109 protein-coding genes, 1 pseudogene and 2 riboswitches (2 of these 112 only partly in view) are annotated in these 111,139 nt (G+C 70.6%); of the genes and pseudogenes, 49 read left to right on the plus strand and 61 right to left on the minus strand.

The window, feature by feature from the left end; genetic code table 11:
• The 9 genes from eno to KXR53_RS04130 all read right to left on the minus strand — a co-directional run.
• Positions 1–1,173, minus strand: partial view of a phosphopyruvate hydratase gene (eno, locus tag KXR53_RS04090; protein WP_437373660.1) — the 5' portion only. Its footprint begins 102 nt before the window's first position; 1,173 of the gene's 1,275 nt are visible here — the first part of the coding sequence; the start codon lies at positions 1,171–1,173; the stop codon falls past the left edge of the window.
• Positions 1,170–1,634, minus strand: coding sequence for a type II toxin-antitoxin system VapC family toxin (locus tag KXR53_RS04095; protein WP_437373662.1), 465 nt, complete (start codon positions 1,632–1,634; stop codon positions 1,170–1,172). The genes eno and KXR53_RS04095 overlap by 4 nt, the downstream gene beginning before the upstream one ends.
• Positions 1,631–1,873 (minus strand): type II toxin-antitoxin system Phd/YefM family antitoxin, encoded by a 243-nt coding sequence (locus tag KXR53_RS04100; protein WP_437373664.1) that lies wholly within the window; start codon positions 1,871–1,873, stop codon positions 1,631–1,633. Before KXR53_RS04100 ends, KXR53_RS04095 begins: the two co-directional genes overlap by 4 nt.
• Before the next feature lie 69 nt (positions 1,874–1,942).
• Positions 1,943–2,941 (minus strand): phosphotransferase family protein, encoded by a 999-nt coding sequence (locus tag KXR53_RS04105; protein WP_437373665.1) that lies wholly within the window; start codon positions 2,939–2,941, stop codon positions 1,943–1,945.
• A gap of 7 nt (positions 2,942–2,948) precedes the next feature.
• The gene (locus KXR53_RS04110; protein ID WP_437373667.1) at positions 2,949–3,677 is read right to left on the minus strand and encodes an SDR family NAD(P)-dependent oxidoreductase; all 729 of its coding nucleotides are present in this window, start codon (positions 3,675–3,677) and stop codon (positions 2,949–2,951) included.
• Positions 3,678–3,768: 91 nt separating this feature from the next.
• The gene (gene araD1, locus KXR53_RS04115) at positions 3,769–4,770 is read right to left on the minus strand and encodes an AraD1 family protein (protein ID WP_437373669.1); all 1,002 of its coding nucleotides are present in this window, start codon (positions 4,768–4,770) and stop codon (positions 3,769–3,771) included.
• A gap of 7 nt (positions 4,771–4,777) precedes the next feature.
• The gene (locus KXR53_RS04120) at positions 4,778–5,554 is read right to left on the minus strand and encodes an SDR family NAD(P)-dependent oxidoreductase (RefSeq protein ID WP_437373671.1); all 777 of its coding nucleotides are present in this window, start codon (positions 5,552–5,554) and stop codon (positions 4,778–4,780) included.
• Positions 5,555–5,609: 55 nt separating this feature from the next.
• Positions 5,610–7,358 (minus strand): IlvD/Edd family dehydratase, encoded by a 1,749-nt coding sequence (locus KXR53_RS04125; RefSeq protein WP_437373673.1) that lies wholly within the window; start codon positions 7,356–7,358, stop codon positions 5,610–5,612.
• A gap of 29 nt (positions 7,359–7,387) precedes the next feature.
• On the minus strand, positions 7,388–8,263 hold the full coding sequence (locus KXR53_RS04130) for a FadR/GntR family transcriptional regulator (RefSeq protein ID WP_437373675.1): 876 nt from the start codon (positions 8,261–8,263) through the stop codon (positions 7,388–7,390).
• 341 nt (positions 8,264–8,604) lie between these two features.
• Between KXR53_RS04130 and KXR53_RS04135 the strand changes: the two genes are divergently transcribed.
• Together KXR53_RS04135 and KXR53_RS04140 are read left to right on the plus strand one after the other, a co-directional pair.
• Positions 8,605–9,501, plus strand: coding sequence for an aldose 1-epimerase (locus KXR53_RS04135; protein ID WP_437373677.1), 897 nt, complete (start codon positions 8,605–8,607; stop codon positions 9,499–9,501).
• A 260-nt stretch (positions 9,502–9,761) separates the two neighbouring features.
• Positions 9,762–10,829, plus strand: coding sequence for a saccharopine dehydrogenase family protein (locus KXR53_RS04140; protein WP_437373679.1), 1,068 nt, complete (start codon positions 9,762–9,764; stop codon positions 10,827–10,829).
• Positions 10,830–10,892: 63 nt separating this feature from the next.
• Here KXR53_RS04140 and KXR53_RS04145 read toward each other — a convergent pair whose 3' ends face one another.
• The 6 genes from KXR53_RS04145 to KXR53_RS04170 form a co-directional block, all read right to left on the minus strand.
• Positions 10,893–11,222, minus strand: coding sequence for a type II toxin-antitoxin system RelE/ParE family toxin (locus KXR53_RS04145; RefSeq protein WP_437373681.1), 330 nt, complete (start codon positions 11,220–11,222; stop codon positions 10,893–10,895).
• A gap of 5 nt (positions 11,223–11,227) precedes the next feature.
• Positions 11,228–11,500: a type II toxin-antitoxin system Phd/YefM family antitoxin gene (locus tag KXR53_RS04150; RefSeq protein ID WP_437373683.1), complete on the minus strand. Its 273-nt coding sequence runs from the start codon at positions 11,498–11,500 to the stop codon at positions 11,228–11,230.
• Positions 11,501–11,572: 72 nt separating this feature from the next.
• Positions 11,573–12,244, minus strand: a complete 672-nt coding sequence (locus tag KXR53_RS04155) for a fused DSP-PTPase phosphatase/NAD kinase-like protein (protein WP_437373685.1) — start codon at positions 12,242–12,244, stop codon at positions 11,573–11,575.
• 80 nt (positions 12,245–12,324) lie between these two features.
• Positions 12,325–13,077: a Bax inhibitor-1/YccA family protein gene (locus tag KXR53_RS04160; RefSeq protein WP_437373687.1), complete on the minus strand. Its 753-nt coding sequence runs from the start codon at positions 13,075–13,077 to the stop codon at positions 12,325–12,327.
• 136 nt (positions 13,078–13,213) lie between these two features.
• Positions 13,214–15,733: an ABC transporter permease gene (locus tag KXR53_RS04165; RefSeq protein ID WP_437373689.1), complete on the minus strand. Its 2,520-nt coding sequence runs from the start codon at positions 15,731–15,733 to the stop codon at positions 13,214–13,216.
• Positions 15,730–16,488 (minus strand): ABC transporter ATP-binding protein, encoded by a 759-nt coding sequence (locus KXR53_RS04170; protein ID WP_437373691.1) that lies wholly within the window; start codon positions 16,486–16,488, stop codon positions 15,730–15,732. The genes KXR53_RS04165 and KXR53_RS04170 overlap by 4 nt, the downstream gene beginning before the upstream one ends.
• On the opposite strand from KXR53_RS04170, the gene KXR53_RS04175 reads away from it, so the two are divergent.
• Positions 16,487–17,170 (plus strand): arylesterase, encoded by a 684-nt coding sequence (locus tag KXR53_RS04175; protein ID WP_437373693.1) that lies wholly within the window; start codon positions 16,487–16,489, stop codon positions 17,168–17,170. The two genes, KXR53_RS04170 and KXR53_RS04175, sit on opposite strands and share 2 nt — an antisense overlap.
• Before the next feature lie 4 nt (positions 17,171–17,174).
• Here KXR53_RS04175 and KXR53_RS04180 read toward each other — a convergent pair whose 3' ends face one another.
• Entirely contained in the window at positions 17,175–17,597 is a 423-nt protein-coding gene (locus KXR53_RS04180; RefSeq protein ID WP_437373695.1) for a hypothetical protein, read from the minus strand.
• 22 nt (positions 17,598–17,619) lie between these two features.
• Here KXR53_RS04180 and KXR53_RS04185 point away from each other — a divergent pair, with 22 nt between their 5' ends.
• From KXR53_RS04185 to KXR53_RS04200, 4 genes are all read left to right on the plus strand, one after another.
• Positions 17,620–18,660, plus strand: a complete 1,041-nt coding sequence (locus KXR53_RS04185; protein WP_437373697.1) for an aldo/keto reductase — start codon at positions 17,620–17,622, stop codon at positions 18,658–18,660.
• Positions 18,661–18,810: 150 nt separating this feature from the next.
• Entirely contained in the window at positions 18,811–19,698 is an 888-nt protein-coding gene (locus KXR53_RS04190) for a LysR family transcriptional regulator (RefSeq protein ID WP_437373699.1), read from the plus strand.
• Positions 19,699–19,818: 120 nt separating this feature from the next.
• A complete protein-coding gene (locus tag KXR53_RS04195; protein WP_437373701.1) occupies positions 19,819–20,403 on the plus strand; it encodes an NADPH-dependent FMN reductase in 585 nt (194 codons plus the stop codon).
• Entirely contained in the window at positions 20,400–21,596 is a 1,197-nt protein-coding gene (locus KXR53_RS04200) for an MFS transporter (protein WP_437373703.1), read from the plus strand. The genes KXR53_RS04195 and KXR53_RS04200 overlap by 4 nt, the downstream gene beginning before the upstream one ends.
• Before the next feature lie 4 nt (positions 21,597–21,600).
• Here KXR53_RS04200 and KXR53_RS04205 read toward each other — a convergent pair whose 3' ends face one another.
• Entirely contained in the window at positions 21,601–22,506 is a 906-nt protein-coding gene (locus tag KXR53_RS04205; RefSeq protein ID WP_437373705.1) for a LysR family transcriptional regulator, read from the minus strand.
• 53 nt (positions 22,507–22,559) lie between these two features.
• Here KXR53_RS04205 and KXR53_RS04210 point away from each other — a divergent pair, with 53 nt between their 5' ends.
• Positions 22,560–23,552, plus strand: coding sequence for a nitrilase family protein (locus tag KXR53_RS04210; RefSeq protein WP_437373707.1), 993 nt, complete (start codon positions 22,560–22,562; stop codon positions 23,550–23,552).
• Here the strand turns inward: KXR53_RS04210 and KXR53_RS04215 are convergent.
• Positions 23,521–24,465 carry a GlxA family transcriptional regulator gene (locus tag KXR53_RS04215; protein WP_437373709.1) on the minus strand — a complete coding sequence of 315 codons (945 nt, stop codon included), beginning with the start codon at positions 24,463–24,465 and terminating at the stop codon, positions 23,521–23,523. The genes KXR53_RS04210 and KXR53_RS04215 overlap by 32 nt on opposite strands.
• Before the next feature lie 87 nt (positions 24,466–24,552).
• Here KXR53_RS04215 and KXR53_RS04220 point away from each other — a divergent pair, with 87 nt between their 5' ends.
• The 3 genes from KXR53_RS04220 to KXR53_RS04230 all read left to right on the plus strand — a co-directional run bounded on the left by KXR53_RS04220 (position 24,553) and on the right by KXR53_RS04230 (position 28,730).
• Entirely contained in the window at positions 24,553–25,704 is a 1,152-nt protein-coding gene (locus KXR53_RS04220; RefSeq protein ID WP_437373711.1) for an acyl-CoA dehydrogenase family protein, read from the plus strand.
• A gap of 175 nt (positions 25,705–25,879) precedes the next feature.
• Positions 25,880–27,952, plus strand: coding sequence for an acetate--CoA ligase family protein (locus KXR53_RS04225; protein ID WP_437373713.1), 2,073 nt, complete (start codon positions 25,880–25,882; stop codon positions 27,950–27,952).
• Entirely contained in the window at positions 27,942–28,730 is a 789-nt protein-coding gene (locus tag KXR53_RS04230; protein ID WP_437373715.1) for a carnitinyl-CoA dehydratase, read from the plus strand. The genes KXR53_RS04225 and KXR53_RS04230 overlap by 11 nt, the downstream gene beginning before the upstream one ends.
• Positions 28,731–28,879: 149 nt before the next feature.
• On the opposite strand, the gene KXR53_RS04235 is transcribed toward KXR53_RS04230, so the two are convergent.
• The 8 genes from KXR53_RS04235 to KXR53_RS04270 form a co-directional block, all read right to left on the minus strand.
• Complete coding sequence (locus tag KXR53_RS04235) at positions 28,880–29,554, minus strand: glutathione S-transferase family protein (protein ID WP_437373717.1); 675 nt, start codon at positions 29,552–29,554, stop codon at positions 28,880–28,882.
• Between the two features lie 119 nt (positions 29,555–29,673).
• Positions 29,674–29,967: a 50S ribosomal protein L28 gene (gene rpmB, locus KXR53_RS04240; RefSeq protein ID WP_437373719.1), complete on the minus strand. Its 294-nt coding sequence runs from the start codon at positions 29,965–29,967 to the stop codon at positions 29,674–29,676.
• A gap of 143 nt (positions 29,968–30,110) precedes the next feature.
• Positions 30,111–30,911 carry a hypothetical protein gene (locus tag KXR53_RS04245; protein ID WP_437373720.1) on the minus strand — a complete coding sequence of 267 codons (801 nt, stop codon included), beginning with the start codon at positions 30,909–30,911 and terminating at the stop codon, positions 30,111–30,113.
• A 345-nt stretch (positions 30,912–31,256) separates the two neighbouring features.
• On the minus strand, positions 31,257–32,777 hold the full coding sequence (locus KXR53_RS04250; RefSeq protein ID WP_437373722.1) for an alpha-N-arabinofuranosidase: 1,521 nt from the start codon (positions 32,775–32,777) through the stop codon (positions 31,257–31,259).
• 70 nt (positions 32,778–32,847) lie between these two features.
• The gene (locus KXR53_RS04255) at positions 32,848–34,167 is read right to left on the minus strand and encodes an extracellular solute-binding protein (RefSeq protein WP_437373723.1); all 1,320 of its coding nucleotides are present in this window, start codon (positions 34,165–34,167) and stop codon (positions 32,848–32,850) included.
• Between the two features lie 50 nt (positions 34,168–34,217).
• A complete protein-coding gene (locus tag KXR53_RS04260) occupies positions 34,218–35,069 on the minus strand; it encodes a carbohydrate ABC transporter permease (protein ID WP_437373725.1) in 852 nt (283 codons plus the stop codon).
• A gap of 5 nt (positions 35,070–35,074) precedes the next feature.
• Positions 35,075–36,004, minus strand: coding sequence for a carbohydrate ABC transporter permease (locus tag KXR53_RS04265; RefSeq protein WP_437373727.1), 930 nt, complete (start codon positions 36,002–36,004; stop codon positions 35,075–35,077).
• Positions 36,005–36,015: 11 nt separating this feature from the next.
• On the minus strand, positions 36,016–37,095 hold the full coding sequence (locus KXR53_RS04270; protein WP_437373728.1) for an ABC transporter ATP-binding protein: 1,080 nt from the start codon (positions 37,093–37,095) through the stop codon (positions 36,016–36,018).
• 119 nt (positions 37,096–37,214) lie between these two features.
• On the opposite strand from KXR53_RS04270, the gene KXR53_RS04275 reads away from it, so the two are divergent.
• Positions 37,215–37,949: a FadR/GntR family transcriptional regulator gene (locus KXR53_RS04275; RefSeq protein WP_437373729.1), complete on the plus strand. Its 735-nt coding sequence runs from the start codon at positions 37,215–37,217 to the stop codon at positions 37,947–37,949.
• Positions 37,950–38,146: 197 nt separating this feature from the next.
• Here KXR53_RS04275 and KXR53_RS04280 read toward each other — a convergent pair whose 3' ends face one another.
• The 7 genes from KXR53_RS04280 to KXR53_RS04310 all read right to left on the minus strand — a co-directional run bounded on the left by KXR53_RS04280 (position 38,147) and on the right by KXR53_RS04310 (position 43,801).
• Positions 38,147–38,512, minus strand: a complete 366-nt coding sequence (locus KXR53_RS04280) for a VOC family protein (RefSeq protein ID WP_437373731.1) — start codon at positions 38,510–38,512, stop codon at positions 38,147–38,149.
• A 23-nt stretch (positions 38,513–38,535) separates the two neighbouring features.
• Entirely contained in the window at positions 38,536–39,075 is a 540-nt protein-coding gene (locus tag KXR53_RS04285; RefSeq protein WP_437373733.1) for an SRPBCC family protein, read from the minus strand.
• On the minus strand, positions 39,072–39,395 hold the full coding sequence (locus KXR53_RS04290; RefSeq protein WP_437373735.1) for an ArsR/SmtB family transcription factor: 324 nt from the start codon (positions 39,393–39,395) through the stop codon (positions 39,072–39,074). The genes KXR53_RS04285 and KXR53_RS04290 overlap by 4 nt, the downstream gene beginning before the upstream one ends.
• 140 nt (positions 39,396–39,535) lie before the next feature.
• Positions 39,536–41,278 carry an ABC transporter ATP-binding protein/permease gene (locus KXR53_RS04295; RefSeq protein ID WP_437373737.1) on the minus strand — a complete coding sequence of 581 codons (1,743 nt, stop codon included), beginning with the start codon at positions 41,276–41,278 and terminating at the stop codon, positions 39,536–39,538.
• Between the two features lie 105 nt (positions 41,279–41,383).
• Complete coding sequence (locus KXR53_RS04300) at positions 41,384–42,367, minus strand: pseudouridine synthase (protein WP_437373739.1); 984 nt, start codon at positions 42,365–42,367, stop codon at positions 41,384–41,386.
• Entirely contained in the window at positions 42,364–43,308 is a 945-nt protein-coding gene (locus tag KXR53_RS04305) for an alpha/beta hydrolase (RefSeq protein WP_437373741.1), read from the minus strand. Before KXR53_RS04305 ends, KXR53_RS04300 begins: the two co-directional genes overlap by 4 nt.
• A 13-nt stretch (positions 43,309–43,321) precedes the next feature.
• Complete coding sequence (locus KXR53_RS04310; RefSeq protein WP_437373743.1) at positions 43,322–43,801, minus strand: Tat pathway signal sequence domain protein; 480 nt, start codon at positions 43,799–43,801, stop codon at positions 43,322–43,324.
• A 218-nt stretch (positions 43,802–44,019) separates the two neighbouring features.
• On the opposite strand from KXR53_RS04310, the gene KXR53_RS04315 reads away from it, so the two are divergent.
• The 4 genes from KXR53_RS04315 (at position 44,020) to KXR53_RS04330 (ending at position 49,076) form a co-directional block, all read left to right on the plus strand.
• Complete coding sequence (locus KXR53_RS04315; RefSeq protein ID WP_437373745.1) at positions 44,020–45,423, plus strand: cell wall hydrolase; 1,404 nt, start codon at positions 44,020–44,022, stop codon at positions 45,421–45,423.
• Positions 45,424–45,560: 137 nt separating this feature from the next.
• Positions 45,561–46,853 (plus strand): MFS transporter, encoded by a 1,293-nt coding sequence (locus tag KXR53_RS04320; RefSeq protein ID WP_437373747.1) that lies wholly within the window; start codon positions 45,561–45,563, stop codon positions 46,851–46,853.
• Positions 46,854–46,863: 10 nt separating this feature from the next.
• Complete coding sequence (locus KXR53_RS04325) at positions 46,864–47,916, plus strand: TAXI family TRAP transporter solute-binding subunit (RefSeq protein WP_437373749.1); 1,053 nt, start codon at positions 46,864–46,866, stop codon at positions 47,914–47,916.
• Between the two features lie 89 nt (positions 47,917–48,005).
• Positions 48,006–48,112, plus strand: a riboswitch (SAM-I-IV-variant riboswitch).
• Between the two features lie 43 nt (positions 48,113–48,155).
• Positions 48,156–49,076, plus strand: a complete 921-nt coding sequence (locus KXR53_RS04330; RefSeq protein WP_437373751.1) for a homoserine O-succinyltransferase — start codon at positions 48,156–48,158, stop codon at positions 49,074–49,076.
• Positions 49,077–49,212: 136 nt separating this feature from the next.
• On the opposite strand, the gene KXR53_RS04335 is transcribed toward KXR53_RS04330, so the two are convergent.
• Complete coding sequence (locus KXR53_RS04335) at positions 49,213–49,857, minus strand: glutathione S-transferase family protein (RefSeq protein WP_437373753.1); 645 nt, start codon at positions 49,855–49,857, stop codon at positions 49,213–49,215.
• 82 nt (positions 49,858–49,939) lie between these two features.
• On the opposite strand from KXR53_RS04335, the gene KXR53_RS04340 reads away from it, so the two are divergent.
• From KXR53_RS04340 to KXR53_RS04350, 3 genes are read left to right on the plus strand one after another with little or no spacing between them, the layout of a single operon-like run.
• The gene (locus tag KXR53_RS04340; RefSeq protein ID WP_437374053.1) at positions 49,940–51,325 is read left to right on the plus strand and encodes a leucyl aminopeptidase family protein; all 1,386 of its coding nucleotides are present in this window, start codon (positions 49,940–49,942) and stop codon (positions 51,323–51,325) included.
• 40 nt (positions 51,326–51,365) lie between these two features.
• Positions 51,366–51,722, plus strand: coding sequence for a MarR family winged helix-turn-helix transcriptional regulator (locus KXR53_RS04345; RefSeq protein ID WP_437373755.1), 357 nt, complete (start codon positions 51,366–51,368; stop codon positions 51,720–51,722).
• Entirely contained in the window at positions 51,719–52,582 is an 864-nt protein-coding gene (locus tag KXR53_RS04350) for a C40 family peptidase (RefSeq protein WP_437373757.1), read from the plus strand. The genes KXR53_RS04345 and KXR53_RS04350 overlap by 4 nt, the downstream gene beginning before the upstream one ends.
• On the opposite strand, the gene KXR53_RS04355 is transcribed toward KXR53_RS04350, so the two are convergent.
• Positions 52,579–53,511 (minus strand): 2-hydroxyacid dehydrogenase, encoded by a 933-nt coding sequence (locus tag KXR53_RS04355; protein ID WP_437373759.1) that lies wholly within the window; start codon positions 53,509–53,511, stop codon positions 52,579–52,581. The two genes, KXR53_RS04350 and KXR53_RS04355, sit on opposite strands and share 4 nt — an antisense overlap.
• 242 nt (positions 53,512–53,753) lie before the next feature.
• On the opposite strand from KXR53_RS04355, the gene cysE reads away from it, so the two are divergent.
• Complete coding sequence (gene cysE / locus KXR53_RS04360) at positions 53,754–54,611, plus strand: serine O-acetyltransferase (protein WP_437373761.1); 858 nt, start codon at positions 53,754–53,756, stop codon at positions 54,609–54,611.
• A gap of 52 nt (positions 54,612–54,663) precedes the next feature.
• On the plus strand, positions 54,664–55,485 hold the full coding sequence (locus KXR53_RS04365; protein ID WP_437373763.1) for an arylamine N-acetyltransferase family protein: 822 nt from the start codon (positions 54,664–54,666) through the stop codon (positions 55,483–55,485).
• On the opposite strand, the gene KXR53_RS04370 is transcribed toward KXR53_RS04365, so the two are convergent.
• The gene (locus KXR53_RS04370) at positions 55,472–56,845 is read right to left on the minus strand and encodes an Nramp family divalent metal transporter (RefSeq protein ID WP_437373765.1); all 1,374 of its coding nucleotides are present in this window, start codon (positions 56,843–56,845) and stop codon (positions 55,472–55,474) included. The genes KXR53_RS04365 and KXR53_RS04370 overlap by 14 nt on opposite strands.
• A 228-nt stretch (positions 56,846–57,073) precedes the next feature.
• Here KXR53_RS04370 and mntR point away from each other — a divergent pair, with 228 nt between their 5' ends.
• A complete protein-coding gene (mntR, locus tag KXR53_RS04375; RefSeq protein WP_437373767.1) occupies positions 57,074–57,508 on the plus strand; it encodes a manganese-binding transcriptional regulator MntR in 435 nt (144 codons plus the stop codon).
• 254 nt (positions 57,509–57,762) lie between these two features.
• Here mntR and zapE read toward each other — a convergent pair whose 3' ends face one another.
• The 10 genes from zapE to KXR53_RS04425 form a co-directional block, all read right to left on the minus strand.
• Positions 57,763–58,914, minus strand: coding sequence for a cell division protein ZapE (gene zapE / locus KXR53_RS04380; RefSeq protein ID WP_437373769.1), 1,152 nt, complete (start codon positions 58,912–58,914; stop codon positions 57,763–57,765).
• 91 nt (positions 58,915–59,005) lie between these two features.
• Positions 59,006–59,779 (minus strand): GNAT family N-acetyltransferase, encoded by a 774-nt coding sequence (locus KXR53_RS04385; protein ID WP_437373771.1) that lies wholly within the window; start codon positions 59,777–59,779, stop codon positions 59,006–59,008.
• Positions 59,776–61,188 (minus strand): homospermidine synthase, encoded by a 1,413-nt coding sequence (locus KXR53_RS04390; protein ID WP_437373773.1) that lies wholly within the window; start codon positions 61,186–61,188, stop codon positions 59,776–59,778. The genes KXR53_RS04385 and KXR53_RS04390 overlap by 4 nt, the downstream gene beginning before the upstream one ends.
• A gap of 137 nt (positions 61,189–61,325) precedes the next feature.
• A complete protein-coding gene (locus tag KXR53_RS04395) occupies positions 61,326–62,108 on the minus strand; it encodes a succinate dehydrogenase iron-sulfur subunit (RefSeq protein WP_437373775.1) in 783 nt (260 codons plus the stop codon).
• Between the two features lie 7 nt (positions 62,109–62,115).
• Positions 62,116–63,906 (minus strand): succinate dehydrogenase flavoprotein subunit, encoded by a 1,791-nt coding sequence (sdhA, locus tag KXR53_RS04400; protein ID WP_437373776.1) that lies wholly within the window; start codon positions 63,904–63,906, stop codon positions 62,116–62,118.
• A 4-nt stretch (positions 63,907–63,910) separates the two neighbouring features.
• On the minus strand, positions 63,911–64,306 hold the full coding sequence (gene sdhD / locus KXR53_RS04405) for a succinate dehydrogenase, hydrophobic membrane anchor protein (protein ID WP_437373778.1): 396 nt from the start codon (positions 64,304–64,306) through the stop codon (positions 63,911–63,913).
• A complete protein-coding gene (gene sdhC / locus KXR53_RS04410) occupies positions 64,306–64,713 on the minus strand; it encodes a succinate dehydrogenase, cytochrome b556 subunit (RefSeq protein ID WP_437373780.1) in 408 nt (135 codons plus the stop codon). The genes sdhD and sdhC overlap by 1 nt, the downstream gene beginning before the upstream one ends.
• A gap of 149 nt (positions 64,714–64,862) precedes the next feature.
• Positions 64,863–65,735, minus strand: a complete 873-nt coding sequence (locus KXR53_RS04415; RefSeq protein WP_437373781.1) for an HpcH/HpaI aldolase/citrate lyase family protein — start codon at positions 65,733–65,735, stop codon at positions 64,863–64,865.
• A 142-nt stretch (positions 65,736–65,877) separates the two neighbouring features.
• Positions 65,878–66,108, minus strand: coding sequence for an AbrB/MazE/SpoVT family DNA-binding domain-containing protein (locus KXR53_RS04420; protein ID WP_437373783.1), 231 nt, complete (start codon positions 66,106–66,108; stop codon positions 65,878–65,880).
• A 252-nt stretch (positions 66,109–66,360) separates the two neighbouring features.
• The gene (locus KXR53_RS04425; RefSeq protein ID WP_437373785.1) at positions 66,361–66,948 is read right to left on the minus strand and encodes a TlpA family protein disulfide reductase; all 588 of its coding nucleotides are present in this window, start codon (positions 66,946–66,948) and stop codon (positions 66,361–66,363) included.
• Between the two features lie 14 nt (positions 66,949–66,962).
• Here KXR53_RS04425 and argH point away from each other — a divergent pair, with 14 nt between their 5' ends.
• The 8 genes from argH to KXR53_RS04465 all read left to right on the plus strand — a co-directional run bounded on the left by argH (position 66,963) and on the right by KXR53_RS04465 (position 76,589).
• A complete protein-coding gene (gene argH / locus KXR53_RS04430; RefSeq protein WP_437373787.1) occupies positions 66,963–68,402 on the plus strand; it encodes an argininosuccinate lyase in 1,440 nt (479 codons plus the stop codon).
• Positions 68,399–68,527, plus strand: a complete 129-nt coding sequence (locus tag KXR53_RS04435) for a hypothetical protein (protein WP_437373788.1) — start codon at positions 68,399–68,401, stop codon at positions 68,525–68,527. Before argH ends, KXR53_RS04435 begins: the two co-directional genes overlap by 4 nt.
• On the plus strand, positions 68,524–69,786 hold the full coding sequence (gene lysA, locus KXR53_RS04440) for a diaminopimelate decarboxylase (RefSeq protein WP_437373790.1): 1,263 nt from the start codon (positions 68,524–68,526) through the stop codon (positions 69,784–69,786). Before KXR53_RS04435 ends, lysA begins: the two co-directional genes overlap by 4 nt.
• A gap of 22 nt (positions 69,787–69,808) precedes the next feature.
• Positions 69,809–72,301: a TIGR02302 family protein gene (locus KXR53_RS04445; RefSeq protein WP_437373791.1), complete on the plus strand. Its 2,493-nt coding sequence runs from the start codon at positions 69,809–69,811 to the stop codon at positions 72,299–72,301.
• A 46-nt stretch (positions 72,302–72,347) separates the two neighbouring features.
• Complete coding sequence (locus KXR53_RS04450) at positions 72,348–73,316, plus strand: threonine ammonia-lyase (protein ID WP_437373793.1); 969 nt, start codon at positions 72,348–72,350, stop codon at positions 73,314–73,316.
• 238 nt (positions 73,317–73,554) lie between these two features.
• A complete protein-coding gene (locus tag KXR53_RS04455) occupies positions 73,555–74,694 on the plus strand; it encodes a COG1470 family protein (RefSeq protein WP_437373795.1) in 1,140 nt (379 codons plus the stop codon).
• A 4-nt stretch (positions 74,695–74,698) separates the two neighbouring features.
• Positions 74,699–75,646 (plus strand): ABC transporter ATP-binding protein, encoded by a 948-nt coding sequence (locus tag KXR53_RS04460; protein WP_437373797.1) that lies wholly within the window; start codon positions 74,699–74,701, stop codon positions 75,644–75,646.
• Positions 75,630–76,589 carry an ABC transporter permease gene (locus KXR53_RS04465; RefSeq protein ID WP_437373799.1) on the plus strand — a complete coding sequence of 320 codons (960 nt, stop codon included), beginning with the start codon at positions 75,630–75,632 and terminating at the stop codon, positions 76,587–76,589. The genes KXR53_RS04460 and KXR53_RS04465 overlap by 17 nt, the downstream gene beginning before the upstream one ends.
• Before the next feature lie 3 nt (positions 76,590–76,592).
• Here the strand turns inward: KXR53_RS04465 and KXR53_RS04470 are convergent, their stop codons facing one another.
• Complete coding sequence (locus KXR53_RS04470; protein ID WP_437373801.1) at positions 76,593–77,303, minus strand: DUF3426 domain-containing protein; 711 nt, start codon at positions 77,301–77,303, stop codon at positions 76,593–76,595.
• 195 nt (positions 77,304–77,498) lie between these two features.
• Between KXR53_RS04470 and KXR53_RS04475 the strand changes: the two genes are divergently transcribed.
• The 7 genes and pseudogenes from KXR53_RS04475 to KXR53_RS04505 all read left to right on the plus strand — a co-directional run bounded on the left by KXR53_RS04475 (position 77,499) and on the right by KXR53_RS04505 (position 86,183).
• Positions 77,499–78,122, plus strand: coding sequence for a YdcF family protein (locus tag KXR53_RS04475; protein ID WP_437373803.1), 624 nt, complete (start codon positions 77,499–77,501; stop codon positions 78,120–78,122).
• Positions 78,123–78,128: 6 nt separating this feature from the next.
• A complete protein-coding gene (locus tag KXR53_RS04480; protein ID WP_437373804.1) occupies positions 78,129–78,884 on the plus strand; it encodes a lysophospholipid acyltransferase family protein in 756 nt (251 codons plus the stop codon).
• A 7-nt stretch (positions 78,885–78,891) separates the two neighbouring features.
• Positions 78,892–80,448 carry a hypothetical protein gene (locus KXR53_RS04485; protein ID WP_437373806.1) on the plus strand — a complete coding sequence of 519 codons (1,557 nt, stop codon included), beginning with the start codon at positions 78,892–78,894 and terminating at the stop codon, positions 80,446–80,448.
• A gap of 55 nt (positions 80,449–80,503) precedes the next feature.
• Positions 80,504–80,917, plus strand: coding sequence for a DoxX family protein (locus KXR53_RS04490; RefSeq protein ID WP_437373808.1), 414 nt, complete (start codon positions 80,504–80,506; stop codon positions 80,915–80,917).
• A 104-nt stretch (positions 80,918–81,021) separates the two neighbouring features.
• A pseudogene (locus KXR53_RS04495) lies at positions 81,022–82,196 on the plus strand (serine hydrolase domain-containing protein).
• A 91-nt stretch (positions 82,197–82,287) separates the two neighbouring features.
• Positions 82,288–85,662 carry an LAGLIDADG family homing endonuclease gene (locus tag KXR53_RS04500; protein ID WP_437373810.1) on the plus strand — a complete coding sequence of 1,125 codons (3,375 nt, stop codon included), beginning with the start codon at positions 82,288–82,290 and terminating at the stop codon, positions 85,660–85,662.
• A gap of 110 nt (positions 85,663–85,772) precedes the next feature.
• Positions 85,773–86,183 (plus strand): hypothetical protein, encoded by a 411-nt coding sequence (locus KXR53_RS04505; protein ID WP_437373812.1) that lies wholly within the window; start codon positions 85,773–85,775, stop codon positions 86,181–86,183.
• Between the two features lie 10 nt (positions 86,184–86,193).
• Here KXR53_RS04505 and KXR53_RS04510 read toward each other — a convergent pair whose 3' ends face one another.
• Complete coding sequence (locus KXR53_RS04510; protein ID WP_437373814.1) at positions 86,194–86,814, minus strand: gamma-glutamylcyclotransferase; 621 nt, start codon at positions 86,812–86,814, stop codon at positions 86,194–86,196.
• Positions 86,815–86,939: 125 nt separating this feature from the next.
• Between KXR53_RS04510 and KXR53_RS04515 the strand changes: the two genes are divergently transcribed.
• Positions 86,940–87,950, plus strand: coding sequence for a DUF2125 domain-containing protein (locus KXR53_RS04515; RefSeq protein ID WP_437373816.1), 1,011 nt, complete (start codon positions 86,940–86,942; stop codon positions 87,948–87,950).
• A gap of 118 nt (positions 87,951–88,068) precedes the next feature.
• Here the strand turns inward: KXR53_RS04515 and KXR53_RS04520 are convergent, their stop codons facing one another.
• From KXR53_RS04520 to KXR53_RS04530, 3 genes are read right to left on the minus strand one after another with little or no spacing between them, the layout of a single operon-like run.
• Entirely contained in the window at positions 88,069–89,016 is a 948-nt protein-coding gene (locus tag KXR53_RS04520; protein WP_437373817.1) for a prephenate/arogenate dehydrogenase family protein, read from the minus strand.
• The gene (gene hisC / locus KXR53_RS04525) at positions 89,013–90,116 is read right to left on the minus strand and encodes a histidinol-phosphate transaminase (protein ID WP_437373819.1); all 1,104 of its coding nucleotides are present in this window, start codon (positions 90,114–90,116) and stop codon (positions 89,013–89,015) included. Before hisC ends, KXR53_RS04520 begins: the two co-directional genes overlap by 4 nt.
• A gap of 8 nt (positions 90,117–90,124) precedes the next feature.
• The gene (locus tag KXR53_RS04530; RefSeq protein ID WP_437373821.1) at positions 90,125–90,988 is read right to left on the minus strand and encodes a chorismate mutase; all 864 of its coding nucleotides are present in this window, start codon (positions 90,986–90,988) and stop codon (positions 90,125–90,127) included.
• Between the two features lie 262 nt (positions 90,989–91,250).
• Between KXR53_RS04530 and KXR53_RS04535 the strand changes: the two genes are divergently transcribed.
• Positions 91,251–92,093, plus strand: coding sequence for a hypothetical protein (locus KXR53_RS04535; RefSeq protein ID WP_437373823.1), 843 nt, complete (start codon positions 91,251–91,253; stop codon positions 92,091–92,093).
• A 128-nt stretch (positions 92,094–92,221) separates the two neighbouring features.
• Here KXR53_RS04535 and KXR53_RS04540 read toward each other — a convergent pair whose 3' ends face one another.
• Positions 92,222–92,980: a class I SAM-dependent methyltransferase gene (locus KXR53_RS04540; protein ID WP_437373825.1), complete on the minus strand. Its 759-nt coding sequence runs from the start codon at positions 92,978–92,980 to the stop codon at positions 92,222–92,224.
• 110 nt (positions 92,981–93,090) lie between these two features.
• Here KXR53_RS04540 and KXR53_RS04545 point away from each other — a divergent pair, with 110 nt between their 5' ends.
• The 4 genes from KXR53_RS04545 to KXR53_RS04560 all read left to right on the plus strand — a co-directional run bounded on the left by KXR53_RS04545 (position 93,091) and on the right by KXR53_RS04560 (position 96,970).
• Positions 93,091–94,977 (plus strand): DNA/RNA non-specific endonuclease, encoded by a 1,887-nt coding sequence (locus KXR53_RS04545; protein WP_437373827.1) that lies wholly within the window; start codon positions 93,091–93,093, stop codon positions 94,975–94,977.
• Positions 94,978–95,144: 167 nt separating this feature from the next.
• Entirely contained in the window at positions 95,145–95,915 is a 771-nt protein-coding gene (gene gloB, locus KXR53_RS04550; protein WP_437373829.1) for a hydroxyacylglutathione hydrolase, read from the plus strand.
• A 24-nt stretch (positions 95,916–95,939) separates the two neighbouring features.
• The gene (locus tag KXR53_RS04555; RefSeq protein WP_437373831.1) at positions 95,940–96,539 is read left to right on the plus strand and encodes a glutathione S-transferase; all 600 of its coding nucleotides are present in this window, start codon (positions 95,940–95,942) and stop codon (positions 96,537–96,539) included.
• 5 nt (positions 96,540–96,544) lie between these two features.
• Entirely contained in the window at positions 96,545–96,970 is a 426-nt protein-coding gene (locus tag KXR53_RS04560; protein ID WP_437374054.1) for a cupin domain-containing protein, read from the plus strand.
• Here KXR53_RS04560 and KXR53_RS04565 read toward each other — a convergent pair.
• Positions 96,930–97,412, minus strand: coding sequence for an EamA family transporter (locus tag KXR53_RS04565; RefSeq protein ID WP_437373833.1), 483 nt, complete (start codon positions 97,410–97,412; stop codon positions 96,930–96,932). The two genes, KXR53_RS04560 and KXR53_RS04565, sit on opposite strands and share 41 nt — an antisense overlap.
• A 63-nt stretch (positions 97,413–97,475) precedes the next feature.
• On the minus strand, positions 97,476–97,850 hold the full coding sequence (locus KXR53_RS04570; protein ID WP_437373835.1) for an EamA family transporter: 375 nt from the start codon (positions 97,848–97,850) through the stop codon (positions 97,476–97,478).
• Positions 97,851–97,944: 94 nt separating this feature from the next.
• On the opposite strand from KXR53_RS04570, the gene KXR53_RS04575 reads away from it, so the two are divergent.
• Positions 97,945–98,457 (plus strand): GNAT family N-acetyltransferase, encoded by a 513-nt coding sequence (locus KXR53_RS04575; RefSeq protein WP_437373837.1) that lies wholly within the window; start codon positions 97,945–97,947, stop codon positions 98,455–98,457.
• On the opposite strand, the gene KXR53_RS04580 is transcribed toward KXR53_RS04575, so the two are convergent.
• The 6 genes from KXR53_RS04580 to ftsY all read right to left on the minus strand — a co-directional run bounded on the left by KXR53_RS04580 (position 98,430) and on the right by ftsY (position 106,506).
• Positions 98,430–99,149 (minus strand): DUF3142 domain-containing protein, encoded by a 720-nt coding sequence (locus KXR53_RS04580; RefSeq protein ID WP_437374055.1) that lies wholly within the window; start codon positions 99,147–99,149, stop codon positions 98,430–98,432. The genes KXR53_RS04575 and KXR53_RS04580 overlap by 28 nt on opposite strands.
• A gap of 2 nt (positions 99,150–99,151) precedes the next feature.
• Positions 99,152–101,380: a hypothetical protein gene (locus tag KXR53_RS04585; protein WP_437373839.1), complete on the minus strand. Its 2,229-nt coding sequence runs from the start codon at positions 101,378–101,380 to the stop codon at positions 99,152–99,154.
• 131 nt (positions 101,381–101,511) lie between these two features.
• Positions 101,512–102,237 carry a glucose 1-dehydrogenase gene (locus KXR53_RS04590; RefSeq protein ID WP_437373841.1) on the minus strand — a complete coding sequence of 242 codons (726 nt, stop codon included), beginning with the start codon at positions 102,235–102,237 and terminating at the stop codon, positions 101,512–101,514.
• On the minus strand, positions 102,234–104,078 hold the full coding sequence (locus KXR53_RS04595) for an NUDIX domain-containing protein (RefSeq protein WP_437373843.1): 1,845 nt from the start codon (positions 104,076–104,078) through the stop codon (positions 102,234–102,236). The genes KXR53_RS04590 and KXR53_RS04595 overlap by 4 nt, the downstream gene beginning before the upstream one ends.
• A gap of 14 nt (positions 104,079–104,092) precedes the next feature.
• Positions 104,093–105,562: an AMP nucleosidase gene (locus tag KXR53_RS04600; RefSeq protein ID WP_437373845.1), complete on the minus strand. Its 1,470-nt coding sequence runs from the start codon at positions 105,560–105,562 to the stop codon at positions 104,093–104,095.
• Entirely contained in the window at positions 105,559–106,506 is a 948-nt protein-coding gene (gene ftsY / locus KXR53_RS04605) for a signal recognition particle-docking protein FtsY (RefSeq protein ID WP_437373847.1), read from the minus strand. The genes KXR53_RS04600 and ftsY overlap by 4 nt, the downstream gene beginning before the upstream one ends.
• Before the next feature lie 130 nt (positions 106,507–106,636).
• A riboswitch (TPP riboswitch) is annotated at positions 106,637–106,735 on the plus strand.
• A gap of 47 nt (positions 106,736–106,782) precedes the next feature.
• Between ftsY and thiO the strand changes: the two genes are divergently transcribed.
• The 5 genes from thiO to KXR53_RS04630 all read left to right on the plus strand — a co-directional run bounded on the left by thiO (position 106,783) and on the right by KXR53_RS04630 (position 110,743).
• The gene (thiO, locus tag KXR53_RS04610) at positions 106,783–107,928 is read left to right on the plus strand and encodes a glycine oxidase ThiO (RefSeq protein WP_437373849.1); all 1,146 of its coding nucleotides are present in this window, start codon (positions 106,783–106,785) and stop codon (positions 107,926–107,928) included.
• Complete coding sequence (thiS, locus tag KXR53_RS04615) at positions 107,925–108,131, plus strand: sulfur carrier protein ThiS (RefSeq protein WP_437373851.1); 207 nt, start codon at positions 107,925–107,927, stop codon at positions 108,129–108,131. The genes thiO and thiS overlap by 4 nt, the downstream gene beginning before the upstream one ends.
• 13 nt (positions 108,132–108,144) lie before the next feature.
• Entirely contained in the window at positions 108,145–108,915 is a 771-nt protein-coding gene (locus KXR53_RS04620) for a thiazole synthase (RefSeq protein ID WP_437373853.1), read from the plus strand.
• Positions 108,912–109,538 (plus strand): thiamine phosphate synthase, encoded by a 627-nt coding sequence (locus KXR53_RS04625; RefSeq protein WP_437373855.1) that lies wholly within the window; start codon positions 108,912–108,914, stop codon positions 109,536–109,538. The genes KXR53_RS04620 and KXR53_RS04625 overlap by 4 nt, the downstream gene beginning before the upstream one ends.
• Positions 109,539–109,600: 62 nt before the next feature.
• On the plus strand, positions 109,601–110,743 hold the full coding sequence (locus KXR53_RS04630; RefSeq protein ID WP_437373857.1) for a hypothetical protein: 1,143 nt from the start codon (positions 109,601–109,603) through the stop codon (positions 110,741–110,743).
• 4 nt (positions 110,744–110,747) lie between these two features.
• Here KXR53_RS04630 and dapF read toward each other — a convergent pair whose 3' ends face one another.
• Positions 110,748–111,139 carry the 3' end of a diaminopimelate epimerase gene (gene dapF / locus KXR53_RS04635; RefSeq protein WP_437373859.1) on the minus strand. It continues 448 nt past the right edge of the window, so 392 of the gene's 840 nt are visible here — the last part of the coding sequence; the start codon falls outside the window, past its right edge; it ends in the stop codon at positions 110,748–110,750.

Genomic DNA, 111,139 nt, shown 5'->3' on the forward strand with positions numbered 1-111,139 from the left:
GAAGGACCCGACCTTGAGCTGGCCGACGCCCCAGCCGACGGCCAGGTCGACGATGGTGGTGTCCTCGCTCTCGCCCGAACGGGCGGAGACGATGCCGCCCAGGCCCGCGGCCTTTGCCGTCTCCCAGGCCGCCTTCGTCTCGGTCAGGGTGCCGCGCTGGTTCGGCTTCAGCAGCACGGTGGTGCAGGCCTTGGCCACCGCGGCGTCGCGCACCCGCGCCGCGTCTGTGACCAGGAAGTCGTCGCCCACCACCTGCACCCGGTTGCCGATCGCGGCGGTGATGGCGCGGAAGCCGGCGGCATCGTCCTCCGCCACCGGGTCTTCGACCGAGACGATCGGCCAGCGCCAGGTCCAGCCGGCGACGAGATCGACCATCTCGCCGGTGTCCAGCTCCTGCCCCTGGAAGCGATAGCGGCCGTGCCGGCCGAATTCCGAGGCGGCGATGTCGAGCGCGATCGCCACCTCCTCGCCCGGCCAGCGGCCGGCCTTCTCGATGGCGCGGACCAGCATGTCCAGCGCCTCCGCCGCATTGGCGAAGTCGGGCCAGAAGCCGCCCTCGTCGGCGACGCCATGCAGCTTCCCGGATTCGGCCATCAGCGATCCCGCCGCGCGGTAGATCTCGGCGGTCCAGTCCAGCGCCTCGGCGAAGCTGCTGGCGCCCGGACAGACCACCAGGAAGTCCTGCACGTCCAGCCGCCGCCCGGCATGGGCGCCGCCGCCGAAGATCTGGATCTCGGGCAGGGGCAGCAGGGTGGCGTCCCCGCCGCCCAGATGGCGCCACAGCGGCAGGCCGGCGGCGGCCGCGGCGGCGTGGGCCGCGGCCATCGACACGGCGATGATGGCGTTGCCGCCCAGCCGGGCCTTGTTTGGCGTGCCGTCGAGATCGATCAGCACCCGGTCCAGCCCGGCCTGGTCGGCGGCGTCGAAGCCCACCAGAGCCCGGGCGATCTCGCCATTCACCGCCGCGACCGCACCCTGCACGTCATGGCCGCCGAAGGCCGCGCCGCCGTCGCGCCGGTCCAACGCCTCGCCGGAGCCAGTGGAGGCCCCGGCCGGGGCGATGGCGCGGCCGACGGCGCCGCCCTCGAGGCGGATCTCGGCCTCGACCGTCGGCCGCCCCCGGCTGTCCCAGACGCGCCGGCCGCGGATCGCGGCGATGGTGGTACGGGTCATGGTCGTTCACCTTCCTGGGCAGGCGGAGCGCCGAAGGGATCCATTGTAGGGACGCCGAGCGGCTCGAAGTGGCGCAGATTGCGCGTCAGCAGCGTCAGATCGCGGGTCAAGGCGATTGCGGCGATCGCGACATCGGGAAAGCCCGGATGGCGGCCCGCCGCGACGGCTACATCAGCGAGGCTGCCGGCCATCCGGGCGGCGGTCGTGTCGAAAGGCAGTATCCGATTTCCATAGCCTGTGATCAGGCCATCAAGCCAGGTACCCAGATGCTCGGCTCGCGCGGTCCCGCCGGATCGGCGCAACTTGCGGATCCCGGCTTCGATCTCGGCAATTGCGATTGTCGGGATGAACAGTCGGTCGGCTTGCTCCCGCAGCCAGTTGTCCTGCTGCTTGGGAATCGGCGGTTTGCCTGGCGCAAGACTGGAGATCACCGAGGTGTCGAACAGGTAGCCGTGAGTCACAGATCGGCCGGCCGCAAGGGAGTCTGGTCCCGGTCCACCTCCAGCGGGCCCGGAAAGTCGAGCAGATAATCCGCCAGACTCGGCTTGTCATCGCCATAGAGGCGGCGGCCGTCCTCGACCGGCACGACCATGGCGGCGGGCCGACCATGCTTGGTAATGATCGTCGCCTCGCCGTGTTCCGCCGCCTCGACGATGGCGGAAAGTCCGGCTTTGGCATCGCGGAGATGCAGCGTCTTCATCGCTTTCGTCTTCCGTGACCACATGTAGTCACAATAGGCATTCACGTTGATCGCTTCAAGAAAACCTCGTCACGAGTCCAGCTCCTGCGCCCAGGCGGCGCGGATTTCTGCTAGCGTCTCCGGCGGGGCCAGCAGCAGCGCCCGGGCCACCCGCCGGACCCGGTCCTTCTGCGCCGGGTCGGTCAGGTATTCGACCGGCGACTTGCCGTCGACCCGGGCCAGGAACAGGCCGGGCAGCAGCCGGGCGGCGCGGGCCTCGAAGGCATCGGCCGGCTCCCAGTCCACGCCGGCGAGATAGGCCGCGGTCAGTGCGTCGAAGCAGGCCAGGAAGTCCGGCGCCGAGGCCGGCCGCCACAGCCCCTTCAGCAGCAGATGGTTCAGGCAGAAGGCGAGGTCGAAAGCCGGGTCGCCCCACCAGGCACATTCGGCGTCCAGGAACACCGGCCCCTGCGGCCCGACCAGGATGTTCTTCGGGCTGACATCGCCATGCACCAGGGCCCGTTTGGTCGTCCGCGTGGTCTCGACAAGCGCGTGTAAGGCGTGGGCGCAGTCCGGATGCACGGCCGCCGTCGCCACCAGATAGGGCTCGAGCCGGATATCGTAGAAGATCTCGTCGGTCGGGAACTCCGCCGCCAGCTCCGGCTTCGCCGCCGTGGCGGCATGGATGGCGACAAGGCGCCGCCCGACCTCGGCGGCGAAAGCCGGATCGGCGATGCCGTCGCGCAGCTGCGCCTTCCACACCGGATGGTCTTCCGGCGCCAGATAGGCCATGACCAGGGCGCCGGCCGCCTCGTCCTGGCCGAGCAGCTTCGGCACCGCCGCCGGAACGATGCCGGCCGCGACCTGCATCCAGCGCGCCTCGTAGAGGTTGCGCACCACCGGCGCCCGCCAGTCGGCGGCCACCCGCAGCTTGGCCAGGGCGCGCTTGACGCAGATCGGGCCGGAGGCGAGGTCGACCCGGAAAATGTCGGAGGAGACGCCGCCGGTCAGCGGGATGAAGCGCGGCGTCTCGTCCGGCCCGGCCAGCCCAATCCGGCGCAGCGCCGCCAGCAGGTCCGGGTCGGCCATCGCCGGCTCAGTAGGTGGCGCGGCCGCCCGACAGGTCGAAGACCGAGCCGGTGGTGAAGCTGTTCTCGGCCGAGCACAGCCAGGCCACCATCGACGCTGCCTCCTCGACCTTCAGGAACCGGCCGCGCGGGATGCGCGACAGCATATAGTCGATATGCTCCTGGCTCACCTGCTCCAGGATCCGGGTCTTGGCCGTCGCCGGGGTGATGCAGTTGACCGCGATGTCGTGGCCCGCCAGCTCCTTGCCCAGCGACTTGGTCAGGGCGATGACGCCCGACTTAGCGGCGGAATAGGCGCTGGCGTTGGGGTTGCCCTCCTTGCCGGCGATCGAGGCGACGTTGACGATGCGGCCGTAGTTGCGGGCGATCATGCCCGGCACCACCGCCCGGCAGCAGTAGTAGACGGCGTTCAGGTCCAGCTCGATCACCTGGCGCCAGATGTCGATCGGGTAGTCCCAGGTCTTCACCGAGGGGCCGGCGATGCCGGCATTGTTGACCAGGATGTCGATCCGGCCCTGGGCCTCGGCCGCGGCGGCCACGGCGGCGGCGTCGGTGATGTCGATGGCGATGCCCTTGGCGCCGATCGCCTTGGCCGTCGCCTCGACCAGGGCCTGGTCGCGGTCCCACAGCACCACCTGGGCGCCCGAGGCGATGAAGCGTTCGGCGATGGCCCGGCCGATGCCCTGCGCCCCGCCGGTGACCACGGCCAGCTTGCCGTCGAGATCGATCCTGTTCATCCGCGTTTCCCCTGTTCCGCCTGAGGCGGCGTGTTTGCCCTGTCCTGAGTGTCGCAGCCGGGTCGAGCCCGGCCGCGACAGGGGAGAGAGCCTACAGCGCCCGGACCGTCACCGTCTCCTCCGCCGCGCGCGCGAGGGGGTTGCGCAGGGCGCGGCCGAAGGCGGCGGCCTCGATCTCGAAGCGGTCGCCCGGCTCCGGCTTGATACCGTCGGTGACGCTCAGCGTCGCGGTGCCGAAGAAGTGCAGATGCACGTCGCCCGGCCGGCGGAACAGCCCGTATTTGAAGTGGTGGTGCTCCAGATTGGCGATCCAGTGGCTCATATTGGCCTCGCCGCTCAGGAACGGCTTCTCCCAGATCGTCTTGCCGCCGCGGGTGATGCGGCTCATGCCGCGCACGTCCTCCGGCAGCGGCCCGACCAGCAGCTCCGGCCCGACCGAGCACTGGCGCAGCTTGGAATGCGCCAGCAGCAGATAGTTCTGCCGCTCCAGGATGTGGTCGGAGAACTCGTTGCCGATGGCGAAGCCGACGCGCCAGGGCGTCCCGTCCGGTCCGACCACGTAGCAGCCGGTGATCTCCGGCTCCTCCCCGCCGTCGAGGGCGAAGGCCGGCATGGTCAGCGACTGCTCGCCGGCGACCACGATCGACCCGTCGCCCTTGTAGAACCACTCCGGCGCGACGCCCGGCCTGCTGCCGTCCCGGCCGCCCTCCGGCTTGCCGCCGGCGATGCCGTCGCGGAACATCTTCATGCTGTCGGTCAGCTTCTCGGCCTCACCGAGAGTCTTGTGCATCTGGTCGCGGGCGTCGGCGCTGCCGAGATGGGTCAGGCCGGTGCCGGTGACGTAGCAATGGGCCGGGTCGGGATGGTCGAGCGGCGGCAGCAGCCGCGCCTCGGCGATCACCGCGTCGTAGGACTCGGTGCCGGCGCCCTCATCGGCCGCGACCAGCTCCGCGATCGTCTTGCGGGAGCCGATCGCCGCCTGGGCCAGCTCGTAGGTGGTATCGAAGGCGGAGAGGAGCTTCAGCGTATCGCCTTCGCCGACGACGCCGACGCGCCGCTCGCCGGCCTTGGTGCGCAATTGGATCAGGTTCATATCCGCCTCACAGTCCCGACGCCCAGCCGGCGTCCACAACGAAAGTCTGGCCGGTGCACATGGCGCTGTCGTCCGCCGCCAGCCACAGGGTCATCTGCGCCAGATGCACGGGCAGCACCTGGTCGGGGATGCACTGCCCCTTCCGGCGCTCCTCATCCGCCTCCGGCGTCAGCCACAGGTCCTTCTGGCGCTGGGTGATGACCCAGCCCGGCATCACGGTGTTGACCCGGATGTATTGCGGGCCCCAGTCGCGGGCCAGGCCGCGGGTCAGCCCCTCCACCCCCGCCTTGGCGGCGGTGTAGGCCGGCATGCCGCCCTGGCGCAGCCGCCAGGAGACCGAGCCGAAATTGATGATCGACCCGCCGCCAGCGTCCCGCATCCCAGGCTGAACTGCCTGGGCGGCGAAGAACTGGTGGCGCAGATTCACCGCCATGCGCTCGTCCCAGTAATCGGGCTCGACCGTCTCCGGCGCGTGGCGTTGGTCGTGCGCCGCGTTGTTGATCAGGACGCGGATCGGCCCGATCGTCTGCTGCGCCTCGGCCACCGCCGCGCGCAGATCGGCGATGTCGCGCAGGTCGCAGCGGCGGAACCGAGGCACCGCCAGCCCTTCGGCCTTCAGCCGGGCGACCAGGGCGGTCGACGCCTCCTCGTTGATATCGACGAAGAACACCCGCGCCTGCTGGCGGCAGAGATGCTCGACGATGCTCTCGCCGATGCCGCTGCCGCCGCCGGTCACGAAGACCGGCTTGTCGCGCAGCGACGGATAGATCGCGTATTCGGTCATGATGCCTGTCTTCAAGGAAAGGGCCCGCCCCCGCCGGGACGGGCCCGGATCGTGCTCAGTGGCTGTCGCGCGGCACGGCGTGGCCGCGGCAGCCGACTAGGAAGTCCAGGTCGGCGCCCTTGTCGGCCTGCATCACGTGCCGGATGTACAGCTCCTGGTAACCGCCCTTCATCGTCGGCTCCGGCGGCGACCAGCGCTTGCGCCGCTCCGCCAGCTCCGCCTCCGGAACGTCGAGGTGCAGCCGCCGGTTGGCGACGTCCAGCTCGATCATGTCGCCGTCCTGTACCAGGGCCAGCGGGCCGCCGGCCGCCGCTTCCGGCGCCGTGTGCAGCACCACCGTGCCGTAGGCGGTGCCGCTCATGCGGGCGTCGGAGATGCGGACCATGTCGCGCACGCCCTTCTTCAGCACCTTCTGGGGCAGCGCCATGTTGCCGACCTCGGCCATGCCCGGATAGCCCTTCGGGCCGCAGTTCTTGAGCACCATGATGCAGGTCTCGTCGATGTCGAGATCCGGGTCGTCGACGCGGGCCTTGTAGTGCTCGATGCTCTCGAACACCACGGCGCGGCCGCGATGCTGCATCAGCTCCGGTGTCGCAGCGGAAGGCTTCAGCACCGCGCCGTCGGGCGCCAGGTTGCCCTTCAGCACGACGATGCCGCCCTGCTTCACCAGCGCATTGTCCCAGGGGCGGATCACCTCCGGGTTCCAGTTGGCGGCGTTCCTGACGTTCTCCCACATCGTCTTGCCGGCGACGGTCGGGGCGTCCTTGAACAGCATGCCGTTCTCGCCCAGCGCCCGGGTCACCGTCGGGATGCCGCCGGCGTAGTAGAAATCCTCCATCAGGAAGCGGCCGGACGGCATCAGGTCGACCAGCGTCGGCACGTCGCGGCCGTAATCGTCCCAGTCCTTCAGCTTGAAATCGACGCCGACGCGGCCGGCCAGGGCCAACAGGTGGATGACGGCGTTGGTCGACCCGCCGATGGCGCCGTTGACTCGCACCGCGTTCAGGAAGTTCTCGCGGGTCAGGACTTTCGAGATGCGCAGATCCTCATGCACCATCTCGACGATGCGCCGGCCGGACATATGGGCGATGACGTAGCGACGGGAATCGACTGCCGGGATCGCGGCGCAGCCGGTCAGGCTCATGCCCAGCGCCTCGGCCATCGAGTTCATGGTGCTGGCCGTGCCCATGGTCATGCAGTGGCCGGCGGAGCGGGACTGCGCGGCCTCGGCCTCCATGAACTGCTGCAGGCTCATCACCCCGGCCTTGACGTCGGCGTCGAACTGCCAGACGGCGGTGCCAGAGCCGATGGTGCGGTCCTGATAGCGGCCGTTCAGCATCGGGCCGCCGGAGACGACGATCGCCGGGATATCGCAGCTGGCGGCGCCCATCAGCAGCGACGGGGTGGTCTTGTCGCAGCCGGTCAGCAGCACGACGCCGTCGATCGGGTTGGCGCGGATCGCCTCCTCGACATCCATCGCCGCCAGGTTGCGGTACAGCATCGCGGTCGGGCGCAGATTGGTCTCGCCGGTCGAGAACACCGGGAATTCGACCGGGAAGCCCCCCATCTCCCAGATGCCGCGCTTCACATACTCGGCCAGCTTGCGGAAATGGGCGTTGCAGGGCGTCAGCTCGGAGAAGGTCTGGCAGATGCCGATCACCGGCCGGCCGTCGAACAGATGGTCCGGCAGCCCCTGGTTGCGCATCCAGCTGCGGTGCAGGAAGCCGTCCTTGTCATGCGGGCCGAACCAGGCGGAGGAACGGTAACGTTTCTTGTTGTCGGCGCTGCCGGCGTCGTCAGCCATCACGATGGTCCTTGTTGGCTAGGCTGGAGTCAGGAAGTCGGGGCGATGTGCGACAGGGCGCGGCGCATGTCCGCCGCGGTCTCTTCGAGCAGGATCCGCATCGCCTGGCGCGCCGTCTCCGGCTCATGCGTCAGGATGGCGTCGCGCACCGCGCGGTGGCGCGGCAGCGACACCTGCAGCGCCCCGGGCTCGTTGCTGGTGATACGGAAGCTCGACGCCATGGCGGTTTCGATCAGGGAGCCGAGCGGCTGCAGGAACTCGTTGTTCGACGCCGCCAGGATGGACTGGTGGAAGCGCAGGTCGGGTTCGATCGAGGCGTCGCCGTCCGGCGCCGCCTCCATGTCGGCGAAGGCGCGGCCGATCGCCTGGCGCTGCGCCTCGGTCGCGCGCTCGGCCGCCAGGGCCGCGGCCGCGGGCTCAATGATCTGGCGGATCTCCAGCAGGTCGTGGGCCAGGCGCTCGGTCGGCTGGGTCGCGAACTGCCAGGCCAGCAGATCCGGGTCCAGCATGTTCCACTCGTCGCGCGGCCGCACCCGCGTGCCGGTCTTGGGCCGGGATTCGACCAGCCCCTTGGCCGCCAGCACCTTGATCGCCTCGCGCAGCGCGGTGCGGCTGACCGAGAACTGGATCGACAGGTCGGATTCGTTCGGCAGCACCGTGCCGGGCGGGATGTCGCCGCGCACGATCCGGGTGCCGATGTCATAGGCGATCTGGCCGTGCAGCGAGCGGCGGGAGAAGGTCTTGCTGCCCTGGCGCTGGTCGGTGGCGCCCGTACGGGGGGCAGCACGCCGCTCCTCGTTGCGCCGCGGCGCCGGGCGCGGCGGCACCGTCGCCACATCCGCCTGGGCTGGCATCACCGCCACCGCGATCGATCCTTTCCCGAGAGGTGCGTTCGGGTCGGACATCTGTTTCCCCTTTCCTGCTGCCGGTCAGACGCGGCCGAAACCGCTCGGGCACCGCAGTGTCCCGGCTCCGGCATCTTCCGTCGGTCCGACGATCTCGTTCCGGCCGATGCGCAGGTCAGGGCCGCGCCGGGCAGCAGTGCCACGGGCTGTCCGCATGCCGTCCGCGCGAACGACATTGTTACCGCTCTTCTCGACCACGGCCTTTCCTCAGCGGCGCGATCTGGCTTGCCGACCGCGCTCTTTGCTATTCATCATACAAATGGAGTATTGAGCCCTCGGCGGATCGGCGTCAAGCATTGCCGAACATTGCTGAAAAAGGGCAGCTGGAACGGGAGGATGGAATGACGTTCGAGACGGTGCAACTCCGGGCCGGGGACAGCGGGGCCGATATCGTGCCGGCGATCGGCGGTGGCATCGCCGGCTGGTGGACCGGCACCGGCGCGGCACGGCACGACTGGCTGCGGCCGGCCGGCGCGGCGGCGCTGGCGGCGGGCGACCCGCTCGGCCTCGCCAACTTCCCGCTGACCCCCTTCTCGAACCGGATCCGCGAGGGCCGCTTCCGCTTCCGCGGGCGCGAGGTCGTCCTGCCGCTGAACACGCGCGAGCGGCACCAGCTGCACGGCCATGGTTGGCAGCGGCCCTGGTCGGTGCGGGAGCGGTCGGCGACCCGCTGCGTGCTGGTCGACAACTATACCGCCGATGCCTGGCCGTTCCCGTACGAAGCGCGGCAGGAGTTCGAGCTGACCCCGGCCGGCTTCGACCTGGTGCTCTCGCTCGAGAACACGGGCGACGAGCCGATGCCGGCGGGGCTGGGGCAGCATTTCTACTTCCCGCGCACGCCGGGGACGACCATCACGGCCGGGATCGAGCGGATGTGGCGCAACGATGCCGAGGTGATGCCGCTGGAGCTGGTCGAGCCGCCGCCGGAGAGGGACTTCCGGCGCGGCGTCCGGCCGGCCGCGGTGCGCATGGACAACCTCTTCACCGGCTGGGACCGCCGGGCGGTGATCGACTGGCCGGAGCATCGCGCCCGGCTGGTGATGGAAGCCGATCCGCCCTTCGACTTCCTGGTCTGCTACTCGCCGGACGATCCCTATGTCTGCGTCGAGCCGGTCAGCAACGCGACCGATGCCTTCAACCTGGCCGAATCCGGCCGCACCGACACCGGCATGGCAGTGCTGCAGCCCGGCGAGGTGCTGCGCGGCGTCGTCCGGCTGCGGCCGGAGCCGATCGCGTAGGTTGGGTTCGCCGAGGCGAACTCAACCTACCTCACAGGAATCAGTGTTGAATGGCTCCGGCCTCACAAATTCTGATCGGCTAATTATCTTTCCCTCTTTCTCCGATCCTCCGGCGACTCGAAGGTCGCCCGGCCTCTTGGCGCACCTTCCGAACGGCTGAACGCAAGGCTTTCTGCGGCTTTCCGGCGGGTGTAGAGACGGCGCCATCCGCACCGCCCCGGCACCGACCGTCCGGGGCGTCCGTCTGAAGGAGAGGCGTCATGACCAAGGTTCTGCTGCTCGGCGGCGGCAAGATCGGCACCTGCATCACCGCCCTGCTGACCGCCACCGGCGACTACGATCTCACCGTCGGCGACCAGGACCAGGGCACGCTCGACCGGCTCGACGCCGGCGTCGCCAAGCGCCAGCTGCGCTTCGACGACCCGCAGGCACTGCGCGACGCGGTCTCCGGCCACGACGTCGTGATCTCGGCCGCGCCGTTCCACCTGACGCCGCTGATCGCCGAGGCGGCGAAGGACCGCGGCGCCCATTACTTCGACCTGACCGAGGACGTCGAGAGCACCCGCCGGGTCAAGGCGCTGGCCGAAGGCGCGAAGACCGCCTTCACTCCTCAATGCGGCCTGGCGCCGGGCTTCATCTCGATCGTCGGCTACGACCTGGCCAAGCGCTTTGACGAGCTGCACACGCTGCATATGCGCGTCGGCGCCCTGCCGGTCTATCCGTCGAACGCTCTGAAATACAACCTGACCTGGTCGACCGACGGGCTGATCAACGAGTACTGCAACCCCTGCGAGGCGATCCATGAGGGCGAGCTGCGCGAGGTGCTGCCGCTCGAGGGCATGGAGCACATCTCGCTCGACGGCATCGACTACGAGGCGTTCAACACCTCGGGCGGCCTCGGCACGCTGTGCGAGACGCTGGCCGGCAAGGTCAAGTTCCTGAACTACAAGACCGTGCGCTATCCGGGCCATCGCGACATCGTCAAGATCCTGGTCAACGAGCTGCGGCTGTCGCAGCGCCGCGACATCCTGAAGGACGTGCTCGAGGCCTCGATCCCGATGACCAAACAGGACGTGGTCCTGATCTTCGTCACCGCCTGGGGCAAGAAGGAGGGCCGGCTGATGCAGGAGACCTACGCCAAGAAGGTCTACGCCAAGGAGATCGCCGGCCAGCTGTGGAGCGCCATCCAGGTCACGACCGCGGCGGGCATCTGCGCCATGGTCGACCTGCACCGCGCCGGCAAGCTGCCGCAGCAGGGCTTCGTGCGGCAGGAGCAGGCGAACCTCTCCGACTTCCTGGCCAACCGCTTCGGCCAGCACTATGCGTAAGAACCGGGTTTAGGGACGGAAACGAGAAAGGGCACGGCTAAACCGTGCCCTTTCGATTCAGGATCAGGGTGCGCCCAGCAGCCGGCGCTGCAGCAGCCGCTGCACGTCGCGACGTCCGTCCATGACGCAGTGGACGACAACGACGCCGTCATCGACCTGGTAGACGATCCGATAGGGCTTGAAATGCGCCTCGCGGAACTCGGTGATCCCGAGGGCCTGCAGCTCCTTCGGGATATTGCCGGGCGAGGGCAGGGTTGCCAGGCGCTCGATGGTCTCTCCCAAAGAGCGGAGAACCCGGCGGGCATTCTCGGCCGAATCGTGCTCGGCGATGAAGTCCACGATGTCTTCAAGATCGCGCTCCGCCCCGCGCAGCACGATCACTGGCAGGGGCATGCGGGTCAATCTTTGAGGCGCGAGCGGAGATCGGCAAAGACCTCCCCGGCCGGCCGGAATTGGCCAGCGTCATATTCACGCTCGCCCAGGGCGAGGATCTTCAGCAGCGCCAGCGTCTCCTGGGTCTGCTCATAGCTGTCGATATCCTGCAGCACCGCCTTGGCTTCGCCGTTGACGGTGATGATGAACGGCTCCTGCCCCTCCTTCAGCCCTTGAATGACCTCCGGGGCATGGGCCTTCAGGTAGCTGATCGGCTTCACGCGGTCGGACAGCTTCACGGCGGCATCTCCGGGTCGATCCGAATAAGGTCTGAATTTAGGCCGACCCCGATCCGCGGTAAAGCCGCCGCCTCACTCCCGTCCCAGCAGCCGGTCGACGATGATGGTGGCGATGCCGCTCGGGGTGAAGGAGGCGCGTACCGCCCTGCGGTCGTAGCCCTGCTCGACCCAGTCCCAGAAGCCGATCGGCTCGCGTGCGTTGGCCTCGGCATAGGCCTCGATGAAGCGGTCCAGCACGCCGGTCGGCGACTTCTTGAAGTGCAGGTAGCGCCAGTGCAGCTGCTTCAGCGCCTCGGCCGCCGGGCGGTTCCCGCGGGTGATCAGGTACAGCGCCGCCATCAGCCCGGCGCGGTCGGAGCCGGACTTGCAATGGAACAGGATCGGGTGCTCCGCCGCCTCCAGCGTCTGCCGGATCTGCCGCAGCACGCTCAGCTTCGGTGCGTCGCGCGACTTGGTGGCGATGTCGATCAGGGTGATGCCGTGGCGGCGGCAGGCCTCGGCCTCGCGGCGGTAGGAGCCGCAGTCGCGCGGGCCGCGCAGATTGACGATGGTGCGGATGCCGTCGCGCGCCATGCCGCGGATCTGGTAGGGCAGCGGCTGGCCCGAACGCCAGACGCCGGGCGCGATCTCGACCCGGGTGTTGACGAAGGTCCGGAACACGCAGTGGTCGACGATCCAGCTGTCGAGCGCATCGACGAGGCGGCCTCGGCCCTTGCGAGGCTGGTCGGGAACGGCTTCGGTCATGTTCACGGGGCGATGGGGCATCCGGAAAGACGAAGCCCGGCGGATGGGCCGCCGGGCTTCGCGCGGAAGCGTCCGGTCCGTCAGTTGCGGTTGCCGAGCAGCCGCAGCAGGAACAGGAACAGGTTCAGGAAGTCCAGGTACAGGCTCAGCGCCCCCCAGACCGCGGTCTTGGTCTCGACCTCCCGGCCCAGCCCGTCGGCATACTGCTCCTTCAGCCGCTGGGTGTCGTAGGCGATCAGGCCGGCGAAGACCAGCACGCCGATGACGCTGATGACGAAGGACAGCCCGCTGGAGGCCAGGAAGATGTTGACCAGGCTGGCGATGATCAGGCCGAACAGGCCCATCACCAGGAAGGAGCCGAAGCCCGACAGGCTGCGCTTGGTGGTGTAGCCGTACAGGCTGAGGCCGGCGAAGGAGGCCGCGGTGATGAAGAACACCCGAACGACGCTCTCGCCGGTATAGGCCAGCAGCACCGGCGCCAGGCCGATGCCCTGCAGGGCCACGAAGGCCCAGTACAGCGCCTGCAGCGTCGACGCGCTCATCGAGCGGATGCCGAAGCTCATCCAGAGGATAAGGCCGATCGGCGCCAGCAGGGCGACCCAGCCCAGCCCGGTCAGGCCGATCCCCCCGAAGGCGTTGACCGCCAGGAAGGCGCCGCCGAGCGGGGTGAACATCACCAGCGCGGCGGTGAGGCCGCTGACCAGCAGGCCGCCGGCCATGTACCAGTAGATCCGCAGCATGTACTGCCGCAGACCCTCGTCGAACGCCGCACGCTCGATGGTGCGCGCGCCGGCGCCCGGAGTTGCGTAGCGGCCCTGTGGATCGAAGGCCATCTTGAAGTCCTCTAGGGTGGTGAAGAACCACGCAGCTGGAATATTGGCAGCGCAAGGCCAGGATACAACAGGTTGGGCCCGCGTCGAATGGTTCCTGACCGGCCCGACAGCTGCCCGGCGCGGCCAGCGGATGGCGCTATTCGTTCCGCAGCAGCGGCGCCGCCTTCTGGCCCAGGGCGACCCAGGTGCCGAGGAAGCCGAAGCCCAGGGTGATGGCGACGCACAGCGCGGCGGTGCCCAGCAGGGTCAGCGGCAGGAAGGTCCAGTCGATCTCCATCACGAAGGTCAGCACCGCCCAGGCGGCGACGCTGCCCAGCGCGCAGGCGATGGCGGCGGTCAACAGGCCCAGCAGGCCGTATTCGATCAGAAAGGCGCGCAGCACGTCGCCGCGGGTCGCGCCCAGCACCTTCAGCACCACCGCGTCGTAGATCCGGCGGCGATGGCCCGCCACCACCGCCCCGGCCAGCACCAGGGCGCCGGCCAGGAGGGTGACGCCGGCAGTCGACCGCACCGCCGTCCCGATCTGGGACAAGAGCGCGTTCACCGTCTCCAGCGCGTCCTTCAAGCGGACCGCAGTGACGTTGGGGAAGGCTTCGGCCACCGCCTTCTGCAGCGCCAGCTCCTCGGCCGCCGGCACCTTGACCGTGGCCAGCCAGGTGTGCGGCGCGGCCGACAGCGGCCTCGGCGACATGATCAAGGTGAAGTTGATGCCGAGCGTGCTCCAGTCGATATCGCGGATATTGGCGACCTCGGCATCGATGTCGCGGCCCAGCACGTTCACCGTCAGCCGGTCGCCCGGCTTCAGCCCCAGGGCCTCAGCGATGTCCTTGTAGACCGAGACCTTCGGCGGGCCGTCGTAATTGGCCGGCCACCACTGCCCCTGCAGCAGCTTGTCCTTCTCCGGCTTCGCCGTGGCGTAGGTGACGCCGCGGTCACCGCGCAGCCAGCTCGCCTTGCCCGAATCGACCACCGCCTTCTCGGCCGGCACGCCGTTCACTGCCACGATGCGGCCGCGCAGGCTCGGCACCTCGGCCAGGTCGGCGGCGCCGGGCGTGCCGTGGATCAGGCTGTCGAACTGCTGCTTCTGCGACTTCTGCACATCGACGAAGAAGAAGGACGGCGCCTGGTCGGGCAGGCTGTCCCGGATTTGCCGGTCCATGTTGCCCTGGATCAGCGCGATCGCCGCCAGCACGGTCAGGCCGAGCCCGAGCGACAGTACGATCTGCGGCGTCGGCGCTCCCGGCCGGTGCAGGTTGGCCAGCGCCAGCCGCAGCCCCGGCCGGCGCGGGCGGGGGGCGCGGCGGGACAGCGCCATGACGCCCAGCGCGGTGCCGGTGAACAGAAGGATGGCGGCGACGGCGCCGGCAACGAAGATCGCCGCCAGCCTCGGATCCGCCGCGGTGGCAATTGCCAGCCCGCCCAGGACGGCGGCGCACAGGCCGGTGAGGACGAAGAAGGGCGGTGCCGGGCGGGCGTGGCGCGGCGCCACCCGGTCGCGGAACAGCGCCGCGGCCGGGATGCGGGCGGCGCGGGCCAGCGGCCACAGCGAGAAGGTCAGGGCGGTCAGCAGGCCGAAGCCCGCGGCCAGCAGCAGGGCGCCGGGATAGACCCCGATCCGGGCCTCGACCGGTAGCAGCCCCTCGATCAGCGCGGCGACGGCCGAGGGCGCCGCGATGCCGATCACGAGGCCGATGGCGATGCCGAGGCCGGCCAGCACCAGCACCTGCAGCAGATAGGTCTGGAAGATCAGCCGCCCGGGCGCGCCCAGGCATTTCAGCGTGGCGATGGTGGCCAGCCGCGCGTCCAGCCAGGCGCGGACGGCATTGCCGACCCCGGCGCCGCCGACCAGCAGGGCGGTCAGCCCGACCAGGGTCAGGTACATGGTCAGCTGGTCGATCGTCCGGCGCAGCGACGGCGCCGCGTCGCGGTCGTCGCGCACCCGCCAGTTGGCATCGGCATATCGCGCCTTCAGCCGCTCGGCGAAAGCTCGGACGTCGCTGCCGGGCGGCAGCGCCAAGCGGTAGTCGTAGGACAGCATCGACCCGGGCTGGATCAGCCCGGTCGCGTCCAGCGCCGCGCGGGCGATCATCAGCCGCGGCCCGATGGCCAGGCCGCCGGCCGCCTTGTCCGGCTCGCGCGCGATGGTGCCGCGCAGCTCGAAGACCGCGTCGCCGACCGCGATCCGGCCGCCGGCCGGCAGGCCCAGCTTCGCAGTCACCTCCGGGTCGGCGACGGCGCCCCAGACGCCGTCGCGTTGCGCCAGCGCCGCCTGCAGTTCGCCGCCGCCCTCCAGCTCCATCCGGCCGTATAGCGGATAGGCGCCGTCCACCGCCTTCAGCTCGACCAGGGTCGTGGCCTCGTCCTGCGGGTTGCGGGCCATGCCGCGGGATTCGACCACCTCCGACACCCGGCCGGCCGCGTCGAACTGCGCCCGTTCCGCCGCCGTCGCCGGCTGGTACAGCCGGTGCAGCTCGATATCGCCGCCCAGGATCGCCTGGCCGTCCTCGGCGATGCTGCGGCGGATGCCGTCGGCGACCGACTGCACCGCGGCGATGGCGCCGACGCCCAGCGCCAGGCAGGCCAGGAAGATGCGGAAGCCCTTCAGGCCGCCGCGCAGCTCGCGCCGGGCCAGGCGGGCGGCGATCCGCCAGCTCATCGCAGCTTGGCCAGCACGGCAGAGGGGGCGAGGCCGGCATCGGTGATGCGGCCATCGACCAGCCGGACGACGCGGTCGCAGCGCGCGGCCAGCGCCGGGTCGTGGGTGATCAGCAGCAGCGTGGCGCTGCGCTTGCGCGTCAGCTCGAACATCAGCTCGATCACCTGCCGGCCGGTCTCGCCGTCCAGGTTGCCGGTCGGCTCGTCGGCGAGGATCACGTCGGGATCGGCGGCGAAGGCGCGGGCCAGGGCGGTGCGCTGCTGCTCGCCGCCCGACAGCTGGCCGGGATAGTGGCTCAGGCGGTGGCCCAGGCCGACGGCGCGCAGCCGCTCCGCCGCCTGGTCGAAGGCGTCGGCGAAGCCGGCGAATTCCAGCGGGATGGCGACATTCTCCAGCGCCGTCATGGTCGGCACCAGGTGGAAGTTCTGGAACACGATGCCGACATGATCGCGCCGGAACAGCGCCAGCGCGTCCTCGCCCAGCGCCGTCAGCTCGCGCCCGGCCACCGCGACCGTGCCGCGCGTCGGCCGCTCCAGCCCGCCGATCAGCATCATAAGGCTGGATTTGCCGGAGCCGGAGGGGCCGACGATCGACACCACCTCGCCGGCGCCGATGGACAGGTCGATTCCGCGCAGGATGTTGACGGGGCCGGCCGCGCTCGCCAATTCAAGATGCACATCCGTCAGCCGGATGGTGGGCGGGGCCGCCCCTCCGGCCCCGGAGCCGGCCTGCGGTGCAGGAGAAGTCCCGTCCATGCGCATCCCTTTCCGTCGACCCCGGACAGATGGCGCCGCGCGGCGCCTTTTCAATGCGGCGATCCTGGCCCTGTGCACCCTGGCCGCGGTGCCCGGCCCGGCGCAAGCGGGAACGATCCGCATCCTCGCCTTCGGCGACAGCCTGACGGCCGGCTACGGGCTGGATCCGGCGGACGGCTTCGCGCCGCAGCTCGAGGCGGCGCTGCGGGCCAAGGGCTACGACGTGAAGGTGCTGAACGGCGGCGTGTCCGGCGACACCACGGCGGGCGGGGTGGACCGGCTGGACTGGGCGCTGGCCGACAAGCCCGACCTCGCGATTGTCGAGCTCGGCGCCAATGACATGCTGCGCGGCGTCGACCCGGCGGTGACCCGGGCCAATCTCGACAAGATCCTGACCCGGCTGGGGCAGGAGAAGATCCCGACGCTCCTCGCCGGCATGCGGGCCGCGCCCAACCTCGGCCCGTCATACGTCGCGGCCTTCGAGCCGATCTTCCCGGACCTGGCCAAGGCCCATGGCGTGCCCCTCTTCCCCTTCTTCCTCGACGGGGTGGCGACGGCGACGGCGCTGAACCAGGCCGATGGCATCCACCCCAATGCCAAGGGCGTGAAGACGATCGTCGAGCGCATCACCCCGGCGGTGGTGGAGCTGATCCGCTCTGCCGGCCTGGATCGGACGGGGTGAGCGCTCAGGGATCGCGGCGGATCGCGTGGTCGATCAGCTCGACCTGCCGCCGCTTGTACCGTGTCCAACGATCCAGCCGCAGCCGATCGGTGGCGCTGAGCCACGCGACGGTGGCAGTCACGGCGAATCCGAACCCAAAAATGCCTCGGCTCACATACGGATAGAGATCCGGCCCGACCAGGCGATGCAGGGAACGCATCCCGCCGCTGGTCGGCTCCACGCCGAGCACCGCAAGTGCCAGGGCGAAGGCGGCCGCAGCGGCGAGGAGAAGCGTGGTCAGGTCGATCGGCGGACGTCGCATTGTCGTTCGGCGGCACTCGCGATGGCCCAGCATGAAGCTCGCGGCACGCACCGGCAAGGTGTGGTGGCAGCCGCATGGCGGTTCCGCCCGGCGCCGTTTCCGGCTATTAGGGAAATCGTCAGACAAACCCGATCTCCCGGAGCCCCTGATGGAACAGCGTCCGCTCGGCCGCACCGGCCTCGACGTCACCGCGATCTGCCTCGGCACCATGACCTGGGGCCGGCAGAACACCGAGGCCGAGGGACACGCCCAGATGGACTACGCGCTCGACCGCGGCGTCACCTTCTGGGACACGGCCGAGATGTACGCCGTGCCGCCGACGGCCGAGACCTATGGCCGGACCGAGGAGATCATCGGCAGCTGGTTCGCCAAGACCGGCAAGCGAAACCAGGTGGTCCTCGCCTCCAAGATCGCCGGCCCGGGCGCGCATCTCAGCTACATCCGCGACGGCAAGCCGCGGCTCGACGCGAAGAACGTCAGGGCGGCGGTCGAGGCCAGCCTGAAGCGGCTGCGCACCGACTGGATCGACCTGTACCAGCTGCACTGGCCGAACCGCTCGGTGAACAGCTTCGGCAAGCTCGGCTATGCCCACGATTCGGCAGAGGACTTCGTCGCGCCGGAGGAGACGCTGGCGGCGCTGGCCGAGGAGGTGAAGGCCGGCCGCATCCGCCATGTCGGCCTGTCGAACGAGACGCCCTGGGGCCTGATGCGCTTCGTCGAGGCATCGGACCGCCTTGGCCTGCCGCGCCCGGTGTCGATCCAGAACCCATACAATCTGCTGAACCGCAGCTTCGAGGTCGGCCTCGCCGAATGCGCCCATCGCGAGCAGGTCGGCCTTCTCGGCTACGCGCCGCTCGGCGGCGGCACGCTGACCGGCAAATATCTCGACGGCCAGATGCCGCCCGGCACGCGCCGCGCCATCGACGGCCGCAAGTCGCGCTACGACACATTGAATGCCGAGCCGGCGACCAGGCGCTATCTCGCCTTGGCGCGGGAACATGGGCTGGACCCGGCGCAGATGGCGATCGCCTATGCCCTGTCGCGGCCGTTCATGACCTCGGTGATCATCGGTGCCACCTCGATGGAGCAGCTGCGCACCGACATCGCCGCGGCGGAGGTCACGCTATCGCCGGAGGTGATCCAGGGCATCGAGGCGATCCACACGGCGTTCCCCAATCCCTGCCCTTGAGGGCTGAGCCGCCCCCGCTTTTTCTGTCATTGCCGGGCTTGACCCGGTAATCCAGTGGACGTCGACATCCTCTGGATGCCCGGGTCAAGCCCGGGCGTGACAGGATGAAGAGTCTGTTCCGTCATCCATGCAGTTCCGTATAGTCCCTGCATGGATTGGGACGATCTGAAGATCGCCTTCGCCGTCGCCCGGCACGGGTCGCTCAGCGCCGCGGCGCGGGCGCTGCGCACCACCCAGCCGACGGTCAGCCGGCGGCTGGACGGGCTGGAGCGCCGGATCGGCGTCAAGCTGTTCGAACGCTCCGCCGGCGGGCTGTCGCCGACGCCGCTCTGCGCCGCGCTGATCGACGGGCTGCAGCGGATGGAGGAGGGGGCGCTCGCGGTCGAGCGCCGGATCGCCGCGCGTGACACAGGCCTGCAGGGCCCGATCTCCGTGACCAGCCTGGACTGGCTGGGCGATTATGTGATCGCCCCGATCATGGCCCGATTCGGGGTCCAACATCCGTTGGTGGCGCTGGAGCTCTTGAACGAGCCGCGGCTGTTCAACCTGTCCCGGCGCGAGGCCGACATCGCCTTCCGCTTCGTCCCGTTCGAGCAGGAGGACCTGATCGAGCGCAAGGTGGCGGACATCGGCTACGGCCTCTACGCCTCGCCCGCCTATCTCGACCGGCACGGCATGCCCCACTTCGCCGCCGGCTGCACCGGGCATGCGGTGGTGACGATGTACGACTTCGCGGCCCGTTCGGTGCAGGCGACCTGGCTGCGGACGATCGCGCCCGAAGCCCGGGTGATCCTGCGCACCAGCGGCCTCAACTCGCAGATGGCGGCGGCGGAGGCCGGCCTGGCGATGGCGGTGCTGCCGCGCCTGCTGGGCGACGCCCGACCCGGGCTCCGCCGTCTCGACCCGCCACTGCCGGCGCCGCTGCACGCGGTGCGGATGGGGGTGCATGCCGACCTCCGCGACTCGCCCCGGATCCGCGCTTTCATCGACTTCACGGTTGCCGAGCTGAAGGCCCAGGCGCGCGAACTTAACCCTTAGCTATACGGATCCGTATGGGGAGCATACGAACCTGGGCGATGTGCCTGCACCCGGTTCCTGCCCAAATTCCGTCCATCCGGCGCCACCGACGGCGCCGGCCAAACTCGGAAGGGGCTTGCCATGTCGAACCCGGTCCACATCCTCGGCCTGTCGGGCAGCCTGCGGCGGGCGTCGCTGAACACGGCACTGCTGCGCGCTGCGGGCGAATTGCTGCCGGCGGATGCGACGCTGGAGATCCGCCCGCTGAACGACCTGCCGTTCTTCGACGAGGATCTCGAGGCGCAGGGCTTCCCGCCTTCGGTGCAGGACCTGCATGCGAGGATCGCGGCGGCCGACGCGCTGCTGCTGGCCGTGCCGGAATACAACTACTCGATCGCGCCGGCGCTGAAGAACGCCATCGACTGGGCGTCCCGCCCCTACGGCGCCTCGGTGCTGGCGGGCAAGCCGGCGGCGATCTTCGGCGCCTCGATCGGGATGGGGACGGTGCGGGCGCAGCTGCATCTGCGCGACGTGGCGATCACCACCAACATGCATGTGCTGAACCAGCCGGAGATCTTCGTCGGCAACGCCGCCGCCAAATTCGACGACCAGCTGCGGCTGGTCGACGAGCCGACGCGGGCGATCGTGGCCCGGATGCTGCAACGCCTGGTCAACTGGATCCGCGCGATCCAGAGCTGCCGGCCGTTCCTGGAGTCCGCGGCGTGACCGCACAGCTCGCACGGGCCGAGGCGGCGCCGACCAGCTGGCCCGCGGTCGCGGTGGTCGTCGCCTCCGGCGTGGTCGCGGCCCTGCAGGTCGGCAAGGGCGCAATCGCCCTGCCGGCACTGCGCGACGAATTCGGCCTGGGGCTCGAGGCGGCCGGCTGGATCATGTCGGTCTTCGCCCTGCTCGGCGTGGTCGGCGGCATCCCGGCCGGCGCGGCGGTGGCCCGGTTCGGCGACCGCCGGCTGCTGGCGCTCGGCCTCGCCGCCCTGGCCCTGGGTAGCCTGATCGGCTCGGCCGCGGGTAATTTCCCTCTGCTGCTCGGGACCCGCGTCGTCGAAGGGCTGGGCTTCCTCCTGGTCGTCGTCGCGGCGCCGGCGTTGCTGCAGCGCATCGTTGCGGGGCAGGACCGCGACCTCGCCTTCGGGATCTGGAGCGCCTTCATGCCGGCCGGCATGGCGATCGCGCTGCTGCTCGGCGCCTCGCTCGAGGGATGGCGCCCGTTCTGGCTCGCCAATGCGGTGCTGGCCGGCGCCTTCGTCCTGCTGCTGCTCCTTGCCGTTCGGGCACGGGCCGCGGCGGAGGATGGCCTGTCCTGGCGGCGGATCGGCCGCGACGCGGTGCTGACCGCCGGGTCGCGCGGGCCGCTGCTGCTGGCCTGTGCCTTCGTGCTGTACAGCCTGCTGTATTTCGCGCTCGCCAGCTTCCTGCCGGTGCTGCTGATGGACCGGATGGGCGTGACGGTCGCCGCGGCCGGCGCGCTTAGCGCCGTCGCGGTCGGCGCCAACATCCTGGGCAACCTTGCCGCCGGCGTGCTGCTCGGCCGCGGCGTGGCGCGCTGGGCGCTGATCGCCGCGGCCGCCATCGTCATGACCCTGACCGGCATCGCCGTCTTCGCCCTCGCCCTGCCGCCGACCATGGTGTTCCTGCTCTGCGTCCTGTTCTCCGGCGTCGGCGGGCTGCTGCCGGCGACGGTGCTGGGCAGCGCCGCGCTGGTGGCGCCGAAGCCGGGTCTGGCGCCGATGACCCTCGGCCTGACCATGCAAGGCAGCAATCTCGGCCAGGTGATCGGCCCGGTGGCGGTCGGCGGCGTGGTCGATGCCGCCGGATGGCCGGCGGCGGCGATCCCGGTCGCCGTGGCGGGCGTGCTGGCGCTGGCCGTCGCCGCGCTGCTGCGGGCAGTGTTCCGCGGCTGAATCCCTATCCGAACAGCGCCCGGTTCTCCCGGAACAGCCCGGCCAGCGCATCGGCCACCACCCGCACCCGCGGCACGTCGGTGAGGTCGGGGCGGATCAGCAGCCAGATCTCGCGCGGCGGCGGCAGGGCGGGGAGGTCGACCGGCACCAGCCCGGGATCGAGGTCGCCCAGGAAGCGCGGCAGCAGCGCCACGCCCCAGCCGGCGCGGGCGGCCGCGGCTTGCGCCATCTGGCTGTCGCAGCGGAAGGCGATGCGCCGGTCGGGATGGCGCCGGGCCAGCCAGGTCGCCTCCGACCCGCCCTCCTCGTCGCCGATCAAAGGCGGCGTGCCACCGGCGGCGAGTTCGGCTGCCACCGCCGGCGCCGCATAGCCGTGATAGGCGATCGTCGCCACCCGCTTTCCGATCAGCGCGCTGTCCGCCGGCCGGCCGAGGCGCAGGGCGATGTCGGCCTCGCGCCGGGCCAGGCTGGTGATGCGCGTCTCCAGCACCAGCTCCAACTCGATGCCGGGATGGCGTTGCCGCAGCCCGTCCAGCCGGTCGATCAGGAAGCCCAGCGCCAGCGACCGGGCGGTGGTCAGCCGCACCGGGCCGGCCGGGCCGTCGCTATCGGCATGATCCAGCCGGCGCAGCAGGGCCAGCGCCCCGGCCTCCATCGCCTCGGCCTCGGCCAGAACGGCGGCGCCCGCTGCGTTCGGCCGGTAGCCGTCGGGCCGGCGGTCGAACAGCGGCCGGCCGAGCGTCCGTTCCAGGCTGTCCAGCCGGCGCGACACCGTGGCGTGGTTGACGCCCAGCGCCCGGGCGGTGGCGGACAGGCTGCCGTGCCGGGCCAGGGCGACGGCGTAGCGAACATCGTCCCAGTCCAATGCTGTACGGCTTCGATCAGGCATGGTGCGGAGATGATAGTCCATGCACAGGCGATGCCGCAGCTAGAGTCGCGCCATCGATCCTCCGCGAGGCCGTCATGACCCTGCTGCGCGCCGCCACCGTCCAGTTCCGCCACCAGGCCGATGACAAGCCCTACAACCTCTCGCGCATCCGCCACTTCGCCGCGGCCGCGGCGGCAGAGGGGGTGAAGGTCCTGGCCTTCCCGGAGATGTGCATCACCGGCTACTGGCATGTCCGCAACCTGGACCGCGGCGCCATCGCCGATTTGGCCGAGCCGGTACCGGACGGACCGTCGGTGCAGGCGGTGCGCGATCTCGCGATGCAGCACGGCATGGCGATCGGCGCCGGGCTGATCGAGGCGGGCGGCGACGGCCGCTTTTATAATGCCTATGCCGTCTGCCTGCCCGACGGCGCTGTGCACTGCCACCGCAAGCTGCATGCCTTCGAAAGCGACCACATCGCCAGCGGCAACCGCTTCACCGTCTTCGACGCGCCCTGGGGCGTGCGGCTGGGCGTGCTGATCTGCTGGGACAACAATCTGGTGGAGAATGTCCGGGCCACGGCGCTCCTGGGCGCCGAGATCCTGCTGGCGCCGCACCAGACCGGCGGCTGCGCCTCGCGCAGCCCGCACGCCATGGGGCTGATCGACCCGGCGTTGTGGCACCGGCGGCACGAGGACCCGGCGGCGATCGAGGCGGAGTTCGCCGGGCCCAAGGGCCGCGGCTGGCTGATGCGCTGGCTGCCGGCGCGGGCCCATGACAACGGCCTGTTCCTCTTATTCAGCAACGGCGTCGGGGAGGATGACGGCGAGGTGCGCACCGGCAACGCCATGGTGCTGGACCCCTATGGCCGCATCCTGGCGGAGACCGGCGTGGCCGACGATGCCATGGTCGTGGCCGATCTCGACCTCGACCTGCTGCCGCTCTCGACCGGCCGGCGCTGGATCCGCGGAAGGCGGCCGGAGCTGTATGGCCTGCTGACCGAGCGCCGCGGCGACGAGCTCGACCCCCGCCAAGCCCGCTTCTCGCCGGAGCCGGCTAAGCGCCCCGGCGGAACCCGGCCGGACTGACCCCGTAGCGGCCGCGGAAGGCGCGGGCGAGGGCGGAGCCGGAGGCGAAGCCGCAATCGGCGGCGATATCGTTGACCGGACGGTCGGTGTTTTCCAGCAGGCGCCGGGCCAGGGTCAGGCGCAGCTCGGCGTAATACGCCTTGGGGCCGGTGCCGAGCGTCGCCCGGAAGCGCTGCAGCAGGGCGCGCGGGCCGATGCCGAGCTCGGCCGCGATCGCCTCGACCGGCAGTGGCGCCTCGATATTCGCTTCCATCAGCCGGATCGCGCGCACCAGCAGCGGGTCCTGCCAGGCCAGGCGGCCGGCGGCGACCATGTGCTGCGGGTCATGGCCCGGATGCGCGCTTTCGTAGAGGAAGGTGCTGGAGACGGCGAGGGCCAGGCTCAGCCCATGGTCGCGGCGCAGCAGGTCCAGCACCAGGTCCAGGGTCGGCAGCGCCCCGCCGGCGGTGATGCGGCGGCGGTCGACGACGAAGCGGTCGGGCACGGCGGTCACCGCCGGGAAGCGCTCGGCGAAATCGCGCAGATCCTCCCAATGCGTGGTGGCGCGGTGGCCGTCCAGCACCCCGGCCAGGGCCAGCACATAGGGCGCCGACTCCAGCCCGGCGATGACGGCGCCGCGCCGGGCGGCCGCCCGCAGGAAGCGCCGCACCGCGGGCGTGGCCCGCGCCTCGGCCTCGTAGCTGGCGACGACGAACAGCGTATCGGCGCCGCCGGCCGCCATGGCCGCGTCGGCGTCGAGCCGCAGCCCGCTGCTGCTGGTAACCGGTCCGCCGTCCGCGCTCAGCACCGACCAGTCGAACAGCCGCCGCCCCGCCATGCGGTTGGCGGCGCGCAGCGGCTCGACCAGCGCGGCCAGGGTCAGGTTGGAGAAGGCGTCCAGCACCAGGATATCGATCCGCCGCGGCTCGGCCATGTTCCGATCCCGTATCGATCAGCTCCGAAACGGTATCGCCCGCTCGGCCGGCGCCGCAATAGCCTTCCGGAAACCAGGGAGGCGGCGATGGATTTCGGGCTCAGCCACGAGCAGCAGCTGGTCGTCGACACGGTGCGCGGCTTCGTCGAGCGCGAACTGCAGCCGCTGGAGCGCGAGGTGGAGCGCACCGGCCACGTGCCGCGAGAGCTCGGCCGCGAGATCCAGCGCAAGGTGCGCGACCTCGGCTTCTATGCCCCCAACATCCCGGAGGAGTATGGCGGCGGCGGCCTCGACCATCTGACCTTCACGCTCCTGGAGCGCGAGCTCGGCCGCGCCTCGATGGCGTTGACGCTGTTCTGGGGGCGGCCGTCCAACATTCTCTGCGCCGGCACGCCGGAGCAGCGCGAGCGGTACCTCTTGCCCTGTGTCCGCGGCGAGGCGATCGACGCTCTGGCGATGACCGAGCCCGAAGCGGGATCCGACCTGCGGGGCATGAGCTGCAGCGCCCGGCGCGACGGCGGCGACTGGGTGATCAACGGCACCAAGCATTTCATCAGCCATGCCGATATGGCCGATTTCGTCATCCTGTTCGCGGCGACGGGCGAGGACGAGGCCGGGCGCAAGCGCATCTCCTGCTTCCTGGTCGACCGCGGCACGAAGGGCTTCGAGATCCGACCCGGCTACAACTCGGTCTCCCACCGCGGCTACCATAACGCGACGCTGACCTTCGACGACTGCCGGGTGCCGGCCGCGCAGATGCTGGGCGAGGAGGGGCGGGGCTTCGACCTGGCCAACACCTGGCTGCACGCCACCCGCCTGACGGTGGCGGCGATGTGCGTCGGCCGGGCCCGCCGCGCCTTCGACCTGGCCCTCGCCTACGCCGCCCAGCGGAAGCAGTTCGGCCAGCCGATCGGCCGCTTCCAGGGCACCGGCTTCAAGCTGGCCGACATGATCACCGAGATCGACGCGGCCGACTGGTTGACCCTGGCCGCTGCCTGGCAGCTCAATCAGGGGCAGGACGCCAACCGCGCGATCAGCCAGGCCAAGCTCTATGCGTCGGAGATGCTGGGCCGGGTGACGGATGCGGCGCTGCAGATCCATGGCGGCATGGGGCTGATGGACGACCTGCCGATCGAGCGCTTCTGGCGCGACGCGCGGGTGGAGCGGATCTGGGACGGCACCAGCGAGATCCAGCGCCACATCATCGCCCGGGATCTTCTACGGCCGCTGGGGGCGTGATGGCGGTGAGCGGTTCTTCCCGGCGATATCGCGCCGCCCCCTCACCCTCCCATCGCCCTACGGGCGACGGGCCCCTCCCTCTCCCCGAGGAGAGGGAAATCGGATCGCGTCTCCTTTCCCCTCTCCCCAGGGGAGAGGGAGGGGCCCAAGCCGTAGGCTTGGGAGGGTGAGGGGGATGGCGCAATCTCGACGCTTCGACCTCTCCCGCCTTCTCCGCCCGCGCTCCATTGCCGTGATCGGGCGGCGCATGGCGGAGGTGATCCGGCAGAGCCGGCGCATGGGCTTCGCCGGCGAGATCTGGCCGGTGCATCCGCAGCACGACATGGTCGAGGGCCTGCCCGCCTTCCGCAGCGTCGCCGAGCTGCCGGCCGCGCCGGACGCCGTGTTCCTCGGCATCAACCGGCACGCCGCGATCGAGGTCACGGCCGCCCTGGCCGAGCGCAGGGCCGGCGGGGCCGTCTGCTACGCCTCCGGCTTCGCCGAGACCGGGCCGGAAGGCGCCGATCTCCAGGCCCGGCTGGTCGCGGCGGCAGGGACGATGCCGGTGCTCGGCCCCAACTGCTACGGCGTGATCAACTATCTCGACGGCGCCCTCCTGTGGCCCGACCAGCACGGCGGACAGCGGGTGGAGCGCGGCGTGGCGCTGGTTACCCAGTCCAGCAACATTGCCGTCAACCTGACCATGCAGCGGCGCGGCCTGCCGGTCGCCTATGTCGCGACGCTGGGCAACCAGGCAGTGGCCGGCCTGGCCGAGATGGTCGAGGCGCTGCTGGACGATCCGCGGGTCAGCGCCATCGGCCTGCACATCGAGGGTTTGGCCGACCCGGCCGGCCTGGCCCGGGCGGCGGCGCGGGCGCGACGCCGGGGCGTGCCGATCCTGGCGCTGAAGACCGGCCGGTCGGCGGAAGGGGCGCGGCTGACCCTCAGCCACACCGCCTCGCTGGCCGGGGGCGATGCGGTGACGGATGCGTTCCTGCGTCGCATCGGTGTGGTCCGCGTCGGCTCGCTGCCGGTGCTGCTGGAGGCGCTGAAGCTGCTGCATGTCGCCGGGCCGCTGCCCGGCCGCGACATCGCCTCGATGAGCTGCTCGGGCGGCGAGGCGGCGCTGATCGCCGACGCCGCGCTCGGCACCGGGCTGCGCTTCCGGCCGCTCGATCCGGCGCAGGCGGCGCAGGTGGCGGCGACCGTGCCGGAGCTCGTCACCATCTCCAACCCTTTCGATTATCACACCTTCATCTGGGCGAATGGTCCGGCCATGACCGAGACCTTCGCGGCGATGATGGCGGCCGGCTTCGACCTGACCCTGCTGGTGCTCGACCTGCCGCGCGGCGACCGCTGCAGCGATGCCGAGTGGATGCCGGCGCTGGAGGCGCTGGTCGCGGCGTCGCAGCGCACCGGGCGCAGGTCGGCGGTGGTCGCCTCCCTGCCCGAGGGGCTGCCGGAAGACCGGGCCGAGGCGCTGATCGCGGTCGGCGTCGCGCCGCTGCTCGGCATCGACGACGCGCTGGCGGCGGTCGCCGCGGCGGCGGAGGCGGGCGACATCCTGCGCGAAGCTGATGTCCCGCTGCCGGCCGAGCCGGTGCCGATGGCGTCGGGGCCGGTCCGCACGCTGCCGGAATGGGAAGGCAAGCGCCGTCTGGCCTCGTATGGCGTGCCGGTGCCGGAGGGGCAGCTGGCCCGGACGCCGGCCGAGGCTGTCGCGGCGGCCGAAGCGATCGGCTTCCCGGTCGTGCTCAAGGCCACCGGCGCCGATCTGGCGCACAAGACCGAACGCGGCGCCGTGCGGCTGAACCTGGCCGACGCCGCCGCGGTACGGCAGACGGCCGAGGCGCTGGCCGGACTGGGCGAGGCGCTGCTGGTCGAGCGCATGGTCGGCGACGCGGTGGCGGAGCTGATCGTCGGCATCGGCCGCGACCCGCAGCTCGGGCTGCATCTCGTGCTCGGCTCCGGCGGCACTCTGGTCGAGCTGGTCGGCGACCGGCGGATCCTGCCGCTGCCGGCCGGCCGGGCGGAGATCGCGGCGGCGATCCGGTCGCTCAAGGTTGCCCGGCTGCTGGACGGCCATCGCGGTCGGCCGCCGGGTGATGTCGAGGCGGCAGTTGCGGCGGTGCTGGCGGTTCAGGATTTCGCCATGGAGTATGCCGGCCGGCTGGCCGAGCTCGACGTCAACCCGCTGATGGTGACGCCCCGCGGCGCCGTGGCCGCCGATGTCCTGCTGCGACTGGTGGAGGAAGCCGATGACCGATGATCCCCTGCGCGTCACCCGCGACGGCGCCGTGCTGGAGGTGGTGCTGGACCGGCCGAAGGCGAATGCGATCGACGCCGCCACCAGCCGCCGCATGGGCGAGGTCTTTGCCGGCTTCCGCGATGATCCAGGGCTGCGCGTCGCCGTCGTCACCGGCGGCGGCGACCGCTTCTTCTCCGCCGGCTGGGACCTAAAGGCGGTGGCGGCGGGCGGCATCCGGCCGGACGAGGATTACGGCATCGGCGGCTTCGGCGGGCTGCAGGAGCTGCCGGGCCTGAACAAGCCGGTGATCGCGGCGGTCAACGGTATGGCGGTCGGCGGCGGCTTCGAGCTGGCGCTGTCCGCCGACCTGATCCTGGCCGCCGATCACGCCCGCTTCGCGCTGCCCGAGATCAATGCCGGCACCCTGGCCGATGCCGCGACGATCAAGCTGCCGCGCCGCATCCCCTATCACGTGGCGATGGACCTGCTCTACACCGGCCGATGGATGGAGGCGGCGGAGGCGGCGCGCTGGGGCCTGGTCAACCAGGTGGTGCCGGCGGCGGAGCTGATGGACCGCGCCCGCGCCTTGGCCCGGCAGTTGGCCGAGGGCCCACCTTTGGTCTTCGCCGCGATCAAGGAGGTGGCGCGGGAGAGCGAGGCGATGCCGGTGCAGGCGGCGCTGGCCCGGGTGATGCGCCGCGGCTTCCCGACCGTGGCGGCGCTCTACGACAGCGAGGACCAGCTGGAAGGCGCCCGCGCCTTCGCCGAGAAGCGCCGCCCGGTGTGGAAGGGGCGGTAGGGCCCTCCCCCTCACCCTCCCATTCGCTGCCGCGAATGGACCCCTCCCTCTCCCCGAGGAGAGGGAATGGGAAGCCGCCGTCCACTTCACCTCTCCTTGGGGAGAGGTCGAAATCGCGTCAGCGATTTCGGGTGAGGGGGTGAGCCGGCCTATCCACCGAAGAGAGCCGGCGACAGCTCGCGGTCGGCGGCGGCGACCTCGGCCAGGACCTTGGCGAAGGCCGGGCGGGCTGACAGGCGGTCGTACCACGCCGCCAGGGCCGGGAACCCGTCCAGGCGTGGGCCGTGCAGCCGTTGGGCGAACAACACTGTCATGAACAGGCCGATGTCGGCGACGGTCAGCGCGTCGAAGTGGAAGTCGCGGCCGGCCAGTCGCGCGTCCAGCCGGCGCCAATGGCTGCGCAGCGCCTCCTCGGCCCGGCGCGCGCCGGCCTCCTGCGCCTCGCGCCGGGCCGGGTCGGGCGGCTCGCTGCGATGCATCAGCGGCCGGACGTCCGGCATCACGATCTCGTCCGCCTCCAGCTCGACCAGGCGGCAGCGGGCGCGGTCGGCGGCGCCGCGCGGATACAGCGGCGGCGTCGGGTAGGCGTCCTCGAGATACTCGAGGATCACGGTCGAATCGAACAGGGTGAGGTCGCCGTCGACCAGCACCGGCACCTGGCCCTTGGGGTTGGCGGCCAGCACCGCCGGGTGCTTCGGGCGGTAGCCCTCGGTCTGGGTGAAGGGCACCATCACCCGTTCATGGGCCAGGCCCTTCTCGGCCAGGGCGGTCTCGACCTTGCGCGAGAACAGGCTCAGCGGCCCGGAATAGAGCGTCAATGTCATCGCGCCGCCTCCCGATTCGATCGGAGAACGCTACGCGAACATCTGCATGGCCGGCAACCGGACAAACGAAACGCCCGCGGCGGGGCCGCGGGCGCAGTCGTGAACCGTGCTGAAACCGATCAGGCGGCCTGGGCGGCCTGGGCCTTGAGGATGCGGTGCTTCAGGCCGCGCAGCTCGGCGTCCAGGGCCGAATCCGGCACACTGACGAGATAGCCGTCGAGGCCGCCGCGATGCTCGATGGTGCGGATGCCGTTGGTGGTCAAGCGCAGGCGCACCGAGACGCCGAGCACCTCCGAGACCAGCGAAGTGGTCTGCAGGTTCGGCAGGAACCGCCGGCGGGTCCTGTTCTTGGCGTGGCTGACGTTGTTTCCACTCATCACGCCCTTGCCGGTCACCTGGCAGCGTCGCGCCATGGCACGTATCCTCGAAAGCACGGTCAAAAAGAATTGCCCGGCATCGCTGCCGGGTCGAGGGCGTTCGTATAAGGGGCCGGACGCCCGGCGTCAAGCCGTTCGTCATCTCTTCCGTCTGTCAGCTTCTCGGCAGCTGGCGTCCGTTACGCGACGCCCAGCCACAGCGCGGTGCGCCGGGCGGTCGCCTTCATCCGGCGCCGCAGATTCATGATCGGGCGCCGATACTTCTGGCGGCGCAACGAGGCTGCCGGTAGGCGGCGGGCAAGCCCTTCCTCGGCAGTGTAGATGCAGGGGTTGCACACGCCGCACGGTTCACCAGTCGGGGTCGGCGTGTGACAGAACCAGGTGTGCTCCATGATGTCCAGGAAGCCTTTCCGACGCGCTTCCTCCTGCATCTCGACCTTGGTCATCTCGAGGACCGGATAGCGGAATTTTGAGAAGATCAACGTCGCGTCGTCGTCTCCGGGAGGGACCGCATAGAAGGAGTCACCGTCCACCTCGTCACGGCGCGCCAGAGGAGCGATGAAGCGGTGCGCTCTATCCTGCTGATGAACGCAGAGTTCCATGTCGAGGATCCCCCGCGCCACCATATAGCGGGGAAGCCAGTCATACTGCTCGCCCAGTCCGTTGACCTCACTCAACCGCTGGTAGGCCTGGGTAATGTCGGGATCGGCCGGAATCGCTTTCATCTCCGTCAGGATCGGGCGCGCAATGCGCACGCCTGGGTACCGCGCGGCGATCTCCTGAGTGAGCAGGCAGATCGTCAGGACCTCCATGGCGTGGGAAGAGCGACCGCGATCTATGATGTAATGGGGCTGCACGGCAAGGCCCCTGGTTGCGCAGGCGTCGAGCACGCGATAGGTCGAATCCCAGCCCGACGTCCAAAGGACGTTGATGATTCTCACGGCGTCCTCCCCATCATCCGTTGTTTTGGTCAGCACCACGGGATCGCATCCGGCCCGGTGTATGCTTACGCTCACGATTGGCCGCGCTATGCGGCAGGAGTTGATGGCTGGTGTGCAATGCTTACCATCCGTCCCTTGGGGTCACGTTTCAAGAGTTCGGATGGATGAAGGGTGCAGCCGAGGCGGTGTGCGGGGCGTCCGCCGAGCCCGACCTGGGCGACATCGGGATTAACCACAGCTTTGAAACCGACAACAACCGCTCTCCCCTTGCTGGAAGGGGAGAGCGGGATCAAGCCCGATCCAGATTTGATAATGAGTTCCTAGTTTGGCACTTATTTGCCGGAGAGATTATGCAGCTTCACGTCTCTCCATAGCTCCGCCCGGCTACACCCTGGGTCCACTCCGGGTCACGATCACGTTCCAGGAGGCCGGCTTCAGCTTCGCCCGCAGCCGCTCGCCGTCGACCGTGACGTCGGGGTTGGCCTTCGGCGCCACGGTGTTCGGCGCCTCCTTGGTGTTGACCGCCTTCAGATTGGCGTGATGGATCTCGGTCGCCTCCACCAGCCGCCGGTCGGCGCCGAGGCCGCGCAGGGTGACGTCGAGGTCCATCGGGTCGGACAGGCTGCGGTTGAGGGCGAAGACGGCGGTCGTCCCGTCGGCCGGGTTATCGACCACGGTGGCGTAGAGATAGGGGATCTCCGGCCAGGACACGGCGTCGTAGCCGGGCGATTCCACCTTGGTCTGCAGCACCCGGCCGTGGCCGTGGCGGGAGGCGAGGGCGAAGGGATGGAAGATGGTCTGGCGCCAGGCCGCGCCGCCGGTCTCGGTCATGATCGGGCCGATGACGTTGACCAGCTGGGCGATGCAGGCGGCCTTCACCCGGTCGGCGTTGTTCATCAGGGCGATCAGCGCGCCGCCGACGATCAGCGCATCCTCGGCGTTGTAGATCTCCTCGATCAGCGGCGGCGCCTCGGGCCAGCCCGGCTTGCGCATATGCTCGATCTTGTGGGTCTTGTACCAGACGTTCCACTCGTCGAAGGACAGCATGATCTTCTTGCGCGACCGGCGCTTGGCCCCGACCGCGTCGCAGATCGCCGCCACCTCCTTGATGAAGGCATCCATCAGCTCGATCACGCCGAAATACTCCGGCGCGGAATCGGCGTTGTTGTTGAAGTAGGTGTGCAGCGAGATGAAGTCGACCTGGTCGTAGCAGTGGTCCAGCACCTCGTATTCCCAGGCGCCGTAGGTCGCCATGTTGCGGTGGGACGAGCCGCAGGCGGCGAGCTGGATGGTCGGATCGACCCAGCGCATCACCTTGGCCGTCTCCAGTGCGATCCGGCCGTATTCCTCGGCAGTCTTGGCGCCGATCTGCCAGGGCCCGTCCATCTCGTTGCCCAGGCACCAGAACTTGACGTCGTGCGGCGCCGCGTGGCCGTGCGACCGGCGCAGGTCGGACAGCGCCGACCCGCCCGCATGGTTGCAGTATTCGAGGAAGCGGCGCGCCTCATCCGGCCCGCGGGTGCCGAGATTGACGCCGAGCATCGGCTCGACCCCAGCGGCGCGGGCCCAGTCGATGAACTCGTTGGTGCCGAAGCGGTTGGTCTCGGTCGAGAACCAGGCCAGGTCGCGGCGCACCGGCCGCTGCTCCACCGGCCCGACCCCGTCCTCCCAGTTGTAGCCGGAGAGGAAGTTGCCGCCGGGGTAGCGGATGATGGTCGGGCCCAGTTCGCGGGTCAGCTCCAGCACGTCGCCGCGGAAGCCGCGGGCGTCGGCGGTCGGGTGGCCGGGCTCGAAGATGCCGCCATAGACGCAGCGGCCCATATGCTCGACGAAGGCGCCGAAGACGCGGCGGTCGAGGTCGGAGAGGACGAAGTCGCGATCGACGGTGAGCCGTGCGGAGATCATGGGTCGGTGGTCTCGGTCGGGTGGTGGGAGGAAGGCCGACCGCGCCCGGACGGCGCGGCCGGAAGGGGCACTACCTGGCGTTGGCCAGCAGCTCGTTGACGCGGCTCTCGGCGTCGGCCAGGGCCTCGTCGACGGTCTTCTGGTTCTGCGCCGCGGCGTTGAATTCCTCGGTCAGGATCTCCTGCAGCCCGAACTGGCGCTTCACCGCCTGCGGCAGGGCGGTGCCGTCCTTGGTCAGGCTGACGATCTCCTTGCGGTGCGGCAGGTCGAGGAAGGCCTGGGAGGTCGCCACCGATGTGCGCACCGGCAGGTGGCCGGTGCGGGCCCATTCGAAGTCGTTGTCCCACAGGAACTTCAGCAGCTTGACCGCGGCCTTGCGCTTGGCGTCGTCGAGGCCCGCCTTGGGCACGACCCAGCTGTGGCCGTCGGCCCAGACCTTGGAATTGGCATAGAGCTGCGGGAAGGGGACGACATAGTAGCCGTTGCTCAGCGCCCCGCCGGGCTTGGCGGCCTCCTCGTTGTAGCTGTCGATCAGCCAGGTGCCCATGATGTAGACGCCGCCGTCGCCCTGGGCGAAGCCGGCCGTCGCCGCGGCATAGTCCTGGTCCTTGGTGGTGTCGCCGTTCTGGTAGATCGCCTTGAACAGCTCGACCGCGTTGCGGGCCTCCGGCGTCTGCAGCTTGATCTGGGTCGGATCGGCGAAGAAGTCGGAGTTCTGCTGGTACAAGAGGGTGTAGAGGGTGCGGGCGTAGTTCGCCTGCTCGTTCACCGTCGCCTGGACGAAATAGGGTTTGCCGGTCTTCTCGCGGAACTGCTTGGCCTGGGCCAGCAGCTCGTCCGGCGATTTCGGCAGGATCGGCTTGCCGTCGTCGCCGACCAGGCCGGCCTGCTTGAACAGGTTCAGGTTGATGTGCCAGAGCCAGGTGTGGGTGTCGAAGGGCAGGGCGTAGATCTTGCCGTCCTTGGTCACGCCGGTGCGGGCCGCCTCGGTGAAGTCGGCAAGGTCGATGCCGGCCGCTTTGAAGTCCTCGTCCAGCGGCTCCAGCAGGTCGCGCGAGGCGTAGTCGCTGATCACCGCCTCATGCATCACCGAGATGGTTGGCGGGTCGTCGGAGCGCAGCCGGGCCGTGAGCTGGTCGTAGCCGGGCCACTCGACGATATCGACCTTGACGTGGACGTCCGGGGTCTCGGCGTTGAACTTGTTGATCAGCGCCGTGATGATGCCGCACTCGCCATGCGCCTTCGAGACGTCGGTGACATTGGCGTAGTCGGCCTCGCAGGCGCCGAAGAAGCGCGACAGCGAGATCTCGGTCTTGTCCTGCGCCGTGGCGGGGCCTGCGGCGGCGGCCAGGATCAGCCCGGTCAGGGCCAGGGCAATGCTGCTTCTCATGGCTCTCCTCCCTCCGTGTGGTCCCGCCGTTTCCGCCGAAGCCCGCCGCCTCAGCGGACGGCGGCCCCGGCGACGGCGGCGACGATGTATTTCTGGAAGAACAGGTAGACGATCAGCACGGGCAGCCCGGCGAAGACCGACTGCGCCATCAGGTATCCAAGCCCTTCGGACTGGGCGAAATTGGTCTGGGTCGAGGCCAGGCCGACAGTCAGGGTGAACATCTCCGGCTTGGTGGCGGAGATCAGCGGCCAGAGATAGTCGTTCCAGGAGCTGAGGAAGGTAAAGATCCCCAGCGTCGCCTGGGCCGGCACGGTCAGCGGCAGCAGAACGCGCCAGAAGGTCTTGAAGCGCGAGGCGTTGTCCAGGAGGGCGGCCTCGTCGAGCTCGCGCGGGATCGCCTTGAAGTACTGCGTCATCAGGAAGACGCCGAATGGCGCCGACAGATGCGGCAGGATCAGGCCGAGATAGGAGTTGTGGATCTTCAGCTCGTTGAACATCTGGAAGCGGGCGATGATCACCGCCTGCTCCGGCACGGCGAGGCCGATCAGCACCAGCGCGAAGACGAGGCCGCGGCCGGGGAACTGGGCACGGGCGAAGCCGTAGCCGGCCAGCGAGGCCAGCACCAGCACGCCCAGCGTCTGGCCCAGCGCCACGACCACGCTGTTCAGCACCCAGCGGAACACGCCGGAATTGGCGAGGATGTCGGTGTAGTTCTTCAGCGTGTAGGGCGCCCGGAACAGCGTGCCGGTGTCGGTCATCAGCTCGCTGTTCGGCTTGAAGGACAGGCCGGTGATCCAGGCCACCGGGACCACCCAGACGACGGCGAGAAGGATGACGGCGGCGAGGATCAGCCTGTCCCCGAAGCTGCGGCCGACCATGCCCTGAGCTTGCGTCGCTGCCATGACTGTCAACCCTCGGACCGACGGCGGGTCAGGAGGTACTGCGCCATGGCGGCGATCAGCATCAGCCCGAACAGCACCTCGGACGCCGCGGCGGCGTAGCCCAGGTCCCAATTGCGGAAGCCCTGTTCGTAGATGAACTGCACGATCGGGCGCGTGGCGTTGTTCGGCCCGCCGCGGGTCAAGAGGTAGGACTGCCCGAACAGCTGGAACTGGTAGACGATCTCGACCACCGCCACGAGCACCACGGTCCGCCGGATCGAGGGCAGGGTGATGTGCCGGAACGACCGCCAGCGGCCGGCGCTGTCCAGCGCCGCGGCCTCGTACAGCTCGCGCGGGATCTGCTGCAGCGCTGCCAGGAACAGCATCATCGGCAGGCCGATGCCCCACCACACCGTGGCGACGGCGATGCCGGGCAGGGCGAGGTCCGGGTCGCTCAGGATCGGGATCGGCGCCTGCCCGAACGCGGCCAGGACATTGGTCAAGAGGCCGCGGTCGGTCAGGTACATCATCTTCCAGATGATGGTGACGATGGTGACCGACAGCACCGAGGTGGCGAAGAAGGTGGCGCGCAGGACGGCGGCGGTCCGGCCCGGCCGGTTCAGCGCCAAAGCGAGGGCCAGGCCGATGGCGACGAAGGCCGGCACCGTCATCAGCACGAACAGCGCCGTGTTCCAGACGGCGCCGAGGAAGACCTTGTCGGCGAACAGGCGCTTGTAGTTGACGAGCCCGGCATAGGCGCCGGTGCCGTCGAACATGTCGAACTTCTGCAGGCTGATCCAGATGCCGTCGAACAGCGGCCAGACCAGCAGCAGCAGATAGACGACCAGAAAGGGCAGGACGAAGCCGGCATTGCGCCAGTCCGGCCCGATCCGGGCCCCGCTCACACGCTGCGCCCGTTCGATGCTGCGGCCGGCGGCGGTGGCAGCGTCGGTCACCATCCCCTCCCTCAGGCGGCGTGGCGGCCGACGCCGTCGGCGTCGAACAGATGGACGGCGGCGGGGTCGATGCGCAGCGCCACCCGGTCCTCGACCGCGACGCCGCTCAGGCCCGCATCCTCCGCGATCAGGGTCGATCCGTCCTGCAGCCGGACATGCAGATGGGTGCGGTCGCCCAGCCGTTCGACCACCTCGACCGTGCCGCGGAGGGCGCCCTCTCCGTCGATCCGCACCGCCTCGGCCCTGAGGCCCAGCGTGATCGGTCGGTTCGCCGGCAGGCCGTGGGCCGGCACCGGCGTGCGCAGCTCGGTCCCGTCCGGCAGGCGCAGCACGGCGCCGCCTTCCGCGCCCACGACGGTGGCGTCGAGGAAGGTCATCGCCGGCACGCCGACGAAGCGGGCGACGAATTTGGTGGCCGGCCGGGTGTAGATCTCCATCGGGGTGCCGACCTGCTCGATCCGGCCCTCGTTCATCACCACGATCCGGTCGGCCAGCGTCATTGCCTCGACCTGGTCGTGGGTGACGAAGATCATGGTGGCGCTGAGGCGCCGGTGCAGCCGCGCCAGCTCGACCCGGGTGCGGACGCGCAGCGCCGCGTCCAGGTTGGACAGCGGCTCGTCGAACAGGAAGGCGCGCGGCTCCTTGACGATGGCGCGGCCGATGGCGACGCGCTGACGCTGGCCGCCGGACAGCTGGCCCGGCTTCCTCTGCAGCAGTTCACCGATCTCCAGCGTCCGGGCGGCGTCCTGGACCCGCCGTTCGATCTCCGGCTGCTTCAGGCCGATGTTGCGCAGCCCGAACGCCATGTTCTCGAAGATCGTCATGTGGGGGTACAGGGCGTAGTGCTGGAACACCATCGCCACCCGGCGGGCGCCCGGCGGCAGGGTGTCGACCCGGGTGCCGGCGATGCGGATCTCGCCGCCGTCCACCGTTTCCAGCCCCGCGATCATGCGCAGCAGGGTGGACTTGCCGCAGCCGGACGGCCCGAGGAAGACCATGAACTCGCCCGAAGAGACCGACAGCGACAGGCCGTCGAACACCGTGACCGGCCCGAAGCGCTTGCTGACATCCCGGATCTCGATGTCGGCCACCCCATTTCCTCCCCAATGGTATTATCATATGATTCGATCATCAGGGTGATCGACGGGTTTTGTCAACCGGGGCTTCCCCGGCCTGTTCGATAAAAGAGGGCATGGGCGGAGACGGTCGGATGCTGGAACGAGAGATGGTCCTGGTCGGGACGATGAGCTCCCAGGTCGCGAACAGCCTGGGGATGCGGATCGTCTCCGGCGAGTTCCGGCCGAACGATTCCCTGCCGATCGAGAGCGAGCTGTGCCAGACCTACGGCGTCAGCCGGACCACCCTGCGCGAGGCGATCAAGAGCCTGGCGGGCAAGCGGCTGATCGAGGTGTCGCCGAAGACCGGCACAAGGGTGCTGCCCTTCGGGGAATGGAACCTCCTGGACCGCGACGTGCTGGCCTGGCGGCTGCAGGCGCAGTTCGACGCCAAGATCGTCGAGGACATCTTCGAGATGCGGATGTGCTTCGAGCCGCGGGCGTCATACCTCGCGACGCGCGACGGCACGGCCGAGGACCACGCGGCGATCGAGCACCATTTCCAGCAGCTGGCGCGTGCCTATGAGGAGAAGCAGCCTGTGAAGGTGGCGTCCGAGGCGGCTTTGGAGTTCCACCTCGCCATCATCACCGCCTCGCACAACGGCCTGTTCGTGACCATCGGGGCCGCGGTGAAGTCGGCGCTCAGGGTGTCGTCGGAGATGCTGCAGCGCCACGCTGCCCGGCCGAGCGAGGACGTGGCGCTGCACGACGCGGTGCGCACCGCGATCATCGGCCGGCAGCCGGAGGCGGCGGCGGCGGCGATGGTGCGGCTGCTGGAGGCGTCGCACGCCCGGCTGCTGCCGCTGACGACGGAGCCGAAGGGGGCGTGAGGGAGGGGCGCTCAGGCGGATGGGCCGGCGCCGCCCCCTCACCCGAAATCGCGTGCCGCGATTTCGACCTCTCCCCGAGGAGAGGTGATGGAACGGCGCTTTTCCTTTCCCTCTCCTTGGGGAGAGGGAGGGGCCCGGCGCGAAGCGACGGGAGGTGAGGGGGCTCGCGCCGGCGGATCCGGCGGCAAGCTGGCCTTTCAATACTGGCTGCGCTCTCCCGAGACGATGTGGATGATCCCGGCCGGATCCGAGATCCAGAAGCCTTCGAAGCCGTCGGGCAGGCGTTCGATCTCGTCGCGTCGGGCCACGCCGGAGGCGGCGAAATGCTCGGCCGCCTTCGGCACGTCGTCGGTCACGATCTCCAGCCACAGCTCGGCCTGGCTGAGGGCGTCGACGCGGTCGATCCACAGCTGGTTGGCGCCGAATTGGAAGCCGACCGCAGGCGGGTGATTGTCCAGCGGCTTCAGGCCGATCACGTCGCGATAGAAGCGGACGGTGGCGTCGTACTGGTGCGGTGGCACCTTCAGCGCGATGTTGCGGCCGCCGGTGAAGGACGGGGTCATGGCGGTTCCTCCGATCGGGATTGTCAGCTCGCCGCGGCGATGCGCTTCTCGTATTCGCCCGCCAGCCGCGTATGGGTGATGAAGAAAGGCTGCGGCACCCGGCCGTGCAGCCGGTCGACCAGAATGTCGAGATGGGTGTGCCAGCCGCCGGCGACGCTCACCATCTTCTCCGGCGTGATCCGGCGGTGGGTCAGCACCAGCAGAACGTCCTCACCCTGCGGCGTCAGCTCGAAAGTCACCTCCGACTCGCCGCCGGACGGTTCGGGCCAGCTGTGGCTCAACAGCCGCGGCGGTTCCCAGCGTGTGACCCGGGCGGTGAAGCTGGCGCCCTTCTCCAGGGACTTGTACTTGGCCGGGATCTCGTCCGGCAGCGGCGACAGCTCGGAATGGAGAAAATGCAGCTCCACCTGGCCGCCGTCGCGGGGCTCGACGGCGCCGCGGGCGAGCCAGGTGCGGCGCTTGTCGGACTCCGTCAGATAGGCCCAGACCCGCTCGATCGGGCCGGGCAGCAGCCGCTCGAACCGGACTGCGCCGGGGACGGTGATGGTGCCGTAATCGTTCATGGTGTCTCTCCCCTGTCGGTGGGGGCGGCGCGCAGCTGCCGCTCCAGCTCGTCCAGCCGGCCGCCCCAGAAGCGGCGGATCCGGCGCAGCCATTCGTCCAGCGCATCGAAGGCCTTGGGTTCGAGCGCGTAGATGCGCCGCTGCGCCTCGGCCCGGACGGTGATCAGCCCGGCCTCGCGCAGCACCTTGAGGTGCTGGGAGACCGCCGGCCCGCTCATCGCGAACTCGGCGGCGATCTCGCCGGCGCTGCGCTCCCCCGCCGCCAGCATCTCCACGATCCGAAGCCGGGTGGGGTCGGCGAGGGCGGCGAAGGCGTGCATGGCTCTCTTATGAAGGCATCACTTAAATAAGTCAATCCTTAAATATGCGCGTCATCGCGAGCGCAGCGAGGCGATCCAGCGGCTCCGGCCCCCGGATCGCCGCGGCGCTTCGCGCCTCGCGATGACGGCGGGAGTGGCCCTCAGGCCGCCGCGGCCGTGGGCACCTCGACCAGGCGTGCGGGCGCCGTGCCCTCCTTCTCGATCCGCCAGCGGCGGTCGTGGAAGGCGGCGACCTTGGGGTCGTGCGAGATGGTCAGCCAGGTGGTGCCGGGCAGCCGGTCGCGCAGCAGCGCGAACATCCGCTGCTCGGTCGCTTCGTCCAGTGCGCTGGTTGCCTCGTCCAGGAACAGCCAGTCCGGCTTCATCAGGATCGCCCGGGCGATGGCGAGGCGCTGCTGCTCGCCCGGCGACAGGCGCCGGGCCCAGGACTCCTCCTGCGCCAGCGCCGGCACCAGATGGCCGAGGTCGACCGCGCGAAGCGCCTCGGCCGCGGTGTCGGCGGGCACCTCCTCGGGCTTGGCCGGGTAGGCGACGGCGGCGTGCAGCGTGCCCAGCGGCAGGTAGGGCCGTTGCGGCAGGAACAGCACTTGGGCGTCCTTCGGGATGCGGATCTTCGCCCGGCCGAAGGGCCAGATCCCGGCCAGGGCCCGGAACAGCGTGCTCTTGCCGGCGCCGGACGGGCCGGTCAGCAGCAGCCGGTCGCCCGGGCGGACGGACAGGGCATGCCCCTCGACCAGCGGCTGACCATCGGGCAGGGCGAGCTGGACTGTGTCGACGGTAAGGTCGTCCTGTGCATGGTGCGCGACGTCGATTTCGGTGGACTGCGCCTGGGCCCGGGCTGCTTCGATACTGCGGCGGAAGCCGGTGAGGCGGTCGACCGTGGCCTTCCAGTCGGCTAGCGTGGTGTAGGCGTCGACAAACCAGGACAGCCCGTCCTGAACCTGACCGAAGGCTTGTATCGTCTGCAGCAGGCCGCCCAGCGTGATAGATTTGGCGAAGTACTGCGGGGCCGACAGGATGATCGGGAACACGACCGCGATTTGGCTGTAGCCCACGGTCATAAAAGTCAGCTTCTTCTGCCGGATCATGATGGCGTACCAGTTATCCATCACTCCGCGGAACAGCGCCAGCAGGCCCTGCTTCTCCGCGACCTCGCCGTTGTAGAGCGCAACCGACTCCGTGCTCTCGCGGAAGCGGACGAGGCCGAAGCGGAAGTCCGCCTCGCGCTGCTGCTGCTGGAAATTCAGCCGGATCAGCGGGCGGCCGATCAGATGGGTCAGCCAGGTGCCGGCCACCGCATAGACGACCGCGCCCCAAAGCATGAAATGGGGAATGACGATCTCGGTGCCGAACACCGGGATCGACAGTGGTCCGGCGAGGGTCCAGAGAATGGCGATGAAGGAGACGAGGTTGACGAGATTGCCGATGAACCCCAGGGTGAGGCTCAGCGTCGAGCTGATGAACAGCCGGATATCCTCAGCGATGCGCTGGTCCGGGTTGTCGGTGGTGCTTCCGAACTGCTGGCGATAGTAGGCCCGATCCGACATCCAGGCCTCGAGCAGGTGATCGGTCAGCCAGCGGCGCCAGCGGATCTGCAGCCACTGGTTCAGGTATAGACGATAGACCCCGACCAGGATGAACGCGGCAGCAAGGCCGCAGAAGACCAGCAGCTCGCGCACGAACCCGCCATAATCGTAGTTCTGCAGGGCCGTGTAGAAGCGGTTGTACCAGAAGCTGTACTGCACGTTCAGGAAGACGGCGCCGAGGGTCAGTGCGAGCACGGCGGCCAGAAGTCCGATCGCCGGCCATTTCTCGCGCGACCGCCAGAACGGCATCAGGAGGGCGAAGAAGTCTTTCCAGAACTGGCGCGTGCTCGGTTTCATGGCGGGCCCCGTTTCCGGCGGATCTCCGGATACGACATCGTCATATCTTGACCCACCGGCAGGCACCCGTGAATTTCACGTCATCTTCCGGTCACTCGGCCGCGATCAACGCAGCGCCGGCAGCACCATCTCGCGATCGACGAAGGTCCAGGTTCCGGGCGCCAGCTCACCCAGAGTGAGGCCGCCGATGGCGACGCGGACCAGGCGCAAGGTCGGGTGGCCGACCGCCGCCGTCATCCGCCGCACCTGGCGGTTGCGGCCCTCGGTCAGGGTCAGGCGCAGCCAGGCGGTCGGGACCGACTTGCGGAACCGGATCGGCGGGTCGCGCGGCGGCAGCTCGGGGTCCTCCGCCAGAAGCTCGACCTCGCAGGGGCGGGTGGGGCCGTCCGACAGCACCGGCCCGGCGGCCAGGGCGGCCAGGGCCGCCGCCTCCGGCTCGCCCTCGACCTGCGTCAGATAGGTGCGGGGATGGCCGTGCTTCGGGTCCAGCAGGCGCTTGATCAGCGGCCCGTCATCGGTCAGCAGCAGCAGGCCCTCGCTGTCGGCGTCCAGCCGGCCGGCGGCATAGACCCCGGGCGGCAGTCCGAACTCGCCGAGGCCGCGCCATCGCCCCTCCGGCGTGAACTGGCTCAGCACGCCATACGGCTTGTGAAAGGCGACATAGCGGCACTGCTCCGGCTCCGGCGTCGGGCGCTTCCGCCGCTCCTCGCGCCAGCGCTCGCGCGGCGGCGTCTCGGCATCTGCCCGGGGGCGGGTGGATCGGCCGGCCGGCTTGGCGGATCGGGCCTGCGGCCGTGCCGGCTCCTCCTCCGCCGCGGCCTGCCGCGGGCGGCCGCGCCGCGGCGGGCGGTCGGGCTCCGGCTCGTTGCCGGTCCAGCGCCATTCCGGCACGTCAGCATAGGGATCGGCCTTCGGCGCCGGGCGGGTGGTCCGCGGTTTCGGCGCCTTGCCTGCCTTGGCGGGGGCCGAGGTGCGGGGCGCCTGACCCCGCTTCGCGGCGCCGGCACGACCAGGCTTGCCGGAGCGCGGTTCGGCCGGGCCGCCCGGCTGCCGGCCCCGACCCTTCGGCGGACGCGGGGGGCGGCTCATGCCGTGGCCTGGAGGCGCAGGAAGGCGGCCAGGTGGTCGATCTCGGCCCGCATCGCCTCGACAGTGCCGGCCATGTGCAGGCAGGCGTGGATCATGCTGCGCCACAGCCGGAACTCGTGCGGCTGCCCGGCCACGGCCAAGCGGTAGGCCAGCTGCTCGGTGTCGCTTCTCAGGCAGTCATATTCCGCCGCGGTCAGGTACAGCGGCGGCAGGCCGGCGAGATCGGCGTAGAGCGGCGCGGCCAGCGGCGCGCGCCGGTCGATACCGGCCGGGACGTAATGGCCCCAGAACCACTCCATCTCGGCGGTGGACAGGAAATACCGGTCGTCGCCGCCATAGGCGAGATGCGACGGCGTGTCGTGGTCGGGCGCGAACACGCCATAGACCAGAGCCGCCGCGCGCAGCGGCCGTTCGCCGGCGTCGCGCAGCGACAGCAGGGTGGCGAGCGAGAGATTGGCGCCGGCGGAATCGCCGGCGATCACCAGCCGGTCGGGATCGATGCCCCAGTCGCGGCCATGGGCGGCGAGCCAGCGCACCGCCGCGACACAGTCCTCGAGCGGGGCCGGGAACGGATTCTCCGGCGCCAGCCGGTACTCGATGCTGACCACCTTGAGGCCGGACCGTTGCGCCAGCTCCCGGCAGACCCCGTCATGGCTGTCGAGGTCGCACAGCACCCAGCCACCGCCATGGATATAGACGATGGCGGGCGAAGGGTCCGCAGTACCAGGGTCGTAGAGCCGTGCGGCAATCGGTCCCGCCGGGCCGGGCAGGGCGCGGTCCTCGACCCGCGCCACCGCCGGCGCGTGCTCGTTCAGCAGCGGCAGGACCGCGGCCATGGCGCGGCGCGCTTCGGCCGGGGACAGCTGCTGAGTCGGCGGCGTGTCCGCGGTGACGGCGGCGATCCGGCCCAGCATGAGTGCGATCTGCGGGTCCACTGCCATGATCTGGCCCATTTTACTTGATGAAACCGATCGCCGCTCGGCTGGTGGGAACCAAAAGATCGATGCAGTGTTCGACCGCTGCCTCCCCCGCCTTGCAAGTCAGCACATCGTTCAGCAGGACACGACCGAAATTCCCGCAATCATGCCCGGCGATCTCGAACACCTTGACCATGGTCTTGCCCGCGCTCAACGGGGCCATGTCCACGGCCAGCTGGTCGACGATGATGCTCTTGGGATCGAAGATCACGAGGTCGAGCTGCAGATTGCTGTAGCTGCGGGCGGTGCCGTTGCGCATGACCATGAAGGCCCGGCAGCCGTTGTTGCCGGGTTCGAGCTTGTTCAGCTCGATATCGATGGCCTCCTTCGGCGCCGACTCGGCGGCGGGCTTGTCCTGCGCCAGGGCCGGAAAGGTGGCAATCGCGACAAAAAAAGCGAAAAAGCGTGCCGGGCGAACCCAAGCGAAACGGCGGTTTTCAGCGGTTTGGCGGGACATGTGACCTTCCGTACGTCTGGACTCGCAGGGTGGGCCATGATACCCGCGCCCCTTGTGACCGCAATGAAATGCACTTGGGCGGTCGGTGTTCCGGGACTCATTGAGAACGCTCCCGGGCCCGATCGCCGGCGCAGAACGTTGCCCCGTCTCCCGGCGACGCCGGGCGGATTGTGCCCGGACGGGCTCCGCCCCGCGCGTCAACTGCGGGGGAGGCGGGCATGACGTCGAAGGGCCTCCTTCTTCTGTCGATCGCTCTGACCGGGGCCATCGTCTTGGGCGGTGCCATCGCGATCGATTCTGCGCGCCCGTCATCGCCGCCCGTCGTCGCCGTCGATCTCGCCGGGATCGCGGTCGAGCCCGCGCGCCTGCTCGATCCGGCGGAGGCGGCGCGGCCACAGCCGGCGGTCGCCACGTCGCGGCGCCTGGCCGAGACGGCGCCGCCCCCGCCGGCACCGGCGCCGGACCCAAGTCCGCTGCAGGTCCTGTTCGGCTCCGCCTTCGCCGCTGCGCCGCTCGCCGCCGAGCCGTCGCAGGCCCCGCTCGACCCCTGGGCCGGTGCGCTGCAGGAGGTGACGCGCCCTGCGCCACAGCCGCAGGAGGCCGCGCCCGTGCTGGTGCCGGTCAGACTGCCGGGCCCGGACGCCGAGGCCGAGCGTATCGACACGCCGGCCCGCCTGGCCGAGCCGCTGGCTTCGGCCCTGGCGCTCGCGCCGGTGGTGCCGGTGGTCCCGGGCACGGCCGAGCCCGCGCAAGTCCAGCCCGACGCGGTGCAGCCCGCATCGGGCCCGGCGATGGTGGAGACGGACGCCGTGGACCCGATGCTGCCTTCCGCTTCCGGCACCGTGCCGGTCTGGGCCCGACCGCGCTCCTCGCTGCTGCGGGTTGACCGGCCGGAGCCGGAGACGATGGAGCGGCTGGATGTCGCCTTGGCTCGCGCCGTGTCGCTGCTCGAGCCGGCCGGCGTGCCCTGGCTGCGCGGCGCCGAGGCCGACGGCGCCGGCCGCCGCCTGACCGGCTGCGGTCCCGGCGACCTCGCCTGCACCATCTTCGTCTCCGGCCGCGGCGCCGCGCTCGACCAGCCGTCACCGCTGCTGCGGCGCCATGGGGCGCAGCCGCTGTCGATCGGCGGCGTGCCCCTGCCGGCCGGGCCGGAAGAGGCCGAGCGCGCGCTGCGCTGCCTCGCCTTCACCGCCTATGCCGAGGCCGGCAACCAGGGCACGCGCGGCATGGCGGCGGTGATCTGGGTGGTGATGAACCGCATCGCCGTGGCGAACGACTTCGGCGATTCGCCCTGCGAGGTTCTGGCCGATCCAGGCCAGTTCGAACCGCTGCAGCGCCCGCGCTTCCGCGCCTTCGCCAAGGCGGTGCGCGGCGGCGGCATGCCGAAGTTCCCATCGCCGCTGAGCGCCCAGGACGAGATCCTGCAGCGCACCGCGCGCCTTGTGGTCTGGCAGATGCTGGACGGCTATTTCGCCGACGACCCGACCGACGGCGCCCAGTATTTCCTCGCCCCGGCGGCGATGCGGGCGCTTGGCCGCGGCATGCCGGCCTGGACCAACCGATTCCGCCGCACCGCCGCGATCGGCGACCACGTCTTCTACCGGCCGAAGCGCGGCGGCTGATCCCGGGCAGCGGGGCTGGTCCGTTCGCCCCTCCGCCCCACCTTATCTGCAGGCCGGTGCCGACCGCGCCGGCCTGCCCCGAAATCGTCACGAATCTTCCCTGGCCCCGCCCCTTCGGCCGACCTAGAACGGACGTGATGGCCGCCACCGATTCCGCTTCTCCGACACCCTCCCTCGGCTCGGTCCTCCTGGCCGTGGCGCCGCTCCTGCTCAGCGCCGCGATCATGATCATGGGCAACGGGCTGTTCGGCACGCTGGTGGCGGTGCGGATGGATCTCGACGGCTTCGGCGTCGGCACCATCGGGCTGGTTCTGGCCTTCTATTCCGCCGGCTTCGCCCTCGGCACCCTGATCTGCCCCCGGATCGTGCTGCTGGTCGGCCATATCCGCACCTTCGCCGCCTTCGCCGCGATCGCCTCGGCGACGTCGCTGGTCCATGCGCTGTGGGTCGACCCGGTGGTGTGGGCGGCGCTGCGCCTGATCACCGGCATCAGCATGGCGGTGCTGTTCACGATCATCGAGAGCTGGCTGAACGCCCGCGCGGTGAACGCCGTGCGCGGCCGGGTGATGTCCTCCTACATGGCGGTCAACTACACCGCCTTCGGCCTGTCGCAGCCCTGGCTGACGGCGATGGACCCGGCCAGCTTCGCCCTGTTCTCGGTGGTGGCGATGCTGGTGTCGCTGTCGCTGGTGCCGCTGTCGCTGACGCCGGTGGAGACGCCGCCGGTGATCAAGGTCAAGCGCTTCGGCCTGCGCCGGCTGACCGCGATCTCGCCGCTCGGCGTCGCTGGCTGCTTCTCGGTCGGGCTGATCAGCGCCGCCTTCTCCGGCATGGGCCCGGTCTATGCCCGCACCATCGATCCCTCGCCGGAATGGGTGGCCGGCTTCATGATGACGGCGATCTTCGCCGGCTTCCTGCTGCAATATCCGGTGGGCCGGCTGTCCGACCGGTTCGACCGCCGCCAGGTGATCCTGGGCATCGGCATCGCCCTCGCGCTGGTCAGCACCGCCCTCGCGTTCCTGGGCGGCCTGTCGCCGATCCTGCTGCTGGTGCTGCTCGCGGCCTTCGGCGGCCTGTCCTATGCGATCTACCCGCTCAGCCTCAGCCACGCCAACGACTTCATGTCGCCGGAGCAGCTGGTGCCGGCGGCGGCCGGCCTGCTGCTCTGCTACGGCACCGGCGCCGTGCTCGGCCCGATCGCAGCGTCCCGCGTCATGGGCCTGTTCGGCCCGGCCGGCCTGTTCGCCTGGACCGGCGCGGTCGCGGCGCTGCTGGCCCTGTTCACGATCTACCGGATGACCCGGCGGGTGGCGAAGCCGAACGAGGAGCAGGGCAGCTTCGTCGCCGTGCCAACCACCACGCCGGTCGCTGTCGAGCTCGACCCGCGCGCGCCCGACGAGATACCGCCGACCATGCGCGACGCCGCCTAGGGGATCTGCCATGCCGCTCACCCGCCGCCGCCTCCTGACCAGCGTCCTCCCCGCCGCCGGGCTGGCCGCGGCGGGGCTCGGCGGCGTGGGGCCGGCGCGGGCGCAGGATCCGGTCTTCTTCCGGATCGGCACCGGCACCACCGGCGGCACCTATTTCCCGATCGGCGGCATCCTCGCCGGCGCCATCTCCGGCCCGCCCGGCCTGCCGCCCTGCGGCAGCGCCGGCGGTTCCTGCGGCGTCTCCGGCCTGATCGCGGTGGCCCAGGCCAGCGCCGGATCGATCGACAACATCCGGCGGATCCGCGACGGCGAGTTCGATTCCGGCCTCGCTCAGGCCGACGTGGCCTTCGCCGCCTATACCGGTGAGGGGCCCTTCGCCGGCCAGCCGCCGGTGACCGGGCTGCGCGCCATCGCCCATCTCTTTTCCGAATTCGTCCACATCGTGGTGCCGGCCGACAGTCCGGCGCGGTCGGTGGCGGACCTCAAGGGCAAGCGCGTCTCGGTCGGCGCCGAAGGCTCCGGCACGATCTACGACATGCGCCTGATCCTGGCCGCCTACGGCCTCAAGGAGACGGATGTGGCCGAGATCTACGAGCGGCCGGAGCCTTCTGCCGATCTCCTGGCCGAAGGCGGGCTCGACGCCATGGTGATGACCGGCGGTCCGCCGCTCGGGGTGATCGCCGACCTGGCCCGGCGGCGGCCGGTCCGGCTGCTGCCGATCGAGGGGCCGGAGGCCGAGGCGCTGGTCGCCAAGGTGCCGTTCTTCACCCAGGAGCCTATTCCCACGGGCAGCTACGAGGGCAGCGCCGCCGCGGTGCCGACGCTGTCGGTCGGGGCGATCTGGCTGGTCGCCGATCGGATCGCCGAGGCCACGGTGTACGAGATCACCCGGGCACTGTGGCAGAAGACGACGCTGGAGCTGCTGGCGGGGGGCCATCCGCGTGGCAAGGAGGTCGCGCTCGAGGGCGCCACCCGCGGCCTGGGTGTGCCGCTGCATCCGGGCGCCGCCCGCTACTACGCCGAGCATGCGATGCTGAGCCTGCCCGCCAGGGCCACGCCCTGACGATCGGCGCGCCGGGCATGCGGTCGCTTCCCTGCCGGAGACGGCTTCGGTTCGCCGATTGAAAAGAGTCGGCTGACCCCTTACAACGGGTGGTGCATCAGGAGTTGGGCACTGCCCGACGCCAACCTGCTTACCCGAGCAAGGTGGCGCTCCCGCAAGGGAGGATGTGGTCGAACCGACAACCAAACGGGTCCTTCCACACTCGGTCCTGCCCACGACACGTGGAACAGACCGAGACAATGCCGATCAAGATTCCGAACGACCTGCCCGCCCGTTCCGTCCTCGAAGCGGAAGGGGTCATGGTGATGCTCGAGGCGGACGCCGTACGGCAGGACATCCGGCCGATGCGGATCGGCCTGCTGAATCTGATGCCGAACAAGGTCAAGACCGAGACCCAGTTCGCCCGGCTGCTCGGCGCGTCGCCGCTGCAGGTCGAGCTGACGCTGGTCAAGATGACCCGCCACGTCCCGCGCAACACGCCCAGCGACCACATCCTGTCCTTCTACCGCGACTGGGAGGACGTGCGGACGGAGAAGTTCGACGGCTTCATCGTCACCGGCGCCCCGGTGGAAACGATGGCGTTCGAGCAGGTGACCTATTGGGACGAGCTGCGCCGCGTCTTCGACTGGACGCAGACCAACGTCCACGGCTGCTTCAACATCTGCTGGGGCGCCCAGGCGGCCGTGCATCATTTCCACGGCGTGCCCAAGCATGCGCTGCCCCAGAAGAAGTTCGGCGTGTACCGCCACCGCATCGTTGAACCGGCCTCGCCCTATCTGCGCGGCTTCTCCGATGATTTCACCATTCCCGTGTCGCGCTGGACGGAGACGCGGCGCGAGGACATCCCGCCCGAGAGCGGGATGAAGGTCCTGATGGACTCGGATGAGGCAGGGCTATGCCTGCTGGAGGATCCGGGCCGGCGGTCGCTCCACATGTTCAACCATGTCGAATACGACACCGACACGCTCGGCGACGAGTATTTCCGCGATGTCGCCGCCGGCAAGCCGATCGCCCTGCCGCATGACTATTTCCCGGGGAACGACCCCGAGCGCCGGCCCCAGAACCGGTGGCGCAGCCACGCGCATCTGCTGTTCGGCAACTGGATCAACCAGCTCTACCAGACCACGCCGTTCGAGATCGAGGATATCGGGAAGGGCTGAGACCGGCACGCCGATTCCAAGGCGCCTGTCTCTCATCGTCATTGCGAGGAGGCGAAGCCGACGAAGCAATCCAGGGGCCGGTGCGAGCCGCCCTGGATTGCTTCGCTACGCTCGCAATGACGATTTGTTGACGGTATCAGAACGTCAGCACCCAGGGTTCGGCCATCCCCGCCTCGACCCAGCGCCGCATCGCCGGCAGGTCCAGGATCGCGTCGGCATAGGCCCGGCAGGCCGGGTCGAGCGGCACCCGGTAGCGGTCGAGGCGCAGCACCACCGGCGCATACATGCAATCGGCCGCGCCGAAGGCGCCGAACAGGAAGGGGCCTTGGGCGCCGGCCGCCGCGCGGCACTGCCGCCAGATCGTCGAGACCCGGGCGATGTCAGCCTCGGTGGCATCACTGCGGGACCGGCCGAGATCGGGCGGGGCCAGGTCCATGGGCAGCTCGCTGCGCAGGCTGGCGAAGCCGCTGTGCATCTCGGCCGAGATCGACCGCGCCAGCGCCCGGCGCGCCGGGTCGCGCGGCCACAGATCCCGCTCCGGGAAGCGCTCGGCCAGGTATTCGAGAATCGCCAGGCTGTCCCAGACCGTCGTCCCGCCGTCGATCAGCGCCGGCACCTTGCCGCTCGGCGAATGGCGCAGGATCGCCTCCTTCGACCCCTCGCGGTAGAGCGGGATCAGGATCTCCTCGAATGGGACGCCGTGATGCACCAGGGCCAGCCAGGGCCGCAGCGACCAGGAGGAGTAGCGCTTGTTGCCGATGACGAGGCGCAGATCGGGCATGGTGGTCCAAGGGGTTGGCAAGGGAAACGGGCTGGAGCATGGTGTGCCGCCCCGAGTTTCCGAACGCAAGAAGGCCTGCGCCGTGCTGCCGAATCTGGTCGATGCCGCCGAGGGAGAGACCGTCTCTCTGATTCCCCTCACCAAGGCGACTCTGGAGGGCTGGCGCGCCGCCGCGACGCCGGCGCACCGCGCCTGGGCCGAGGCGCACGGCTTCACCGCGGAATCGGGCCGCATCCTGGCGCTGCCGGGCGAGGGCGGCCGGGTCGCCGCGATCCTGGTCGGCCTCGATCACGCGGCCGATGCCTGGGCCTTCGGCGGCCTGCCGACGACGCTGCCGGCCGGCACCTACGCGCTGGATGATTCGGCCGAGCCGGCGACCGCGACCGCCGCCGCCTTCGGCTGGGCGCTCGGCGGTTATCATTTCGGCCGCTACAAGGGGCCGGACCGCGCCTCGGCCAAGCTGGTCTGGCCGAAGGCGGCCGACCGCGCCGCGGTCGAGCGCGCGGCCAGCGCCACCACGCTGGTGCGCGACCTGGTCAACACCCCGGCCAACGACCTCGGCCCGGCCGAGCTGGCCGCGGCGGCGGAGGCGCTGGCCAGGGAGTTCGGCGCGCAGTTCAGCGTCACCGTCGGCGACGATCTCCTGACCCGCAACTATCCCCTGATCCACGCCGTCGGCCGAGCCTCCGGCCGGGCGCCGCGGCTGATCGATATCACCTGGGGCGATCCCTCGGCGCCGAAGGTGACGCTGGTCGGCAAGGGCGTGTGCTTCGATTCGGGCGGCCTCGACCTCAAGGACGCCGGCAACATGCTGCTCATGAAGAAGGACATGGGTGGCGCCGCGCATGCGCTCGGCGTGGCGCGGATGGTGATGATGGCGCAGCTGCCGGTACGGCTGCGGGTGCTGGTGCCGGCGGTCGAGAACGCGGTCTCCGGCGACGCCTTCCGGCCGATGGACGTCTATCGCAGCCGCAAGGGGCTGACGGTCGAGATCGGCAACACCGACGCCGAGGGCCGCCTGGTGCTGTGCGACGCGCTGGAGGAGGCGTCGTCGGAGAAGCCGGAGATCATCGTCGACTTCGCGACCCTGACCGGCGCGGCCCGGGTCGCCCTCGGCACCGACCTGCCGGCGATGTTCTCGAACGACGACGCCACCGCCGACGCGCTGGTCGCGGCGTCCCGCCGGGTCGACGACCCGCTGTGGCGCCTGCCGCTGTGGCAGCCCTACAACCGGCTGCTGAAATCCGGCATCGCCGACATCAACAACGCGCCCGACACGCGCTTCGGCGGAGCCATCACGGCGGCGCTGTTCCTGGAGCGCTTCGTGGCTCCGGGCGTGCCCTGGGCGCATATCGACCTCTATGCCTGGAACGGCACCGACCGTCCGGGCCGGCCGAAGGGCGGTGAGGCGATGACGATGCGGGCCGTCTACGCCCTGCTGGAGGAGCATTTTGGAGGCCGGCGCTGATTCGATCGACCGTATCGCCGGAGCCGGGGGAGAGGACGGCATGACCGTCGCGCTGACCTCGCACCAGGCGCTGGAGCTGTGGCGCCACGCCCTGACCGCGGCGGTCCGGCGCGAAGCGCCGGACCTGTCGTCGCGGCAGATCGCGCTCCTGCTCACCATCTATCTGACCCCGGCGCCGCACACGGTGCGCGGCCTGTCCTCGACCCTGCATATCTCGAAGCCCGCGGTGACCCGCGCGCTCGACCGGCTGGGCGAGCTGGGCCTGACCCGGCGCGCCGTCGACCCGGCCGACCGGCGCAACGTGCTGATCGAGCGGACCGAGGCCGGCCAGGCCTATCTCGACGGCTTCGCCGATCTGGTGCGGCAGGCGGCCAGCATGATCAGCGTGGTCTCGTGAGCACGCTCGACCGCAACCTGGCGCCGTGGCGGCCGGACCTGGCGGCCGAAAGCCTGCGCGGCATCCATCCGGCGGAACGCTACGCCGCCGGCACGTCGCACCAGGCGATCCGCGGCATCGTGCCGATGCGCTCGGCGCCCGACGCCGCGCTCGGTCAGGCGACCGAGATGCTGTATGGCGAGACCATCACGGTCTACGAGGTCAAGGACGGCTGGGCCTGGGGCCAGCTCACGGCGGACGGCTATGTCGGCTATGTCGAGGCGGCGGCGCTGAGCGACCGGATCGCCGCGCCCACCCACCGGGTCCGGGCCTTCCGCGCCTTCCTCTATCCCGCGCCGGATTTCAAGCGCCCGCCGATCCGCGCCCTCAGCTTCCGCAGCCCGGTCGAGGTGGTGGAGACGGTGAAGGGCTATGCCCGGATCCGCGAGGCCGGAGAGCCCGGCGGCTGGCTGCCGGAGGTGGCGCTGGGGTCCATCGACGCGGTCGAGCCCGACGTGGTGGCGACGGCGCAGCGCTTCCTCGGCGTGCCCTATCTCTGGGGCGGGCGCTCCAGCCTCGGCATCGACTGCTCCGGCCTGGCCCAGCTCGCTCATGCCGCCGCCGGCATCGCCATCGAGCGCGACACCTACCGCCAGGTGCAGACTGCCGGGGGCCTGGTGGGAACGGATGAGAAGGTCGGGCTGCGGCGCGGCGACCTGGTCTATTTCCCCGGCCATGTCGGGCTGATGGTCGACGGCGAGACCCTGATCCATGCCAATGCCAGGGCGATGGCCGTCTCGCTCGACCCCGCGCGCGAGGTTGCCGCCCGCGTCGCGGCGGAGGAGGGCAGGGGCATCGTCGCGGTGCGGCGGTTCGCTTAGTACCCCCGCGAGCGGTCGACCACGTCCTCCATCGGCTCGCCGCGCTCGAAGCGGGCGATCTGCTCGGCCAAGCGCAGCGTCGCGTATTTGGCGTTGTTGTTGGCGGCGATGTGCGGGGTCAGCACGATCTTCGGATGGCGCCAGAACGGGTGGTCGGGCGGCAGCGGCTCGGTCCGGAACACGTCCAGCACTGCGCCGGCGAGATGGCCGGAATCGAGCGCCGCGATCAGGTCGGCATCAACCAGGTGATGGCCGCGGCCGGCATTGATCACCCAGGCGCCGCGCGGCAGGGCCGCGAACAGCCGGCGGTCGAGGATGTTCTCGGTCTCCGCCGTCAGCGGCAGCAGGCAGACCAGGATCTCGGACCGGGCCAGGAAGGCGTCGAGCTGTGCCGCGCCGGCGAAGCCTTCCACGCCCTCGACCGCCTTGGGCGTACGGCTCCAGCCCACGACCCGGAAGTTCAGGGCCTTCAGCGCCCGCGCCACGGCGCCGCCCAGCGTGCCGAGGCCGAGAATGCCGACGGTGACGTCGCGGGCCAGCCTCTGGTCGTGCTGCTGCCAGATCCGCGCCGCCTGCTGGACGCGATAGGTCCGGGCCTGGCGATGGATCGCCAGCACCTGCTCCGCGACATATTCGACCATGCCCTCGGTCAGGCTGAGATCGACCATCCGGACCAGCGGCACTTTGGTAGGCAAGGTCGGGTCGCGCAGCATGGCGTCGATGCCGGCGCCGAGCGAATAGATCACCTTGAGGTTCGGCAGCCCGGCCAGCATCCCGGCCGGCGGCTTCCAGACGATGGCGTAGTCGATCTCGGCCGGATCGCCGATCTCGGGCCAGACCCGAACCTCGAGCGCCGGCATGGCCGCGCGCAGCGCCGGCAGCCACTGGGCGGGATCGTCGGTGGCCGAGGCGAAGACGGCAACGGGCATGGGGCGCTCCGGGCTTGCGATCTGAAACCGGTACAGCGCATGCCTGATCCCGCGCGGTCCGGCAAGATCTTCGAAATGCGGATTTCATTTGTTAAACAGGTGCTATTAGCGACCACAGATTGTATATGAAGAAGAATTTATCTCCGCTGATGACAAGCAGGCGAGGAAGTCCTATCTCAACCGAAGATCATCGTCGCCGGGTGGAGAACCCCGCCGCCCGGCCCGGCAAAGGGGAAGAGGCCATGCCCGACACCGCCCTGGCGCGGAAGGCTGACGCCGCCGGTTCGTTTGCGTTCGACAAGGGCGCCGAGGTCTTCGCGCTGATGCGCGATTCCGCCGCCGTCCTGGCGCGGCAGGAGCCGATCCTGGCTCCGGTCGTCGAACGCATCGTGCTCGGCGCCGCCGATTTCAGCGATGCGCTCGCCCGCCTGCTGGCCACCAAGCTGGAATGCGACACCGCCTGCCATGACCGCCTCCTGGCGCTGGCGACCGAGGCGATGCGCGCCGACCCGATGATCGCCGCCCACGCCGTGCTCGACCTCGACGCCATCAAGGACCGCGACCCGGCGGCGCGCAACCATCTGACGCCGTTCCTGTTCTTCAAGGGCTTCCACGCGCTGCAATGGTACCGGGTCGGCCACTGGCTGCTCGGCCAGGGGCGCCATGCCCTCGCCAGCTTCCTGCAGAGCCGGGTGTCGGAGAGCATGGGGGTCGACATCCATCCCGCCGCCCGGATCGGCTGGGGGCTGCTGATCGACCACGGCACCGGCGTGGTCATCGGCGAGACCGCGGTGGTCGGCAACGACGTCTCGATCCTGCACGGCGTCACCCTCGGCGGCACCGGCAAGGAAAGCGGCGACCGCCATCCGAAGGTGCGCGATGGCGTGCTGATCGGCGCCGGCGCCAAGATCCTCGGCAATATCGAGATCGGCGAGGGCGCCAAGATCGGCGCCGGCAGCGTCGTGCTGGCCCCGGTGCCGCCGCACCGGACCGCGGTGGGCGTCCCCGCCCGCATCGTCGGCTCGTGTACGGAGCCGGTGCCCGCCCTGACCATGGATCATACGATCCCGGTGCCGCCCGGCATCGACTTCGTGATCTGACCGCCTTGGGTTAGGCTCCTCTCCCCGCGCGCCGCAGGGGAGGGGAGCCGCCATGACCGATAGTTTCGATCTCGACGCCTATCTCCGCCGCATCGGCCATGACGGCCCGGTCGCGCCGGATCTCGCGACCCTGCAGGCGCTGGTCCGCCGCCACGCCTGCACCATCGCCTTCGAGAATCTCGACCCGTTCCTGGGCCGGCCGCCGCTGCTCGACCCCGGCGCCTTGCAGCGCAAGCTGGTGCAGGGGGGACGCGGCGGCTACTGCTTCGAGCACAACCTGCTGCTGCGCCAGGCCCTTCTCACCATCGGCTTCCGCGCTGCCGGCCACGCCGCCCGGGTGCTGTGGGGACAGCCGGAGGACGAGATTACCCCGCGCGGCCACATGCTGTTGCGGGTCGATCTCGACGACGGGCCCCGGCTCGTCGATGTCGGCTTTGGCGGCCAGACCCTGACCGGCGTGCTGCGCCTTGAGCCCGGGATCGAGCAGCCGACGCCGCACGAGCCCTTCCGGCTGGTGCCGGTCGAACGTGACCTCAAGCTGCAGGCGAACGTCGGCGGGGAATGGCGGACGCTCTACCGCTTTGACCTGCAGGAACAGTGGCCGGTCGATTACGAGGCGGCCAACTGGTACCTCGCCACTCATCCGACCTCGCATTTCGTCACCGGGCTGATCGCCGCCCGGCCGCAGGAGGGGTGCCGCCATGCCCTGCGCAACGCCGAATACGCCGTGCACCGGCTGGATGGCGGCACCGAGCGGCGCATGCTGCGGGACGCGGCGGAGGTGAAGGCGGTGCTGGCGGAGGTGTTCGGCCTGACCCTGCCGGACGGGCCCGATCTCGACCGGGCCCTGGCGCGGCTGATCACGCCCCGGTGATCCAGTCGAACAGCAGCTTGACATTGAGCACGATGATCACCGCCGACACCGCCCAGGCCGTCCATTTCAGCCAGGCCGGGTTGGCGAAGGCGCCCATCTTGGTCCGGTCGCTGGTGAAGGCGACCAAAGGCACCACGGCGAAGGGTAGCTGCAGGCTCAGCACCACCTGGCTCAGCACCAGCAGATGGGCGGTGCCGCTCTCGCCGTAGAGCGCGGTCACGATCACCGTCGGCACGATGGCGATGGCGCGGGTGATCAGCCGCCGCAGCCAGGGCTTCAGCCGGATCGACAGGAAACCCTCCATCACGATCTGCCCGGCCAGCGTCGCGGTCAGGGTCGAGTTCTGGCCGGAGGCGAGCAGCGCCACGGCGAACAGGGTGCTGGCCAAGCCGACGCCCAGCACCGGCGCCAGCAGCTGATAGGCGTCCTGGATCTCGGCCACCTCGGTCCGGCCCGTGGTGTGGAAGGCGGCGGCGGCCAGGATCAGGATCGCGGCGTTGATGAACAGGGCGAACATCAGCGCCACGGTCGAATCGATGGTGGCGTAGCGGATCGCCTCGCGCTTGCCGGCCTCGCCGCGGTCGAACGCCCGGGTCTGCACGATCGAGGAGTGCAGGTACAGGTTATGCGGCATCACCGTCGCCCCGATGATGCCGATGGCGATGTACAGCATCTCCGGGTTGGTGACGATCTCCGGCGAGGGCAGGAAGCCGCGGGCGACCTCGGCGATCGCCGGCTGGGCCAGGATCAGCTCGACCAGGAAGCAGCCGGCGATGATCAGCATCAGGCCGACGATGAAGGCTTCGAGATGCCGGAAGCCGCGATGCTGCAGATACAGCACCACCATGACGTCGAGCGCGGTCAGCACCACGCCCCACAGGAGCGGGATGCCGAACAGCAGCTGCAGGGCGATCGCGGTGCCGATCACCTCGGCCAGATCGCAGGCGACGATCGCGACCTCGCACAGCAGCCACAGGGCCATGGCGACGGGCTTCGGATAGTGGTTGCGGCAGGCCTGGGCCAGGTCGCGCCCGGTGACGATGCCCAGCTTGGCGGCCAGCGCCTGCAGCAGGATCGCCATCACGTTCGACGCCAGGATGACGGAGAGCAGCGTATAGCCGAAGGCCGAGCCGCCGGCCAGGTCGGTCGCCCAGTTGCCGGGGTCCATGTAGCCGACGGCGACGAGATAGCCGGGGCCGACGAAGGCGAACAGCTTGCGCAGCCAGCCCACGCCGCGCGGCACGGCGATGGTGCGGTGCACCTCGGGCAGGCTCGGCGCGGCAGGCGCCGTACGCCAGCCGGATCCGGCGGCGCTGCCCTGGGGGGCGATCTCCTGGGCGGCGATGTCGCTTCTCATCATGCGCACTTTTTCCTCTCCGCTGCCGCGCGGCGGCCGAAAGTTCCTGCTCGATCGATCTCCCCTCCTGCACTATGTAGCCACGGCTAAATTCTTGGCAAGCGTCATCACCTTGTCATTTTCCGCTCCGCCGCTATGATGCGCCGCAACCGCGCCGGCCTCAGGGACCGCAGCACCGCGGTCCTGATTCAGCAATGGAGCCGGAGGGCTTTCGGCTCCGAGGGCAAAGGAATGACGGAACAAGATCGCCCCACCGACACCGGGCTCCAGGCGGCGGGCTTCAGCCGGGTGCGCCAGGCCCGGCAGACCGAGACGGCGGAAGACTATGTCGAGATGATCGCCGAGCTGATCGACAGCCAGGGCGAGGCCCGGATCGTCGAGCTGGCGGAGCGGTTCGGCGTGGCCCATGCCACGGTCAACAAGACCATCGCCCGGCTGCAGCGCGAGGGGCTGGTCAGCGCCCGGCCCTACCGCTCGATCTTCCTGACCGACGCGGGGCGGGAGATGGCCGATGCCTGCCGCCGGCGCCACCGCATCGTCGTCGAGTTCCTGAAGTCGATCGGGGTCAGCGACCAAGCGGCGGAGATCGACGCCGAGGGCATCGAGCACCATGTCAGCGCCGAGACCCTGGCCGCCTTCGAGCGGCTGGTCACGATGAAGGCCTGAGGGGCCACAGGTCGGGTTCGCTTCCCCATGGGCGCTGAGCCAAGCGGATGGGCCGGAGCCCCCTCACCCGAAATCGCTGGCCCTCTTCACCTCTCCCCAAGGAGAGGTGAAGAGGGCCGCCCCATTTCCCTCTCCTCGGGGAGAGGGAGGGGCCCGACGCCGAAGGCGGCGGGAGGGTGAGGGGGACCAGGCCGTGCCGCTGAGTGGTTCCATGTTTGTGCCAAGTCCGGCGATGACGGGAAAGGAGCGGCTACTTACGCCGCCTTCCGCGCCTCGACATACTCGGCCGACTGCATCTCCATCAGCCGGCTCTCGGTGCGGGCGAATTCCAGCGCCTGGCTTTCGCCGGCATAGAGCTGGGTGACCGGCACCTCGGCCGCGATCACCACACGCCGGCGGGCCTCGTACAGGCTGTCGATCAGCACGATGAAGCGCTTCATCTCGTGGCGCTTGGCCTCGGTGAAGCGCGGCACGCCCTCGATGATCACGGTGTGGAAGGCCTCGGCCAGGGTGAGGTAGTCGGCGGCGCCGAGCGGCCGGGCGCACAGCGCGTCGAAGTCGCACCAGGCCACGCCTTTGGCGGCGCGGGGGACCTCGAGCTTGCGATTGCCGGGCACGGACAGGGTGACGGGGGCGCCCTCCGCACCGTCGGTCAGGTCGGCGAACAGCGCGGCCAGCGCCCGATGCGCCATGGCGCCGAGCGGCGAGTGGTAGACCGGCCGGCCGCGCAGCCGGTCGAGGCGATAGTCCCGGCCGCCGTCCAGCTCCGCCACCTCCAGCTTCTTCTTGATCATGGCGATGAAGGGCAGGAACCGGTCGCGCTGCAGCCCGTCCTTGTACAGGTCGTCCGGCGCCCAGTTCGAGGTCGCGACCACGATCACGCCCAGGCCGAACAGCGCCTGGAACAGCCGGCCCAGGATCATGGCGTCGGCGATGTCGACGACATGGAACTCGTCGAAGCACAGCAGCCACGCCTCGGCGGCGATGCGGCGGGCCAGCGGCGGGATCGGGTCGGCGTTCTCGCCCTCGGCCGCCGCGCCCGACTGGCGCCATTCATGGATGCGCTGATGCACCTCCAGCATGAAGGCGTTGAAATGCACCCGGCGCTTCTTCGGCACCGGCGTGGTCTCGAAGAACAGGTCCATCAGCATCGACTTGCCGCGCCCGACGCCGCCCCAGAAGTAAAGGCCGCGCGGCGGGTCGATCGCCGGCTTCTTCTTCTTGCCGAAGCCGAGCCGCGACAGCAGGCCGTTGCCGTTGGTCTCGGGATCGGGCGGGGTGTAGCTGCGGAGCTGCCGGTGCAGCCGCTGCAGCTTCTCCACCGCCGCGGCCTGGGCCGGATCGGGCCGCAGCATGCCGTCGGCGATCCGGCGGCGATACAGGGTCAGCGGCTCGTCGTCTTGCACTGCAACATCTGGCATGACGCAGCGTGCTTAACCCAAGCCCAGCCGAAACGCCAGACGGGGCGGCGCATCCCTGGCCTGCCGCAGCGGCGCGTCAGGCCGCGCGCAGGTCCAGCTGCACCCGGCGCTCGACCAGAGCGAAGCCGGCGCGCTCATAGACCCGGCAGGCGGCCGGATTGGCGTCGTTGGTGGCCAGCAGCGCCGTCGTCACGCCCTCCGCCCGCAGCGCCGCCAGCAGGCCGGCCAGCACCCGTCCGGCCAGCCCCTCGCCGCGGCGGGCGGGGTCGACCAGGAAATTGCCGATCATTGCCCGGCCGCCGGTGCGGACGATGGTGCCGCCGGCGGCGACCGGCCGGCCGTCCTCGACGATGGCGACGAAGGGCAGGTCCAGCATCCAGGCGGAGAACACCGTCGCCGGATAGTGCGCGGCGTAGAATCGGCGCAGCGGCTCGAGATCCGCCGGTCCCATCCGCCCGCAGGCGGGATCGGGTTCCGGGATATCGGCGAGCAGCCGGGCGTAGAAGCGCAGCCCGTCCTCCAGCACCAGCCTGTCGCCGCAGGCCGGGCGCAGACGGTCCGTTTGCTCGGCCGTCAGATGCAGCTCCAGCGGCCGCGGATCGCCCGGCAGGGAGAGGAGGGCGGCATCGCTGACGGCGCCGACCGGCGTGTAGACCGAGAGCCCGTCGAAATCGATGCCGAGGATGACGCCGTCCGGCTCCAGCCGCACCGACCGGCTGCGGTCGCCCGCGGCCGCGGCGTCGAGCGCCGCGGCCCAGTAGAGCGCGAAGACCGGATGTCCGGCCACCAGCGCGCCAACCTGTGCCCGCTCCTCGCGGGACAGGTCGGCGACGGGCCGGAAGGCGGTCACACCACCCGGATGTTCTTGAACTGCCAGGGGTCCTCGGTGTCGACATCCTCGGGGAACAGCTTCCCGCGGCCTTCGAGCGGGGTCCAGTCGGTGAAGGCGCCGGCCAGCTCGCCGAGATAGGGGGCGGCCACCGCCAGCACCCGCTCGTGGTCCATGTCCTCGGGCTCGATCAGGCCGCGGTCCGGGTTCTCGATCGCCCAGACCAGGCCGGCCAGCACCGCCGAGGTCACCTGCAGGCTGGTGGCGTTGTTGTGCGGCGCCAGCTCGCGCGCCTCGCCGATGGTCAGGCGCGAGCCGTACCAGTAGGCGCCCTTGGCGTGGCCGGCCAGCAGAACGCCGAGCTCGTCCATGCCCTCGGTGATCTCGTCCATCATCAGCCGCTTCTCGGGCTGCAACTCGAAGTTACGGCCGGCGAATTCGTGCACCGACAGCACCGCATCGTCGGACGGGTGATAGGCGTAGTGGACGGTCGGCCGGAACTCCGGATTGGCCCCCGAGCCGACCGTCAGGTAGTCGGCCAGCGAGATCGCCTCGTTGTGGGTGATCAGGAAGCCGTGGATCGGCCCCGCCAGCGGGGTCCAGGTGCGCACCCGGGTCGTGGCGCCGGGGCGGGACAGCCAGATCGCCGCCTGCGATCCGCTGGCGTGCCGGTTGCCGTCGGCCGGGAAGTGGCGCTCATGGCTGCCCCAGCCCAGCTCGGCCGGCTGGCTGCCCTCGCCGACGAAGCCGTCGATCGACCAGGTGTTGACGAACTCCCCTGGCTTCTTCGGGTAGCGGGCCACCTGGGTGTCGCGCTCGGCGATGTGGATGACCTTGACCCCCAGCCTCTGCGCCAGCGCGGCCCAGCCGGCGCGGTCGGCCGGCACCGGCGGCTCGAAGCCGGTCGCGGCGGCGATGTCCAGCAGCGCGCGCTTGACGAAATGCGAGACCAGGCCGGGATTGGCGCCGTGGGTCAGCACGGCGGTCGGCGCGCCCGGGCTGCGGCCGAGCGCCAGCGCCGCCTCGCGCAGCGCGTAATTCGAGCGGTCGGCCGGGCCGAGATTCGGGTCGGTGTAGCCGCCGAGCCAGGGCTCGATGCAGGTGTCGAGATAGAGCGCCCCACGCTCCCGCGCCAGCTTGATCAGCTCGACCGAGGAGACGTCGACCGAGAGGTTGACCAGGGCGTCGCCCGGGCCGAGCAGCGGTTCGAGCAGTGTCCGGAAATTGCTGCGGGTCACCGGTTCCAGGATGAAGCGGACGCCGTACAGCTCCGCCTCCTTCTGGCCTCTCGTCTCCGCCGTCACGATGGTGACGCGGTCGGAGGTCAGGGTCAGGTGCCGCATCAAGAGCGGCAGCACGCCCTGGCCGATCGAGCCGAAGCCGACCATCAGGATCCGGCCGGCAAAGGGTGTGCGCGCGGTTTGGGTCATTTACGGGGACACTCCTCGAGTGTGTTGCGTGCAGGATCGCTCCGTGAGGTGGATCGGGGCGGGTGATATGAAAAAAGCGCCGGGGTCACCAGCGCTTTTTTGTGACGGTTTCCGGCGGAGCCGCGCGGGTCGGATGCTCAGCCCGCGCGCTCCAGCATCAGCTTCTTGATCTCGCCAATCGCCTTGGCCGGGTTCAGCCCCTTCGGGCAGGTCTTGGTGCAGTTCATGATGGTGTGGCAGCGAAAGAGGCGGAACGGGTCCTCCAGCGCGTCCAGCCGCTCGCCGGTCATCTCGTCCCGGCTGTCGGCGATCCAGCGATAGGCCTGCAGCAGCACCGCCGGCCCCAGATACTTGTCGCCGTTCCACCAGTAGCTCGGGCAGCTGGTCGTGCAGCAGAAGCACAGGATGCATTCGTAGAGCCCGTCCAGCTTCTCGCGCTCCTCCGGGCTCTGCCGGCGCTCGCGGTCGGGCGGCGGCGGGCTCTCGGTCTGCAGCCAGGGCTTGATCGACGCGTATTGCGCGTAGATGTGGGTCAGCTCGGGCACCAGATCCTTCACCACCGGCATGTGCGGCAGCGGGTAGATCTTGACGTCGCCCTGCACCTCCTCGATCGGCTTCAGGCAGGCCAGCGTGTTGGTGCCGTCGATGTTCATCGCGCAGGACCCGCAGATGCCCTCGCGGCAGGAGCGCCGGAAGGTCAGGGTCGAGTCGATGTCGTTCTTGATGTGAATCAGCGCGTCCAGGACCATCGGCCCGCAGCGCGCGAGGTCGATCTCGTAGGTGTCGAGCCGCGGATTCTCGCCGGTCTCGGGGTCCCAGCGGTAGATCTTGAAGCTCCGCGGCTTCTTGACCTCGCCCGTGACGCGGATGGTCTTGCCGGGCTGGACCTTGGAATTGCGGGGCAGGGTGAATTCGGCCATGTCGTCCTCAGTACACCCGCGCCTTCGGCGGGAAGCTCTGGACTTCGTTGGTCATCGGCTGGAGATGAACCGGGCGGTAGTCGATGCGGGTCTTGCCGGCGTCGTCGATCCAGATGACGCTGTGCTTCATCCAGTTGACGTCGTCGCGCTCGGTGAAGTCCTCGCGGGCATGGGCGCCGCGGCTCTCCTCGCGGTTGACCGCCGACCGGATGGTGGTCACGGCGTTGACCATCAGGTTCTCGAGCTCCAGCGTCTCCACCAGGTCCGAGTTCCAGATCAGCGATTTGTCGGCGACGCCCAGGCCGTTCTGCTTGTCCCAGGTGGCGTCCATCTTCTCGCAGCCCTCGGCCAGCGTCTTGCCGGTGCGGAAGACGGCGGCGTCGTTCTGCATCGTGCGCTGCATCTCCAGGCGGAGATCCGCGGTGCGGATCTCCTGCTTGGCGTGGCGCAGCCGGTCGAGCCGGGCGAGCGCGAACTGGCCGGCATCGGCCGGGGCCGGCTTGTGCGGCTGCCCCGGCTTGATGATCTCGGCGCAGCGGATCGCGGCGGCGCGGCCGAACACCACGAGATCGAGCAGCGAATTCGAGCCCAGCCGGTTGGCGCCGTGCACCGAGACGCAGGCGGCCTCGCCGATCGCCATCAGCCCCGGCACCACGCGGTTCGGGTCGTCCGCGGTCGGGTTCACCACCTCGCAATGCACATTGGTCGGGATGCCGCCCATGTTGTAGTGCACCGTCGGCAGGACCGGGATCGGCTCCTTGGTCACGTCGACGCCGGCGAAGATCTTGGCGCTCTCGGCGATGCCGGGCAGGCGCTGGTGGATGATGTCGGCGTCGAGATGCTCGACATGCAGATGGATGTGGTCCTTGTTCGGGCCGACGCCGCGGCCCTCGCGGATCTCGATCGTCATCGACCGGCTGACCACGTCACGCGAGGCCAGGTCCTTGGCCGAGGGGGCGTAGCGCTCCATGAAGCGCTCACCCTCGCTGTTGGTCAGGTACCCGCCCTCGCCGCGCACGCCTTCGGTGATCAGGCAGCCGGCGCCGTAGATGCCGGTCGGGTGGAACTGCACGAACTCCATGTCCTGCAGCGCCAGCCCGGCCCGCGCCGCCATGGCGCCGCCGTCGCCGGTGCAGGTGTGGGCCGAGGTGCAGGAGAAGTAGGCGCGGCCGTAGCCGCCGGTCGCCAGCACAGTCTGGTGGCCGAAGAAGCGGTGGATGGTGCCGTCGTCCAGGTTCCAGGCGACGACGCCGCGGCAGGCGCCCTCATCGTCCATGATCAGGTCGATGGCGAAGTACTCGACGAAGAACTCCGCCTCGTGCTTCAGCGCCTGCTGGTACAGCGTGTGCAGCATGGCGTGGCCGGTGCGGTCGGCCGCGGCGCAGGTGCGGTAGGCGCGGCCTTTGCCGTATTCGGTGGTCATGCCGCCGAAGGCGCGCTGGTAGATCTTGCCCTCGGCCGTGCGGCTGAAGGGCATGCCGTAATGCTCGAGCTCGATGATCGCCGGGATCGCCTCGCGGCACATGTACTCGATCGCGTCCTGGTCGCCGAGCCAGTCGGAGCCCTTGACGGTGTCGTACATGTGCCAGCGCCAGTCGTCCGGCCCCATGTTGCCGAGCGCGGCGGAGACGCCGCCCTGGGCTGCGACGGTGTGGCTGCGGGTCGGGAAGACCTTGGTGATGCAGGCGGTCTTCAGCCGCTTCTCGGCCATGCCGAAGGTGGCGCGAAGGCCCGCGCCGCCGCCGCCCACGACGATCACGTCGTAGTAATGATCGATGAACGTATAAGAGGCAGGCATGGGGTTACCCCAGGATGGCGATCTTGAGGACGGAGACGGTCATCGCCGCCCCCAGGAACAGGGCCAGGCCCTTGGTCGCCAGATCGGCGATCAGCTTGGTGTAGTGGCCGTGGATGTAGTCCTCATAGACCTCGGTCATGCCGTTGGCGCCGTGATGCAGGCCGAGGACGACGAACAGGATGAACAGGGCGGCGTTGATCGGGTGGGCCAGCCAGGCGCGCAGCTCCGGCAGCGGCGATCCGAGATGGGCGATCACCGCGATCACGAACCAGATGGTCAGCGGGATCAGCGCCAGGGCGGTGACGCGCAGGTTGCGCCAATGCGCGAAGCCGGATTTAGCGGAGCCGAGGCCGCGGGCATGCGCCAGCGGGGTGCGGAGGGAGGTGTTCTTGGTCGTCATCACCACACCACCAGGCCGATGATCCAGGCCAGCACGGTCAGCACCGCGGTGGCGATCAGCACGGCGTAGCCGGTCTTGTGCATGGTCGGCAGGTCGTAGCCCCAGCCGGCGTCCCAGGCCAGGTGCCGGATGCCGGCGCAGAGATGGTAGAACAGCGCCACCGTCCAGCCGAACAGCATCAGGATGCCGAGCCAGGAGCCGAGGAACCACTGCGCCGCTTCGAAGGCTTCGGGACCGACGGCCGCGGCGATCACCCACCAGGCCAAGAGCAGAGTGCCGATGGTGAGGGCGATGCCGGTGCCGCGGTGGAAGACCGAGAGCGCGCTGCTGATCTGCGGCCGATAGATCTGCAGATGGGGCGAGAGTGGCCTCGGCCGTTTCTGAGGAACTGCCTCGGAGGCGGACATGCGGAATCTACTCCGATGCGCAAATGGGCATCAGGCGCGGGCGCGGCCTGTCGCGATCGAGCCTGAAAGGGTCGTGAGTGACTTACGCGCCGCACTGCAGCAAGTCAACGAACAGGCCATTATTTCAAGCAGATGAGAGCCGTTCGCAACTAGGTCCGGCTGCGCTCGGTGATGGCGCGGTGCAGCGCGACCAGCCGTTCCGCCTCGTCGACATGCAGCGCCTCGACCAGCCGGCCATCGACGACGGTGACGCCCCGACCGGCGGCCAGGGCCGCAGCATGGGCAGCGATCACGCGCAGCGCGGTCTCCACCGCCTCCGGGCTGGGGGCGAAGGCGGCGTTGGCGGCGGCGATGGTCTTGGGATGGATCAGCGACTTCCCGTCGAAGCCCAGCGCCGCGCCCTGGCGGCATGACTCGGCGAAGCCGGCCTCGTCCTCGAGATCGAGATGGACTCCGTCGATCACGGCGAGGCCATGGGCGCGGCCGGCCAGGAGGCAGAGGCCGAGCGCGGTCAGCAGCGGTTGCCGCCCGGGTTCGTGCGCCGCCCGCAGATCCTTGGCCAGATCCGAGGTGCCGAGGATCAGCCCGACGAGGCGGGGGGAGGATCCCGCGATGGCGGCGGCGTTGAGCACGCCGAGCGGCGTCTCGATCATGCACCACAGCGCCAGGGTGTCGGGCGCGCCGGCCGCCTTCAGCGCCGCCTCGGCGGCGTGCACGGTCTCCGGCCGCTCGACCTTGGACAGGACGACGCCGTCGGCGCCGCTGCCGGCGATGGCGGCCAGGTCGTCGGCGCCCCAGGGCGTGTCGACGGCGTTGGCGCGGACCAGCACCTCGCGCGGTTCCCAGCCGCCGGCGCGGACGGCCGCCACCACCCGGTCCCGCGCCTCGACCTTGTCGTCCGGCGCGACCGCGTCCTCCAGGTCCAGGATCAGCCCGTCCGCGTCCAGCGTCCGCGCCTTCTCCAGCGCGCGCGGGTTCGAGCCGGGGACGTAGAGCAGCGAGCGGCGGGGGCGGATGGTCATGGCGGCCTCGTGGTCTCGACCCGTATTTGTCATTGCCAGGCCTGACCCGGCAATCCAGAGGATGTCGAGACCTTCTGGATGCCCGGGTCAAGCCCGGGCATGACACCTGGAATCGGGGCAGGAGGTAATACTGAGGTGCGCCTCAGCACTCATTCGCGTCGTTACGGTCGAAGCGGAAGCCGGGCGGCAGCGGACGCCGCAGCCGGCGCAGCCGGTCCAGCGCCTGCTGCCGGCTGCGGTCCCGCTCGACCATGAAGACGCGGTCGGCGGCGATGCGGATCTCGATCTCGTCGCCTTCCTTCAGGTCCAGCGCCTCGACCACGGCCGCAGGCAGCCGCACCGCCAGGCTGTTGCCCCACCTCGCCACGCGCATGATCTCTCCATGACGAATGGAGTCGTCGTATATCACGCGTGACGACAACCGGTCATTCGCCCGCCATTCCGAGAGCGTGAAATCGCACCCGTGACCGCCATCACATTCAATTCACGGAAGGCGGCGTAGACATGTCTTTGGGCCTAGAGCCCGAGGACAGGACCATGTTGCTCCGCACCATCATCTGGGTTTACGGCGTTCTCGTGCTGATCGGCTTCTACATGGGCTCGACGCCCCTTTGAGCCGCAGCACTCACGCTGACCCCGCCTTCCCGCGATCGAGATAGAAGCGCAGCAGGTCGACCGCGCTGTCGTCGTCCCACTCGGCGGCACCCTCCTGGCGGCCGACCACGGTGCCGTCGCGATCGATCAGCAGCGTCGTCGGCAGGCCGCGGGCGCCGAAGGCGGCCGGCGACCGGCCGCCGGGGTCGAGATAGGCGGCCAGCGCCGTGATCCTGTTCGCGGCGAAGAAGGGCTGCACCTTGGCCAGCCCCTCGCGGTCGATCGACAGCGCCAGCACGGTGAAATCGGCGCCGCCCAGCTTCGCCTGCAGCCGGTCCAGCGCCGGCATCTCCTTGACGCAGGGGGCACACCAGGTCGCCCACAGATTGACCAGCACCACCTTGCCGCGGAAATCGGCGAGACGAAGGGTGTTGCCCGCGGCGTCGGAGAAGGTAATCTCCGGTGCCGGCTCCGGCCGGTCGGCCAGGACGAAGCTGGCGACGGTGCCGCCCAGGGGCGGCCGGCCCTCCGGGGTCCGCAGCGTCCACCAGGCCGCGCCCGCCGCCAGCAGCGCCACCAGGCCGGCCACGCCGGCGGCGATCCTTGCCCTCTTCCTCATCCGGTCCGCACCCCATGTCCGATCCGACCCAGCCTGCCACCGGCGCCGCCCCAGATAAATCGGTCCATACCGGGGGCGCCAACACCATGTGGGGCGGCCGCTTCGCCGCCGGCCCGGCCGCGATCATGGAGCGGATCAACGCCTCGATCGGCTTCGACCGCAAGCTCTGGGCGCAGGACATCGCCGGGTCGCGCGCTCATGTCGCAATGCTCGCGGCCCAGGGCATCGTCTCGGCCGAGGACGCCGCGGCCATCACAAGCGGCCTCGACCAGGTCGAGCGGGAGATCGCCGAGGGCCGCTTCGAGTTCAAGACGTCGCTCGAGGACATCCACATGAATGTGGAGGCGCGGCTGGCCGAGATCATCGGCCCGGCCGCCGGGCGCCTGCACACGGCGCGCAGCCGCAACGACCAGGTGGCGACCGATTTCCGCCTGTGGGTGCGCGACGCCTTCGACCGGCTGGAGCAGGGGCTGAAGGCGCTGCAGGCGGCGCTGATCGCCCAGGCCGGGCAGCATGCCGACACCATCCTGCCCGGCTTCACCCATCTGCAGGTGGCGCAGCCGGTCACCTTCGGCCATCACCTGCTGGCCTATGTCGAGATGCTGGGCCGCGACCGCAGCCGCGTCGCTGACGCCCGTGCCCGCGCCAATGAATGCCCGCTCGGCGCCGCCGCCCTGGCCGGCACGCCCTTCCCGATCGACCGGCACAGGACCGCGACGGCGCTGGGCTTCGACCGGCCGACCGCCAATTCGCTCGACAGCGTCTCCGACCGCGACTTCGCGCTCGACTACCTCGCCGCCGCCGGCATTTGCGCCATGCACCTGTCGCGGCTGGCGGAGGAGATCGTGCTGTGGTCGACGCCGCAGTTCCGCTTCATCCGCCTGTCCGACAGCTTCTCCACCGGCTCCTCGATCATGCCGCAGAAGCGCAACCCGGATGCGGCGGAGCTGGTGCGCGGCAAGGCCGGGCGGGTGTTCGGCAGCCTCGGCGCCCTGCTGACGATGATGAAGGGCCTGCCCCTGACCTATCAGAAGGACATGCAGGAGGATAAGGAGCCGGTCTTCGACGCCGACGACACGCTGATGCTGTGCCTCGCCGCCATGACCGGCATGGTCGAGAGCTGGACCGTCGACCCCGCGGCGATGCGCCGGGCGACCGAGGCCGGCTTCCCGACCGCGACCGACCTCGCCGACTGGCTGGTGCGCACGCTCGGCGTCCCGTTCCGCGAGGCGCATCACATCACCGGCCGCCTGGTCAAGCTGGCGGAGGACAAGGGCTGCCGCCTGTCCGACCTGCCGCTGGCCGAGATGCAGGCGGTCCATGCCGGCATCACCGATGCCGTCTACGCCGTGCTGACGGCCGAGGCCTCGGTCGCCAGCCGCAAGAGCTACGGCGGCACCGCCCCCGACCGGGTGCGCGAGGCCGTCCAAGCCGCAAAGGAGCGCTTCCTGTGATCCTGCGAATCCTGCTCGCCGCGACCCTCGCCCTCGGCCTCGTCGCCTGCGGCAAGAAGGCGGCGTCCGTCAGCCCGCCCGACCCCAAGACCTCTGCCTATCCGCGAGGCTATCCCAGCACATGACCGCCTTCGCCTATCGCCACGGCGCCCTCTTCGCCGAGGACGTCGACCTCGCCGCCGTGGCCGCAGAGGTCGGAACGCCGGCCTATGTCTATTCGACCGCGGCGCTGGTCGCGAACTACCGTGCCTATGTCGACGCGCTGGCCGGGCTGCCGATCGCGGTCTGCTTCGCCGCCAAGGCCAACTCCAACCTCGCGGTGCTGCGCACGCTGGTGCGGCAGGGCGCGGGCATCGACGTGGTCTCGACCGGCGAGATGAGGCGGGCGCTCGCCGCCGGCTGCCCGGCCGACCGCATCGTCTTTTCCGGCGTCGGCAAGACGGCGGAGGATCTGGAGGCGGCGCTCCTGGCCGGCATCCACCAGATCAATGTCGAGTCGCTGCAGGAGCTGGAGCTCCTGTCCCAGGTGGCGGTCCGGCTGCAGCGCGACGCGGTCGTCGCCTTCCGCGTCAACCCGGATGTCGACGCCAAGACCCACACCAAGATCTCGACCGGCCGCAAGGGCGACAAGTTCGGCATCGAGCTCGAGGACGCGCCGCTGGCCTATGAGCGGGCGCGGGCGCTGCCGGGCATCAGCCCGGTCGGCATCGCCGCCCATATCGGCAGCCAGCTGCTCGACCTGTCGCCCTATCGCCACGCCTATCGGCGCCTGGCCGAGCTGGTGCGCGAGCTTCGCGCCGCCGGCCATGTGGTCGAGCGGCTCGATCTCGGCGGCGGCATCGGCATTTCCTACAAGGGCGACCCGGCGCCGGCGCTGGCCGACTACGCCCTGATCGTGCGCGAGACGGTGGGCGATCTCGGCTGCCGGCTGATGGTCGAACCCGGCCGTTCGATCTGCGGCGATGCCGGCGTCCTATTGTCGCGGGTGATCTTCATCAAGCCGGGCCGGGCGCGCAGCTTCGTCATCCTCGACGCGGCGATGAACGACCTGGTCCGCCCGGCGATGTACGACGCCTGGCACGGCATCGTGCCGCTGCGGCAGCCGGCGGAAGGCGCGGCCGAGGCCGAGTACGACGTGGTCGGCCCGGTCTGCGAGAGCAGCGACACCTTCGCCAAGGCGCGCTCCCTGCCGCCCCTGGCCGCGGGCGACCTGGTCGCCTTCACCGGCGCCGGGGCCTATGGCGCGGTGATGGCCTCGACCTACAACACCCGGCCGCTGGTGCCGGAGGTGCTGGTCGACAAAGATCGATTTGCTATCGTCAGAAAACGGCCCACATTTGAAGAGATGGTTGCCGGGGAGAGCTTGCCGCCCTGGCTGGACTGACGGAGGCGTGAAGGAGGAGGACGTGGCCCGCAGCCCGACCGAGGCCCCCCGGCCCGCCGAGCCGGCCGAGCCGCGCGTCAAGATCGCGCTGGCCTGGATCGCTGCAGCCTGGGAGGCGGTCTGGCGCGCCGCTTGGCCCGTCGCCACCCTGCTCGGCGCCTTCCTCATCCTCGCCGGCTTCGACCTCCTGCCCGATCTGCCGGGCTGGCTGCACGCCCTGATCCTGGTCGCCTTCGCGGTGGCGCTCGTCGTCGCCAGCCGGCCGCTGTGGCGGCTGCGCCTGCCGGACGGCTTCGCCGCGCGGCGGCGGCTGGAGCGCGACAGCGGCATCGCCCACCGGCCGCTGACCGGGCTGCGCGACATCCAGGCCACCGGCACCACCGACGCGCTCAGCCGCGCCCTGTGGCAGCGGCACCAGGCGCATCGCGCAGCCCAGCTGCGCCTGCTGCGCCCCCGCCTGCCGCAGCCGCGCAACGCCGAGGTGGATCGCTTCGCCGTGCGCGGCCTCGTGGTGATCGGTCTGATCCTGGCTGTCGTCGCCGCCGGCGACGACTGGCGCGGGCGGATCGGTCGGGCGCTGTCGCCCGGGCTGCTCGGCGCCTCCGCGGCCACCGCGCCGCGGCTCGACCTCTTCGTCACCCCCCCGTCCTACACCGGGCGCCCGCCGATCTATCTGACAGCGGGGCAGATGGCCAATCCCGGCGCCGGCCAGCCGGCCCCGGGGCCGGTCGAGATCCCGACCGGCAGCGCCCTGGTCGGCCGGGTCGCCGGCGGCGATTCCACCCCCACCCTCAGCCTCGCCGGCCGCGAGACCGAGTTCAAGGCGATCGAAGGCGGCAATTACGAGCTTCAGGCCAAGGTGACCGGCGGCAACCGCCTGACCGTCAGCCAGGACGGCACGGTGCTGGGCGACTGGCCGGTCAAGGTGCTGCCCGACGCGCCGCCTTCCGTCGCCTTCGCCGACAAGCCGAAGCCGACCGAGCGCCAGGCGCTGCGGCTCGACGCCACCGCCACCGACGACTACGGCATCGCCACGCTGACCGCGACCGTCACCCTGGCCCCGGGCGCGCCTGCGGTGCTGGACCCGACGCCGATCACCATCCCGCTGTCGGTGCCGGGCCGCTGGCCGCGCGAGGTCAAGACCACCTCCTACCAGGACCTGACGCCGCATGCCTGGGCCGGGCAGGCGGCCGACATCGTGCTGACCGCGACCGACGCGGCGGGGCAGGTTACCAAGACGGCGCCGGAGCGGGTGACGCTGCCGGAGCGGGAGTTCCACCACCCGGTCGCCCGCGCCATCATCGAGCAGCGCCGGATCCTGACGCTGCAGCCGGACCAGGCCGAGAGCGTGGCCGAGACGCTGGACATGCTGTCGCAGCGGCCGGATCGCTACTATGACGACCGGGTCGTGTTCCTGGCGCTGCGCACCGCTGCCCGGCGGCTGCTCTTCGCCCAGGATCCGAAGCCGCATGTAGCCCCCCTGCGCGACCTCTTGTGGGATACCGCGCTGCGGATCGAGGACGGCGACATGTCGCTGGCCGAGCGGTCGCTGCGCGAGGCGCAGCAGCGCCTGGCCGATGCGCTGGAGCGCGGCGCCAGCGACGAGGAGATCCGCCAGCTCACTGACGAGCTGCGTCGGGCGATGGACCGTTACCTGCAGGCGATGGCCGAGCAGATGCGGGAGAAGATGCAGCGCGGCGAGCTGAGCGAGACGCCGATCCCGCCCGACGCGCAGGTCATGGACCGGCAGCAGCTCCAGGACATGATCGACCGGATGCAGCAGCTCTCGGAATCCGGGGCGAAGGACGAGGCGCGGCAGCTCCTGTCCCAGCTGCAGAACATGATGGAAAACATGCGCATGGGCATGATGAGCCAGCAGCAGGCCGAGGCCCAGCAGCGCGCCATGAATCTGCTGAAGGACCTGCAGAAGCTGACCAATGCGCAGCGCCAGCTGCTCGACCAGACCTATCGCCAGCAGCAGGCCCAGGAGGGCGGCGAGCAGGGCGATCCGTCCCAGCAGCCGCAGGGCACGCCGGAGCAGAACGCCCAGACCCAGGAGGCGCTGCGCCGGGCACTGGGCGAGCTGATGCGCGAGCTCGGCGACATGAGCGGCGACATCCCGATGCCGCTCGGCCGGGCCGAGCGCGCGATGAAGCAGGCGGGCGAAGCCCTGGCCCAGGGCGATCCCGGCGGCGCCGTGCCGTCGCAGACCGAGGCGCTGGACCAGCTGCAGCAGGGGCTGCAGGGGATGGCGCAGCAGATGATGGAGAACATGGCCGGCCAGCCCGGCATGGTCGGTCGGGCCCAGAACGGACAGATGTTCGAGAACCAGGATCCGCTGGGTCGGCCGCTGACCAACAACGGCGGCACCACCGACGGCGATGTCGGCCTGCCGACCAAGTTCGACACCGAACGTGCCCGCGCCATCCTCGACGAGCTGCGCCAGCGCCTGAACGACCGCTCGCGCCCGGTGCCGGAACGGGATTATATCGAAAGGCTGCTGCGGCAGTTCTGAACGCAGCCCGGCACCTGCCCGGATCCCGTCAGGACGCGAGGACCCCGTGACCGCGATCACGCTCGAGACGATCCGCGCGGCGCGCGCCCGCATCGCCCCCCATGTGCTGCGCACCCCGACCGTGCCGCGGGAGCTGCTGCGCAGTCTGCTCGGCCTGCCGGTGGTGACGAAGCTGGAGCTGCTGCAGCACGGCGGATCATTCAAGGCGCGCGGCGCCTTCAACGCCATGCTCAGCCTGGGCGAGGCCGAGCGGGCGGCCGGGGTGGTCGCGGTCTCCGGCGGCAACCACGCGCTTGGCGTCGCCTATGCCGCCCGGGTGCTGGGGCTGAAGGCCACGCTGATCATGCCGAAGGCGACGCCGGAGAATTACGTCGCCGGCACCCGGGCCGAGGGGGCCGAGGTGGTGCTGACCCCCGACATCGCCGCCGCCTTCGCCGAGGCCGACCGCCAGGCCGCGACCGGCCGCACCCTGATCCACCCCTTCGACGATCCGCGGGTGATCTCCGGCCAGGGCACGATGGGGCTGGAGCTCTTGGAGGACGCGCCGGATGTCACCGACATCATCGCCTCGATCGGTGGCGGCGGCATGATCTCGGGCGTGATCACCGCGGTGAAGGCGTTGCGGCCGGAGATCCGGATCTGGGGCGTCGAGACCGAGGGCGCCGACGCGATGAGCCGGGCGCTGGCCGCCGGGCATCCGGTGCGCCTGCCGGCCGTCACCTCGATCTCCACCACGCTCGGCGCACCCTCGGTCTCCGAACGCACCTTCGCGATCGTGCGCGACGCGGTGGAGGAGGTGCTGGTGGTGCCGGACGCCGAGGCGGTTCGCGGCGTCCAGATCCTGGCCGAGCAGGCCAAGGTGGTGACCGAGCCGGCCGCCGGCTGCACCCTGGCCGCGGCGCTGCGGCTGAAGGACCGGCTGCCGCGCGACGCCCGGCTGGCGCTGATCCTGTGCGGCGGCAACGTCTCCATCGCCGATATCGAGCGCTGGCGGGTGCGGTTCGGCCTGGCCTGAGCGGACAGAATGCCTCTGTTCGATAGGTGTTCCGTCCTTTAACGCGGTTTAATCTTTCGGAAAGATCTCCGACAGAATCTGCGGCGTAACCATCGATCCGCCTCGGTCCGATCCCGGCCCGACGCAGCCGCGCACGGCGCGGCGGGCCGGCGATGCCGACGAGACGCTTTCTCGTTGTCACGAGACCTCTCGCGGAGCTTCATCGATGCGTTTTTCTGCTGCGTTTGCTGCTGTTGTGTTGCTGACCGGACTGGCCGGTCCCGTCCTGGCCCAGGAGGCGGCCAAGCCGCCCGTCTCCGGCGTTTTCCTGACCACGCGTTATCCGTCCTTCACCATCCGGGCGGGCGAAGCCACGACGATCGACCTGTCGCTGCACGACTACGGCCGGCCGCCGCAGACCTTCCCGCTGTCGGTCGAAGGCCTGCCCGCCGGCTGGAAGGCGACGGTGCTGGGCGGCGGCCAGCCGGTGGCTGCGGCGACCGCGCTGCCCGACGTCGAGGTGCCGCTGCAGCTCAAGCTCGAGCCTGCGGCGGACGCCAAGCCCGGGACCTATCCGATCACCGTGAAGGGGGCCGGCGAGGGCGACCCGCTGATTCTGTCGCTGGCCGTCACCATCGGCGAGCAGCTGCCGGCCAAGCTGACCGCGACCACCCAGCTGCCGGCCCTGCGCGGCACCGCGACCTCGTCGTTCCAGTACCGCATCACCGTCGCCAACGACAGCGGCCGCGACAGCACCGTCAGCCTGCAGGCCGACGCGCCGCAGGGCTTCGAGACGTCGTTCACCGAGGCCTATGGCAGCCAACAGATCACGGCCATCCCGATCCAGGCGGGCAAGAGCAAGGACGTCCAGCTCTCGGTCACACCGCCGCGCGACGCCGCCGCCGGCAACTATCCGATCAATGTCAGCTTCAGCGGCGACGGGGCGACGGCGCAGCTCAACCTCGCCGCCACCATCACCGGGCAGCCGCGCCTGTCCCTGGTCGGCGACGACGGCCGGCTGAGCGGCAGCGCTACCGCCGGCGAAGGCACCACCTTCAACCTGGTGCTGCGGAACAGCGGCAGCGAGGCGGCGCAGGACGTCGACCTCTCGGCCTCGCCGCCCGCGGGCTGGAAGATCGAGTTCGATCCGAAGTCGATCCCGTCGCTGGCCGCGGGCGCGTCGCAGCCGGTGCAGGCCGTGGTCACGCCGGCGGCGAAGGCGATCGCCGGCGACTACCAGGCCACCTTCCGCGCCGGCGGCAAGCCCGCCGCCTCGGCCTCGGCCGACTACCGCATCACGGTCGAGACCTCGACCCGCTGGGGGCTGATCGGCCTCGCCATCATCGCCGTCGCGGTGCTGATCGTGGTCGCCACGGTCGTCCGCTTCGGCCGCAGGTAACGCCATGGCGGAGGACGTCGTCCTGTCGACGCATCGGCTGGTCAAGCGCTACGGCGACCGCACCGCCGTGGACGGCATCGACCTCGAGATCCGGCGCGGCGAGATCGTCGGCCTGCTCGGGCCCAACGGCTCGGGCAAGACCACGACGATCCTGATGCTGCTGGGCCTGACCGAGGCGACCTCGGGCGAGGCGCGGGTGCTGGGCCGCGACCCGATGCGCGACCCGCTGTCGGTCAAGCGCGCCGTCGGCTACCTGCCCGACGCAGTCGGCTTCTACGACGGGCTGTCGGCCGCGACCAACCTGGTCTACACCGCGCGGCTCGCCGGCATCCCGCGCCGCGAGATCCGCGGCCGGATCAACGAGGCGCTGCGCCGGGTCGAGCTGTCGGAGCATGCGGACCGCCGGGTCGCCACCTTCTCCCGCGGCATGCGCCAGCGCCTAGGGCTGGCCGAGATCCTGATGAAGCGGGCGCAGATCGCGATCCTGGACGAGCCGACCGCGGCGCTCGACCCGCATGCGACGCACGAGTTCCTGGCGATGATCCGCGGGCTCAGGGAGGCCGGGATCACCGTGCTCCTGTCCTCGCACCATCTCGACCAGGTACAGAGCGTCTGCGACCGCGTCGCCCTGTTCCACCAGGGCCGGATCGTGCTGTCCGGCACGGTGCGCGACCTGGCGGCCCGGGTGCTGGGTGGCGGCTGGGTGATCGATGTCGCGACCGACCTGCCGGGGGCCGAGATGCTGCTGCGCAGCGTGCCGGAGGTGCAGGCGGTGACGGCGGTGGAGCCCGGGCATTGGCGGGTCCAGGCGCGGTCCGACATCCGCAACGCCGTGGCCGCCGCGGTGCTCGGCGCCCGCGGCACGGTGCAGCGGCTCGGCCTGGCCGAGCCCAGCCTGGCCGAGATCTATCGGCGCACATTTGAGGAGGAATCCCATGTGGCGGCGGCGTGAACGCTCCCCCTGGGCCGGCGTTGGCACGGTGCTGGCGAAGGAGACGGCCGACCACCTGACCAGCGTGCGCATGCGCCTTTTGGAGGCGCTGGTGTTCCTGACCGCGCTCGGCGCCACCTATGCGGCGCTGCGCTCGATCCGCGACACGGTCGGCCAGGACCCGTTCCTGTTCCTGAACCTGTTCACCCTGTCGCAGGCGCCGCTGCCGTCCTTCGTCGCCATCCTCGGCTTCCTGGTGCCGCTGGTGGCGATCGCGTTGTCCTTCGATGCGGTGAACGGCGAGTTCAGCCGGCGCACGCTGGGCCGGCTCCTGTCCCAGCCGATCTACCGGGACGGGCTGATCTTCGGCAAGTTCGCGGCGGCGCTCCTGACCCTGGTGATCGCGCTGGTGGCGCTGTGGCTGGCGGTGATCGGGCTCGGCATCCTCCTGCTCGGCCTGCCGCCGAGCACGGAGGAGATCGTGCGGATGGCCGGATTCCTCCTGGCCACCATCGTCTTCGGCGGCGTCTGGCTGGCCGTTGGCCTGCTGTTCTCCACGCTGTTCCGGTCGCCGGCCACGGCGGCGCTCTCGGCGCTGGCGGTCTGGCTGGTCGTCGGCATGTTCTGGGCGCCGATCACCTCGATGATCGCCGACCTCGTCTCCGGGCCGCTGATGGGGCCGATGGGTCCGAACATCGAGCATGTCGAGACCGCCCGGGCGCTGTCGCGGATCTCGCCGAACGGCCTGTTCGCCGAGATCACGGTGGCGCTGCTGAACCCCGCCACCCGGACGCTCGGCCCGGTGCTGTACAGCGACCTCGACGGCGCCCTGATCGGCGCGCCGCTGCCGGCGGGCCAGAGCTTCCTCCTGGTCTGGCCGCAATTCCCGGCCCTGATCGCGGCGGTGATCGTGCTGTTCGTCCTGGCCTATCTGGTGTTCCTGCGCCAGGAGGTGAGGGCGTAGCCGCTATGGGGCGGCGCCGGTCTGGGCGCCGATCTCCAGCCTTGTGGCGGCGTCGGGCGTGGTCTCGACCGTCGCCGCCACCTGCACCGACTGGTCCGGCGCGAGCGTCTCGGTCGTCACCACCAGCGGCGCGCGCGCCACCACGGTGCGGCTGGCATCCAGCAGGCGCACCTCGATCGGCGGCACCGGCCGGGTCACCAGCGCCCGGTTCTCGACCCGGCCGGTGACCACCACCTGCTCCACGCCGCTGCTGCCGACGCGCCGGACCTCCAGCCCGCGCAGCACCAGGCCGCGGCCCAGGGCGCCGGTCTCGACCGGCTCCGCCACCGGCACGCCGATGGTGTCGTACAGGCGGATCGCCGGCGGCCAGAAGCGGACGATCGAGTCGCGCGCGAAATAGCCCACCCCGGCCAGGCCGCCGATCAGCAGCACCGCCAGCGCCAGACCGACCGCCGGCCCGTCGCGCCGGCGCGGCGTGATCACCACCGGCAGGTTGGTAATGTGGCCCGCGGCCGACGGGGAAGGCGCCGCCTGCGTCGCTGCCGGTCCCACCAGCACCGGCTGCGGCTCGGGCGGCGGTGGCGGCACCGGCTCGACTGCCGATTCGCGCCAGATATGGCCGCAGCGTGCGCATTTGACGCGCCGGCCGTCGGGGCCGATCGCCGCCGGATCGACGAGATAACGGGTCGAACAGCTGGGGCAGGTGACGATCATGGCGCGTTATCGCATGCCGGTCCGCCGCTGCCTATATCATCCGAGGCAATTTTGTGAATGCGGTGAACGGGTTGCAAACCCGCATCGGGCAGCGTCGCGCCGGGGCCGTGACGCGGCCGCATAATCTTGCCACGATCCGCCCCTTTCCTGTCCGGGCGCCGTGATCCGCGGCCGCGGCGCAACAGCAGTTCGTTCATGTCGATGACCGCCGATCCGTCCCCCAAGCCCCGGCTTTGGCGCCGCCGTTTGCGGCTGGCCCTGCTGGCGCTCATCGTCCTCGCGGCGGCCTGGGGGGCGGGGCTGGCTTGGTTCGTGGCCCAGGCCGGGCGCGGCGGTGAGGCCGACCCCGACCGCACCGATGCGATCGTCGTGCTGACCGGCGGCAGCGAAAGGCTGCGCGCCGGCCTCGACCTGCTGGCGCGGGGTGTGGCCGAGCGGCTGCTGGTCAGCGGCGTGCATCGCGATGTCAAGCTGGGCGAGCTGTTCGCCCTTTCGCCCACCGACGATTCGCTGCGCTGCTGCGTCGATCTCGGCTACGCCGCCAATGACACCCTGGGCAATGCGCAGGAGGCGGCGGCCTGGATGCGGGCGCACGGCTTCCGCAGCCTGCGCCTCGTCACCTCGAACTACCACATGCCGCGCAGCATGCTGGAGTTCCGGGCGGCGATGCCGGAGATCGAGATCCGGCGGCAGCCGGTCGACCCAGGGGCGGTGCATCTCGACCGCTGGTGGGCCTGGCCCGGCACGGCGCGGCTGATCGTCTCCGAATACAACAAATTCCTGGTTGCGCTGGCGCGTGTCACGCTCGGCAGGATATAGGGCGTCATGATCATCCTGCGCTCCGCCCTCTTCAACCTGCTGTTCTTCGGCTGGACAACGCTGTGCTGCTTCGCGCTGCTGCCGTCGATGCTGCTGCCGCACCGGACGATGATGGCCTGGATCTTCGTCTGGCTGCGCAGCGTGCATTGGCTGGAGAAGACCATCCTCGGCATCGACTACCGCGTGGTCGGGCGCGAGAACCTGCCCGATGGCGCCTGCATCGTCGCCGCCAAGCACCAGTCGGCCTGGGAGACGCTGAAGCTGCATCTGCTGCTGCCCGACCCGGCGATCGTGCTGAAGTCCGAGCTGCTGAAGGTGCCGGTCTGGGGCAAGTACCTGCTGAAGACCGGGATGATCCCGGTCGATCGCGGCGCGGGCAGCCGGGCGATCCGCGACATGATCGAGCACGCCAAGGTCCGCGCGGCGGAGGGCCGGCCGATCGCAATCTTCCCGCAGGGCACCCGCACCGCACCCGGCACCTGGCGGCCCTACCGCATCGGCGTCGGCGCGCTCTATGAGGGGCTGGGCGTGCCGGTGGTGCCGATGGCGCTGAACTCCGGCGTGTTCTGGCGCCGCCGCGCCTTCCGCAAGCGGCCGGGCACGATCACGGTCGAATTCCTGCCGCCGATCCCGCCCGGCCTGTCGCGCGACGAGATGATGGTGCGGCTGGAGGAGGAGCTGGAGACGGCGTCCGAGCGGCTGGTGGTCGCCGCCGGCGGGCCGCCGACGCCGCGCCCCACCCGGGCCGCCGCCACGGCCTGAGCGCGGATTGCGCCGACCTCGGCCGCCCCTGCTCCTCGCCGCGGTCGCCGGCCTGTCGCTGCTGGCGACGGCGGCGGCCCTGCGCCTGCCGGGCGCCGCCGGGCTGATCGGCAACGCCGATGCCCTCTATCTGCCGGCGCTGTTCGACGACCTGCACCGCGGGCTGGACAATCTGCGCGGCTGGCACCTGACCCCAGGGCCCTATGTCTTCCCGGACATGCTGGTCTATGGCCTGGCCGACCTGCTGACGGTGGATTTCCGTCAGGCCTTGCCGCTCAACGCGGCGCTGCAACTCGCGCTTTATCTCCTGCTCGGCGCCGCGGTGCATCGTGCCGCCGGCGGCCGGTCCGCCGCCATGGCCGTGGCCGCGCTCGCGGCGGTGATGGCGCTGCTCTTCGCCTTCGGCTGGGGCTTGGCCGGCTTCTACGGGCTGAACTGGCTGATCTATCCCTTCGTCCCGACTTTCCATTTCGGTGCGATCCTGATCGCGGCGGCGGTGCTGGCCCTGCTGCTGCGCCAGCTCGACCGGCCGGGCCCCTGGCCGCTGATCGGGCTGGCCGGGCTGATCCTGGCCGGGGTGCTGTCCGACAGCTTCGTCCTGCCCTATGCCGCCGCCCCGGCGCTGGCGCTGTCGCTGCTCTGCGCCCTGGTTCCCCGAACCCGACGGGCCGCCCTGACCGCGGTGGTGGTGGTCGGCGGGGCGGCGCTGGCGGCCTTCCTGCTGCAGGGCTGGATCAACCCGCTGAACGGGATCTATCGCCAGCAGCTCGACCGCGGCGTCGGCTACGGCCTGTCCCGCCTCGGCGGCGTCCTGTGGCGCCCGGATGCGGCCGAGCTGGCGGTCAATCTCGGCCTGATCGCCTTCGCCCTGCTGCCGGTCGTCCGGACGGCCGCGGTGCTGCGCGGCCTGGCCGCCGGGGAGCGGGAGATCGCGCCTTCGGACCGGATCGCGGTCTTCGCCACCGCGTCCTCGCTCGCCACGCTGCTGGCGGTGGTGCTGTTCGGCATCTTCCGCGACGATTCCTTCCTGCGTTATTTCCAGCCCTGGCTGTTCCTGACCGCGCTCTGGCTCGCCCATCTCATCGCCGACCGGCTGCGGGTGCCGACCCGGCCGGTGGGCGCGACCGTGGCGGCGTTGCTTGTCGCCGGCGCCGCGCTCTGGGCCCGGCCGGACCAGATGGCGGCGCGGATCGAACCACCGCGGACGCTCGCCTGCTTCCAGGGCGAGGCGCCTGTCGCCGGCCTCGCCGGCTATTGGTGGGCCAAGCCGCTGGTGCTGCATTCCGGCCGCCGGGTCCAGATCGCCCAGGTGGCGCGCAACGGCGCGCCCTATCACTGGATCATCAATGAGGGCTGGGCCCGACAGGACTGGGCCGGCGGCACGGGGGCTCCGCGCTTCGGCTTCATCCTGATGGACGGGCTGAACGCTCGCGCCGTGGTCGCCCGCTACGGCATGCCGGACAGGGTGGAGCGCTGCGCCGGCATTCCGCTGTGGCGCTACGACGACCCCGACCGGCTGCGCCGCCCCCTGGCCGCGGCGACGCCGGTGACCCTGCCGGACTAGAGATTGAGGCGCACGCCCGGCGTCGGTTACCCTCGCCCTGTTCGGGGAGGAAACGATGGATGCAACCTGGCGGTCGGCCGCCGTTCTCGTCGGCCGGCTGATCTTCGCCGCGGTCTTCCTCATGGCCGTGGCCTTCAAGTTCATGGATATGAACAGCACCGCCGGCTACATCGCCATGGCGGGGTTCCCGGCACCGCTTGTGCTGGCCTGGCTGGCCGCGATCTTCGAATGCCTTCTGGTGGTCTGCTTCCTGATCGGGGTGTATTTCTCGGAAGCGGCGCTGCTGGCCGGCGTCTATGTCGTGTTCCTGGCCTTCGCCTTTCACGGCCCGGCGCGCTGGGCCGGAAACCAGGCCGAGTTCGGCTTCTTCGTCGACCACTTCACCTTCCTGGCCGGGCTGCTCTTCGCGGCGGCGCACGGGCCGGGGCGGATCCTGACGCTGCGCCGAAGCGTGATCGGCCGGGCCTAGCGGTCCTCCGGCGGCTTTCAGCAGCGCGTTGCGCTCGGCTCCGTCCGGCGGCTACACCCGCATGCCCGGATGACGGCACGCCGATTCGAGAACGGAGTCTCCCGATGACGATCGCCCTGTTCGAGGGCACGCCGGCCGCCGATCCCGCCCTGTCGCCGCGGATCGACGCCGCGATCGACAAGGCGCTCGCGGAGAAACGCATCGTCGGCACGGTGGTGCTGGTCGCGCAGGACGGGCGGCTGGTCTACCGCCGCGCCGCCGGCCAGGCCGACCGCGAGGCGGGCCGGCCGATGCGCGAGGACACGGTGTTCCTCTACGCCTGACCAAGCCGATCGTCACCGCCGCCGCCCTGCGGCTGGTGGAGGAGGGTCGGATCGCCCTCACCGATCCGGTCACGAAGTTCCTGCCCGACTTCCGGCCGAAGCTGGCCGACGGCAGAGAGCCGGTGATCACCATCCGCCATCTCCTGACCCACACCGCGGGCCTGATCTACGGCTTCACCGAGCCGGCGGACGGCCCCTATCACCGCGCCGGCGTCTCCGACGGGCTCGACGGGCCGGGCCGGTCCTTCGCGGAGAATCTGCGCCGCATCGCCTCGGTGCCGCTCGCCTTCGCCCCGGGCAGCGCCTGGGCCTATTCGGTGGCGCTCGACGTGCTCGGCGCCGCGCTGGAGCAGGCGGCCGGCGAAAGCCTGCCGGACCTGGTGCACCGCCGCGTCACCGGGCCGCTCGGCCTCCGCGACACCGGCTTCGCCCCGCCGGACCGCGCGCGCCTGGCCGCCGCCTATGCCGACGCGGTGCCGGAGCCGGTGCGGATGGGCGAGGCCTACGTCATCCCGGCGCCGCAGCCCTTCGCCGGGCTGAGCTACGCCCCCGGCCGCATCTTCGATCTGGCCTCCTACCCGTCGGGCGGCGCGGGCATGGCGGGCACGGCCGGCGACTTCCTGGTGTTCCTCGAAACCCTGCGCCGCGGCGGCGCGCCGATCCTGAAGCCGGAGACGGTGCAGGCTATGGCCACCAGCCAGATCCCCGGCCTTTCAATGCCGGACACGCCGGGCACGACCTTCGGCTACGGCTTCGCGATCGTGACCGACCCGGCGGCGGCCGGGGTGCCGATGACGGCCGGCACCTGGCGCTGGGGCGGTGTCTACGGCCACTCCTGGTTCGTCGACCCGGTCCGCCGGCTGACCGTGGTCGGCCTCACCAACACCGCGGTCGAGGGCATGAACGGTCCGTTCGTCGCGGGCCTGCGCCACGCGATCTATGCCGGGCCGGAATAGCGGGGCCGCGGACCCGACCACTGTCCCTGGTTGACCCGCCCCGGCCGTACCCCCATCCTTTGGGGGTGCGGCGGTCTGCGGGAGGTCCATCGTGGCCGAGCCGGGCGATATCGCGACTCAGATCTGGGACATGAAGTACCGGCTGAAGCAGCCGGACGGCACCCCCGTCGACCTGACGGTCGAGGACAGCTGGCGACGCGTCGCCGCCGCCGTGGCGGCGGCCGAATCGGACCCGGCGCTGTGGACCGATAAGTTCCTCGGCATCCTGCGCGGCCATCGCTACCTGCCGGCCGGGCGCATCCTGGCCGGCGCCGGCACCGGGCGCGACGTCACCCTGTTCAACTGCTTCGTCATGGGCACGGTGCCGGACAGCATGTCGGGCATCTTCGCCCATCTGCGCGAGGCGGCGCTGACACTGCAGCAGGGCGGCGGCATCGGCTACGATTTCTCGACCATCCGGCCGAAGGGCGCGCCGGTCGCGGGCGTTGGGGCCGATGCGTCCGGCCCGCTCTCCTTCATGGATGTCTGGGACGCGATGTGCCGGACCATCATGTCCGCCGGCTCCCGCCGCGGCGCGATGATGGCGACCTTGCGCTGCGACCATCCCGACATCGTCGACTTCATCGAGGCCAAGCGCACCCCCGGGCGGCTGCGCATGTTCAACCTGTCGGTGCTGGTCACCGACCCGTTCATGGCGGCGGTCGAGGCCGATGCGCCCTGGGACCTGCTGTTCGGCGGCCGCGTCTTCCGCACCGTGCCGGCGCGCGAGCTGTGGGACCGGATCATGCGCTCGACCTATGATTCGGCCGAGCCCGGCGTGATCTTCATCGACCGCATCAACGCCCGGAACAACCTCGCCTATTGCGAGACGATCCAGAGCACCAATCCCTGCGTCACGGCGGACACCTGGGTCCAGACCCTGGAGGGCCCGCGGTCGGTCGGGGATCTGGTCGGCCGGCCCTTCGTCGCCATGGTCAACGGTCGGCCGGCAGCCTCTGGCCCCGAGGGCTTCTTCCCGACCGGCCGCAAGCCGATGCTGCGGCTGGAGACGGCGGAAGGCCATGTCCTGCGGCTGACGGCGGACCATCCGGTTCTGGTCGCGACCGAGGTGTCCCGCTTCCGGATCGAGACCGAATGGCGCAAGGCCGGCGGGTTGCGGCCAGGCGACCGAGTCCGGCTGCACGATCACGGCGACGCGCTCGCCTGGCCTGGCTTCGGCTCGGAGGAAGAGGGCTATCTGATCGGCCTCCTGATCGGCGACGGCACGCTGAAATCCGACAAGGCCGTGCTCTCGGCCTGGCCCGGCGAGGCCACGGCCAACGGCGCCGATGCCCGTCCGGGAATCGCCGGGGTGATGGCGGCGGCGCTGTCGGCGGCCCGGTCGCTGCCGCATCGGGTCGATTTCGCCGGCTGGATGCGCGTGCCCGGCCGGGGCGAACGGCGGCTCAGCCTCGGCGCCCTGCGCGAGCTGGCGCTGTCGCTCGGCCTCGCGCCCGGCCGCAAGACGATCACGCCCGCGGTCGAACAGGCCTCATCCGCCTTCACCATCGGCCTGCTGCGCGGGCTGTTCGACGCCGACGGATCGGTCCAGGGCACACGGGACAAGGGCGTCAGCATCCGCCTGGCGCAGAGCGATCTCGGTGTGCTGCGCGCCGTCCAGCGCATGCTGCTGCGGCTCGGCATCGCCTCGGCGATCTACGCCGATCGCCGCGCCGCCGGCCCGCGCCTGCTGCCGGACGGCAAGGGCGGGCGCCGCTCCTATGACTGCGCCGCCGACCACGAGCTCGTCATCGCCGGGGCTGGCCTGGCCCGCTTCGCCGCCCGGATCGGCTTCGCCGACACCGACAAGCGGGCGCGGCTCGACCAGGCGCTGGCCGGCTATCGCCGGGCGCTCAATCGCGAGCGGTTCCTCGCCACCATCCGGTGGCTGGAGCCGGACGGGGAGGAGGAGGTCTACGACGTCCGGATCCCCGGCCCGAACGCCTTCGACGGCAACGGCCTGGTCCTGCACAATTGCGGCGAACAGCCGTTGCCCCCCTACGGCGCCTGCCTGCTCGGCTCGGTCAACCTGGCCAAGCTGGTGGTCGATCCGTTCACGCCCGAGGCCCGCTTCGACCATGAGGCGCTGGCGGAGATCGTGCCGGTCGCCATCCGGCTCATGGACAACGTCGTCGACGTCTCGCGCTTCCCGCTGCCGGAACAGGCGGCCGAGGCCCAGGCCAAGCGGCGCATCGGCCTCGGCGTCACCGGCCTGGCCGACGCCTTCCTGATGCTGGGCGTGCGCTACGGCTCGCCCGACTCCGCCGCCCTGGTGGAGGAGTGGCTGGGCGCGATCAAGCTGCACTCCTACCGCGCCTCGGCCGAAATTGCGGCGGAGAAGGGGGCCTTCCCGCTGTTCGACCGCGACCAGTTCCTGGCCGCGCCGGGCGTCGCCGAGCTGCCGGAAGAGATCCGGGCCCTGATCGCCCGGCACGGCATCCGCAACGCCCTCCTGACCTCGATCGCGCCGACCGGCACCATCTCGCTCTTCGCCGGCAACGTCGCCTCGGGGATCGAGCCGGTCTTCGCCTGGACCCACACCCGCAACGTGCTGCTGCCCGACGGCAGCCGCCGGGCCGAGACGGTGGAGAATTACGCCTACCGCCTGTTCCGCCAGATCCACGGCGCCGACGCGCCGCTGCCGGATTACTTCGTCGACGCCCAGACCCTGGCGCCCGCCGACCATCTGGCGATCCAGGCGGCGGCGCAGAAGCACATCGACAGCTCGATCAGCAAGACCATCAACTGCCCGGAGGACCTGTCCTTCGACGCCTTCAAGGATGTCTATGCCCAGGCCTATGCCCTCGGCTGCAAGGGCTGCACCACCTATCGCCCGAACCCGATCACCGGCGCGGTGCTAGAGGCGCGACCGCAGAGGGCGGCTGAGGCCCCTGGCCTCAGCGTGCCCTCGCCGCGGCCGGAGGTGCTGCCGGGAGAGACCTACAAGCTGCGCTGGCCGGACAGCGACCACGCCATCTACGTCACCCTCAACGACACGGTGATCGACGGCCAGCGCCGGCCCTTCGAGATCTTCATCAACTCCAAGAACATGGAGCACTACGCCTGGACCGTGGCGCTGACCCGGATGATCAGCGCGGTGTTCCGGCGCGGCGGCGACGTCGCCTTCGTGGTCGAGGAGCTGAAGGCCGTGTTCGACCCGCGCGGCGGGCAGTGGATGGCCGGCCGCTACGTGCCGTCGCTGCTGGCCGCGATCGGCGAGACGATCGAGCGGCACATGGTGGCGACCGGCTTCCTGAAGCAGCCGGAGGGCATCGTACCGGAGGTGGCGGTCGAGGTGACGGCCGAGCCGGCGGGCAATCCGGGCCGGCCGCCGGGCCGGTCCTGCCCGAAATGCGGCCACCCGACCCTGATCCGGCAGGAGGGCTGCGACACCTGCCTCAACTGCGGCTATTCACGCTGCGGGTAGAGCGCATCGCATCCACACAGACAGAAGGGGGCCGCTTTCGGCAACGGCTCGGTCGATGATGGCGTTGCATCGCGCCTGTCCCCTATAATCCCGAAAGCAAAGGGGGGATGATGAACTGCTTTCGCCATCGGGGGACGGCAGCGACCGGGCTGTGCCTGTGCTGCGGACGTGCGATTTGTCCTGATTGCACCCGGGAGATCAACGAGATCTCAATTGCCTGCAGTGATGCTTGCGCTGCGGAAATGCTCAAGAACCAGGAACTGGTCGCGGCGAACAGACGTCACGCCGGTGTTGGTGTCAGCCCCGCACGTTTTCCAACCGGAACATTGACTTGGGGTTTGATGGGAGTGTTTTTCGTCGGGTTCGGTATTTATTCTTCCTATCGAGGAAGCGAATTTATGGCGACGTACACCATATTCTTCGGCATTATGTGCTGGATTCTCGCAGGGGTCGTCTACTGGCGGAACTCGGTACGCGCCAAGCCGGTATCGGATCATCCAGCAAATAGCCGGTCCTCGTGATCCGGGTGTCTCAGGGCGCTTGGGCCGTTGATTGTCCGGCGGACAATGAGACTGTCGGCTCCGCCGCTTCCGCCACCCGCTTCGCCAGCGCGAACAGGGCGCCGTCGCGGATGCCGAGCTCGCGCAGATGTTCGACCGTGTTCAGGAGGTAGTCGCGATTCGGCCCGCTGCTGCCGATGCCGGTGCGGATCATCGCCACCGTCTCGTCATGGCCCAGCCCGCCGCGATATTGGCGGTGGCCGCGATCGGCCAAGAAGCAGCAGGCGGTCACCGGGCCGGACGGTAGACGGATCTGCTTCAGGCTCGGGCGGTAGACGCCGGTCACCATCTCGCGTTCCCAGAGATAGGCGACGACCGCCTGCACTTGCTCCGCCGCCACCTTGAAGGCGATGCCGCGGCAGGATCCGCCGCGGTCGAGGCCCAGCACCAGCCCCGGCCGCTCCGGCGTGCCGCGGTAGCGGTGCGACAGAACGCAGAAGCGGCGGTGATAGCCGTGCAGCACCGCCGGCTCGCGCTCGATGAAGGGAAAGCCCGGATTCCACATCAGCGAGCCGTAGCCGAACACCCAGAGCGGCTCGCCCGGGATCAGCTTCAGATTCGGCGTCTTCCAAGGATGGTGACCATCGGCCATGCCCCAGATGTACCGTTTCGCAGCTGCGAAGGGGAGAGGCGTCGTGTCGCGTTCCGCTGGTTCAGCTTGACTCCGAGGCCCCGGCGCGGCCACGTGCCGGCCTGCGCCACTGCTCGGGATCATCCATGCGCCGCATCGTCGCCGTCCCCGCCACGCTCCTCGTCCTCGTCGCCGCCGGCTGGACCGGCGGCTGGTATTGGGCTGCGGGCAAGGTGCAGGCGCAGGCGCAGGCCTTCGCCGCCAACCCGCCGCCCGGCGTGACGGTCGATCCCGGCGCGCTGCAGGTCGAGGGATTCCCGCTGGTCTTCACCGTCGAATCGCAGGCGCCGAGCCTGCGCCGCATCGACGGCCTGACCTGGACCGCCGCCGGGGTGGTCGCCACCGCCAAGCCCTGGGCCCTGCCCGATATCGGCTTCACCATCGCGCCGCCGCAGCGCGTCACCCTGCCGGGCAGCCCGGCCCTGGTCGCCGAGGTCAAGGGATCGGGCAGCGGCAGCGCCCGAATCGGCACGGACGGCAAGCCGACACGGGTCCTGCTGACCCTGTCCCAGGTCGAGCTGACCGGCGGCCTGCTGCCGGCGCCGCTGCCGGTCGCCCGGGTCAATGGCTCCGTCGACCGGGCGCCGGAGGAGGCCGGGGCCGGCGCCGCCGCGTCGCTCGACATCGAAGGCATCGAGACGCCGGATCTCGGTCTGCAAGCCATGGGCCGGCGGGTCGACCTGGTGGCCGCTCGGCTGACGGTGCTGGGCACGCCGCCCAAGGCGGCAACCGCTCCTGAGCTGGCGGCCTGGCGCGCCGCCGGTGGCAAGCTGCGCGTCGACCGGCTGGCGCTGCGCTGGGGGCCGCTGACGATCGACGCCGACGGCACCCTCGACCTCGACGATAGGCTGCAGCCCCAGGGCACGCTGACGGCGAAGATCCGGGGCTACGGCGCGGTGATCGACGACCTGCAGAAGGCCGGCTTGGTCAAGGACCGCGACGCCGGCTTCGCCAAGGTCGGGCTCGACCTTATGGCGGGCCAGCCGGCGGCAGACGGCTCCCGCACCGTCACCGCCCCGATCGCGATCGAGAAGGGCAAGGTCTCCTTCGGCCCGCTGCAGGTGGCGAAGCTGCCCGAGATCCGCTGGGCGCAGTAGGCTGGTACGCTTGACGCGCTGGTAAAGTCGTTATCGCGAGGCGCGAAGCGCCGTGGCGATCCAGCGGCTCGATGTCTGGATGGCCACGCCCCTTCGGGGCTCGCCATGACGGTTTCCCTCAGTCCTCTTCCTTGGTCAGCCGCGCCGCCTTCTCCGGCTCCATCTCCTCCTGATGGGCGTCGACGACGCCGCGGCGGATGGCGCGGGTGCGGGTGAACCAGGATTGCAGCGTGTCGCCCTCGCCACGGCGGATGGCGCGCTGCAGCCGCACCAGGTCCTCCGTGAACTGCTGCAGCACCTCCAGCACCGCCTCCCGGTTGGTCAGGAACACGTCGCGCCACATCACCGGGTCGGAGCCGGCGATGCGGGTGAAGTCGCGGAAGCCGCCGGCGGAGAAGCGGATCACCTCGGCCTTGGTCGCCTCCTCCATGTCCGAGGCGGTGCCGACGATGGTGTAGGCGATCAGATGCGGGATGTGCGAGGTGATGGCCAGCACCCGGTCGTGATGCTCGGCCGTCATCCGTTCGACCATCATGCCCATGCCGCGCCACAGCGCCTCGACCTTGGCGACGGCCTCGGGGTCGACCCCCGGCTCGGGCGTCAGCACGCACCAGCGGTCGATGAACAGCTCGGCGAAGCCGGCGGCGGGGCCGGAATGCTCGGTGCCGGCGATCGGGTGGCCGGGCACGAGATGCACGCCCTTCGGCAGATGCGGCCCGACGATCTTCGCCACCAGCCCCTTGACCGAGCCGACATCGGTGACGACCGCGCCCGGGGCCAGGGCCGGGGCGATCGCCCGCGCCAGGGACTCATAGGCGCCCATCGGGGCGCAGATCATGACGATGTCGGCGCCGGCCACCGCCGCCGCCGGATCGGCCTCGACCCGGTCGAGGAAGCCGAGCCGCATCGCCTCGTCGCGGGTCTCCTGCCGCCGGGCATGGCCGATGATCTCGCCGACCAGCCCGTGCTTGCGGCAGGCCCGCGCCACGGAAGACCCGATCAGGCCGACGCCCAGCAGCGCCAGGCGCCGGAAGATCGGCGCCGGGGTCGTCGTCTCCGCGCTCATCGGCGGCGCAGATGCTCGGCCAGGGCCTCGACCACCGCCCGCATCTCCTCCTCGGTGCCGATGGTGATGCGCAGGCAGGTCGGCAGGCCATAGGCGCCCATCTGGCGGACCAGGATGCCCTTGTCCTTCAGATACAGCCGTGCCGCCTCGGCGTCGCGCCCGCCGAAATCGATCAGCAGGAAGTTGCCGGCCGACGGCAGCACCGAAAGGCCCAGCGCCTCCAGCTCCGCCGCGGTCCAGCGCCGCCATTCGGCATTGTGGGCGCGGCTCTTCGCGACGAAGTCCTGGTCGGCCAGCGCGGCCACGCCCGCGGCCTGCGCCGCGGCGCTGACGTTGAACGGCCCGCGGGCCCGGTTCAGCACGTCGGTGATGGCGGCCGAGGCATAGGCCCAGCCGAGCCGCAGCGCGCCCATGCCGTAGATCTTCGAGAAGGTGCGCAGCATGACGACGTTCTGGGCCCGGTCGACCAGGTCGGCACCGGGGCTGTATTCCGGATCGTCGATGTATTCGGCATAGGCGGCGTCCAGCACCAGGATCGCGTCCGGCGGCAGGGCCGCATGCAGCCGCTCGACCTCGCCCTTCGGCAGCAGATAGCCGGTCGGGTTGTTCGGATTGGCCAGGTACAGGATGCGGGTGCGCGGCGTGACATGCGCCAGCAGCGCGTCGACATCGGTCTTGCGGTCCGCCTCCGGCGCCGCCACCGGCGTGGCGCCCACCGCCTTCGCCGCGATCGGGTACATCAGGAAGCCGTGCCGGCTGTACAGTACCTCGTCGCCCGGCCCGGCATAGCATTTGGCCATAAGCGCGATCAGCTCGTCCGACCCGGCGCCGGCGACGATGCGCCCGGCATCCAGGCCGTAGCGTTCGGCCAGGGCCTCGCGCAGCGCGCTGCAGCCGCCGTCGGGATAGCGGTGGATCTCGCCGCTCAGCTCGCGATAGGCGGCCATCGCCTTCGGGCTCGGGCCGAAGGCGCCCTCGTTCGAGGCCAGCCGGATCGGCCGGCCCAGCTTCGGATGCGGCACCGTCCGGGCCTCGCCGCCGATATAGGGATCGATGTCGAGCAGGCCGGGGCGGGGGCGGGGCGCTTGGATCGCAGTCATCGGAAGTCTCAGCTCCGGCGGCCGATGGTGATCGGGGTGGCGAAGCCGCCGATCAGGCGGATACGGGGGGCCAGCTCCTCCAGGCGCTCGGCCAGACTGCCCAGCCGGCCGTCCCCGGCAGCGACGAAATCGTCGACGTCGACCAGATGGACCGCGGAGTCCTCGGGGGCGCGGGCCGGCCGGGTCCAGAACGCCACCGGCGGCAGGCCGGCGGCCTCGAAGGTCTGCTTCAGCCGGCTGCGGCTGATGTCGCCGGTGACCTCGACCGTGATCAGGGCGTGGTCGTCGCCGGTCGGCTCGGGGTCGATCTGGGCGACGGCCAGGGCCAGCGGCTCGTCCCGGTGCCGCTCGGTGACAACGAAGGGCAGGCTGCCGACGATCCGCGGCGTGCGCGGGTCGTCCGAGACCAGCACCTGCCACCAGGGGTCGGTGTCGGACTCGACCGGCCACGGCACCACCGCCACCGCGGCGCTGCCGTCATAGACCGCGCGGATCGCCTGGATCGGCGCGGCCGCTGGGGTCGTCGGGGTGTGGCTGCCGTAATGATCGCGCGCCAGGTTCCACAGCTCTTCCTGGTTCTCCGGCACGTGCACGGCGACGGCGAAGGGGGCCTGCATGTGGGTGCAGCCGGCGATCAGCTCGCGCCAGATCCGGGTCAGCTCGGGCAGCGGAAAGCCGCCGGCGTGCCGGGCCGCCAGCCGGCGCAGGATCGCCGCCTCCCGGCCCGGCCGCATCGCCAGTGGGTCGCCGTTCTTGGCGGCGGCGATGTCGTGCACCAGCCCGGCCCGCTGCATGATCAGGTCATGGATCGCATCGTCGAGCTCGTCGATCCGCCGGCGCAACGAGTCGAGCGTCTGGGGGGTGTCTGGCATCGTCTGAAACTGGCTGGAACCTGCCGGGTCGAGGGCGATCAGATGTAGAACGGGGAGGGGGCGAAAGCAAAGGAAACAGTTCGGGTTTTACATATCCCAGGATTGACACATCCGAAGCCCCGACTTTAGCGAGCCCGCCTCGCCAAACCACCGTCATCGCGAGCCCCGAAGGGGCGTGGCGATCCAGGCGGCAAGCCCGCTTCGGACGGGCAAACGCAATGTCGTCTTGCGTTAACCCGCAATCATGTTCATGATATGTTCCATGAACGCTGCCTCTCCCGATCCCGACATCCCGGCCTATTGCCGCGGCCTCGCGCTGCAGCAGGTCGAGATGCTCACGCGGATCGCGGAGCTCGGCATGCGGATGGTCGAGGCCGAGGGCGCCCGCGCCATCGCCGCCCAGGCCCGCGCCGCCGAGCCCGCGGCCGACGAGGCCTCGGTCGAGGCGGCCAGGGCCGAAGCCCAGGAGGCCGGCCTGGCCTTCAGCCGCTTCTCCGGCACCGTGCAGCGCGCCCTGACCCAGCGCGCCCGCGCCGCCGACCGGCTCTGCGCCCATGACAAGGCCGACCGCCGGGCCCGCCGCGCCCGCCAGCGCAACCATGTCACCGAGGCCCTCTATGACCTGATCTGGGATCCGCGCCAGCCGACCGAGGAGCTCGACAAGGCCGAGGAGCGCACCGACGCTCTGGACGAGCGGCTCGACGCGCTCTACGAGGACGAGGAGAACCGGGTCGAGGACCGGCCGGTCGGCTCGGTCATCGCCGGCCTGGCCTGCGGCCTCGAGCTGTCCGACGAATGGCGCCGCCGGGCCGCCGACTGGTCGGACCCGCCCTACCCGCCGCCGCCGACCGGCACCCCGGCCGAGATCCGGCAGCGGCGCCGGGCCCGGCTGGTCAAGCTGATGCAGCGGACGCTCGACGTCATCGCCGATCGCAACAAGGTCCCCGCCCTCAAGGCCGGGATCGAGGCCCGGCTGCAGGAGCCCGATATCGCCGCCCTGCTCGAGGCCGAGCCGCCGATGCGGGCCGCCGACCGCCTCCGCCGATCGCTCGGCCTCGAGCCCTACATCTTCCCCGAAGACCCGGACGCACCCGACACCGGATGACGGGCATGAAGGCACCGGCCGACCGCACAGGCTTGGCTCGCCCCGGCGAACCTGACCCACATGCTGCCTTCGCAGCTGTGTCGCGGCAGGCCGCCCACGATGGACGTTTCGGTCTCCCGGAGGCGGCCTCAGCCCGGTTCCTCGCCCTCGCGCTGCACCCCCAGCACCGGCTGCGGCGAGCCGACCGGCACCAGCACCGGCCGCCGGGCGCGCACCTTCTTGCCGCGCGACAGCTGGTAGATCTGCTTCGACGCCTCGATCATCACCGTGCCGGCGACGCGCTGGAACCAGCGGGCGCCGACCTCCTCCCACACCGGGGCAGTGGACAGGAGGAAGCGCGACCGGGTCGGCGGCAGCCACAGGGCGCGGGCCACCCGCTCCGGCACGAATTGATGCTGGCGCAGCACCTGGTTCAGCTGGCTGGCGGAATAGGGCTTGCCGTGGCCGAAGGGGGTGCGGTCGGACCGCGCCCACAGGCTGCGCCGGTTAGGCACCACCACCAGCAGGCGGCCGCTGCCGTTCAGCACGCGCCAGATCTCCCGCATCAGCTCGCCCAGCTGCTCGGTCGCCTCCAGCCCGTGTACCAGCAGCACCCGATCGACCGACATGTCGGGCAGCGGCAGGTCGGTTTCCTCGCTCAGCGCCACCAGGCCGCGGCCATCCGGCGGCCAATGGGTCACGCCCTGCTCGGCCGGCATGCAGGCGATCACCCGCTCCGCCTCGCCCAGGAACGGCCGCAGGAACGGCGTGGCGTAGCCGAGGCCGAGGATGATCTGGCCGTGCGTGTCCGGCCACAGCTGGCGGATCTGGCGGCGCACCATGCGGCGCACCACGAGGCCCAGGCTGGTCTCATAAAATTCACGCAGATCAATGACGTCGCTGTACATCCGCCCGTCGTCCCAGCGCCTCGCTCACGATAGGATAACGCATCGGCGGCCGGCTTTGACCCATCGCCGTATCCGACTTCGGCACAACAGGAAATTTCAGGAGTCGCTTCATGGCCCGCAAGCCCGAGCCTCGCAGGATCGACCCGGAGCGCCTGAAGCAGGCCGCCCGCGAGGCCGCGGACCTCTATCTCGACCATCCGAACGTCACCTCGGTCGGGATCGGCATGAAGACCGAAGGCGGCAAGCCAACCGGCGAGCTGTGCATCCAGTTCACCGTCGGCCGCAAGGTCGCCCCTCAGGCGCTGGTCGAGGAAGGCATTCCGCCGCTGCCGAAGAGCATCACGGTCGACGGCGTCACGATCCCAACGGACGTGGTCGAGCGGCGCTACAAGCCGTCCTGGCAGCTGGTGCCGCAGGTGGTGAAGGACCAGCGCAAGCTGCGCCATGACCCGCTGGTGCCGGGCATCAGCGTCAGCCACCCCAAGGGCACGGCCGGCACGCTGGGCTGCATCGTCTACGATCGGCAGGACGGACGGCCGCACATCCTGTCGAACTGGCACGTGCTGCACGGAGAGGAGGGCCGGCTGGGCGACACCATCGTCCAACCCGGCCCGTTCGATGACAACCGGGTCGACAGCAACCGGTGCGGCATGCTGGTGCGCAGCCATCTCGGCCTGGCCGGCGACTGCGCCATCGCCCGGGTCGAGGGCCGCGGCGTCGACCCGAAGATCCTCGATCTCGGGGTCAAGGTCGCCCGGCTCGGGCGGCCGGAGCTCGGCGACCGGGTGGTGAAGTCGGGCCGCACCACCGGCGTCACCTGGGGCATCGTCACCCGGATCGAGACCACGGTGAAGCTGTTCTACGGCGAAGAGATCGGCACCAAGCGGATCGGCGGCTTCGAGATCGGGCCCGACCCGGACCGCCCGGCGGCGGAGGACGAGATCAGCAAGGGCGGCGATTCCGGCTCGGTCTGGCTGGCCCTCGACGACAAGGGCAAGCCGACCGACGTCATGCTCGGCCTGCATTTCGGCGGCGAGGCCGACGGCGCCGAGGCCAGCGAGGGCGACTACGCGCTCGCCTGCACCGCCGAGGCCGTGTTCAAGAAGCTGGAGATCGAGCCGACGCCGCCGGAAGCGGCGCTGGCCGAGCCGGTGGCGGCCGCCGCCGGCTTCGATCCGCAGTTCCTCAGCCAGTCCGTGCCGATGCCGGAGCTGTCGCCGGCGCAGGACAGGGACGCGGCGAAGGTCGGCGGCTCCCCCGTCATCCGCCACACCCATTTCTCGCTGGTGCTCAGCAAGTCCCGCCGCCTGGCCCGCTGGGTGGCCTGGAACGTCGATGGTGGCCAGATCCGGCTGCTCAGCCGCAGCGGGATGAAATTCGCGCTCGACCCGCTGGTCGACGCGAAATGGCAGACCGACGACGAGCTCTACGCCGACAACCGTCTCGACCGCGGCCATATCGCCCGGCGCCAGGACCTGGTCTGGGGTCCGCCGGAGGAGGCGGCGCGGGCCAACCGCGAATCCTTCTACTTCACCAACATCGCACCGCAGCACGAGGCCTACAACCAGTCCGGGCTGAACGGCCTGTGGGGTCTCCTGGAGAACGCGATCCTGGAGGATGCGGAGGTCGAGCGTCTCCGCGTCTCGGTGCTCGGCGGCCCGGTGTTCCGCGACGACGACCCGGTCTATCGCGGCGTCGCCATCCCGCGCGACTTCTGGAAGATCGTGACCTATGTCGAGGCCGGCGCACTCAAGGCCAAGGCCTTCCTCCTGACCCAGGAGGACCTGCTGAACCGGATCGAGGCGCTGGGGTTGGAGAAGTTCCGGCTCTATCAGCTTCCGATCGCGGAGCTGGAGAGCCGGACCGGGCTCGATTTCGGCGACCTCAAGGCCGCCGACGACAGGGCGGCGCCGGCCCGCCGGCGCGGCCGCCGCGGCGCGATCGAATCCCTGCCACGGGTGACGCTGATCGAAAGCCTGGCCGATATCGAGCTGTGATCATCGCCTGCCCCTCGTCGTCATTGCGAGGAGGCGAAGCCGACGAAGCAATCCAGGGGCCACGCCAAACAGCCCTGGATTGCTTCGCTGCGCTCGCAATGACGGTGTTGGGAACGGGCGGGAGGAGCTATGCTGCCCCGCTCGATCCCGCCGGTCCAGGAGGACGCATGGCCTCGCTTCGCGTCACGCTGATCCCCGTCCTGAAGGACAACTACGCCTATCTGCTGGAAGACGAGTCGACCGGCATGGTCGCCGTGGTCGACCCGGGCGAGGCCGACCCGGTCGCGGCGAAGCTGGAGGCCAAGGGCGGGCGGCTGGACTGGATCCTCAACACCCATCACCACGGCGACCATGTCGGCGGCAATCACGAGCTGGCGAAGCGCTACGGCGCCTCGATCATCGGCCCGGCCGCGGAATCGCATCGCATCCCCGATCTCGACCGCGGCGTCGCCGAAGGCGACCACGTCATGGTCGGCGCGGCGCGGGGCTCGGTGCTGGAGGTGCCGGGCCACACCTCGGGCCACATCGCCTTCTGGTTCGAGGACGCCAGCGTGCTGTTCTGCGGCGACACCCTGTTCGCGCTCGGCTGCGGCCGGCTACTCGAGGGCACGGCCGAGCAGATGTGGTCGAGCCTCTTGAAGCTGCGGGCGCTGCCGGACACCACCCGGATCTATTGCGGCCACGAATACACCCAGTCGAACGCCCGCTTCGCGCTGACCGTCGACGGCGCCAACCCGGTGCTGCAGGCCTATGCCGAGGATATCGACGACGCGCGTGAGAGCGGTGCGCCGACGATCCCGGCCCAGCTCGGCCGCGAGAAGCTGGCCAACCCCTTCCTGCGGGCCGACAAGCCCGAGCTGCAGGCCGCGATCGGCATGGCCGGGGCCGACCCGGTCGCCGTCTTCGCCGAGATCCGCGGCCGCAAGGACCGGTTCTGACCGATTTCCCAACCCCGGACGATCATGAAGCTCCTCTACAGCCCGACCTCGCCCTTCGCCCGCAAGGTCCGCATCCTCGCCCTCGAAACCGGCCTCGACGATCGGATCGAGGTGGTGCCGACCAACACGGAGGATCCGGCCAGCGGCCTCTCCGCACACAATCCGCTGAACAAGATCCCGGTGCTGGAGACCGAATTCGGCCCGCTCTACGACAGCCCGGTGATCTGCCAGTATCTCGACACGCTGCATGACGGGCCGAAGCTGATCCCGGCATCCGGTCCGACCCGCTGGCGCGCCCTGCGCTGGGAGACGCTGGCCGACGGGTTGCAGGAGGCCGCGCTCCTGATCCGCTACGAGGTGACGCTGCGCCCGGCGGAGCGGCAGCATGAGCCCTGGATCGAGCGGCAGAAGGCGAAGGTGCTGGCCGCGCTCGACCGGATGGAGGCGGATGCGGCGGAGCTTGACGGGCCTTTGACCGTCGGCGCGATCGCCACCGCCTGCGGCCTCGGCTATCTCGATCTGCGCTTCGCCGATTGGGGCTGGCGGGACCGCCATCCGCGCCTCGCCGCCTGGCACGAGGGCTTCGCCCGGCGCCCCTCCTACACCGCGACGGCGCCGGCGTGACCGCGATGACGCCCGAGGCGATCATCGCCAGGCTCGGCATGAAGCCGCATCCGGAGGGCGGCCACTATGTCGAGCTGTGGCGCGACCCGCCGCCGGAGGGCGGCCGCGGCCGGGCCTCGCTGATCCATTTCCTGCTGCGGGCGGGCGAGATCTCGCACTGGCACGCCGTCGACGCGCCGGAGATCTGGCTGTGGCACGCCGGCGCGCCGCTGGAACTCTCGATCGCCGAGACCGGCCAGGCCGGCGAGGTGCTGCGCCTCGGCCCCGACCTCCTGGCCGGCGACCGCTTTCAGGCGGTGGTGCCGGAGGGGCAGTGGCAGGCGGCGCGCAGCCTCGGCGACTGGACCCTGGTCAGCTGCGTCGTGGCCCCGGCCTTCCGCTTCGAAGGCTTCACCCTGGCGCCCCCGGGGTGGCGGCCGGAGCTGGGCTGAGCCGCCGGTCCCAGAGGTCCCGCCCGGCCAGGATCGCCCCGCCGACGATCAGGGCACAGGCGAGGCCGACCGACAGCGTCAGCGCACCTTCGCCGAAGGCGATCAGCAGCAGGGTCGACAGCAGCGGCGCGGCATAGGCGAAGGCGCCGAGGGCGCGGATGTCCCCACGCTTCACCCCGTGGTCCCAGACGAAGAAGGCGAGGCCGACCGGCCCGAGGCCGAGGCCCGCGATGGCCGCCCAGCCAGCGGCGTCCGGCGCGACCGTCTCCTCCAGCACCAGGTGGCACAGCAGGGAGAGGAGCGCGGTGCCGCCGCAGAACCAGCCCACCGCCTCGGTCGGCACCGCGCCGACCCGGCGGCTCAGCACCGAATAGCCGGCCCAGATCATCGCCGATAGCATGGCGGCGCCGTAGCCCAGGGCGAAGCGTGGGTCGAAGGCCACGCCGCGACCACCGATCAGCACCACGACGCCGAGCAGGCCGAGGGCCGCCCCGGCGACGTGCCATCAGCGCAGCCGCTCCCCCGGCAGCAGGGCGGAGAACAGCACGATCAGCAACGGCCAGGCGTAGTTGATCAGGTTCGCCTCAACCGGCGGCGCCAGGCGCAGCGCCATGAAGAAGACGAGGTGATAGCCGAACAGCCCGCCGACGCCCAGCAGCCACACCGCCGGCCGCTGCCGGGCCGCGGCCAGCGGCGCCTTGCCCTGCGCCAGCGTCCAGGCGAGGCCGATGGCGAAGGCGACCGCGAAGGCCATGCCGGTCAGCTGGAACGGCGGAATCGCGCGCGACCAGGTCGCGAGCAGGGCGAGCGTCGCCCACATCAGCACGGCGGTGCCGCCGATCAGCGTGGCGCGCCGGACGGCGGCGAGGTCGGGGGACATGGGCGTTTCAGTCTTGTTTCTACATCCGCCGGAGGACGGAAAGCGCGATGCCGGCCGGGTTCATACGCTAGATTCGTGGCCTGGAGAATCGCCCATGACCGACGACAGTTTTCGCATCCGCCCCTGGCGGCCGGAGGACCGGCCTCTCGGCCTGGCGCTGTTCGACAGCAACGTGCCGCGCTTCTTCGCGGCGCAGGAGCGGCAGGACTTCATCGAGTTCCTCGAGGCGCTGAGCGGCCCCTATTTCGTGCTGGAGGACGCGGCGGGTGAGGCGGTGGGCTGCGGCGGCTACGAGGCCGCCGAGGGCGATCCATCAGTCGCGGTGCTGTGCTGGGGCATGGTGCGCGGCGACCGGCACCACGCCGGCCTCGGCACCCGCCTGCTGACCGAACGGCTCGACCGCATCGCCGCCGATCCGGCGTTCCGGTCGGTGGCGATCGAGACGACGCAGTACAGCCGCGGCTTCTTCGCCCGCCACGGCTTCGTCCAGACCCGGCAGGTGCCGGATGGCTTCGCCCCCGGCATGGATCTGGTGGAGATGATGCTGGACCTGGACCCGTACCGGCGGTCGCCTGCGGCTCACGGCTTCAGCAGGAACACCACATAGCCGCGGAACCAGGGACTGTCGGCCAGCCCGCCTGGTGCCTCCCACTCGCCGTGCTGCACCAGCCCGATCTTGAAGGGCAGGGTCAGCCGGGCGATGCGTGGCAGATAGGACCGGTAGTTCGGGATGGTGCGGCGGCCCTGATAGGTCTGCACCACCACCTCGTCGACCACCCCCTGCAGCTGGTTGATCGCCTCGGGGTCGGCGTTGCTGCCCCAATCCATCAGCCCGGTGATGCTCAGCCGGTACTCGGGCGGCAGCTGCGCGCGCAGGTCGCGCAGGAAGCTCGCATACTCCTGCAGGTGGCGGGTGCGCGCGTCGAAGTCGATCTGGATGCCGACCACCGGGTTGCCGGCCTGTTTCCAGCGCCGGGCCTGGGCCAGGATGACGGGCAGGATCTGCGGCGGCCAGCGCAGCGTGTGGGCGCGATAGGCCAGCCAGACCTCGCCCTGGCGCAGCCGGGGTACGGCGATGCCCTGGGCGATGATCCGGGCGGGGCCGGCGCCGCCCCGGCGTGGCGGGTCGATCTGGCCCTGCAGGATGTAGACCGTCCGGGCCTGGGCCAGCACCGGCGGCGGCGCCACCCCGGCCCACAGCCAGAAGGCGTCGTGCTCGGCGGCGTCGACGGTCGCGTTGGCCGGCAGCGGCGACAGCAGCAGCGCCGCCGCCAGAGCCCAGCGCGCCAGGGCAGGCATCGTCACCAATAGTATTTCAGCGTCTTCGCCCAGACGGTGTTCGCGTAGCGCGACTTCAGCGTCTGGAACCACTGCTTGCGCTGGCTCTGCGGGATGTCCTGCGGGCCGCAGCCGTTGGTCTGGCTGGGGGCGAAGCAGTTGATGGCGCGGTACAGCGCATAGGCGCGGTCGGTGCGGCCGGCCTTGCTGTCGGCCATCACCTTCATATAGCCGTCGAGGCGGGAATAGATCTTGCCCGGGAACTGGGTCTCGGTGCCGCCCAGCTGCTCCGCGTCCGGCTGGCTGTCGAGGGCGTAGGAGTCCAGGCCGTTGCGCAGGATGAACTCGCCCAGGCAGTTCAGCCCCTGCGGGTTGTCGGCGTCGCGCTGCAGCGTCGCCGCGATCTCCCGGATCGACGGGCAGGCATAGTTGGACTCGGCCGAGGCGCCGTCCCAGCGGAACAGGGTCAGGGACTGGTCCCAGGGCACCGACGGCTTTTCCGGCAGCGGGTCGGGCAACAGCGCCAGGTCGGCGCCGAAATCCTGGTAGTGGCCGCGCATCAGATCCTTGTAGAGCAGCGTGAACAGGGCGGTGTCGCGCTCCTCCTCGGTCGCGTCCGCCGCCCTGGCCTGCTGGCGCAGCAGCGCCGGCCCGGCCAGGTTGCGCAGCAGGATCTGGCGGATCTCCGGGCTCTTGATCGGCGATCCCTGGTCGAACACCGCCGCCAGCTGGCCGCTGCGCTCGTAGTTCATGGCCAGCGCCAGCTCCAGCTGGGCGCGCTGCAGCGGCTTGGCCAGCGGGATCAGCTGCAGCCACAGCGCCTGTGCACCGGCCCAGTCGTCCTTCGCCTCCATGGCGAAGCCGCGCAGGGTCTGGCGGCTGAACTCGAGAGTGCTCATGGGGCCGGCCGGCACCGTGTCCGGCAGGCTCTTCAGGGTCTCGTCGGGGGACCGGGCGACATAGAACTGATAGGCGGCGATGAGGTATCCGTGCAGGTCCGGCCGGTCGGCGAAGCGCGGCTTCTGCTGCTCCAGCGTGTCCAGGCCGATGATCGGGCCGCCATCACCAGCGACGTCGACGCCCTTGTCGCGCATCGCCATCAGGTCCATCACCGCCAGCAGCATCGGGTCGGTGACATCGGCGCTGCGCCCCGGGACCAGCAGCTTGTTGTCGGTCTCCTGCACCAGGGCATCGAGCGCGTCGGGATCGGCGGAAGCCTGGCCCAGCAGCGCGGCATAGGCGGCGGCCAGCCGGGTCGGGTCGTCGCCCAGCCAGTAGATCCGGCGCAGCAGCCCCTGGGCCGAGACGGCATAGAGACCGCTCGGATAGGCCTGGAGATAAGCCGCGAACGCCGTTTCGGACTCCGCCAGCACGGCCCGGTCGACATTCTCCAGCTTCGGATAGCCCATGTCGTCGAAGGCGTTCTGCTGCGCCTGGTTCAGCAGGGTCCGCGCCGCCATGTAGCGCGCCGTCTCCTTCAGCCAGGGCTGCTCGCTGCCCTCCAGCGCCCTGAAGGCCTCCGACGCCTGCGGGAAATCGCCGTTGTAGAAGGCGACCGCGCCGCGCAGGTAGCCGGCGAACTGCCGGCCGAGCGGCGACTGCACATCGGCGGGAACGAGGCCGTGGTTGCCGCCGCAGGAGCCCAGCATGGCCAGGCGCGCCTGGGCCAGGGACCGGCGTTCGCCGTCGGGCAGCTCGGTGCTGCCGACCAGCTGCTGCAGGAAGGCCCGCGCGGTGGCGTCATCGTTGCTGGCGCAGCGGCTGCCTTCGCCGCTGGCGAACAGGTTGGTGTTGTCCGCGGCCGGCGGCTTCGCCGCCTCGGGCGGCAGGCCGATCTGCCGGGCCAGATCGGCCAGCGCCACGGCGTCCGGGTCGGCGGCGGGGGCGGCCGGGGTCTCGACCACGGTCGCGTTGCCGTCGCCGCTGCCGGGCGCCCCTGCCGGCACCGCCTCTTCCTCGGGGCCGAGCAGCCGGTCGAGCGGGAACGGCACCAGCCCGTAACCCATCTCGCGGTCGTATGGCGACGGCGGCCCGTCCGGCAGCGGCTGCAGCCCCCGGTCGGCCAGCAGCAGGCGCAGATTGACCCGGCTGTCATTGGCGGGGCTGAGGAAGGGCAGGTTATTGCAGCCGTCGAGCCCATCCTGCTTCAGCGACCAGGTCACCGAGCAGCCGAAATCGCCGCTCGCCTGCGCCGCCTGAATGCCGACGCCACCCAGCAGCAGCACCAACGGAAGCAAACAGCGCCGGATCATCGCTCCTCCCTCGCCACGCTGCGATCGTGGGAATCATCTCCGTCCGGTCGTATCAGATCGTTCGCCCGACCGACAGACCCGCCGATCCTGTCCGGGGCACGCGGCGAAATCTTGGCCCATCGAAGGCGGCCTTAGATGCCGCCCGCCACCTTGAGCACCGTGGCGGTGGCGTAGCGCGCGGCGTCGGACAGCAGCCAGGCCACCGCCTCGGCGATCTCCTCCGGCTCGCCCGGCCGGCCGGCGGGGATCCGCGCCGTCACCCGCTCCAGCCGCCCCGGCGCGTGGATCTCGGTCCGGATCATGCCGGGCGACACGGCGTTGACCCGGATGCCGTCGGCCGCCAGCTCGCGGCCGAGGCCGATGGTGAAGCTCTCGATCGCTCCCTTGGTCGCGGCGTAGTGGACGTATTCGCCCGGGCTGCCGGTCTGCGCCGCGATCGAGGACAGGTTGACGATCGCGCCTTTCGTGCCGGCGGCGCGGAACCGGCGCACCGCCTCCCGCGCGCACAGGATCGGCCCGATCAGGTTGACGTCGACCACCCGGCGCAGAGTCTCGCTGTCGAGATCGGTCAGCTCGCCGTTGCGGCCGGTGATGCCGGCATTATTGACCAAGCCCTGCACCGGCCCGAAGGCGGCCTCGGCCCGGTCGAACAGCGTCCGGATCTCGCCCTCCTGCGCCACGTCGGCAGGCACGGCGATGGCCCGGCCGCCGGCGGCTGCGATCTCCGCCACCACGGCCTCGGCCGCGGCGGCGTCGGCGCGGTAATTGACGCAGACGGCCCAGCCGTCCCGCGCCGCCCGGCGGGCGATGGCGGCGCCGATGCCGCGGCCGCCGCCGGTGACGATCAGGAGGCTCATAGCGACAGCAGCCTTTCCGCGAAATCGGCGATCGGCGCGCCGTCGACCATCAGCCCGGCCGGCACCGAGAAATGGCCCTGCGGCCGGACATGGACCTGCGCCTCCGGCACGCCCCAGCGCCGGGCGATCGCCTGGCCGCCGGCGAAGGGGGTGACGTCGTCCTTGCTGCCCAGCACCATGAAGACGTTGTCGGTGTCCATCTGCGGCCGCTCCACCGGGTCGGTCAGCGGCCGCCAGCGGCTCAGCGCCGCCTCGGTCCAGCCCGCCGCCGTCAGGGCCCGGTCGAGTCCGAAGGCGCGTGCGAAGGAGCCGCTCAGCGCGATCTCCTCGATCCCCTCCGAGGTGGTGAACAGCAGCAGCGCGTCCGGCCGGCAGGCGGCCGGCCAGCCGCCGCAATGGGCGGCCGCCAGCTGCGCCGTCAGGGCGCCGAAGCTGATGCCGCTCCATCCGACCGCGCCGCGGCTGGTCTGCCGGGCCCAGCGGGTCAGGACGCCGACCTCGCGCACGGCCGCCGAGAGATGATCGAGCGCCCCGAGCGGGGTCGACGCCACCATCGGCTCGCCGGCGTAATAGCCCGGGCGCTTGCGCCGCCCGTGCCAGGGGGCCTCCACCAACACGACGCGCAGGCCGCGGCGGACCAGGGATTCGATCTCGCTCAACGGCCCGCGCAGATGGTCCGGCTCCATGCAGATGCCGTGCAGATGGATCACGGTCGGCGGGTCGACCGCGTCGTTCGGGGTGAACACCCGGGCCCAGCACGGGCTCTCCACCGCCGGGTCGGGCGTCGGGAAGGTCAGCCAGTGGTCGGTGCCCAGCTCGCTCGGCAGCCGCCGCGTCTCGGTCACGGTCGGCAGCAGCTCGGGCAGGCAGTAGGCGTTCTCGGGATCGGCCAGCCGGGCGCCGTGCCGGGCCTCGAGCTCGGCCTCGGTCGGGATCGCCCAGCGGCAGGCCGGGATCTTGCGGTTGTTGCCGAACAGGGCGAAACGCAGCCGGCTGGTGGTCAGGGCCGAGGCGGCGTCGAGGCGCGCTTCCTCCGCCGCCACCACGTCGGCCAGGGGGGCGGTGGTGGAGAACAGGAGGCGGTGCCACTCCGCTTCCGCCTGGCGATGCTGCTCGGCCATGCGGGACACGTCGCGCAGGGTGCGGCCCAGCCAGACCGGGCGCTTGCCCAGGGCGTCGGGCGGGATCTGCAGCTCGGCGCAGAAGCGGTGCAGGTCGCCATCGGCGACGATCGCCGCGGCCAGGCTGCGCGAGGCCGGCAGGAACCAGCCGCGCAGCAGGGCCAGCGACATGCCGTCGAACCAGGGCCGCGCCACCAGCCGGCCCAGCGGCGTACGCATCAGCCGCATCAGGTCGGGCCGCGGCTTCAGCCGCACCGGCCCCGGACCGCGCCGGCGCTGCGCCCGCTGCCGGGCGGAGAGATGCAGCACCCGCCGCAGCTCCGGCCATTCGATCAGCCCCTCGGCCTCCTCCAGCGTCGCCCATCGCGCCTCGGCGGCGTCGTCGCCGGCCACCGGCTCGCCGGACCGCCACTCGGCCTCGACGTCGATGATGGTGTAGTGCCACTCGACCCCGCCCTCGGCGTCGCGATGGATCGAATCGACGGCGGTGACGATGCCGATCGCCTCGGCTTCGACCCCGGCCTCTTCGCGGGTCTCGCGCAGCGCCGTCTCGAACAGGGTCTCGCCCAGTTCCTGGCTGCCGCCCGGGATGCTCCACTGCCCGGCCTGGGGCGGCTTGGCGCGCCGGATCAGCAGCAGCCGGTCATCGCGCCAGACGATGGCGCCGACCCCGATCCTCGGCCGATCCATCGCGGGCGTATGGCGGCTGTCCTGCGGCATGGCCTCAGGCCCTCTTACTGGAACGCGACTTCGGCGAAGCTCCGCAGCTTGCGGCTGTGCAGCTGCTCCAGGCCCAGGCCGCGCAGCATCTCCATGGCCCGGATGCCGATCTGCAGATGCTGGCCGACCTGCTGTGTGTAGAAGGCGCTGGCCATGCCCGGCAGCTTCAGCTCGCCGTGCAAAGGCTTGTCGGAGACGCAGAGCAGCGTGCCGTAGGGCACCCGGAAGCGGAAGCCGTTGGCGGCGATGGTGGCGCTCTCCATGTCCAGCGCGATGGCGCGGCTCTGGCTGAAGCGCTGCACCGGCTCGCGATAATCGCGCAGCTCCCAGTTGCGGTTGTCGATGGTGGCGACCGTGCCGGTGCGCATCACGCTCTTCAGGCCATAGCCGGTCAGGCCGGTGATCTCGCCGACCGCGCGCTCCAGCGCCACCTGGATCTCGGCCAGCGCCGGCACCGGCACCCAGACCGGCAGGTCGGCGTCCAGCACGTGATCCTCGCGGACATAGCCATGGGCCAGGACGTAGTCGCCCAGCTTCTGGGTGTTCCTGAGGCCGGCGCAGTGGCCCAGCATGATCCAGGCGTGCGGCCGCAGCACCGCAATGTGGTCGGTGATGGTCTTGGCGTTGGACGGTCCGACACCGATGTTGACCATGGTGATGCCGGAATGGTCCGGCCGGGTCAGGTGATAGGCCGGCATCTGCGGCAGCCGCGCCGCCGGGGTGCCGCGGGCGCGGCCGCCGGGCAGGGTGACGCGGTCGCCCGGCTCGATGAAGGCGTCATAGCCGCCGCCGTCGCCCTGCATCAGCTCATAGGCGTAGCGGATGAACTCGTCGATGTAGAACTGGTAGTTGGTGAACAGGACGAAGTTCTGGAAGTGCTCGCAGCTGGTGGCGGTGTAGTGCTTCAGCCGGAACAGCGAATAGTCCGACCGCGGCGCCGTGAACAGCGCCAGCGGGTGCGGCTCGCCCACCGGAATCACGGCGGTTCCGTTAACGATGCTGTCGTCCATCATCGCCAGATCCGGCAGGTCGAACACAGCCCGCATGTGCAGCATGCGCTCGCGGGTCAGGTCGCCCTCGACATGCATGCCGTCGGGAAAGGCGAAGTGGATCGGGATCGGCGTGTCGCTGACCCCGACCTCGACCGGCATGTGATGATTGTGGATCAACTGCCCGATCTGTTCGGTGAGGTAGCGATGGAACAGCGACGGCCGGGTGATGGTGGTGGCGAAGGTGCCCGGCCGGTCGACGAAGCCGTAGGACAGGCGGGTGTCGGCCCGGCTGAAATCCTCGACCCTGACCGAGAGGTAGGGATAGCAGGCGCGAACCCGCGCCGCCGGCTCCTCGCCGCGGGAATAGGCGCGGAAGGCGTCGCGCAGCACGCCGGTGTTGGCGTCGTAGATCGCGTGCAGCCGGGCCACCGCCTCGGCCGCGTCCCGGAACTGCTCGGGGGCGTAGGGTTGGGGGGAAGCGGCCTTACTCATGCCTCGACTCCCATCAGCGACCGCCCGAACTGCTCGGCGTCGAAGGGCCGCAGGTCGTCGATGCTCTCGCCGACGCCGATCGCGTGCACCGGCAGGCCGAAGCGCTCGGCCAGCGCCACCAGCACGCCGCCGCGGGCGCTGCCGTCCAGCTTGGTCAGGATCAGGCCGGTGACCGAGACCATGTCGCGGAACACCTCGACCTGGCTGTGCGCGTTCTGGCCGGTGGTGGCGTCCAGCACCAGCAACACGTCGTGCGGCGCCTCGGGGTCGATCTTCTTCAGCACGCGGACGATCTTGGCCAGCTCGGCCATCAGATTGTCCTTGTTCTGCAGCCGGCCGGCGGTGTCGATCAGCAGTATGTCGCGGCCCTCGGCCCGGGCGCGGGTCAGGGCGTCGAAGGCAAGGCCTGCGGCATCGGCGCCGGCAGGCGCCGTGACCACCGGGCAGCCGGAGCGCTCGCCCCAGACCTGCAGCTGGTGCACCGCGGCGGCGCGGAAGGTGTCGCCGGCCGCGATCATCACGGACTTGCCGGCGTCGCGCCACTGCTTGGCCAGCTTGCCGATCGTCGTGGTCTTGCCGGTGCCGTTGACCCCGACCACCAGCACCACCTGCGGCTTGCGCTCGGGAGAGAGGGCGAGCGGCTTGGCCACCGGGCGCAGGATCTGCGCCACATGGTCGGCCAGGGCGCGGCGGACCTCGTCGCCCGACACCTCCTTGCCGAAGCGGGTGCGCGCCAGCTCGGCGGTCAGCTTGGCGGCGGTGGCGGGGCCGAGATCGGCCTGGATCAGCAGCTCCTCCAGCTCCTCCAGTGTCGCATCGTCCAGCTTGCGCTTGGTGAAGATGCCGGTGATGCCTTCGGTCAGCTTGGCGGAGGAGCGCGACAGCCCCTCCTTCAGTCGGGCGAACCAGCCCTTCTTCGGCGCCCCTGCGCCGTTATCGGTCATCGGGTCTGTCATGCGCGCTTCTTAACACGCCGTGTGTGACCTCCGTAAGTCGGCCGGGCGCGGGGCAGGGGCGCTGGGAACGCGTCCACAAAAAAGGGTTGCAACTCGTCCACCTCCAGGACTGAAATGGCGGTATCGGCTGGGGTGCCCGTCGTCACGGCGGGCTGAGATCATACCCATCGAACCTGACCTGGATCATGCCAGCGGAGGGAGCCTGAGATGACCGGCATTCCGATTCCGTCCCCATCGCAGGACGAGTCCTGCGGGCCTACCCCCTTGCGTGGAGCGAGACCGCGCGTCGCGATCATCGGCGCCGGCGTCAACGGCCTGGCCATCGGCTGGCGCCTGGCCCGGGCCGGCTGCCCCGTGGAGGTCTACGACCGCGGGCCGGTCGGGCGCGAGGCCAGCTGGGCCGCCGCCGGCATGCTCGCCGCCGGGCTCGAGGCCGAGCCGGGGGAGGAGGCGCTGTTCGGCCTCTGTCGCCGCGCCCAGGAGCTCTGGCCCGGCTTCGCGCGGGAGGTCGAGGCGGCGTCGGGCCTGCCCGTCGGCTACCGTGACGAGGGCACGCTGGCCGTCGCCCTGACCCGCGACGATGCGGCGGAGCTGCGCTTCTCCACAGATTTCCAGACCAAACTCGGGGTCGAGCTGCGCTGGCTGAGCGGCGCCGAGCTGCTGCGGCGCGAGCCGATGCTGCGGCCCGGCCTCGCCGCCGCCGTCCACAGCCCGGCCGACCACCAGGTCGACAACCGCTGGCTGGTGCCGGCCCTGGCCGAGGCGCTGCGCCGGGCCGGCGGCGGCCTGCACGATCATGCGGAGGTCGAGGCCGTCACGATCGATCACGGCCGGGCCATCGGCGTCGTCGTGGCCGGCGAGGCGCGGCCGGCCGATGTCGTGGTGCTGGCCGCCGGCGCCTGGTCGGGCGGCATCGCCGGCATCCCGCGCGAGGCGCTGCCGCCGGTCAGGCCGGTGAAGGGCCAGATGCTGGCGCTGCAGATGGACCCGGCGGCGCCGCTGCTGCGCCACGTGGTCTGGGCCGGCAAGGCCTATCTGGTGCCGCGGATCGACGGCCGCCTGATCGTCGGCGCCACGGTGGAGGAGCGCGGCTTCGACACCACCGTCACCGCCGGCGGCATGCTGTCGCTGCTCGATGCCGCCTGGCGGGCTTTGCCGGGGATCGAGGAGCTGCCGGTGATCGAAAGCTGGGCCGGCCTCAGGCCCGGCAGCCGCGACGACGCGCCGATCCTCGGCCCCTCCGTGATCGACGGCCTGGTCTTCGCCACCGGCCACCACCGCAACGGCATCCTGCTGCTGCCGGCGACGGTCGAGGCGGTGGCCGGCGCCATCCTCGACGGCAGGCTGCCGACGGCGGCGGAGCCGTTCCGCATCGACCGCTTCACCGGCATCCAGGAGGCCGCGCAATGAGCGTCCTGGTGAACGGCGAGACCGAGGCCCAGGCGGTTGGGTTCAGCGTGCTCGACCTGCTGGTCGCCAAAGGCATCGACCCCGCGGCGCGCGGCACCGCGGTCGCACTCAACGACGCCGTGCTGCCGCGGACACGCTGGCCGGAGCAGCGCCTGGCCGAAGGCGACCGGGTCGAGATCGTCCGCCCGTTCCAGGGCGGCTGAGGAGAATATCGAGATGCAGGATCCCTTCATCGTCGCCGGCGTGGCGCTGCGCTCGCGCCTGTTCATCGGCACCGCCGGCTATCCGAACCGCCAGGTGATGCTGGATTCGATCGAGGCCTCGGGGGCCGAGGTCGTCACCGCCTCGATCCGGCGGATCAGCCTCGAAGGCTATGCCGAAAGCCTGGTCGACCTGGTCGGCGAGCGCTGGCGCCTGCTGCCCAACACCGCCGGTTGCATGACCAGGCGCGACGCGATCCTGACGGCGCAGCTGGCGCGCGAGGCACTCGGCACCAATTGGCTGAAGCTGGAGCTGATCGGCGACCGCGAGACCCAGTACCCGGATGTCGCCCAGCTGGTCGAGGCGGCGGAGGAGCTGGTGCGCGACGGCTTCGTTGTGCTGCCCTATTGCAACGACGACCTCGTCACCTGCATGCGCCTGGCCGATGCCGGCTGCGCTGCGGTGATGCCGCTCGGCTCGCCGATCGGCTCCGGCCTCGGCATTTGCAATCCGCATGCGATCGAGATGATCTGCAGCCGGGTTCAGGTGCCGGTGGTGCTGGACGCCGGCATCGGCACCGCCTCAGATGCGGCGCTGGCGATGGAGCTCGGCTGCTCCGCCGTGCTGCTGTCGACCGCCGTCGCCAAGGCACGCGACCCGGTGCGCATGGCCCGGGCCATGGCCGCGGGGGTCGAAGCCGGCCGCCTCGCCGCCCAGGCCGGCCGGATTCCGAAGCGCCGCCTGGCCGACCCCTCCAGCCCGCAGCTCGGCCTGATCGGGACGTGACCCGTCTGCCGACCCCGCCGCTGCTGCTGATCACCGATCGGCGGCAGGCGGCGCGGCCGCTGGACGAGATCGTCGCCGATGCGCTGGCCGCCGGCTGCCGCTGGGTCAGCCTGCGCGAGAAGGATCTGCCGGCAGGGGAGCGCTTGGCCCTGCTGCACCGGCTGGTCTGCCTGACCTGGCCGGCCGGGGCGGTGGTCACCGTCCATGCCGATCTGGAGGCGGCGGCCGAGGCCGACGGGCTGCATCTGGCCGCGGGCGGCGACCCGGCCGCGGCACGGCGACGGCTCGGCTCCTCGGCCCTGATCGGCGTGTCCTGCCACACCGGGGACGAGGTCGACGCCGCCGTCGCGGCTGGGGCCGACTACGTCACCCTCGGCACGTTGGCGCGGACCGCGAGCAAGCCGGGCTACGCGCCCATCCTGTCCCTGGCCGAGGCCGGTGCGATCGCCCGCCGCCATCCCGGCCGGGTGATTGCCCTGGGCGGGATCGGGCCCGATCTGCTGCCGGGCCTTGTCGCCGCCGGCTTCGCCGGCGCCGCGGTGATGGGCGGGGTGATGCGGGCCACCGACTCCACGGCCGCGATCCGCGACTATCTCGCGGCGCTTGGCGCCGGCGCAGCCTGACCGCCTGTCGGGCGCGCCGCCCGGCGTGCTATAGGTCGGGGCCGGATGGGAACCCCGCCTGCATGAAGCTGCGATTTCGGCCGCTGCGCGTCCTGGAATTCGTCGTGATCACGGTCCCGGGGCTGATCGGGCTGGTCCTCGCCCTCCGCGCCGCCGGCCCGCTGATCGACCTCGTCCAGGTCGAGCTGAGCCGGACGCCGGAGGCTCAGGAGGTCGAGGCCACGCTGATCGCCTGGACCCGGGCCGGGACCTCGCCGGAGCAGATCGACGCCGAGCTCGCCAAGGCCTTCGCCGAGGACGACATCGACGGCGTCGCGGTCTGGCTGAAGGTGGCCGAGATGACGGGCTATCCCGTCAGGCCGGAAATGCGTGCCCGCTACGCGGACGAGATCTCGGCGGCGAGCAGCGCGACCCGGGTCGCCCGGCAGGCGGTCGCCGGCGCCGTGACCGGGGAGGGGCGCGGCCTCTCCGGCCTGGCCGGCGCCTTCGCCGCCGACATGACCTTCGTCGGCGACCTGCGCGACATCGGCCGCGAGCTCTGGAATTTCGGCAGCGGCAACCCGGTGGATGAGCTGGCGCTGGGTCTGTCGGGCATCGGGCTGACCCTGACCGCGGCGACCTGGGGCTCCGGTGGGGTCGCGGCCCTGCCGCGCGGCGCGGTGTCGGCCTTCAAGATCGCGCGGCGGACGGGCCGGCTGTCGGCGCGCTTCGCCGAGCGCCTCGGCCGGATGGTCGCTGATGTGGTCGATTTCCCCGCGCTGCGCCGGCAGGTCCGGGACGCCGGGTGGCGGGACGCTGTCATGCGGCCCGGCGTGGTCTTCGCCGCCGCGATCCGCCGCGACCGGCTGGACGGGCTGGACGAGGCCGTCAGCGCCGCCGGCCGGATCGCCGACCGGGTCGGCCCGGCGCAGTCGGTTGAGCTGCTGCGCTATGTCGACGACGTGCCGGACCTGCGGCGCATCGACGAGGTGTCGGCGGTGATGGGCGACCGCACGCTGGCCGTGTTCAAGGTGCTGAAGCGCGGCGCGCTGATCCCGGTGAAGGCGACCATCCGCTGGTCGCGGCGGCTTGCCGACCTGACCGCCACCGTGCTGTTCGGCGCGATCAGCCTGGTCCTCGCCCTGATGTACTGGCTGCGCCTGCTGCTGCTCGGCCTGATCTACGGCCTGTGGTGGGGATGTCGGGCCTGCCTCGCCGCACGTTGAGGGATCAGCCGTCCAGCAGGCTGCGCGACAGGATGCCGGCGAAGCTGGTCTCGGCCGGGCCGGTCATCAGCACATGGCCGTCGCTTTCGCGCCACTCGATCAGCAGCGTGCCGCCATCGAGATCCACCCAGGCGGTGCGCTCGGCCAGGCCGCGGCGGACGGCGGCGACGGCGGCGGCGCAGGCGCCGCTGCCGCAGGCCTGGGTGATGCCGACGCCGCGCTCCCACACCCGGTAGCGCAGCCGGTCGCGGCCCAGCACCTGGACCACGCCGATATTAGCGCGCTCCGGGAACAGCGGGTCGTGCTCCAGCACCGGGCCGACGCCGTCGATCGGCACCGCCTCGGCGTTCGGCACGAAGAAGATGGCGTGTGGGTTGCCCATCGACACGCCGACCG

This window comes from Inquilinus limosus (assembly GCF_051487185.1).
Lineage (GTDB): Bacteria > Pseudomonadota > Alphaproteobacteria > DSM-16000 > Inquilinaceae > Inquilinus > Inquilinus limosus_F.

Coding starts and splice junctions, on each gene's coding strand:
- sdhA (WP_437373776.1), bottom strand. CDS start 63,906: ATGCCTGCCTCTTATACGTTCATCGATCATTACTACGACGTGATCGTC.
- KXR53_RS04315 (WP_437373745.1), top strand. CDS start 44,020: ATGACGTCGAAGGGCCTCCTTCTTCTGTCGATCGCTCTGACCGGGGCC.
- rpmB (WP_437373719.1), bottom strand. CDS start 29,967: ATGGCGCGACGCTGCCAGGTGACCGGCAAGGGCGTGATGAGTGGAAAC.
- KXR53_RS04570 (WP_437373835.1), bottom strand. CDS start 97,850: ATGTCCCCCGACCTCGCCGCCGTCCGGCGCGCCACGCTGATCGGCGGC.
- KXR53_RS04140 (WP_437373679.1), top strand. CDS start 9,762: ATGACCAAGGTTCTGCTGCTCGGCGGCGGCAAGATCGGCACCTGCATC.
- KXR53_RS04230 (WP_437373715.1), top strand. CDS start 27,942: ATGACCGATGATCCCCTGCGCGTCACCCGCGACGGCGCCGTGCTGGAG.
- KXR53_RS04415 (WP_437373781.1), bottom strand. CDS start 65,735: ATGACCATCCGCCCCCGCCGCTCGCTGCTCTACGTCCCCGGCTCGAAC.
- KXR53_RS04580 (WP_437374055.1), bottom strand. CDS start 99,149: ATGCCTGCCCTGGCGCGCTGGGCTCTGGCGGCGGCGCTGCTGCTGTCG.
- KXR53_RS04160 (WP_437373687.1), bottom strand. CDS start 13,077: ATGGCCTTCGATCCACAGGGCCGCTACGCAACTCCGGGCGCCGGCGCG.
- KXR53_RS04425 (WP_437373785.1), bottom strand. CDS start 66,948: ATGAGGAAGAGGGCAAGGATCGCCGCCGGCGTGGCCGGCCTGGTGGCG.
- KXR53_RS04530 (WP_437373821.1), bottom strand. CDS start 90,988: ATGCCAGACACCCCCCAGACGCTCGACTCGTTGCGCCGGCGGATCGAC.
- KXR53_RS04205 (WP_437373705.1), bottom strand. CDS start 22,506: ATGGACTATCATCTCCGCACCATGCCTGATCGAAGCCGTACAGCATTG.
- KXR53_RS04190 (WP_437373699.1), top strand. CDS start 18,811: ATGGATTGGGACGATCTGAAGATCGCCTTCGCCGTCGCCCGGCACGGG.
- KXR53_RS04280 (WP_437373731.1), bottom strand. CDS start 38,512: ATGACCCCGTCCTTCACCGGCGGCCGCAACATCGCGCTGAAGGTGCCA.
- KXR53_RS04510 (WP_437373814.1), bottom strand. CDS start 86,814: ATGGCCGATGGTCACCATCCTTGGAAGACGCCGAATCTGAAGCTGATC.
- KXR53_RS04130 (WP_437373675.1), bottom strand. CDS start 8,263: ATGTCCGACCCGAACGCACCTCTCGGGAAAGGATCGATCGCGGTGGCG.
- KXR53_RS04145 (WP_437373681.1), bottom strand. CDS start 11,222: ATGCCCCTGCCAGTGATCGTGCTGCGCGGGGCGGAGCGCGATCTTGAA.
- KXR53_RS04210 (WP_437373707.1), top strand. CDS start 22,560: ATGACCCTGCTGCGCGCCGCCACCGTCCAGTTCCGCCACCAGGCCGAT.
- KXR53_RS04195 (WP_437373701.1), top strand. CDS start 19,819: ATGTCGAACCCGGTCCACATCCTCGGCCTGTCGGGCAGCCTGCGGCGG.
- KXR53_RS04505 (WP_437373812.1), top strand. CDS start 85,773: ATGAACTGCTTTCGCCATCGGGGGACGGCAGCGACCGGGCTGTGCCTG.
- KXR53_RS04275 (WP_437373729.1), top strand. CDS start 37,215: ATGCTGGAACGAGAGATGGTCCTGGTCGGGACGATGAGCTCCCAGGTC.
- mntR (WP_437373767.1), top strand. CDS start 57,074: ATGACGGAACAAGATCGCCCCACCGACACCGGGCTCCAGGCGGCGGGC.
- KXR53_RS04165 (WP_437373689.1), bottom strand. CDS start 15,733: ATGAGCTGGCGGATCGCCGCCCGCCTGGCCCGGCGCGAGCTGCGCGGC.
- sdhC (WP_437373780.1), bottom strand. CDS start 64,713: ATGTCCGCCTCCGAGGCAGTTCCTCAGAAACGGCCGAGGCCACTCTCG.
- KXR53_RS04260 (WP_437373725.1), bottom strand. CDS start 35,069: ATGGCAGCGACGCAAGCTCAGGGCATGGTCGGCCGCAGCTTCGGGGAC.
- KXR53_RS04125 (WP_437373673.1), bottom strand. CDS start 7,358: ATGGCTGACGACGCCGGCAGCGCCGACAACAAGAAACGTTACCGTTCC.
- KXR53_RS04120 (WP_437373671.1), bottom strand. CDS start 5,554: ATGACCGAATACGCGATCTATCCGTCGCTGCGCGACAAGCCGGTCTTC.
- KXR53_RS04545 (WP_437373827.1), top strand. CDS start 93,091: ATGGCCCGCAAGCCCGAGCCTCGCAGGATCGACCCGGAGCGCCTGAAG.
- KXR53_RS04465 (WP_437373799.1), top strand. CDS start 75,630: ATGTGGCGGCGGCGTGAACGCTCCCCCTGGGCCGGCGTTGGCACGGTG.
- KXR53_RS04540 (WP_437373825.1), bottom strand. CDS start 92,980: ATGTACAGCGACGTCATTGATCTGCGTGAATTTTATGAGACCAGCCTG.
- KXR53_RS04520 (WP_437373817.1), bottom strand. CDS start 89,016: ATGAGCGCGGAGACGACGACCCCGGCGCCGATCTTCCGGCGCCTGGCG.
- cysE (WP_437373761.1), top strand. CDS start 53,754: ATGCCCGACACCGCCCTGGCGCGGAAGGCTGACGCCGCCGGTTCGTTT.
- KXR53_RS04560 (WP_437374054.1), top strand. CDS start 96,545: ATGACGCCCGAGGCGATCATCGCCAGGCTCGGCATGAAGCCGCATCCG.
- KXR53_RS04515 (WP_437373816.1), top strand. CDS start 86,940: ATGCGCCGCATCGTCGCCGTCCCCGCCACGCTCCTCGTCCTCGTCGCC.
- KXR53_RS04555 (WP_437373831.1), top strand. CDS start 95,940: ATGAAGCTCCTCTACAGCCCGACCTCGCCCTTCGCCCGCAAGGTCCGC.
- KXR53_RS04600 (WP_437373845.1), bottom strand. CDS start 105,562: ATGAGTAAGGCCGCTTCCCCCCAACCCTACGCCCCCGAGCAGTTCCGG.
- KXR53_RS04175 (WP_437373693.1), top strand. CDS start 16,487: ATGCGCATCCCTTTCCGTCGACCCCGGACAGATGGCGCCGCGCGGCGC.
- KXR53_RS04620 (WP_437373853.1), top strand. CDS start 108,145: ATGCAGGATCCCTTCATCGTCGCCGGCGTGGCGCTGCGCTCGCGCCTG.
- KXR53_RS04585 (WP_437373839.1), bottom strand. CDS start 101,380: ATGATCCGGCGCTGTTTGCTTCCGTTGGTGCTGCTGCTGGGTGGCGTC.
- KXR53_RS04310 (WP_437373743.1), bottom strand. CDS start 43,801: ATGTCCCGCCAAACCGCTGAAAACCGCCGTTTCGCTTGGGTTCGCCCG.
- ftsY (WP_437373847.1), bottom strand. CDS start 106,506: ATGACCGATAACGGCGCAGGGGCGCCGAAGAAGGGCTGGTTCGCCCGA.
- KXR53_RS04110 (WP_437373667.1), bottom strand. CDS start 3,677: ATGAACAGGATCGATCTCGACGGCAAGCTGGCCGTGGTCACCGGCGGG.
- KXR53_RS04355 (WP_437373759.1), bottom strand. CDS start 53,511: ATGCCCGTTGCCGTCTTCGCCTCGGCCACCGACGATCCCGCCCAGTGG.
- KXR53_RS04300 (WP_437373739.1), bottom strand. CDS start 42,367: ATGAGCCGCCCCCCGCGTCCGCCGAAGGGTCGGGGCCGGCAGCCGGGC.
- KXR53_RS04290 (WP_437373735.1), bottom strand. CDS start 39,395: ATGCACGCCTTCGCCGCCCTCGCCGACCCCACCCGGCTTCGGATCGTG.
- KXR53_RS04480 (WP_437373804.1), top strand. CDS start 78,129: ATGATCATCCTGCGCTCCGCCCTCTTCAACCTGCTGTTCTTCGGCTGG.
- KXR53_RS04250 (WP_437373722.1), bottom strand. CDS start 32,777: ATGATCTCCGCACGGCTCACCGTCGATCGCGACTTCGTCCTCTCCGAC.
- thiS (WP_437373851.1), top strand. CDS start 107,925: ATGAGCGTCCTGGTGAACGGCGAGACCGAGGCCCAGGCGGTTGGGTTC.
- KXR53_RS04420 (WP_437373783.1), bottom strand. CDS start 66,108: ATGCGCGTGGCGAGGTGGGGCAACAGCCTGGCGGTGCGGCTGCCTGCG.
- KXR53_RS04320 (WP_437373747.1), top strand. CDS start 45,561: ATGGCCGCCACCGATTCCGCTTCTCCGACACCCTCCCTCGGCTCGGTC.
- KXR53_RS04255 (WP_437373723.1), bottom strand. CDS start 34,167: ATGAGAAGCAGCATTGCCCTGGCCCTGACCGGGCTGATCCTGGCCGCC.
- KXR53_RS04630 (WP_437373857.1), top strand. CDS start 109,601: ATGAAGCTGCGATTTCGGCCGCTGCGCGTCCTGGAATTCGTCGTGATC.
- argH (WP_437373787.1), top strand. CDS start 66,963: ATGTCCGATCCGACCCAGCCTGCCACCGGCGCCGCCCCAGATAAATCG.
- araD1 (WP_437373669.1), bottom strand. CDS start 4,770: ATGAACCTGATCCAATTGCGCACCAAGGCCGGCGAGCGGCGCGTCGGC.
- KXR53_RS04105 (WP_437373665.1), bottom strand. CDS start 2,941: ATGGCCGACCCGGACCTGCTGGCGGCGCTGCGCCGGATTGGGCTGGCC.
- hisC (WP_437373819.1), bottom strand. CDS start 90,116: ATGACTGCGATCCAAGCGCCCCGCCCCCGCCCCGGCCTGCTCGACATC.
- KXR53_RS04330 (WP_437373751.1), top strand. CDS start 48,156: ATGCCGATCAAGATTCCGAACGACCTGCCCGCCCGTTCCGTCCTCGAA.
- KXR53_RS04590 (WP_437373841.1), bottom strand. CDS start 102,237: ATGAGCCTCCTGATCGTCACCGGCGGCGGCCGCGGCATCGGCGCCGCC.
- KXR53_RS04305 (WP_437373741.1), bottom strand. CDS start 43,308: ATGGCAGTGGACCCGCAGATCGCACTCATGCTGGGCCGGATCGCCGCC.
- KXR53_RS04100 (WP_437373664.1), bottom strand. CDS start 1,873: ATGAAGACGCTGCATCTCCGCGATGCCAAAGCCGGACTTTCCGCCATC.
- KXR53_RS04135 (WP_437373677.1), top strand. CDS start 8,605: ATGACGTTCGAGACGGTGCAACTCCGGGCCGGGGACAGCGGGGCCGAT.
- KXR53_RS04470 (WP_437373801.1), bottom strand. CDS start 77,303: ATGATCGTCACCTGCCCCAGCTGTTCGACCCGTTATCTCGTCGATCCG.
- KXR53_RS04295 (WP_437373737.1), bottom strand. CDS start 41,278: ATGAAACCGAGCACGCGCCAGTTCTGGAAAGACTTCTTCGCCCTCCTG.
- KXR53_RS04535 (WP_437373823.1), top strand. CDS start 91,251: ATGAACGCTGCCTCTCCCGATCCCGACATCCCGGCCTATTGCCGCGGC.
- lysA (WP_437373790.1), top strand. CDS start 68,524: ATGACCGCCTTCGCCTATCGCCACGGCGCCCTCTTCGCCGAGGACGTC.
- sdhD (WP_437373778.1), bottom strand. CDS start 64,306: ATGACGACCAAGAACACCTCCCTCCGCACCCCGCTGGCGCATGCCCGC.
- KXR53_RS04155 (WP_437373685.1), bottom strand. CDS start 12,244: ATGACCGAAGCCGTTCCCGACCAGCCTCGCAAGGGCCGAGGCCGCCTC.
- KXR53_RS04475 (WP_437373803.1), top strand. CDS start 77,499: ATGTCGATGACCGCCGATCCGTCCCCCAAGCCCCGGCTTTGGCGCCGC.
- KXR53_RS04370 (WP_437373765.1), bottom strand. CDS start 56,845: ATGATGAGAAGCGACATCGCCGCCCAGGAGATCGCCCCCCAGGGCAGC.
- KXR53_RS04215 (WP_437373709.1), bottom strand. CDS start 24,465: ATGGCCGAGCCGCGGCGGATCGATATCCTGGTGCTGGACGCCTTCTCC.
- gloB (WP_437373829.1), top strand. CDS start 95,145: ATGGCCTCGCTTCGCGTCACGCTGATCCCCGTCCTGAAGGACAACTAC.
- KXR53_RS04220 (WP_437373711.1), top strand. CDS start 24,553: ATGGATTTCGGGCTCAGCCACGAGCAGCAGCTGGTCGTCGACACGGTG.
- KXR53_RS04170 (WP_437373691.1), bottom strand. CDS start 16,488: ATGGACGGGACTTCTCCTGCACCGCAGGCCGGCTCCGGGGCCGGAGGG.
- KXR53_RS04235 (WP_437373717.1), bottom strand. CDS start 29,554: ATGACATTGACGCTCTATTCCGGGCCGCTGAGCCTGTTCTCGCGCAAG.
- KXR53_RS04285 (WP_437373733.1), bottom strand. CDS start 39,075: ATGAACGATTACGGCACCATCACCGTCCCCGGCGCAGTCCGGTTCGAG.
- KXR53_RS04390 (WP_437373773.1), bottom strand. CDS start 61,188: ATGACCCAAACCGCGCGCACACCCTTTGCCGGCCGGATCCTGATGGTC.
- KXR53_RS04365 (WP_437373763.1), top strand. CDS start 54,664: ATGACCGATAGTTTCGATCTCGACGCCTATCTCCGCCGCATCGGCCAT.
- KXR53_RS04225 (WP_437373713.1), top strand. CDS start 25,880: ATGGCGCAATCTCGACGCTTCGACCTCTCCCGCCTTCTCCGCCCGCGC.
- KXR53_RS04575 (WP_437373837.1), top strand. CDS start 97,945: ATGACCGACGACAGTTTTCGCATCCGCCCCTGGCGGCCGGAGGACCGG.
- KXR53_RS04490 (WP_437373808.1), top strand. CDS start 80,504: ATGGATGCAACCTGGCGGTCGGCCGCCGTTCTCGTCGGCCGGCTGATC.
- KXR53_RS04595 (WP_437373843.1), bottom strand. CDS start 104,078: ATGCCGCAGGACAGCCGCCATACGCCCGCGATGGATCGGCCGAGGATC.
- KXR53_RS04325 (WP_437373749.1), top strand. CDS start 46,864: ATGCCGCTCACCCGCCGCCGCCTCCTGACCAGCGTCCTCCCCGCCGCC.
- KXR53_RS04345 (WP_437373755.1), top strand. CDS start 51,366: ATGACCGTCGCGCTGACCTCGCACCAGGCGCTGGAGCTGTGGCGCCAC.
- KXR53_RS04395 (WP_437373775.1), bottom strand. CDS start 62,108: ATGGCCGAATTCACCCTGCCCCGCAATTCCAAGGTCCAGCCCGGCAAG.
- KXR53_RS04335 (WP_437373753.1), bottom strand. CDS start 49,857: ATGCCCGATCTGCGCCTCGTCATCGGCAACAAGCGCTACTCCTCCTGG.
- KXR53_RS04460 (WP_437373797.1), top strand. CDS start 74,699: ATGGCGGAGGACGTCGTCCTGTCGACGCATCGGCTGGTCAAGCGCTAC.
- KXR53_RS04185 (WP_437373697.1), top strand. CDS start 17,620: ATGGAACAGCGTCCGCTCGGCCGCACCGGCCTCGACGTCACCGCGATC.